The sequence below is a fragment of the Amycolatopsis sp. lyj-109 genome (assembly GCF_046548995.1).
In the GTDB taxonomy this organism is placed as follows: domain Bacteria; phylum Actinomycetota; class Actinomycetes; order Mycobacteriales; family Pseudonocardiaceae; genus Amycolatopsis.
This window is the reverse complement of sequence record NZ_JAJPWR010000014.1, coordinates 1-109,878: the sequence shown is the minus strand read 5'-3', so window position 1 is coordinate 109,878 and position 109,878 is coordinate 1. Positions and strand designations below refer to the sequence as shown.

General features: G+C 72.1%; 116 protein-coding genes and 1 tRNA gene (1 of these 117 only partly in view). 57 read left to right on the top strand and 60 right to left on the bottom strand.

Features of this window, described 5'->3' with window-relative positions; translation table 11 throughout:
* The 5 genes from ACLJQF_RS29265 to rimP form a co-directional block, all read right to left on the bottom strand.
* Positions 1 to 233, bottom strand: partial view of a DUF503 domain-containing protein gene (locus tag ACLJQF_RS29265; protein ID WP_410613500.1) — the 5' portion only. It extends 61 nt beyond the left edge of the window; the window shows 233 of its 294 coding nt (coding positions 1-233); its start codon is at positions 231 to 233; its stop codon lies off the left edge, out of view.
* 74 nt (positions 234 to 307) lie between these two features.
* Positions 308 to 3,322 (bottom strand): translation initiation factor IF-2, encoded by a 3,015-nt coding sequence (infB, locus tag ACLJQF_RS29260; protein WP_410613679.1) that lies wholly within the window; start codon positions 3,320 to 3,322, stop codon positions 308 to 310.
* Positions 3,323 to 3,400: 78 nt separating this feature from the next.
* Positions 3,401 to 3,718 carry a YlxR family protein gene (locus ACLJQF_RS29255; protein ID WP_410613498.1) on the bottom strand — a complete coding sequence of 106 codons (318 nt, stop codon included), beginning with the start codon at positions 3,716 to 3,718 and terminating at the stop codon, positions 3,401 to 3,403.
* Between the two features lie 77 nt (positions 3,719 to 3,795).
* Positions 3,796 to 4,842 (bottom strand): transcription termination factor NusA, encoded by a 1,047-nt coding sequence (gene nusA, locus ACLJQF_RS29250; protein ID WP_410613496.1) that lies wholly within the window; start codon positions 4,840 to 4,842, stop codon positions 3,796 to 3,798.
* Positions 4,839 to 5,381 (bottom strand): ribosome maturation factor RimP, encoded by a 543-nt coding sequence (gene rimP / locus ACLJQF_RS29245; RefSeq protein WP_410613494.1) that lies wholly within the window; start codon positions 5,379 to 5,381, stop codon positions 4,839 to 4,841. The genes nusA and rimP overlap by 4 nt, the downstream gene beginning before the upstream one ends.
* Before the next feature lie 120 nt (positions 5,382 to 5,501).
* Between rimP and ACLJQF_RS29240 the strand changes: the two genes are divergently transcribed.
* Entirely contained in the window at positions 5,502 to 6,437 is a 936-nt protein-coding gene (locus ACLJQF_RS29240) for a ferritin-like domain-containing protein (RefSeq protein ID WP_410613492.1), read from the top strand.
* Positions 6,438 to 6,548: 111 nt separating this feature from the next.
* On the opposite strand, the gene ACLJQF_RS29235 is transcribed toward ACLJQF_RS29240, so the two are convergent.
* The 5 genes from ACLJQF_RS29235 to ACLJQF_RS29215 form a co-directional block, all read right to left on the bottom strand.
* A complete protein-coding gene (locus ACLJQF_RS29235; RefSeq protein ID WP_410613678.1) occupies positions 6,549 to 7,145 on the bottom strand; it encodes a hypothetical protein in 597 nt (198 codons plus the stop codon).
* A gap of 112 nt (positions 7,146 to 7,257) precedes the next feature.
* The gene (locus tag ACLJQF_RS29230; RefSeq protein WP_410613490.1) at positions 7,258 to 8,271 is read right to left on the bottom strand and encodes an aminotransferase class V-fold PLP-dependent enzyme; all 1,014 of its coding nucleotides are present in this window, start codon (positions 8,269 to 8,271) and stop codon (positions 7,258 to 7,260) included.
* 41 nt (positions 8,272 to 8,312) lie between these two features.
* Positions 8,313 to 9,077 (bottom strand): isocitrate lyase/phosphoenolpyruvate mutase family protein, encoded by a 765-nt coding sequence (locus tag ACLJQF_RS29225; RefSeq protein WP_410613488.1) that lies wholly within the window; start codon positions 9,075 to 9,077, stop codon positions 8,313 to 8,315.
* Between the two features lie 10 nt (positions 9,078 to 9,087).
* Positions 9,088 to 10,749 carry a PH domain-containing protein gene (locus ACLJQF_RS29220; protein WP_410613487.1) on the bottom strand — a complete coding sequence of 554 codons (1,662 nt, stop codon included), beginning with the start codon at positions 10,747 to 10,749 and terminating at the stop codon, positions 9,088 to 9,090.
* The gene (locus ACLJQF_RS29215; protein ID WP_410613485.1) at positions 10,746 to 11,243 is read right to left on the bottom strand and encodes a PH domain-containing protein; all 498 of its coding nucleotides are present in this window, start codon (positions 11,241 to 11,243) and stop codon (positions 10,746 to 10,748) included. Before ACLJQF_RS29215 ends, ACLJQF_RS29220 begins: the two co-directional genes overlap by 4 nt.
* Positions 11,244 to 11,336: 93 nt before the next feature.
* Here ACLJQF_RS29215 and ACLJQF_RS29210 point away from each other — a divergent pair, with 93 nt between their 5' ends.
* Positions 11,337 to 11,933: a TetR/AcrR family transcriptional regulator gene (locus ACLJQF_RS29210; protein WP_410613483.1), complete on the top strand. Its 597-nt coding sequence runs from the start codon at positions 11,337 to 11,339 to the stop codon at positions 11,931 to 11,933.
* 149 nt (positions 11,934 to 12,082) lie between these two features.
* Here ACLJQF_RS29210 and ACLJQF_RS29205 read toward each other — a convergent pair whose 3' ends face one another.
* Positions 12,083 to 12,271 (bottom strand): hypothetical protein, encoded by a 189-nt coding sequence (locus tag ACLJQF_RS29205; protein WP_410613481.1) that lies wholly within the window; start codon positions 12,269 to 12,271, stop codon positions 12,083 to 12,085.
* Between the two features lie 195 nt (positions 12,272 to 12,466).
* Here ACLJQF_RS29205 and ACLJQF_RS29200 point away from each other — a divergent pair, with 195 nt between their 5' ends.
* Together ACLJQF_RS29200 and ACLJQF_RS29195 are read left to right on the top strand one after the other, a co-directional pair.
* Complete coding sequence (locus tag ACLJQF_RS29200) at positions 12,467 to 13,702, top strand: sensor histidine kinase (RefSeq protein WP_410613479.1); 1,236 nt, start codon at positions 12,467 to 12,469, stop codon at positions 13,700 to 13,702.
* Positions 13,677 to 14,330, top strand: a complete 654-nt coding sequence (locus ACLJQF_RS29195) for a response regulator (protein WP_410613477.1) — start codon at positions 13,677 to 13,679, stop codon at positions 14,328 to 14,330. The genes ACLJQF_RS29200 and ACLJQF_RS29195 overlap by 26 nt, the downstream gene beginning before the upstream one ends.
* Here ACLJQF_RS29195 and ACLJQF_RS29190 read toward each other — a convergent pair.
* From ACLJQF_RS29190 to ACLJQF_RS29180, 3 genes are all read right to left on the bottom strand, one after another.
* Complete coding sequence (locus ACLJQF_RS29190; protein ID WP_410613475.1) at positions 14,324 to 15,031, bottom strand: M50 family metallopeptidase; 708 nt, start codon at positions 15,029 to 15,031, stop codon at positions 14,324 to 14,326. The two genes, ACLJQF_RS29195 and ACLJQF_RS29190, sit on opposite strands and share 7 nt — an antisense overlap.
* 72 nt (positions 15,032 to 15,103) lie before the next feature.
* Positions 15,104 to 15,475 (bottom strand): winged helix-turn-helix transcriptional regulator, encoded by a 372-nt coding sequence (locus tag ACLJQF_RS29185; RefSeq protein ID WP_410613473.1) that lies wholly within the window; start codon positions 15,473 to 15,475, stop codon positions 15,104 to 15,106.
* 40 nt (positions 15,476 to 15,515) lie between these two features.
* Positions 15,516 to 15,941, bottom strand: coding sequence for an SRPBCC family protein (locus ACLJQF_RS29180; protein WP_410613471.1), 426 nt, complete (start codon positions 15,939 to 15,941; stop codon positions 15,516 to 15,518).
* Between the two features lie 23 nt (positions 15,942 to 15,964).
* Between ACLJQF_RS29180 and ACLJQF_RS29175 the strand changes: the two genes are divergently transcribed.
* From ACLJQF_RS29175 to ACLJQF_RS29150, 6 genes are all read left to right on the top strand, one after another.
* Positions 15,965 to 16,495 (top strand): TetR/AcrR family transcriptional regulator, encoded by a 531-nt coding sequence (locus ACLJQF_RS29175; protein ID WP_410613469.1) that lies wholly within the window; start codon positions 15,965 to 15,967, stop codon positions 16,493 to 16,495.
* Positions 16,496 to 16,507: 12 nt separating this feature from the next.
* Complete coding sequence (locus ACLJQF_RS29170) at positions 16,508 to 18,253, top strand: CocE/NonD family hydrolase (RefSeq protein ID WP_410613467.1); 1,746 nt, start codon at positions 16,508 to 16,510, stop codon at positions 18,251 to 18,253.
* 69 nt (positions 18,254 to 18,322) lie between these two features.
* Positions 18,323 to 18,724, top strand: coding sequence for a hypothetical protein (locus ACLJQF_RS29165; RefSeq protein ID WP_410613465.1), 402 nt, complete (start codon positions 18,323 to 18,325; stop codon positions 18,722 to 18,724).
* On the top strand, positions 18,721 to 18,930 hold the full coding sequence (locus ACLJQF_RS29160; RefSeq protein ID WP_410613463.1) for a hypothetical protein: 210 nt from the start codon (positions 18,721 to 18,723) through the stop codon (positions 18,928 to 18,930). The genes ACLJQF_RS29165 and ACLJQF_RS29160 overlap by 4 nt, the downstream gene beginning before the upstream one ends.
* A gap of 45 nt (positions 18,931 to 18,975) precedes the next feature.
* On the top strand, positions 18,976 to 19,662 hold the full coding sequence (locus ACLJQF_RS29155; RefSeq protein WP_410613461.1) for a response regulator: 687 nt from the start codon (positions 18,976 to 18,978) through the stop codon (positions 19,660 to 19,662).
* On the top strand, positions 19,659 to 21,020 hold the full coding sequence (locus ACLJQF_RS29150; protein WP_410613459.1) for an ATP-binding protein: 1,362 nt from the start codon (positions 19,659 to 19,661) through the stop codon (positions 21,018 to 21,020). Before ACLJQF_RS29155 ends, ACLJQF_RS29150 begins: the two co-directional genes overlap by 4 nt.
* On the opposite strand, the gene ACLJQF_RS29145 is transcribed toward ACLJQF_RS29150, so the two are convergent.
* Positions 20,995 to 21,357: an ester cyclase gene (locus ACLJQF_RS29145; RefSeq protein WP_410613457.1), complete on the bottom strand. Its 363-nt coding sequence runs from the start codon at positions 21,355 to 21,357 to the stop codon at positions 20,995 to 20,997. The genes ACLJQF_RS29150 and ACLJQF_RS29145 overlap by 26 nt on opposite strands.
* An 82-nt stretch (positions 21,358 to 21,439) precedes the next feature.
* On the opposite strand from ACLJQF_RS29145, the gene ACLJQF_RS29140 reads away from it, so the two are divergent.
* The 7 genes from ACLJQF_RS29140 (at position 21,440) to ACLJQF_RS29110 (ending at position 27,957) form a co-directional block, all read left to right on the top strand.
* Positions 21,440 to 21,982, top strand: coding sequence for a TetR/AcrR family transcriptional regulator (locus ACLJQF_RS29140; protein ID WP_410613455.1), 543 nt, complete (start codon positions 21,440 to 21,442; stop codon positions 21,980 to 21,982).
* Positions 21,983 to 22,164: 182 nt separating this feature from the next.
* A complete protein-coding gene (locus tag ACLJQF_RS29135) occupies positions 22,165 to 23,070 on the top strand; it encodes a LysR family transcriptional regulator (RefSeq protein ID WP_410613453.1) in 906 nt (301 codons plus the stop codon).
* A gap of 116 nt (positions 23,071 to 23,186) precedes the next feature.
* Complete coding sequence (locus ACLJQF_RS29130) at positions 23,187 to 24,326, top strand: CaiB/BaiF CoA transferase family protein (protein ID WP_410613451.1); 1,140 nt, start codon at positions 23,187 to 23,189, stop codon at positions 24,324 to 24,326.
* A 44-nt stretch (positions 24,327 to 24,370) separates the two neighbouring features.
* On the top strand, positions 24,371 to 25,120 hold the full coding sequence (locus ACLJQF_RS29125; RefSeq protein ID WP_410613449.1) for a crotonase/enoyl-CoA hydratase family protein: 750 nt from the start codon (positions 24,371 to 24,373) through the stop codon (positions 25,118 to 25,120).
* Positions 25,117 to 25,863, top strand: coding sequence for an acetoacetate decarboxylase (locus ACLJQF_RS29120; RefSeq protein ID WP_410613447.1), 747 nt, complete (start codon positions 25,117 to 25,119; stop codon positions 25,861 to 25,863). The genes ACLJQF_RS29125 and ACLJQF_RS29120 overlap by 4 nt, the downstream gene beginning before the upstream one ends.
* Positions 25,860 to 26,765, top strand: a complete 906-nt coding sequence (locus tag ACLJQF_RS29115; protein ID WP_410613445.1) for a 3-hydroxyacyl-CoA dehydrogenase NAD-binding domain-containing protein — start codon at positions 25,860 to 25,862, stop codon at positions 26,763 to 26,765. Before ACLJQF_RS29120 ends, ACLJQF_RS29115 begins: the two co-directional genes overlap by 4 nt.
* A gap of 1 nt (position 26,766) precedes the next feature.
* Entirely contained in the window at positions 26,767 to 27,957 is a 1,191-nt protein-coding gene (locus ACLJQF_RS29110) for an acyl-CoA dehydrogenase family protein (RefSeq protein WP_410613443.1), read from the top strand.
* A gap of 4 nt (positions 27,958 to 27,961) precedes the next feature.
* Here the strand turns inward: ACLJQF_RS29110 and ACLJQF_RS29105 are convergent, their stop codons facing one another.
* Positions 27,962 to 29,167 carry an LCP family protein gene (locus tag ACLJQF_RS29105; RefSeq protein WP_410613441.1) on the bottom strand — a complete coding sequence of 402 codons (1,206 nt, stop codon included), beginning with the start codon at positions 29,165 to 29,167 and terminating at the stop codon, positions 27,962 to 27,964.
* 205 nt (positions 29,168 to 29,372) lie between these two features.
* The gene (locus ACLJQF_RS29100; RefSeq protein ID WP_410613439.1) at positions 29,373 to 30,116 is read right to left on the bottom strand and encodes an SDR family NAD(P)-dependent oxidoreductase; all 744 of its coding nucleotides are present in this window, start codon (positions 30,114 to 30,116) and stop codon (positions 29,373 to 29,375) included.
* 39 nt (positions 30,117 to 30,155) lie between these two features.
* Here ACLJQF_RS29100 and ACLJQF_RS29095 point away from each other — a divergent pair, with 39 nt between their 5' ends.
* Positions 30,156 to 31,184: an RNA polymerase subunit sigma-70 gene (locus ACLJQF_RS29095; RefSeq protein ID WP_410613438.1), complete on the top strand. Its 1,029-nt coding sequence runs from the start codon at positions 30,156 to 30,158 to the stop codon at positions 31,182 to 31,184.
* Positions 31,185 to 31,323: 139 nt separating this feature from the next.
* Here the strand turns inward: ACLJQF_RS29095 and ACLJQF_RS29090 are convergent, their stop codons facing one another.
* Positions 31,324 to 31,587, bottom strand: coding sequence for a WhiB family transcriptional regulator (locus ACLJQF_RS29090; RefSeq protein WP_410613677.1), 264 nt, complete (start codon positions 31,585 to 31,587; stop codon positions 31,324 to 31,326).
* A 590-nt stretch (positions 31,588 to 32,177) separates the two neighbouring features.
* On the opposite strand from ACLJQF_RS29090, the gene ACLJQF_RS29085 reads away from it, so the two are divergent.
* Together ACLJQF_RS29085 and shbA are read left to right on the top strand one after the other, a co-directional pair.
* Entirely contained in the window at positions 32,178 to 32,666 is a 489-nt protein-coding gene (locus tag ACLJQF_RS29085; protein WP_410613436.1) for an RNA polymerase sigma factor, read from the top strand.
* A gap of 146 nt (positions 32,667 to 32,812) precedes the next feature.
* Positions 32,813 to 33,409 (top strand): RNA polymerase sigma factor ShbA, encoded by a 597-nt coding sequence (gene shbA, locus ACLJQF_RS29080; protein WP_410613676.1) that lies wholly within the window; start codon positions 32,813 to 32,815, stop codon positions 33,407 to 33,409.
* Here shbA and ACLJQF_RS29075 read toward each other — a convergent pair.
* Positions 33,406 to 34,239, bottom strand: a complete 834-nt coding sequence (locus ACLJQF_RS29075) for a LysR substrate-binding domain-containing protein (protein WP_410613434.1) — start codon at positions 34,237 to 34,239, stop codon at positions 33,406 to 33,408. The two genes, shbA and ACLJQF_RS29075, sit on opposite strands and share 4 nt — an antisense overlap.
* A gap of 96 nt (positions 34,240 to 34,335) precedes the next feature.
* On the opposite strand from ACLJQF_RS29075, the gene ACLJQF_RS29070 reads away from it, so the two are divergent.
* A complete protein-coding gene (locus ACLJQF_RS29070) occupies positions 34,336 to 35,310 on the top strand; it encodes a bile acid:sodium symporter family protein (protein WP_410613432.1) in 975 nt (324 codons plus the stop codon).
* 15 nt (positions 35,311 to 35,325) lie between these two features.
* Here ACLJQF_RS29070 and ACLJQF_RS29065 read toward each other — a convergent pair whose 3' ends face one another.
* Entirely contained in the window at positions 35,326 to 36,321 is a 996-nt protein-coding gene (locus ACLJQF_RS29065) for a teichoic acid biosynthesis protein C (protein WP_410613430.1), read from the bottom strand.
* Between the two features lie 134 nt (positions 36,322 to 36,455).
* On the opposite strand from ACLJQF_RS29065, the gene ACLJQF_RS29060 reads away from it, so the two are divergent.
* The gene (locus ACLJQF_RS29060; protein ID WP_410613428.1) at positions 36,456 to 36,923 is read left to right on the top strand and encodes a hypothetical protein; all 468 of its coding nucleotides are present in this window, start codon (positions 36,456 to 36,458) and stop codon (positions 36,921 to 36,923) included.
* A gap of 41 nt (positions 36,924 to 36,964) precedes the next feature.
* Here ACLJQF_RS29060 and ACLJQF_RS29055 read toward each other — a convergent pair whose 3' ends face one another.
* On the bottom strand, positions 36,965 to 37,204 hold the full coding sequence (locus ACLJQF_RS29055) for a hypothetical protein (RefSeq protein ID WP_410613426.1): 240 nt from the start codon (positions 37,202 to 37,204) through the stop codon (positions 36,965 to 36,967).
* Between the two features lie 215 nt (positions 37,205 to 37,419).
* Here ACLJQF_RS29055 and ACLJQF_RS29050 point away from each other — a divergent pair.
* Positions 37,420 to 37,493, top strand: a tRNA-Ile gene (locus ACLJQF_RS29050).
* Between the two features lie 419 nt (positions 37,494 to 37,912).
* Here the strand turns inward: ACLJQF_RS29050 and ACLJQF_RS29045 are convergent.
* The 4 genes from ACLJQF_RS29045 to ACLJQF_RS29030 all read right to left on the bottom strand — a co-directional run bounded on the left by ACLJQF_RS29045 (position 37,913) and on the right by ACLJQF_RS29030 (position 42,389).
* Positions 37,913 to 39,838 (bottom strand): multicopper oxidase family protein, encoded by a 1,926-nt coding sequence (locus tag ACLJQF_RS29045; RefSeq protein ID WP_410613675.1) that lies wholly within the window; start codon positions 39,836 to 39,838, stop codon positions 37,913 to 37,915.
* A 150-nt stretch (positions 39,839 to 39,988) separates the two neighbouring features.
* Complete coding sequence (locus ACLJQF_RS29040) at positions 39,989 to 40,588, bottom strand: dihydrofolate reductase family protein (RefSeq protein ID WP_410613424.1); 600 nt, start codon at positions 40,586 to 40,588, stop codon at positions 39,989 to 39,991.
* Complete coding sequence (locus ACLJQF_RS29035; RefSeq protein WP_410613422.1) at positions 40,585 to 41,385, bottom strand: metalloregulator ArsR/SmtB family transcription factor; 801 nt, start codon at positions 41,383 to 41,385, stop codon at positions 40,585 to 40,587. Before ACLJQF_RS29035 ends, ACLJQF_RS29040 begins: the two co-directional genes overlap by 4 nt.
* 32 nt (positions 41,386 to 41,417) lie before the next feature.
* Entirely contained in the window at positions 41,418 to 42,389 is a 972-nt protein-coding gene (locus tag ACLJQF_RS29030; protein WP_410613420.1) for a hypothetical protein, read from the bottom strand.
* Between the two features lie 199 nt (positions 42,390 to 42,588).
* Here ACLJQF_RS29030 and ACLJQF_RS29025 point away from each other — a divergent pair, with 199 nt between their 5' ends.
* Positions 42,589 to 43,551, top strand: a complete 963-nt coding sequence (locus ACLJQF_RS29025; protein ID WP_410613418.1) for a hypothetical protein — start codon at positions 42,589 to 42,591, stop codon at positions 43,549 to 43,551.
* A gap of 136 nt (positions 43,552 to 43,687) precedes the next feature.
* Here the strand turns inward: ACLJQF_RS29025 and ACLJQF_RS29020 are convergent, their stop codons facing one another.
* Together ACLJQF_RS29020 and ACLJQF_RS29015 are read right to left on the bottom strand one after the other, a co-directional pair.
* Positions 43,688 to 43,855, bottom strand: a complete 168-nt coding sequence (locus ACLJQF_RS29020; protein ID WP_410613416.1) for a hypothetical protein — start codon at positions 43,853 to 43,855, stop codon at positions 43,688 to 43,690.
* Positions 43,856 to 43,908: 53 nt separating this feature from the next.
* Positions 43,909 to 44,424, bottom strand: a complete 516-nt coding sequence (locus ACLJQF_RS29015; RefSeq protein WP_410613414.1) for a hypothetical protein — start codon at positions 44,422 to 44,424, stop codon at positions 43,909 to 43,911.
* A gap of 206 nt (positions 44,425 to 44,630) precedes the next feature.
* Between ACLJQF_RS29015 and ACLJQF_RS29010 the strand changes: the two genes are divergently transcribed.
* Positions 44,631 to 44,912 (top strand): isoamylase, encoded by a 282-nt coding sequence (locus ACLJQF_RS29010; RefSeq protein ID WP_410613412.1) that lies wholly within the window; start codon positions 44,631 to 44,633, stop codon positions 44,910 to 44,912.
* Positions 44,913 to 44,916: 4 nt separating this feature from the next.
* Here the strand turns inward: ACLJQF_RS29010 and ACLJQF_RS29005 are convergent, their stop codons facing one another.
* The gene (locus tag ACLJQF_RS29005; RefSeq protein WP_410613410.1) at positions 44,917 to 45,612 is read right to left on the bottom strand and encodes a LysR substrate-binding domain-containing protein; all 696 of its coding nucleotides are present in this window, start codon (positions 45,610 to 45,612) and stop codon (positions 44,917 to 44,919) included.
* A 42-nt stretch (positions 45,613 to 45,654) separates the two neighbouring features.
* Between ACLJQF_RS29005 and ACLJQF_RS29000 the strand changes: the two genes are divergently transcribed.
* The 4 genes from ACLJQF_RS29000 (at position 45,655) to ACLJQF_RS28985 (ending at position 48,641) form a co-directional block, all read left to right on the top strand.
* The gene (locus tag ACLJQF_RS29000) at positions 45,655 to 46,026 is read left to right on the top strand and encodes a DUF5997 family protein (protein ID WP_410613408.1); all 372 of its coding nucleotides are present in this window, start codon (positions 45,655 to 45,657) and stop codon (positions 46,024 to 46,026) included.
* A gap of 7 nt (positions 46,027 to 46,033) precedes the next feature.
* Complete coding sequence (locus ACLJQF_RS28995; RefSeq protein ID WP_410613406.1) at positions 46,034 to 47,248, top strand: kynureninase; 1,215 nt, start codon at positions 46,034 to 46,036, stop codon at positions 47,246 to 47,248.
* Positions 47,249 to 47,367: 119 nt separating this feature from the next.
* Positions 47,368 to 47,805: a MarR family winged helix-turn-helix transcriptional regulator gene (locus ACLJQF_RS28990; RefSeq protein WP_410613404.1), complete on the top strand. Its 438-nt coding sequence runs from the start codon at positions 47,368 to 47,370 to the stop codon at positions 47,803 to 47,805.
* Between the two features lie 5 nt (positions 47,806 to 47,810).
* A complete protein-coding gene (locus tag ACLJQF_RS28985) occupies positions 47,811 to 48,641 on the top strand; it encodes a haloalkane dehalogenase (protein WP_410613402.1) in 831 nt (276 codons plus the stop codon).
* 142 nt (positions 48,642 to 48,783) lie between these two features.
* Here the strand turns inward: ACLJQF_RS28985 and ACLJQF_RS28980 are convergent, their stop codons facing one another.
* Positions 48,784 to 49,410 (bottom strand): TetR family transcriptional regulator, encoded by a 627-nt coding sequence (locus ACLJQF_RS28980; protein ID WP_410613400.1) that lies wholly within the window; start codon positions 49,408 to 49,410, stop codon positions 48,784 to 48,786.
* A 1-nt stretch (position 49,411) separates the two neighbouring features.
* Positions 49,412 to 50,821, bottom strand: a complete 1,410-nt coding sequence (locus tag ACLJQF_RS28975; RefSeq protein WP_410613398.1) for a fatty acid desaturase — start codon at positions 50,819 to 50,821, stop codon at positions 49,412 to 49,414.
* Between the two features lie 514 nt (positions 50,822 to 51,335).
* Here ACLJQF_RS28975 and ACLJQF_RS28970 point away from each other — a divergent pair.
* From ACLJQF_RS28970 to ACLJQF_RS28940, 7 genes are all read left to right on the top strand, one after another.
* Positions 51,336 to 53,732 carry a nitrate- and nitrite sensing domain-containing protein gene (locus ACLJQF_RS28970; protein ID WP_410613397.1) on the top strand — a complete coding sequence of 799 codons (2,397 nt, stop codon included), beginning with the start codon at positions 51,336 to 51,338 and terminating at the stop codon, positions 53,730 to 53,732.
* 55 nt (positions 53,733 to 53,787) lie between these two features.
* Positions 53,788 to 54,213, top strand: a complete 426-nt coding sequence (locus ACLJQF_RS28965; protein ID WP_013228184.1) for a roadblock/LC7 domain-containing protein — start codon at positions 53,788 to 53,790, stop codon at positions 54,211 to 54,213.
* Positions 54,210 to 54,581 carry a DUF742 domain-containing protein gene (locus tag ACLJQF_RS28960; RefSeq protein WP_103338558.1) on the top strand — a complete coding sequence of 124 codons (372 nt, stop codon included), beginning with the start codon at positions 54,210 to 54,212 and terminating at the stop codon, positions 54,579 to 54,581. Before ACLJQF_RS28965 ends, ACLJQF_RS28960 begins: the two co-directional genes overlap by 4 nt.
* A 16-nt stretch (positions 54,582 to 54,597) precedes the next feature.
* A complete protein-coding gene (locus ACLJQF_RS28955; RefSeq protein WP_410613395.1) occupies positions 54,598 to 55,155 on the top strand; it encodes a GTP-binding protein in 558 nt (185 codons plus the stop codon).
* 160 nt (positions 55,156 to 55,315) lie between these two features.
* Entirely contained in the window at positions 55,316 to 56,416 is a 1,101-nt protein-coding gene (locus ACLJQF_RS28950) for a hypothetical protein (protein WP_410613393.1), read from the top strand.
* A gap of 20 nt (positions 56,417 to 56,436) precedes the next feature.
* Positions 56,437 to 57,066, top strand: a complete 630-nt coding sequence (locus tag ACLJQF_RS28945; RefSeq protein ID WP_410613391.1) for a hypothetical protein — start codon at positions 56,437 to 56,439, stop codon at positions 57,064 to 57,066.
* Positions 57,063 to 57,884 (top strand): hypothetical protein, encoded by an 822-nt coding sequence (locus ACLJQF_RS28940; RefSeq protein ID WP_410613389.1) that lies wholly within the window; start codon positions 57,063 to 57,065, stop codon positions 57,882 to 57,884. The genes ACLJQF_RS28945 and ACLJQF_RS28940 overlap by 4 nt, the downstream gene beginning before the upstream one ends.
* 39 nt (positions 57,885 to 57,923) lie before the next feature.
* Here ACLJQF_RS28940 and ACLJQF_RS28935 read toward each other — a convergent pair whose 3' ends face one another.
* Both ACLJQF_RS28935 and ACLJQF_RS28930 read right to left on the bottom strand, forming a co-directional pair.
* Positions 57,924 to 58,796 carry an RNA polymerase sigma-70 factor gene (locus ACLJQF_RS28935; protein ID WP_410613387.1) on the bottom strand — a complete coding sequence of 291 codons (873 nt, stop codon included), beginning with the start codon at positions 58,794 to 58,796 and terminating at the stop codon, positions 57,924 to 57,926.
* 14 nt (positions 58,797 to 58,810) lie between these two features.
* Positions 58,811 to 59,188: a DoxX family protein gene (locus tag ACLJQF_RS28930; RefSeq protein ID WP_410613385.1), complete on the bottom strand. Its 378-nt coding sequence runs from the start codon at positions 59,186 to 59,188 to the stop codon at positions 58,811 to 58,813.
* Between the two features lie 96 nt (positions 59,189 to 59,284).
* Between ACLJQF_RS28930 and ACLJQF_RS28925 the strand changes: the two genes are divergently transcribed.
* The 4 genes from ACLJQF_RS28925 (at position 59,285) to ACLJQF_RS28910 (ending at position 64,271) form a co-directional block, all read left to right on the top strand.
* Positions 59,285 to 59,842 (top strand): TetR/AcrR family transcriptional regulator, encoded by a 558-nt coding sequence (locus ACLJQF_RS28925; protein WP_410613383.1) that lies wholly within the window; start codon positions 59,285 to 59,287, stop codon positions 59,840 to 59,842.
* A gap of 163 nt (positions 59,843 to 60,005) precedes the next feature.
* Positions 60,006 to 60,734 carry a cupin domain-containing protein gene (locus tag ACLJQF_RS28920; protein WP_410613381.1) on the top strand — a complete coding sequence of 243 codons (729 nt, stop codon included), beginning with the start codon at positions 60,006 to 60,008 and terminating at the stop codon, positions 60,732 to 60,734.
* Positions 60,735 to 60,997: 263 nt separating this feature from the next.
* The gene (locus tag ACLJQF_RS28915; protein WP_410613379.1) at positions 60,998 to 62,779 is read left to right on the top strand and encodes a DUF1996 domain-containing protein; all 1,782 of its coding nucleotides are present in this window, start codon (positions 60,998 to 61,000) and stop codon (positions 62,777 to 62,779) included.
* A 52-nt stretch (positions 62,780 to 62,831) separates the two neighbouring features.
* Positions 62,832 to 64,271 carry a family 43 glycosylhydrolase gene (locus ACLJQF_RS28910; RefSeq protein ID WP_410613377.1) on the top strand — a complete coding sequence of 480 codons (1,440 nt, stop codon included), beginning with the start codon at positions 62,832 to 62,834 and terminating at the stop codon, positions 64,269 to 64,271.
* Positions 64,272 to 64,558: 287 nt separating this feature from the next.
* Here ACLJQF_RS28910 and ACLJQF_RS28905 read toward each other — a convergent pair whose 3' ends face one another.
* The 3 genes from ACLJQF_RS28905 to ACLJQF_RS28895 form a co-directional block, all read right to left on the bottom strand.
* Complete coding sequence (locus ACLJQF_RS28905; protein ID WP_410613375.1) at positions 64,559 to 65,212, bottom strand: response regulator; 654 nt, start codon at positions 65,210 to 65,212, stop codon at positions 64,559 to 64,561.
* A gap of 126 nt (positions 65,213 to 65,338) precedes the next feature.
* Entirely contained in the window at positions 65,339 to 66,004 is a 666-nt protein-coding gene (locus ACLJQF_RS28900) for a polysaccharide deacetylase family protein (RefSeq protein WP_410613373.1), read from the bottom strand.
* Positions 66,005 to 66,006: 2 nt separating this feature from the next.
* Positions 66,007 to 66,672: a glycoside hydrolase family 11 protein gene (locus ACLJQF_RS28895; protein ID WP_410613371.1), complete on the bottom strand. Its 666-nt coding sequence runs from the start codon at positions 66,670 to 66,672 to the stop codon at positions 66,007 to 66,009.
* Between the two features lie 205 nt (positions 66,673 to 66,877).
* On the opposite strand from ACLJQF_RS28895, the gene ACLJQF_RS28890 reads away from it, so the two are divergent.
* Positions 66,878 to 67,204, top strand: a complete 327-nt coding sequence (locus ACLJQF_RS28890; protein WP_410613369.1) for a hypothetical protein — start codon at positions 66,878 to 66,880, stop codon at positions 67,202 to 67,204.
* 221 nt (positions 67,205 to 67,425) lie between these two features.
* Here the strand turns inward: ACLJQF_RS28890 and ACLJQF_RS28885 are convergent, their stop codons facing one another.
* The 8 genes from ACLJQF_RS28885 to ACLJQF_RS28850 form a co-directional block, all read right to left on the bottom strand.
* Positions 67,426 to 67,839: an HPF/RaiA family ribosome-associated protein gene (locus tag ACLJQF_RS28885; protein WP_410613367.1), complete on the bottom strand. Its 414-nt coding sequence runs from the start codon at positions 67,837 to 67,839 to the stop codon at positions 67,426 to 67,428.
* A 78-nt stretch (positions 67,840 to 67,917) separates the two neighbouring features.
* Positions 67,918 to 68,484 carry a TetR/AcrR family transcriptional regulator gene (locus tag ACLJQF_RS28880; RefSeq protein ID WP_410613365.1) on the bottom strand — a complete coding sequence of 189 codons (567 nt, stop codon included), beginning with the start codon at positions 68,482 to 68,484 and terminating at the stop codon, positions 67,918 to 67,920.
* 59 nt (positions 68,485 to 68,543) lie between these two features.
* On the bottom strand, positions 68,544 to 69,860 hold the full coding sequence (locus ACLJQF_RS28875) for an ABC transporter substrate-binding protein (protein WP_410613363.1): 1,317 nt from the start codon (positions 69,858 to 69,860) through the stop codon (positions 68,544 to 68,546).
* Positions 69,847 to 70,923 (bottom strand): branched-chain amino acid ABC transporter permease, encoded by a 1,077-nt coding sequence (locus ACLJQF_RS28870; RefSeq protein ID WP_410613361.1) that lies wholly within the window; start codon positions 70,921 to 70,923, stop codon positions 69,847 to 69,849. Before ACLJQF_RS28870 ends, ACLJQF_RS28875 begins: the two co-directional genes overlap by 14 nt.
* Entirely contained in the window at positions 70,920 to 71,771 is an 852-nt protein-coding gene (locus ACLJQF_RS28865) for a branched-chain amino acid ABC transporter permease (RefSeq protein WP_410613359.1), read from the bottom strand. Before ACLJQF_RS28865 ends, ACLJQF_RS28870 begins: the two co-directional genes overlap by 4 nt.
* Positions 71,772 to 71,800: 29 nt before the next feature.
* On the bottom strand, positions 71,801 to 72,508 hold the full coding sequence (locus ACLJQF_RS28860) for an ABC transporter ATP-binding protein (RefSeq protein WP_410613357.1): 708 nt from the start codon (positions 72,506 to 72,508) through the stop codon (positions 71,801 to 71,803).
* Positions 72,501 to 73,289, bottom strand: coding sequence for an ABC transporter ATP-binding protein (locus ACLJQF_RS28855; RefSeq protein WP_410613355.1), 789 nt, complete (start codon positions 73,287 to 73,289; stop codon positions 72,501 to 72,503). Before ACLJQF_RS28855 ends, ACLJQF_RS28860 begins: the two co-directional genes overlap by 8 nt.
* Positions 73,290 to 73,498: 209 nt before the next feature.
* A complete protein-coding gene (locus tag ACLJQF_RS28850; protein WP_410613353.1) occupies positions 73,499 to 74,479 on the bottom strand; it encodes an ABC transporter substrate-binding protein in 981 nt (326 codons plus the stop codon).
* Positions 74,480 to 74,774: 295 nt separating this feature from the next.
* Here ACLJQF_RS28850 and ACLJQF_RS28845 point away from each other — a divergent pair, with 295 nt between their 5' ends.
* Complete coding sequence (locus ACLJQF_RS28845) at positions 74,775 to 75,815, top strand: Shedu anti-phage system protein SduA domain-containing protein (protein WP_410613351.1); 1,041 nt, start codon at positions 74,775 to 74,777, stop codon at positions 75,813 to 75,815.
* A 60-nt stretch (positions 75,816 to 75,875) separates the two neighbouring features.
* Here ACLJQF_RS28845 and ACLJQF_RS28840 read toward each other — a convergent pair whose 3' ends face one another.
* Positions 75,876 to 76,487: a thioesterase II family protein gene (locus tag ACLJQF_RS28840; protein ID WP_410613349.1), complete on the bottom strand. Its 612-nt coding sequence runs from the start codon at positions 76,485 to 76,487 to the stop codon at positions 75,876 to 75,878.
* An 86-nt stretch (positions 76,488 to 76,573) separates the two neighbouring features.
* Here ACLJQF_RS28840 and ACLJQF_RS28835 point away from each other — a divergent pair, with 86 nt between their 5' ends.
* Complete coding sequence (locus tag ACLJQF_RS28835) at positions 76,574 to 79,663, top strand: BTAD domain-containing putative transcriptional regulator (RefSeq protein ID WP_410613347.1); 3,090 nt, start codon at positions 76,574 to 76,576, stop codon at positions 79,661 to 79,663.
* Between the two features lie 269 nt (positions 79,664 to 79,932).
* Entirely contained in the window at positions 79,933 to 80,703 is a 771-nt protein-coding gene (locus ACLJQF_RS28830) for a GntR family transcriptional regulator (RefSeq protein WP_410613345.1), read from the top strand.
* 64 nt (positions 80,704 to 80,767) lie between these two features.
* On the opposite strand, the gene ACLJQF_RS28825 is transcribed toward ACLJQF_RS28830, so the two are convergent.
* The 4 genes from ACLJQF_RS28825 to ACLJQF_RS28810 form a co-directional block, all read right to left on the bottom strand.
* The gene (locus ACLJQF_RS28825) at positions 80,768 to 82,096 is read right to left on the bottom strand and encodes a hypothetical protein (protein ID WP_410613343.1); all 1,329 of its coding nucleotides are present in this window, start codon (positions 82,094 to 82,096) and stop codon (positions 80,768 to 80,770) included.
* Positions 82,093 to 82,482 (bottom strand): PTS sugar transporter subunit IIA, encoded by a 390-nt coding sequence (locus tag ACLJQF_RS28820; RefSeq protein WP_410613341.1) that lies wholly within the window; start codon positions 82,480 to 82,482, stop codon positions 82,093 to 82,095. The genes ACLJQF_RS28825 and ACLJQF_RS28820 overlap by 4 nt, the downstream gene beginning before the upstream one ends.
* Positions 82,483 to 82,594: 112 nt before the next feature.
* Positions 82,595 to 84,214: a PTS system mannose/fructose/sorbose family transporter subunit IID gene (locus tag ACLJQF_RS28815; protein WP_410613339.1), complete on the bottom strand. Its 1,620-nt coding sequence runs from the start codon at positions 84,212 to 84,214 to the stop codon at positions 82,595 to 82,597.
* A 6-nt stretch (positions 84,215 to 84,220) separates the two neighbouring features.
* Positions 84,221 to 84,697: a PTS sugar transporter subunit IIB gene (locus ACLJQF_RS28810; RefSeq protein ID WP_410613337.1), complete on the bottom strand. Its 477-nt coding sequence runs from the start codon at positions 84,695 to 84,697 to the stop codon at positions 84,221 to 84,223.
* A gap of 339 nt (positions 84,698 to 85,036) precedes the next feature.
* On the opposite strand from ACLJQF_RS28810, the gene ACLJQF_RS28805 reads away from it, so the two are divergent.
* Positions 85,037 to 85,981, top strand: a complete 945-nt coding sequence (locus ACLJQF_RS28805) for an MBL fold metallo-hydrolase (protein WP_410613335.1) — start codon at positions 85,037 to 85,039, stop codon at positions 85,979 to 85,981.
* A gap of 103 nt (positions 85,982 to 86,084) precedes the next feature.
* Here the strand turns inward: ACLJQF_RS28805 and ACLJQF_RS28800 are convergent, their stop codons facing one another.
* On the bottom strand, positions 86,085 to 86,582 hold the full coding sequence (locus ACLJQF_RS28800) for a MarR family winged helix-turn-helix transcriptional regulator (protein ID WP_410613333.1): 498 nt from the start codon (positions 86,580 to 86,582) through the stop codon (positions 86,085 to 86,087).
* A 76-nt stretch (positions 86,583 to 86,658) separates the two neighbouring features.
* Between ACLJQF_RS28800 and ACLJQF_RS28795 the strand changes: the two genes are divergently transcribed.
* Positions 86,659 to 87,573, top strand: coding sequence for an EamA family transporter (locus tag ACLJQF_RS28795; protein ID WP_410613331.1), 915 nt, complete (start codon positions 86,659 to 86,661; stop codon positions 87,571 to 87,573).
* Between the two features lie 37 nt (positions 87,574 to 87,610).
* Positions 87,611 to 88,795: a glycoside hydrolase family 64 protein gene (locus tag ACLJQF_RS28790; RefSeq protein WP_410613329.1), complete on the top strand. Its 1,185-nt coding sequence runs from the start codon at positions 87,611 to 87,613 to the stop codon at positions 88,793 to 88,795.
* Here the strand turns inward: ACLJQF_RS28790 and ACLJQF_RS28785 are convergent.
* Entirely contained in the window at positions 88,792 to 88,956 is a 165-nt protein-coding gene (locus tag ACLJQF_RS28785) for a hypothetical protein (protein WP_410613327.1), read from the bottom strand. The genes ACLJQF_RS28790 and ACLJQF_RS28785 overlap by 4 nt on opposite strands.
* A 192-nt stretch (positions 88,957 to 89,148) precedes the next feature.
* Here ACLJQF_RS28785 and ACLJQF_RS28780 point away from each other — a divergent pair, with 192 nt between their 5' ends.
* Positions 89,149 to 89,709, top strand: a complete 561-nt coding sequence (locus ACLJQF_RS28780; protein WP_410613325.1) for an RNA polymerase sigma factor — start codon at positions 89,149 to 89,151, stop codon at positions 89,707 to 89,709.
* Positions 89,706 to 90,152, top strand: coding sequence for a hypothetical protein (locus tag ACLJQF_RS28775; protein WP_410613323.1), 447 nt, complete (start codon positions 89,706 to 89,708; stop codon positions 90,150 to 90,152). Before ACLJQF_RS28780 ends, ACLJQF_RS28775 begins: the two co-directional genes overlap by 4 nt.
* Here ACLJQF_RS28775 and ACLJQF_RS28770 read toward each other — a convergent pair.
* Positions 90,149 to 91,330, bottom strand: a complete 1,182-nt coding sequence (locus ACLJQF_RS28770) for a S8 family peptidase (protein ID WP_410613321.1) — start codon at positions 91,328 to 91,330, stop codon at positions 90,149 to 90,151. The genes ACLJQF_RS28775 and ACLJQF_RS28770 overlap by 4 nt on opposite strands.
* A 99-nt stretch (positions 91,331 to 91,429) precedes the next feature.
* Between ACLJQF_RS28770 and ACLJQF_RS28765 the strand changes: the two genes are divergently transcribed.
* Complete coding sequence (locus tag ACLJQF_RS28765) at positions 91,430 to 94,009, top strand: CHAT domain-containing protein (protein WP_410613319.1); 2,580 nt, start codon at positions 91,430 to 91,432, stop codon at positions 94,007 to 94,009.
* A 62-nt stretch (positions 94,010 to 94,071) separates the two neighbouring features.
* Complete coding sequence (locus ACLJQF_RS28760; RefSeq protein WP_410613317.1) at positions 94,072 to 94,878, top strand: lipase family alpha/beta hydrolase; 807 nt, start codon at positions 94,072 to 94,074, stop codon at positions 94,876 to 94,878.
* Here the strand turns inward: ACLJQF_RS28760 and ACLJQF_RS28755 are convergent.
* The 3 genes from ACLJQF_RS28755 to ACLJQF_RS28745 are packed head-to-tail and all read right to left on the bottom strand — an operon-like array spanning position 94,868 to position 97,742.
* Positions 94,868 to 95,710: an ABC transporter permease gene (locus tag ACLJQF_RS28755; RefSeq protein WP_410613315.1), complete on the bottom strand. Its 843-nt coding sequence runs from the start codon at positions 95,708 to 95,710 to the stop codon at positions 94,868 to 94,870. The two genes, ACLJQF_RS28760 and ACLJQF_RS28755, sit on opposite strands and share 11 nt — an antisense overlap.
* Positions 95,707 to 96,618 carry an ABC transporter ATP-binding protein gene (locus tag ACLJQF_RS28750; RefSeq protein ID WP_410613313.1) on the bottom strand — a complete coding sequence of 304 codons (912 nt, stop codon included), beginning with the start codon at positions 96,616 to 96,618 and terminating at the stop codon, positions 95,707 to 95,709. Before ACLJQF_RS28750 ends, ACLJQF_RS28755 begins: the two co-directional genes overlap by 4 nt.
* Complete coding sequence (locus tag ACLJQF_RS28745; protein ID WP_410613311.1) at positions 96,615 to 97,742, bottom strand: hypothetical protein; 1,128 nt, start codon at positions 97,740 to 97,742, stop codon at positions 96,615 to 96,617. The genes ACLJQF_RS28750 and ACLJQF_RS28745 overlap by 4 nt, the downstream gene beginning before the upstream one ends.
* A gap of 178 nt (positions 97,743 to 97,920) precedes the next feature.
* Here ACLJQF_RS28745 and ACLJQF_RS28740 point away from each other — a divergent pair, with 178 nt between their 5' ends.
* Complete coding sequence (locus ACLJQF_RS28740) at positions 97,921 to 98,988, top strand: methyltransferase (protein WP_410613309.1); 1,068 nt, start codon at positions 97,921 to 97,923, stop codon at positions 98,986 to 98,988.
* On the opposite strand, the gene folP is transcribed toward ACLJQF_RS28740, so the two are convergent.
* Positions 98,965 to 99,876, bottom strand: coding sequence for a dihydropteroate synthase (gene folP, locus ACLJQF_RS28735; protein WP_410613307.1), 912 nt, complete (start codon positions 99,874 to 99,876; stop codon positions 98,965 to 98,967). The two genes, ACLJQF_RS28740 and folP, sit on opposite strands and share 24 nt — an antisense overlap.
* Before the next feature lie 95 nt (positions 99,877 to 99,971).
* On the opposite strand from folP, the gene ACLJQF_RS28730 reads away from it, so the two are divergent.
* Positions 99,972 to 100,619 (top strand): rhomboid family intramembrane serine protease, encoded by a 648-nt coding sequence (locus tag ACLJQF_RS28730; RefSeq protein ID WP_410613305.1) that lies wholly within the window; start codon positions 99,972 to 99,974, stop codon positions 100,617 to 100,619.
* Here the strand turns inward: ACLJQF_RS28730 and ACLJQF_RS28725 are convergent.
* Together ACLJQF_RS28725 and ACLJQF_RS28720 are read right to left on the bottom strand one after the other, a co-directional pair.
* Positions 100,612 to 101,115, bottom strand: a complete 504-nt coding sequence (locus ACLJQF_RS28725; protein WP_410613303.1) for a YceI family protein — start codon at positions 101,113 to 101,115, stop codon at positions 100,612 to 100,614. The two genes, ACLJQF_RS28730 and ACLJQF_RS28725, sit on opposite strands and share 8 nt — an antisense overlap.
* Positions 101,112 to 101,669, bottom strand: a complete 558-nt coding sequence (locus ACLJQF_RS28720) for a hypothetical protein (protein ID WP_410613301.1) — start codon at positions 101,667 to 101,669, stop codon at positions 101,112 to 101,114. Before ACLJQF_RS28720 ends, ACLJQF_RS28725 begins: the two co-directional genes overlap by 4 nt.
* Before the next feature lie 121 nt (positions 101,670 to 101,790).
* On the opposite strand from ACLJQF_RS28720, the gene ACLJQF_RS28715 reads away from it, so the two are divergent.
* On the top strand, positions 101,791 to 104,559 hold the full coding sequence (locus ACLJQF_RS28715) for an ATP-binding protein (protein WP_410613299.1): 2,769 nt from the start codon (positions 101,791 to 101,793) through the stop codon (positions 104,557 to 104,559).
* Here the strand turns inward: ACLJQF_RS28715 and ACLJQF_RS28710 are convergent.
* Positions 104,525 to 105,304, bottom strand: coding sequence for an alpha/beta fold hydrolase (locus ACLJQF_RS28710; RefSeq protein ID WP_410613297.1), 780 nt, complete (start codon positions 105,302 to 105,304; stop codon positions 104,525 to 104,527). The two genes, ACLJQF_RS28715 and ACLJQF_RS28710, sit on opposite strands and share 35 nt — an antisense overlap.
* Before the next feature lie 159 nt (positions 105,305 to 105,463).
* Between ACLJQF_RS28710 and ACLJQF_RS28705 the strand changes: the two genes are divergently transcribed.
* Complete coding sequence (locus tag ACLJQF_RS28705) at positions 105,464 to 106,243, top strand: trypsin-like serine peptidase (protein WP_410613295.1); 780 nt, start codon at positions 105,464 to 105,466, stop codon at positions 106,241 to 106,243.
* Positions 106,244 to 106,317: 74 nt separating this feature from the next.
* Here the strand turns inward: ACLJQF_RS28705 and ACLJQF_RS28700 are convergent, their stop codons facing one another.
* Entirely contained in the window at positions 106,318 to 106,995 is a 678-nt protein-coding gene (locus ACLJQF_RS28700; protein ID WP_410613293.1) for a DUF11 domain-containing protein, read from the bottom strand.
* 31 nt (positions 106,996 to 107,026) lie between these two features.
* On the opposite strand from ACLJQF_RS28700, the gene ACLJQF_RS28695 reads away from it, so the two are divergent.
* On the top strand, positions 107,027 to 107,230 hold the full coding sequence (locus tag ACLJQF_RS28695) for a hypothetical protein (protein WP_410613292.1): 204 nt from the start codon (positions 107,027 to 107,029) through the stop codon (positions 107,228 to 107,230).
* A gap of 93 nt (positions 107,231 to 107,323) precedes the next feature.
* Here ACLJQF_RS28695 and ACLJQF_RS28690 read toward each other — a convergent pair whose 3' ends face one another.
* Positions 107,324 to 107,956, bottom strand: a complete 633-nt coding sequence (locus tag ACLJQF_RS28690) for a TetR/AcrR family transcriptional regulator (RefSeq protein ID WP_410613290.1) — start codon at positions 107,954 to 107,956, stop codon at positions 107,324 to 107,326.
* A gap of 85 nt (positions 107,957 to 108,041) precedes the next feature.
* Between ACLJQF_RS28690 and ACLJQF_RS28685 the strand changes: the two genes are divergently transcribed.
* Complete coding sequence (locus ACLJQF_RS28685) at positions 108,042 to 109,748, top strand: TIGR03086 family metal-binding protein (RefSeq protein ID WP_410613288.1); 1,707 nt, start codon at positions 108,042 to 108,044, stop codon at positions 109,746 to 109,748.
* The last annotated feature ends 130 nt before the right edge of the window (positions 109,749 to 109,878 follow it).

Genomic DNA, 109,878 nt, shown 5'->3' with positions numbered 1-109,878 from the left:
GCCACGTACCGCTCACACGAGTCGAGCACGTCCCGGACGTGCTCGCCACCTTCGGCGACCACGGCCACCCCGATGAGGGCCCGGCGGTGCAGCTCGGTGTGCCCGGCTTCGGCCACCGACACGGCGAAGCGCTTGCGCACCTCGGCCAGCACCGGACGGACCACGGATCGCTTCTGCTTCAGCGAATGAACGTCGCCGAGCAGGATGTCGAGCTCGAGGGCTCCGACGAACATAGGCAGATGAGTTTGGGATAGTAGGGATGACCGGGTGCGCACGGGAGTTCCCGTGCGCACCCAGTCCCGAGCGATTACGCCCGCGGCTTCTCGCGCTGCTCGTACGTCTCGATCAGGTCGCCGACCTTGAGGTCGCCGTACGAACCGAGCGTCAGACCGCACTCGTAGCCCTCGCGGACCTCGACCACGTCGTCCTTGAACCGCCGCAGCGAGCTGACCGGCAGGTTCTCCGCGACGACAGTGCCGTCGCGGAGCAGCCGGGCCCGCGCGTTGCGCCGGATCTCGCCGGACATGACCAGGCAACCCGCGATCGTACCGATCTTGGAGGACTTGAAGACCTCGCGAACCTCCGCGCGGCCCAGCTCGACCTCTTCGTACTCCGGCTTGAGCATGCCCTTGAGGGCCTGCTCGATCTCGTCGATCGCCTGGTAGATGACCGTGTAGTACCGGACGTCGACGCCCTCGCGGGTGGCCCGCTCGGTCGCCTTGCCCTGGGCGCGGACGTTGAACCCGAGGACGATCGCGTCGGACGCGGTCGCCAGGTCGATGTCCGACTCGGTCACGCCACCGACACCGCGGTGGACCACGTTCAGCTCGACCTCGTCGCCGACGTCCAGCTGGAGCAGCGAGGCTTCGAGGGCCTCGACCGTACCCGAGTTGTCACCCTTGATGATCAGGTTGAGGCTGTTCGTCTCCTTCAAGGCGGAGTCGAGGTCCTCGAGGCTGACCCGCTTGCGGCGCGACGCGTTGAGCGCGTTCCGCGTACGAGCCGACCGGCGCTCGGCGATCTGCCGGGCGACGCGGTCCTCGTCGACCACCAGGAAGGTGTCGCCCGCACCCGGCACCGAGGTGAACCCGATGACCTGGACGGGACGCGACGGCAGCGCCTCGGTGACGTCGACGTTGTGCTCGTCGACCATCCGGCGGACGCGGCCGTAGGCGTCACCCGCCACGACCGAGTCACCGACGCGCAGCGTGCCGCGCTGGACCAGGACGGTGGCCACCGGGCCGCGGCCGCGGTCGAGGTGCGCCTCGATCGCGACACCCTGGGCCTCCATGTCCGGGTTGGCCCGGAGGTCCAGAGCGGCATCGGCGGTCAGCAGGATCGCCTCGAGCAGGCCGTCGATGTTGATGTTCTGCCGCGCGGAGATCTCGACGAACATCGTGTCGCCGCCGTACTCCTCGGCGACCAGGCCGTACTCGGTCAGCTGCTGCCGGATCTTGTCCGGGTTCGCGCCTTCCTTGTCGATCTTGTTGATCGCGACCACGATCGGGGCCTTGGCGGCCTGCGCGTGGTTGATCGCCTCGACCGTCTGCGGCATCACACCGTCGTCGGCCGCCACCACGATCACCGCGATGTCGGTCGAGTTGGCACCACGGGCACGCATGGCGGTGAACGCCTCGTGACCCGGGGTGTCGATGAAGGTGATCAGGCGCGGGTTGCCTTCGAGCTCGGTCTCGATCTGGTACGCACCGATGTGCTGCGTGATGCCGCCGGCCTCGCTCTCGCGGACCTTCGTCTTCCGGATCGTGTCGAGCAGCCGGGTCTTACCGTGGTCGACGTGACCCATGATGGTCACGACCGGCGGCCGGACCTGCAGATCCTCTTCGCCACCCGCGTCGTCGCCGTAGGTGATGTCGAAGGTCTCCAGGAGCTCGCGGTCCTCCTCCTCGGGGCTGACGACCTGAACGTGGTAGTTCATTTCGCCGCCGAGCAGCTCGAGGATGTCGTCCGACACGGACTGCGTCGCGGTGACCATCTCGCCGAGGTGGAAGAGCACCTGCACCAGCGAAGCCGGGTTGGCGTCGATCTTCTCGGCGAAGTCGGTCAGCGAAGCACCCCGCGGCAGCCGGATCGTCTCGCCCTGCCCCTTGGGCAGGCGGACGCCGCCGACGCTGGGCGCCTGCATGTTGTCCATGTACTCCTGGCGCTTCTGCCGCTTCGACTTGCGACCCTTGCGCGAGGGACCACCGGGACGCCCGAAGGCACCCGCGGTACCGCCACGGCCACCGGGGCCGCCACGACCGCCGCCGCCACCGCGGAAGCCGCCGCCACCGGCCGGGGCACCGCCGCCGCCACCGGGACCGCCGCCACCGGGACGGAAGCCACCGCCGGCACCGCCGCCGCCACCCGGACGGAAGCCACCGCCGCCGCCACCGCCACCGGGACCGCCGCGGAAGCCACCGCCGCCGCCACCGCCACCGGGACCGCCGCGGGCGCCGCCACCGGGGCCGCCACGGGCACCGCCACCGGGACCACCGCGGGCGCCGCCACCAGGACCGGCGGGACGCTGCGTGCGGCCCGGCATCATGCCGGGGTTCGGCCGCGGGGGCATGTTGCCCGGGCTCGGCCGGTTGCCACCGGCGCCACCACCCGGCCGCGGGGCCGGACGGTCACCGGCACCCTGGCCGCCACCGGGACGCGGCGGGCGGTTGTCGCCGCCCTGACCGCCACCGGGGCGCGGGCCCTGCGGGCGCGGCGGAGCGCCGGAACCGACGCCGAACGGGTTGTTGCCGACGCGCGGGGTGCGCGGGCCGGGCTTGGGACCGCCGGGCTTGGGGCCCTGCGGCTTCGGCGGGACGACCGAACCGGTGTTGCCCGAAGGCGCGGCCGGGGTGTCCTGCTTGGGAGCGGCCGGAGCCTCGGCTTTCGCGGCCGGGACCTGCTCCTGGGGTGCGGGCGCGGCGGGCTGCTGACGCGGACCGGGCCGGGGACCGGGGCGCTGCCCCGGGGTGGCCGGCTTCGACGCCGCGGGCGCCTGCTGCTGTTGGGGTGCGGCCGGAGCCGCCTGGAACGACGGAGCCGGAGCCGCCTGGGCCGCCGGAGCCTGCTGAGCAGGCGCGGGGGCCTTCGGGGCGGCGGGACCGGGCTTCGCCGCCGGCGGGCCGGGGCGCGCCGACGGACCGGGGGTCGGCTTCTTGGCCCCCTTGGGGGCATACGCGTCGCGAAGACGGCGGGCGACGGGCGCCTCGACCGTGGACGACGCGGACTTGACGAACTCGCCCTGTTCCTTCAACTTCGCGAGCACGTCCTTGCTGGTGATGCCGAGCTCCTTCGCGAGCTCGTGTACGCGGGCCTTGCCTGGCACAACTCTCCTCATCTAGGGGAGGCCAGGCGGAAAACCCGCTGACCTCGTCCTTATTGTCTGACGCTCATGGCTTCAGCTTCACGGCTGACTCATGACGGGTCGACCTGCTTCCTTGCTTCCTCGCGACTCCGGGGACGTCCCGGAGTCGTGGTGCGTGGTGGTGCGCCCGACCTGCTCGCGAACCTCGCGGGCGTCGAGCGCCCCGGGAGCCCGCAAGGCTCTCGGGAAGGCTCGCCGCCGCTCGGCCTTGGCCAGGCAGTCCGGGTCGGGGTGCAGCCAAGCTCCCCGGCCCGGCAGCCGCCGACGCTCGTCGACGACCACCCGCCCGGCCACCGCGACCACGCGCAGCAGCTCACCGATCAAGGCCCGCCGCTTGCAGCCGACACAAGTCCGCACCGGGGAAATCCGGTGGGGCTGGTGCTCGGCTACCCGCCGCGGGCTTCGAACCACTCCTGAGTCTAGCGCTTCGACCTTCACTCAGCCGAACCGGTTGTCGCGGCGGGCCGCGACGGACGGGCGTGGTCTTGATCACCCTCGTCGTCGACCGGTGCCGCGTCGCTGCGGATGTCGATCCGCCAGCCGGTCAACCGGGCGGCCAGGCGGGCGTTCTGGCCCTCCTTGCCGATCGCCAGCGACAGCTGGAAGTCCGGCACCACGACGCGGGCGGTCTTCGCCCGTTCGTCCACGACTCGTACCGAAACAACCTTCGCGGGCGAGAGCGCATTCCCGACGAAACGAGCGGGATCCTCGGAGAAGTCGATGATGTCGATCTTCTCACCGGCCAGCTCGCTCATCACGTTGCGCACGCGCGCGCCGACCGGGCCGATGCAGGCGCCCTTGGCGTTGACGCCCGCCACGGTGGACTTGACCGCGATCTTCGTGCGGTGCCCCGGCTCGCGCGCCACGGCGGCGATCTCGACCGTCCCGTCGGCGATCTCCGGCACCTCGAGCGCGAACAGCTTGCGCACCAGGTTCGGGTGCGAGCGCGAGAGCGTGATCTGCGGGCCGCGGTTGCTGCGCGACACCGTGACCACGTACGCCTTGATCCGGCTGCCGTGCTCGTAGGACTCGCCGGCGACCTGCTCGCCGGAGGGCAGCACGCCCTCGGTGTCACCCACCTGGACCACGACCATGCCGCGCGCGTTGGCGCGGGCGTCGCGCTGGATGACGCCGGCGACGATCTCGCCCTCCTTGGTGGAGAACTCGCCGAAGGTCTTCTCGTGCTCGGCGTCACGCAGCCGCTGCAGGATGACCTGGCGCGCGGTGGTGGCGGCGATCCGGCCGAACCCCTCCGGGGTGTCGTCCCACTCCTCGTCGGTCTCGCCGTCGTGGGTCAGCGTGCGCGCGAGCACGCGCACCAGGCCGGTCTTGCGGTCGATGTCGATGCGGGCGTGCGACTGGTGGCCCTCGGTGTGCTTGTACGCGGTGAGCAAGGCCGTCTCGATGGCCTCGATCACCGTTTCGAAGGGGATGTCCTTGTCCCGTTCGATCGCCCGCAGCGCGGCGATGTCGACGTTCACTTCGACCCCTTATCCGTCTCGGCCGGACCGGCAGCGGTCTGGCCGGACGCGTCGTCTTCGAGCAGTTTCAGGTCCTCGGCGGGCGGCTGCTTGAACTCGATCTCCACGACCGCCTTCGCCACGTCGGCGTAGCGGACGTCGCGGAGCTTGCCGCCGGCCAGGACGCGGGCGGCGTCCTCACCCGCGTGACCGACCCGGCCGACGAAGGGCGCGCCCTCCGCCGGGCTGACCTTCACCAAGCGGAATTTCGCGCGCCGCCAGTGCCGCGGCTGGGTCAGCGGGCGGTCGAGGCCCGGCGAGGTGACCTCCAGCGTGTAGGCGCTCGCGAGCACGTGCTCGTTCTCGTCGAGCGTCGCCGAGACCGTGCGGCTGATCTCGGCGATCTCGTCCAGCCCGACACCGTCGTCGGAGTCGACGACGACCTTGACCAGCTGACGCCGGCCGGCCTGCTGCACCTCGAACGAATCGAGGTCGAAACCCGCGGCGGTGACGGCTTCGGCCACTATCGGCTGAAGCCGGCTGGCGAGTTCTCCTGGCACGTGGGGCTCTCCTTGGTTCGGACCGGGGTACGCGGGTCGGTGGTGGACCAGCTTATCCGGTCGCCCACTCGGCCCGCGCGAGCGGCGGGGCCGCCCCGGGGCCTGGCAGGATGGGGCGGCGTGACCGGAAGACCGACCGAGCTGACCCGTCGTACCGCCCTCCGCGCGGGGGCACTGGCCGCACTGGCCGTCCCCCTCGCCGCCTGCGGGCCCGGCTACGACGAAAGCCCCGACCCGCTGCAGCCGCTGCTGGCCGCCGCCCAGGCGGACGCCGACGCCGCACGCGCGCTGGCCAAGGGGGCCGACGCCGACGCCGCCGGCCAGCTCGCCGACGCGCGCGCGGCACACGCGGCCGCCCTGAAGTCCGAAGTGGACCGGCTGAACCGGCCCACCCCGTCGCCGTCGCCGAACCCGCCCGCCCCGGCGGCGCTGGGCGACCTGAAGGAGCGCTTGGCGGCCGCCCGCAAGCAGGCCGAAGACCTGGTCGGAGGGCTGCCGCGGTACCGCGCCGGGCTGGTCGCGGCGGTCGCGGCGGGCTGCGCGTCGCTGCAGCGCATCGCCCCCGCGCTGGGCCCGGGCGAGGACGCCCCGAAGGCCGGCACCGCCCCGGCCGGCGCGGTGCCCCCGGAAGCGGTGGACCCGCTGCAGGTGGCCCTGGCGGCCGAGCACGCCGCGGTGTGGGTGTACGGACTGGTCAGCGCGTTCCTGCCGGGCGAGTTCGGCGACGCGGAGAAGAGCGGCGCGGCGGAGCACGCCCTGCGCCGCGACTTCCTGCAGACGACGCTCTCGGCGGCCGGGGCGACGCCGGTCGCACCCGAGGCGGCGTACGTGCCGAAGAACCCGGTGACGGACGCGAAGTCGGCGTCCCGGGTGGTGGCGACGGCCGAAGCCGACTGCGCATCGGCGTGGCTCGCGGTGATCGACCACACCGACGACGCCGGGTTGCGCACGGCGGCGCTGCACGCCCTCGTCGCCGCCTCCCGCCGAGGCACCCCCTGGCGCTCCGAGGCGGGCGAGAAGCCGGTGGCGATCGCCCTGCCCGGCCGGTCCGGCTGACCCGGCCACCGCTTAAGCGCCCCAAGGCGGCCTTCGGTGCGTCTGACGCACCGAAGGCCGCCTTGGGTGCGTCAGACGCAACCAAGGCCACATTGGGGCGCTCGGGACGGGTCAGGAGTGCAGGTCGGCCGACAGGCGGAGGGCGTCGTCGGCGATCCGCTCGATCAGGTCCTTGTCCTTGTGCTTGGCGTAGAAGTCGGCCAGCACGATCGTCGTGTTCGTGCCGTCGACCTTCGACGAGTACGCCGCGTCCTTGCCGCTCACGCTCGGGGTTCCGGTGCCGGCGAACGTCTTGTCCTTCACCAGGTCCGTGACGTTGCCGGTGCCGTCCTTCTCGGTCAGCGCCTTGAGGGCCTTCGCATTGGTCGAGTCCGGCATGCCGACCAGCGCCACGGACACCAGCGCCTTCGCGCCGCCCGACTCCGTCGTGTAGAGCGCCCGGACCAGCGACTGGCACGGGCTGTCCTTGAAGAAGCGCTGGGTGTCGCCGTAGGACTTCTCGACGCAGTCCGTCGTCTTCACCGGCCCCGCGACCAGCGTGAACTTGAACTGCCCGGTGTTCTGCGCCGGCGGCTGCGCGACCGGCTCGTCCGGCGTCGAGTCGTGCCGGATCAGGAACCAGAGCAGCCCGGAGACGACGGCGATCGCGACCAGCCCGGCGCCCCTGAGCAGCAGGGACCGGGTGTCACGCGCCGGCGGACCCGGCACGGGCGGGCGGGGCTGCGGGGGCACCGCGCCCAGCGGGGCCGTGTCGGACGGGCCTGGGGTGAAATGCGCACCAACCACGGGTCCATACGGTAGTTCACGCCCGCTGGGAGGTTCACTCGAATGCGGGTAAGACGCGTTCGACGTCGTCAAGGGTGTTGTAGAGGTGGAAGCCGACCCGCACGCGGCCGCCGCGGACGCTCGACACGATCCCGGCCGCGGCGACCCGCTCCGGATCCGCGTCGAGCGCCACGATCGCGGTGCCGCGCGGCGGCAGCCCGAGCTTCTCCAGCAGCGTGTCGGCCAGGCCGGCGTTGTGCGCCTGGACCTGGGCGAGGTCGAGGCCGGCGAAGTACTCCAGGGCCACCGCCGAGCCGACCTGGGCCAGCCAGACCGGCGAGAGGTCGAACGCGCGGGCGTCGCCGGCCAGGCGCAGCGGGAGGCCGTAGACCGTGGCCCACGGGTCCTCTCCCGCGTACCAGTTCGCCGCGACCGCGCGGGTGCGCTCCTGCGCGTCCGGCCGCACCGCGAGCCACGCGGTGCCGCGCGGCGAGCCGAGCCACTTGTAGCCCGCCGCGACGACCCAGTCCGCCCAGGCGACGTCCAGCGGCAGCCAGCCGGCCGCCTGGGTCGCGTCGAGCAGCACCGCCGCCCCGGCGGCCTCGGCGGCGGCCCGCAGGGTCGGCAGGTCGGCGATCCGGCCGTCGGCGGACTGGACGACGCTCACCGCGACGACGTCGTGGCCCTCGACCCGCGACGGCAGCACGTCCAGGGGCACCTCGGTCACCGTGACGCCGGGGTGCACCGCGAAGGGGAACGTCACGCTGGTGAAGTCGCCTTCGGCGGCGAGCACGCGGGTGCCGGCGGGCAGCGCGGCGGCGACGTTGGCGACGAGCTGCGAGACCGACGCGCCGCTCGCGACGCGGTCCGGTCCGACGCCGAGCAGCCGGGCGAACCCGGCCCGCGAGCGCGCCACGTACTCGTCGAACTCCCCCGGCCGGGTCGCGCCGGTCCGCCACCGTTCCACCGATTCGGCCACGGCCGCGGCCACCGGCGCGGGCGGGATGCCCACGCTGGGCGTGTTCAGGTATCCGGACGGAGCGGCGAAGTCGGTTCCGAAGGCACGCATGCCCCGACCCAAGCAGACCGGGCCGGGCCGGTTCACCCGATTTACGGCAGCAGGGACGTGACGTCGGCGTAGGTCGGCGGCGTCAGCGGCAGGTCACGGCCGTCCCGCACGGCCAGCGCGGTTTCGGCCGCGGCGGCGAGCGCCATCCGGTACGGCAGCGATCCCAGGCTCACCCGCGCGACGCCCAGCGCCGCGAGCCCGGCCACGGTGACCCTCCCGGGCAGGAACAGCAGGTTGAGCGGCACGCCGACGGCGACGATGCGCTCGACGTCGGCCGGCTCGGCGAGCCCGGGCACGAAGACGCCGTCCGCGCCCGCCGCCACGTACGCCCGCACCCGCCGCTCGGCCTCGGCGAGCGAGCAGTCGCCGGCCCAGTGCGTGTCCGTCCGGGCGTTGACGAACAGCCCCGGCGTGCGTTCCTTGACCGCCGTGACCAGGGCGCACTGGGTGTCGACCGGCGCGAGCGAACCGTCGGCCCGGCCGTCTTCGAGGTTGACGCCCACCACGCCCGCGGCGGCCAGCTCGGCCGCGAGATCGGCAACCGCGGCCGGGTCCGCGCCGAAGCCGTCGGCGATGTCGACGCTGACGAGCGCGTCCAGCCGGGTCAGGCGCGTGGCGAGGGCGACGGTCGCGTCCCCCGTCGACGGTGCGCCGTCCGGCTCCCCCGCCGCCGCGGACACGCCGAGGCTGGTCGTGCCCAGGGCGCGGAAGCCCTGCGCGGCGAGAAAGGCGCCGACGCCGAACTCCCACGCGTTGGGCAGCAGCAGCGGGGAGCCGGGGACGTGCAGGGCACGGAAGTCGTCCATGCCCCCGAACCTAGGTCCGCGACGCTTCGGCGGGCGCCGAACCCTCGAGGAAGGGCGTCAGCACCCCCGGCACGGCGGCCGCCGCGAACTCCAGGCCTTCGCCGGCGGCGGCGTCGCGGATCGCGTAGGCGCCGGAGCCCGCCGCGGTGGTCGCGGTGAACGTCGCGAGGCCGCGGCGGCGCTGGAACACCGACTGCTTCACGGTCCAGCCGATCACCCCGTCCCGCGTCAGCACGGCCGTGCCGCGCCGGATCGAGCCCGCGCGCGTCACCAGGTAGCGGCCGCGCGAGCCGTGCCCGAGGCCGCGGTAGGCGTCCAGGGCCAGCAGGACGGCCACCGGCAGCGCGACGACGGCCAGCAGACCGCCGAGCACGAGCAGGACGTCGGTGAGCAGCGCGCCGAGCACCAGCAGGACGAGCACCGGCCCGAGCGCGGCGGCCGACGCCCACCGCAGCCGCCGTCCCCGGGCGGCGACCGGGTGCGCCACCAGCTCGACGGTCTCGATGCGCTCGCCCAGTACCTGCGCCACGACGTCCTGCGCGACGGCTTTCGGTGCGGCGGGCAAGAGCGTCTTCGACTCGGTCTTGTCGTCGTCACGATGCAGGCCGGTGGCGATGGCGTCCACGCGCGCGGCGCCGGCGAGCCGGGCCCCGAGCGGCTCGACCAGCTCGACACCGCGCAGGCGCCGTTCCGCCACGGTGATCGACCGGGTGGTCAGCAGCCCGCGGCGGACGCGCAGGGTGCCGCCGGGTTCGCGGTCCAGCCGGTAGTGCCACCACATTTCGGTGAACAGGCCCACCGCGCCGGTCACGCCGGCGACCAGCGCCAGGCCGGCCAGGAGCAGGAGGCCGACGGCCAGGGGCAGGTCGCCGAAGAGGCCGAGGAGCCACTTCAGCAGCCCGCCGCCGGCACCGAACCAGTCCGCCACCCTGAACAGGGTGCCGAACGCGGCCAGGCCGAGCGTCGGCGCGACGAAAGAAACCGGGGCGTAACGGATCCAGCGCGGATCGAGTGTCGCGAGTGGACCGTCTTGAGTGGACGGTTCCGGGAGCCGGTGCAGGAGCTCCGCGCGCAGGGCTTCGGCGTCCGCCCTGGCGAGCGGGGAGAGGGTGATCCGCTCCTGCTGCCCGGTGCCGATGGTCAGCGCCGCGACGCCGAACGCGCGGTGCAGCGGGTTGGCGGTCAGGTCGGCGCTGCGGATTCGTTCGCGGGGCAGGGATTTGCGGGTGTGGACGGCGAACCGGAAGTCGATCTCGAGGCGCTCGGCGGTGCAGCGGAAGCGGGTGTGGCGCCAGCGGACGTATTCGGCGAGCACGCCCACGCCGACGAGCAGGGCGGCGGCCGGGAGGAGCCAGAGGGATCGGGTGCCGAGGGCGATCGGGGAGCCGGCGGAGACGGCCACGCCGGCCATGAGGACCGCGGTGACGCCGAGGGTGCGCCGGTCGAGCCGCCGCCAGCCGGCCGGGGTGCCGCCGGAGTCGCGTCGGTGCTCGGCGCCCGGAGTGCCACCGGAGTCGCGGCGGTCCTCGGCGCCCGGGGTGCCGCCGGAGTCGCGGCGGTCCTCGGCGCTCGGGGCGGGCGTCCCGCCGAGCGCGGGGTCACCTCGCCCGTGCTCGCCGGCCTCGGCGCGCACCCCGCCGACCTCCGTGCCACGCCCGTGCTCGCCGCTCATGTCGCGTCCCCCGGCGTGGCGTCCGTGCGCTCGGTCAGCCGCTCCGCCACCTCGGCCGCGACCTCCGCGTCGAGACCGCGGAGCCGGACCGCGCCTCGGGCCGAGGCCGTCGTCACCGTGACCGTCGCGAGGCCGAACCGCTGCTGGAGCGGGCCGCGCAGCGTGTCGACCGTCTGCACCCGCGACAGCGGGGCCACCCGCCACTCCTGCCACAGGAACCCCGAGCGCACGTAGACCGCCGTGTCGGTCACCTCCCAGCGGTGCAGGCCGAACCACCACCGCGGCAGGACCAGGCACCAGGCCGCACCGAGCACAGCGACCCCGGCGGCCGGGGCCAGCAGCCAGGACGCGGCCGGCGGGATCAGCAGGCCGAGGCCCGCGAGGACGAGCACCGCGGGTCCGAACACCAGCGCTCCTTGCGCACGCCACCAGGCGATCGCGCGGCGGTCGAGTGCGTGGCGCGGTGGCCGCAGCCGTAGTTTTCCGGTCTCCACCGGACACCCCCCGAGATTGTTTTACAATGCGACCGCATCGTAACGGCGAAGCCCAGTTTTTTGCAATGCGATCGCATGACAACGGGAGCGGACGTGCCGAAACAGGTGGACCACGAGCAGCGCCGGGTGCAGATCGCCGAGGCGCTGCAACGGCTGACCACGCGCGCCGGCCTGGAAGGCGTCAGCCTGCGCCAGGTCGCGGCCGAAGCCGGCATGTCCATGGGCTCGGTGCAGCACTACTTCAAGACCAAGGACGAAATGCTGCGGTACGCCCTCGAGCACCGCCACAAGCTCCGCAGCGAGCGGATCACCGCGAAGGTCCTCGCCGAAGGACCCCCGACGCCGCGGTCGATCCTGCGCGCGTGCCTGGTCGAGATCCTCCCGCGCGACCCCGACAGCGAAGCCGACTTCCTCATCGGCGTCGCGTACTTCATCCGCGCCGTGGCGGACCCGGCGATGGCGAAGGCCTTCGGCGAAGGCATGCCGGAACTCCTGGACTTCTTCGCCGGCCAGGTTCGCCAGGCCCAAGAGTCGGGAGACGTCCCGGCGTCGGCCGTTCCCGAGACCGAGGCGACCCTCCTCTGGGCCATCGCGGACTCCCAGGGCTCGGAAATCCTGATGGGCCACCGCACCCCGGCCGAGGCGATCTCCACAGTGGACTACTACCTCGACCGCCTCTTCACCCCCTGACCGTGTCGACCCGCCAATCACGCGTGTCGACCCCTCAATCACGCGTGTCGACCCTTCCCGCGCGACCCGGCGGGCCGCCCGGTCGCGCGGGAAGGGTCGACGCGCGTGATCCCGGGGTCGACACGCGTGATCAGGAGGTCGACACGACGTCAGCCGCCTCCGCCGCCGGAAGCCGCGGCGATCGCGGCCGTGCGGGCGGCGCGGAGTTCGCGGAACACCTTGCGCAGGGCCGGGACCGCGGCCCCGGCCTGCTCCTCCAGCCGCGCGGACCAGCAGCGCCACGCGCTCGCGGTCCGGCAGCCGGTCGCGCGCGGTGTCGCACGCCAGCAGGTACGCACGGGCGGGCAAGGACAGCTCGCTCATCTCACTTCCGTCCTTCGTCGTCGGGTCCCCAGTCCACCGGTTCCGGGGCACCCGGCGGAACCGGACGACGGGGGTGATCGCGGCGACGAACGTTGCGCGGCCGCCCGACCGGGCGCAACTTTGGTTGCGCATCCGGGGCGGCGGCCGGCGGCAGCGGTTACCGTGACCGCGTGATCACCGCCCGGCGGCCGCTGTGGCCGAGCCGCTCCGACGCCTTCTGGCTCTTCCTGCCGGCGGTGGTGTTCGCCGGGCTCAACGTCCTGTACCAGGTCCTCGGCGAACGCACGACCGGAGCGCTCGGCCCGGCGGCCGGGCTGGTGCTGCAGGTGAGCTGCGACCTCTCGCTGGTGCTGCTGTTCCGGTTCCCGGCCCTGGTGACCGGGTTCGTCACCGCCGCGGCGTTCGCGATGCTGGCCTCCGACCTGTTCGCGCCCGGACTGCTCGTGCCGGTGCACCCGATCGCGCTGACGACCGTGCCGACCATCACCCCGGTGCTGCTGGCCCAGGCCGTGCGGGTGCTGGACCGGCGGACCGTGCTGTGGCTGGCCGGGATCCTCGCGATCGTGGCCATGCGCCCGTGGACGCCGAGCTGGGCCACTACGCCGTTCGGGTTGCTCAGCACCGCGCTGCCGGTAGCGATCACGCTCTACATCGAAGCCCGCAAGCAGCTTCTCCAGTCCCTGCGCGACCGGGCGGAACGCGCCGAGCGTGAGCAGCACCTGCTCGCCGAGCAGGCGCGGGCCGCGGAACGGCGGCGGCTCGCGGGCGAGATGCACGACGTCGTCACGCACCGGCTCAGCCTGATGGTGCTGCACGCCGGCGCGCTCGGCGTGACGTCGGCCGACCCGGCCGCGCGGACGGCGGCCGAGGACATCCGCCGCGAAGGCGCGCTGGCCCTGGACGAACTGCGCGACCTGGTCGGCGTCCTGCGCAACGGCGCCGAGACCGGGCCGCGGACGCTCAGCCCGGCCGAGCCCGGCGACCCGGCCCGGCTGGTCGAGGAGTCCCGGTCGGTCGGCGTGGTGACGGACCTCGTGGTGGCCGGCGACCCGGCGCAGGTGTCACCGACCGTCGCACGCACCGCGTACCGGCTCGTGCAGGAGTCGCTGACGAACGTGCGCAAGCACGCACCGGGCGCGTCGGCGACGGTGTCCCTGCGCTACCACCCGGGTGGCCTGGACGTCTCGGTGGCCAGCACGGCGGCGGCGCGCCCGCCCGACCCGGCGCTGGCGGCCAGCGGGTCTGGCGCCGGGCTGGCCGGCCTGCGGCAGCGCGTCGAACTGGTCGGCGGGCGCTTCGACGCGGGCCCGCGGCCGGGCGGTGGGTTCCGGGTCGGTGCGATACTGCCCGCCTACGTCCCGACGGCGGAAGGCACGCACTGTGATCCCGGTGCTCGTGGTCGATGACGAGCCGATGGTGTGCGCGCACCTGCGCACGATCCTGGGTTCGGCGGCCGATATCGACGTCGTCGCCCAGGCCGCCGACGGCGCCGAAGCCGTCGAGGCCGTGATCCGGCACCGGCCGCGCGTGGTGCTGATGGACCTGCGGATGCCGGGTGTGGACGGGCTGACGGCGATCGCGCGCATCACGGCGCTGCCGGACCCGCCGGCCGTGGTGGCCCTGACGACGTTCGACGCGGACACCTACGTGATCCGCGCGCTGCGCGCGGGCGCGGCGGGCTTCCTGGTGAAGTCGACGCCCCCGGAGGACCTGATCGGCCTGGTCCGCGTGGCGGCGGACGGCCACACGGTGCTTTCGCCGTCGGCCGCGCGCCGGCTGGTGGCCCTGTCGTCGGACAGCCGCGAACGCGGCGAGGACGCGCGCCGCCGCATCGCGGGTCTCACCGAACGCGAGCGTGACGTGCTGGCCTGCCTGGGCGCCGGACTGTCCAATGCGGACATCGCCGGCCGGCTGCACCTGGCCGAGGCGACGGTGAAGAGCTATGTCTCGCGGATGCTGGTGAAGCTCGACTGCACCAACCGGACCCAGGCGGGGTTGCTCGCCCACGAGGCGGGGTTGGCCGCCCGTCAGTGAAACAGCAGCGGGACGGCGTGCCACAACGCCCAGCCATTGAGCAGGAACCACCCGCCGATCCACAGCGGCGACGGCATTTTGGTCTGCTTGGCCAGCAGGGCGGCGTCGTCCGTATGGCCGCGGAACCCTTTCAGGCGGCGGTTCGAGACCAGGACCCGCACGCCGCCGAGCTCACTGGTCAGCAACAACCAGGCTTCGGCGTAAGCGATGCCGGTGCGCAGCCAGCCCGGGGCATAGCGCAGGGCCGCGTACACGACCGCCCCCACCGCGACGATCATGATCAAAGTGCGCAGGTCCCGGGCGAACAGCAACAGGAACGCCATGGCGGCAAGGGTCAGGACGAGTACGGCCTGGACATGCCCGCGGTGCAGCAGGACGGCCGCCCCCAGCCCGGCCAGGGGCGGCATCGCGTAACCGGCGGCGGCGACCAGGACACTGGCGAGGCCCGCAGTGCCGCGCGACAGCGTGCCACCGCCTTCGGCGTCGTCGATCTTGACGCGGCTGACAGTCCCGCCCACCAGCAGCACCACCATGGCGTGGCCGCCCTCGTGGAAGAGGGTGCCCAGGACGTTGGCGTTGCGCAGGAGGCTCCGCCGCCCGCTGGGCGGCGTGACGAGCGAAGTCAGCGACACCGCGAAGGCGAACAACGCGGTGACGGCAACGACTCCCCAGCCCGGTGCGGGCACGGTCTCGTTGAACACCGCGACAGTGTCCCTGCGACCGGGACGAGTGAACCCATATAACGGGACGAACTGTCCAGGAGCTGTCAAGTACTACGCGGACGCCGGCGTGTGCTCCAGGTCGTAGGCGTCCCGGGCTTCCTGGACCGCGGACATGTGCTGCCGGGCCCACCGGTCCAGCACGTCCAGCGGCTCGGACAGGTTGCGCCCCAAGGCCGTCAGCTCGTACTCGACCTTCGGCGGGATCGTCGGGTACGCCGTGCGGGTGAGGATGCCGTCGCGGACCAGGCTGCGCAGCGTCTGCGTCAGCACCTTCTGCGAGATTCCGTCGACGCGGCGGCCGATCTCGGTGAACCGGAGCGGGCCGCCGGAGAGGGCGCCGACGATCAGCACCGTCCACTGGTCGCCGATCCGGTCGAGCAGCTGGCGGGTCGGGCAGTTGCGGTCGTACGGATCGGGCCCCACGGCACGCCTCCTCACTCTCCCGGGGAGAGTAACACGCCGATCAGGCAGTGGCGCGGGCCAGACCCGCGGCCACGCGCTTGATGAAGGAGCCGAGGAACCACCGGTAGCACCAGCCCGTGCCGGGGAGCTTCGGCGTGAACGTCGAGTGCCAGTGGATGTCGGTACCGCCGTCGCGGGGCGAAAGGTCGACATAGGCGACGTAGTCCCGCAGCGGCAAGCCGCGCTCCAGCGCGTAACCGAACCGGCGGCCGGGTTCCAGCGCGACGATCTTTTCGTACGAGCGGACGCCGTTGGTCGTGAACAACCGGATCGCGCCCAGGCCTTCGGGCTCGGCCTCCCCCTCGCGGACCAGCTCGAACGATCCCAGCGGAGACCACTTCGGCCAGCTCGCGCCGTCCCGGAGCAGGGCGTACACGGCGTCGGCCGGGGCCGCCGTCCGGGCGTGGACCGAAATTCTTTGTACCATTTGGTACGTGTACCATTTGGTACATGATCGACGCAAGCCCGCGGGCGAAGCTCCTCGCCGCGGCGATCGACCACATCGCCCACCACGGCGGGGCCGACCGGAGCCTGCGGGCGCTGGCCGCGGACCTCGGCACCAGCCACCGCATGCTGATCTACCACTTCGGCTCCAAGGAAGGCCTGCTCACGGCCGTGGCGCGCGAGGTCGAAGCCCGCCAGCGCGCGGCCCTCGCCGGCCTCGACCCGGCGGAGTTCTGGCGGCGGCTCACCGACGACGACCTGCGCGCCAACGAAAAGCTGTTCTTCCAGCTCTACGGCCGGGCGCTCGGCGGCACCCCGGGCACGGCGGAGTTCCTCGACGGCGTGATCGAAGACTGGCTCGAGCCCATCGAAGCCCGGCTCGCCCAGCTCGGCGTCCCGGAAGCCGACCGGCCCGCCCACGCCCGGCTCGGGCTCGCCGTGGCCCGCGGCCTGCTGCTCGACCTCGTCACGACCGGCGACCGCGAAGCCGTCGACGCCGCCATGGAGAAGTTCCTGGCGCTCTACGAAAAACCGTGATCCCCTGGCTCGATGCGACTGATCCTGGGGTTTTTGGCCGCTTTGCTCACGACCGCGGGGCTCGCGGCCCCGGCCGCCGCCGCGGAAAGCCGCCCCGTCCATTCCTACGCGGACGCGATCCGCGAGACGGCGTGGGTCGAGACCGGCACCGACAACGACCGCGACGGCAAACCCGACCGCGTCGCCGCCGACGTCATCCGCCCCGACACGCGCGGGCGCGTCCCGGTGATCCTCGACGTCAGTCCGTACTACGCGTGCTGCGGCCGCGGCAACGAAATGCAGAAGAAGACGTATGCGCCGGACGGCACGCCACAGCAGTTCCCGCTGTTCCTGGACAACTACTTCGTGCCGCGCGGGTACGCCGTCGTGCTGGCCGACGTCGGCGGGACGAACCGGTCGTCCGGCTGCTTCGACGACGTCGGTTCCGGCAACGCGGTCGTGAACTGGCTGGGTGGCCGGGCGAAGGCCTTCGACGCGCCCGACGGCGGCCGTCCGGTGAAAGCCGATTGGGCCACCGGGGACGTCGGCGCGATCGGCAAGTCGCAGGACGGCGCGACCGCGATCGGGATGGCCGCTTCGGGCATCCCCGGGCTGAAGACGATCGTGCCGATCGAAGGCGTCGCCGACAACTACGCCCAGCTCATCGCCAACGGCGCTCCCCTGGCCACGCCGGAGAACACCGGCTCGTCCTTCACCTACAACGAGCGCGCCGCCGAGCTGTGCAAGCCGTTCGAAGCGGATCTGAAGGCGCGCGCGGGCACGAACGGCGACTACAACGCCTACTGGGAGAGCGTGCACTACGTCCCGCGCGCCGGGCAGGCGGGTGTGCTCATCGCGCAGGGCTTCGGGGACTGGGTCGTGGCGCCGAACCAGTTCGCCCGCTACTGGGACGCGCTGGGCCGGGCGGGTGTCCCGCGCAAGGCGTGGCTGAGCCAGGCCGGCCACACCGACCCGTTCGACCTGCAGCGGGCGCAGTGGGTCGAGACGCTGCACCGCTGGTTCGACCGCTGGCTGCTCGGCCTGCGCAACGGCGTCGAGCGCGAGCCCGCCGTGCACCTCGAAACCGCGCCGGACCGGTGGACCGACGTCCGGAGCTGGCCGCCCGCCGCGCTCCCGGCGACGTTCCGCCCGTCGGCCGGCGGGAGGCTGGGGCTGACCGGGTCCGGCACGGCGAGTGTCGTCGACGACCCCGCCGTCACCCGCGAGCAGTGGGCGGCCGGGGTGTCGGCCGCGCGGTTCACCGGGCCTGTCCTGCCCGCGCCGGTGCGGCTCGCCGGGTCGCCGTCGGTGACGATCACGGCGTCGTCGGACAAGACCGCCGCCCGGCTCGGGGTCGCGCTCGTCGACTACGGCCCGGCCGAGACGCGCAACACGGCGCTGTACGGCAGCGGGGTCAAGAACCTCACGACGCGGTCGTGCTGGGGCTCCGGCAGCGACGCCGACAGCGCGTGCTTCCTCGACACGGTCGCCGACGTCGTGCGGGTCGACCACCGGATCGTCGCCGCCGGCTGGGCGGACCTCGGGCACCACGCGTCGCTGCGGCACGGCGAGCCGCTCGTCCCGGGCCGGGCCTACACGATGACGTTCGAGCTCACCGCCCTCGACCACGTCGTCCCGGCGGGACACCGGCTCGGGCTCGTCCTCGGCGGCACCGACGGGCTGCTGTTCGACCCGGCGCTGCCGAACTTCGGCGACACGCTGACGTTCGACCTCGCGCGGACGTCGGTCACCGTCGGCCTTACAAAGCCCGAACACTAGGCGGACGCCCTCCGAACACCACCCGGCCAGAGTTCTCCCCGTACCCCCGAACGGATACGAGGAGAGACGATGCGAGGAACCACCACCTGGACGCGGCTGGCGCTGGCGGGCTGCGGGACCGCGGTCGGCCTGCTGGTGGCGGCGCCGCTGGCCTCGGCCCAGACGACGGCGCCGGTCGCGCCGATCACGCTCAGCCCCGAGGAGTCGCAGCAGGTCTGCTCGGACTGGGTGCCGAAGCTGCAGAAGCGGGCCGACAACCTGAAGAAGCGGATCACCGGCGGCGCCGAGATCAAGGGCTCGGTCGCCAACCTCAAGGCGCGGGCGGCCGACCAGCGGGCCGCCGGGCACACCGCCCGCGCCGACCAGCTGGACCAGCGGGCCACCAAGCGGCAGGGCCGCGTCGGCGAGCTGGACGCGGCCAAGCAGAAACTGGACGCCTTCGCGGCCGCGCACTGCAAGCCGGCCAAATGAGGGGCGCGAGGGTCGCGGCGGCGGTCGGGGCCGCCGCGATCGTCGCGCTCGGCTGCTCGGGCTGCCGCGACAACCTGATGGGTTCGCCGGGTGACAGCGCGCCTGCGCCGTCGTCGGTTTCGTCTTCTACGTCGTCGGAGCTGAGCGGGATCGAGTCGACGCTGAACGGCATCGAGTCGGACATGAACAGCGATGGCTCGCCCTGACCGGCTAGCGTCTCCCCTCTGAACACGGCGGAGACGGGAGCAGGCATGGGGTCACCGGGGCGCGGCCTCGTCCTCGTGGTCGAGGACGAGGCCGCGATCGCCGAACTGGCGGCGCTCTACCTCAAGCGCGACGGCTTCGGCGTGCACGTCGAGGCCGACGGCGGCCGGGCCCTCGAAGCGGTCCGGCGGCTCAAGCCGGTGGCGATCGTGCTCGACATCGGACTGTCCGGAATGGACGGTATCGAGATCTGCAAGGCGCTGCGCGCGGCCGGGGACTGGACGCCGGTGCTGTTCGTCACCGCCCGCGACGACGAGCTCGACCGCCTGCTGGGCCTGGAGATCGGCGCGGACGACTACCTCACCAAGCCGTTCAGCCCGCGCGAGCTGGCGGCCCGGGTCCGGACCGTGCTGCGCCGGGCCTCCGGAGCGACGCCGGCCGCATCGGTGCTGACCGTCGGCGGCGCGCGGGTGGATCTCACCAGCCGCCGCGCCTGGGCGGCAGAAGCCGAGATTTCGCTGACGTCGACGGAGTTCGACCTCCTCACGCACCTGCTCCGGCACCCGGGGCAGGTGCTTTCGCGCGACCAGCTGCTCAGCGCCGTCTGGGGGTACGCGGCGGCGGCGGGGACGCGCACGGTCGACGTCCACGTGGCGCAGCTGCGGGCGAAACTCGGTGCGTCGAGTCCGATTCGGACGGTGCGGGGAATCGGCTACGCGGCGGACCCGGCGTGAAGTTCCGGGGGACGCTGGCCGGGCGGATCACGCTGGTGTGCGTGGCCGTCGCGGGGGTCGCGGTGATCGTGGCGGGGCTGGTCGCGTCCCGGCTGATCCGGACCACGGCCGACAACGTGCTGCAGTCGACGCTGTCCGCACAGGCCGACGTCGTGGCGTCACAATTGGACGAAACGGGCATCGGCAACCGGCTGGGCGTCGGCAAGGTGGCCGACGTCGTGCGCGGGCAGGGCATCTCGGTGGTCGTCCGCCGCGCGGGCGGGCAGGCGCTCGGCGACGCCACCGCCGTGCAGGCCGCCGTCAAGGCCGGGCTCGCGGCGGATCACTCGGAGCGCGTCACGGTGGCGGGCTCGCAGTACCTGGTCGAGACGCGGGTGGTCGGCACGCGCGGGGCGGCGTTCGCGCTGGTCCTGCCCACGCGGAACGCCCAAGCGACGCAACGGGCACTGGTCCGCAACATCCTGCTGGCATTGGGGATCGGGCTGCTGGTGGCGGCGTTCGCGGGCATCGTCTCGGGCCGGCTGCTGGGCCGCCCGCTGCGCCGGGCCGCTCTTGCCGCGGGATCGCTGCGGGCCGGCCGTCGCGACGTGCGGGTCCCGGTGCAGGGGCCACGCGAGGTGGCTGAGGTGGCCGGATCGCTGAATGCGCTGGCCGACGCGCTGGCCGTCAGCGAGGCGCGGCAGCGGGAGTTCCTGCTGTCGGTGTCGCACGAGCTGCGGACCCCGCTGACGGCGGTGACGGGCTTCGCCGAGGCGATCGCGGACGGCGTCGCTTCCGGGGACGATGCGGTGCGCGCGGGTCAGACGATCCAGCGGGAGGCGGCGCGGCTTTCGCGGTTGGTCGAGGACCTGCTGGAGCTGGCGCGGCTGGAGGCGGACGAGTTCCGGCTGGACCTGGCTTCGCTGGACCTGGCCGCATTGGTGCGCGACTGCGCGGAGGTGTGGCAGCTGCGGTGCGCGCGCGAGGACGTCCGGCTGTCCGTTTCGGCGCCTGCTGGGCCGGTGCCGGTGCTGGCGGACGCTCGCCGCCTCCGTCAGGTGGTCGACGGCCTGGCGGAGAACGCTCTGCGCGTCACCCCTTCGGGGGCGCCGATGGTGTTTTCGCTGTCGGTGTCCGGCTCGTCGGCTTCGCTGGCGGTCCGGGACGGCGGGCCGGGACTGGCGCCGGAGGACTACCCGGTGGCGTTCGAGCGCGGGGTCCTGAACGCGCGCTACCGCGACCGCCGTCCGGTCGGCTCCGGCATCGGGCTCGCGTTGGTCCACGCGCTGGTCACCCGGATGGGCGGAACTTTGACGGCCGGCCCCGCCCCCGAAGGCGGCGCGGCCTTCACGCTCACGTTCCCGTCGGCGTCGGGCTGAGCTGCGCGGCGCGGGCGGTGACGTCCATGAGCGCCCAGTGCTCGACGACCCGGCCGTCGCGGACCCGGACCATGTCCATGCTGGTCACGGCGTAGCCGGGACCGGAGGTGGTGTAGCGGTTCACCGAGAACTCGCCTTCGCTGACGTTCTGCTCGATCTGCACGGTGACGTCGGCCTTCTGGTCCCACTTCGCCCGCCAGGCGTCGATGCCGTGGTGGTCGCCGTCGGTGCCGCCGCGGTGGTCGACGACGTCGGGGTCGATGTAGCGCAGGCCTTCCTTGAAGCGTCCGGCCGTCCAGAGCTCGACCAGCCGTGCGTGGACTTCGGACGGGATCATCGTCGCCTCCATTAAGTGGGGAGTTCCCCGGTTATGATGCCGTAGACTAACCGGGGAACTCCCCACTTGGCAAGGAGCGCCGATGCCCGCACGAGCCCGCCGATCCGATGCCCGGGACAACCACGCGCTCCTGCTGGCGGCGGCTCGTGCGGTGTTCGCCGAAGACGGGCCGGACGCCCCGCTCGACCGGATCGCCCGGCGCGCGGGCATCGGCAACGCCACGATGTACCGGCACTTCCCCAGCCGTCGCGAACTGGTTATCGCGGTGTACGCGGGCGAAGTGGCTTCGCTGACTTCGGGCGCGCGTCTCGACGCGGCCGACCCGGGGGCGGAGCTGTTCGCCTGGCTGGCGTCGTTCGCCGAGCACGTCCGGGACAAGCGCGACCTGGCACTGTCCCTGACCACCCCGGCCGGCGGCCACGAGACCCTGTTCGCGCAGTGGCACTCGACGATGAACGAGACCGCGGCCGCACTCGTCGACCGCGCAAAGGCCGCCGGCGCCGTCACCCCGGACACCGACCCGCTCGACCTCCTCCTGCTGGCCACCGGCGTCGCCCTCGCCAACGCCCCGGCCCGCACCCCCCACCTGCTGGCCCTGGTCCGCCGAGCCGTGTCGACCCCCTGATCCCCCGTGTCGTCCCGCCAATCACGTGTGATGCCTCCCCAATCACGCAAGATGCCCCCTCAATCACGCGAGATGCCCCCGCCGACCGAAGCCGGTGTGCGGTGCCGGGCATCACACGTGTCCGGAAAGGCATCACACGTGATTGCGAGGGCATCACGCGCGGTGGTCGTTAGGGTCGGGGGATGGAGATGCTGCACCTGCGCTACTTCGTCGCGGTCGCCGAGGAACTGAACTTTTCCGCGGCCGCACGGAAGCTGCACATGGCCGCGTCCCCGCTCAGCCAGCGGGTCAAGGATCTCGAACACGAGCTGGGGCAGCAGCTGTTCGACCGCAGCACCCACCACGTCACCCTCACCGACGCCGGGGCCGCGCTGCTGCCGCTGGCGCGGGACGTCCTCGAGCAGGTCAGCGCCATTCCGTGGAAGCTGGCCGAGGCGACGCGGCCGCAGCGCAGCACCCTTTTCCTCGGCATGCCCGCCGGGGTGCACCCCGATCTGCGGGAACGCGTCAACGCCCTCGCCGAACGAGTGAAACAAAGGTACGAACTCAAGCGCTGGCCCGGCACCACCGCCGATCTCGTCCAGGGCGTGCACGACGGCAAGCTGGCCCTCACCCTCGCCCGGCTGCCGGTCACCGATCCCGCGCTGGAACAGCTGCCCGCGATGACCGAACGGCTCGGTGCCGTCGTGCCCGCCGACCTGTTCGCCGGGCGGGACTCCGTCAGCCTGGCCGAACTCACCGAGTTCCCGTACGTGGCCTCACCCGGTGAAATCACGCCCGCCTATTTCGACCAGCTCGACCACCAATTGAACGAACTCGGCGTCAAGAAACGCATCCGGCTGACCAACACCGGTTACGGCGGGACGTCCGAAATCATCTCCAGCGGCGAAGCCTTTTCCATTTCCATGCTCGACGCCAAGAGCCCGATGCACGGCTACCGGCTCGACAACGTCACCGTCCTGCCCTTCACGGATTTCCGACCCCAGCTGGACACCGGCCTGCTCTGGCGGCGCGACCGCACCGACGGCGACCTGCGCGAGCTCGTCGACGCCGCGAAAGAGATCTTCGCCGAGCCGCTCAGCAGCTGAGAATGGTATGACCACCAGAGTCATACCATTGTTCGCATCATGATCATTCCCTTTCCCGTCGGACGCGCCTACGTTCGGAAGTAGAGCAAAACAGCAAGGCGCGAAAGGACGGAAAGATGACGACCGGACCTCTGGACGGCGTGCGCGTGATCGACCTCTCGACCGTGGTCATGGGCCCGTACGCGGCGCAGATCCTCGGCGACCTGGGCGCCGACGTGATCAAGATCGAGTCCCCCGCGGACACCGTGCGGGTGGGCGAGTACCGCACCACGCCGGGCATGACGGCGCTGAACCTCAACGTCAACCGCAACAAGCGCAGCGTGGCCCTCAACCTCAAGGACGAGACCGAGCGCGAGCAGGCCCTCAAGCTGATCGACACCGCCGACGTGCTGATCACCAACATGCGCCCCGGCGCGCTGGCCCGGCTCGGCCTGAACTACGCCGACGTCGCCGCGCGCAACCCCCGCCTGGTCTACGCCCACGCGCAGGGCTTCCGCAGCGACTCCGACCGCGCCGGGAACGCCGCCTACGACGAGACCGTGCAGGCCTCCTCCGGCCTGGTCGACGTGGCCAACCGGGCGCTGGGCGAGCCGGTCTACCTGCCGACGATCATCGGCGACAAGGTTTCGTCGCTGACCATCGCCTACAGCGTGCTCGCCGCGCTGGTCCACCGGGACAAGACCGGCAACGGTCAGCAGATCGAGATCCCGATGACCGACACGCTGATCGCGTTCAACCTGGTCGAGCACCTCGCCGGGCACACCTACGAGCCGGCCGAAGGCCCCACCGGGTTCGCGCTGTCGATGACGAAGGGCCACGCCGCGGTCCGCACGAAGGACGGCCTCGCCTGCGTCATCCCCTACAACCCGCAGAACTTCCGCGACTTCTTCGCGGCGGCCGAGCGCCCCGACCTTGCCGAGGACCCGCGCGTGAACGGCGAGGCGATCAACCGCGCCGACAACGAGTGGCTGAGCGCGCAGATCGCGGCGTGCGCCCCGGCGCTGACCACCGAGGAGTGGGCCGAAGTGTGCGCCAAGCACAGCATCCCGATGGCCCCCGTGCTGGAACTGGACAACGCCCACGAGGACCCGTACGTCCGCGACGGCCACCTGCTGGACACCGTCGAGCACCCGAGCGAGGGCACCATCCGCACGGTCGGCATCCCGGTCAAGTTCTCCGCGACGCCCGGCTCGATCCGCCGCCTGGCCCCGCTGGCCGGCCAGGACACCGCCGAAGTCCTCGCCGAACTGGTCTGAACCACGTCGCTTTCACGTGAAAGCGGCACCTGGGAAGTGAAGTCATGAGTGAAGTGCGTACTGAACGGGTCGGCAGCACCCTGCTGATCACGATCGACCGGCCGGCGGCTCGCAACGCGGTCAACGCCGCCGTCGCGACCCGGCTGGCCGCCGCCCTCGACGAACTCGAGAGCGACCCCACGCTCCGGGCGGGCGTCCTGACCGGCGCCGAGAACACCTTCAGCGCCGGCATGGACCTCAAGGCCGCCCTCCAGGGCGAGTCACCGGAGATCCCCGGCCGCGGGTTCGGCGGCCTGACCGAAGCCGAGCTGACCAAGCCGCTGATCGCCGCCGTCGAAGGGTTCGCCATGGGCGGCGGGTTCGAACTGGCGCTGGGCTGCGACCTCATCGTCGCCAGTGAAGACGCCCAGTTCGGTCTTCCCGAGGTCAAGCGCGGCCTGATCGCCGCGGGCGGCGGTGTGATCCGGCTGCCGAAGCGGATCCCGCACCACCTCGCGATGGAGTTCCTGCTCACCGGCGAGCCCGTCACCGGCCGCCGCGCCGGCGAGCTGGGCCTGGTCAACCGCGTGACGCCGAACGGTGACGCCGCGGCCGTCGCGCTCCAGCTGGCCGAGAAGCTGGCGGAGAACGCGCCGCTCGCGCTCGCCGCCGTCAAGAAGATCGTGCGCGGCTCGGAAGCCGAAGCGTTCGCCGTGCAGCGTGAAGAGACCAAGAAACTGATGCAGTCCAACGACGTCCGCGAAGGTATGACCGCCTTCGCCGAGCGCCGTGCTCCGAAGTGGACAGGCGAATGAAGATCGAAGAAGTCCGCCGGCACGTGACGACCCCACTGACCGCCCCGGCGTTCGCGCCCGTCGTGCCGCGGTTCACGAACCGCGAGTACCTCAACATCGTCTACCGCACCGACGCCGACGCCCTGCGCGCGGTCGTCCCGGAGCCGCTGCAGGTCGAGGAACCGTTGGTGCGCTTCGAGGTCATGAAGATGGGCGACGTCTCCGGCTACGGCCCGTACACCGAGTCCGGCCAGGCGATCGAGGTCAGCTTCGACGGCGAGCGTGGCGAGTACCTGCACGCGATGTACCTCGACAACTTCCCCGCCACCGCGTCCGGCCGCGAGGTCAGCGCCTACCCGAAGACCGTGGGAAGCCCGAATCTCTATGTCGACAACGGCGTGCTCGTGGGCACGCTGGACTACGGGACGCTGCGGGTGGCCACCGCGACCATGGGCTACAAGCACCACGAGCTGGACGTCCGCGAGGCCGAACGCCAGATCACCGTCCCGACGTTCATGCTCAAGACGATCCCGGGCTACGACGGCGCCCCGCGCGTACAGGAGCTGGTCCGCACCGAGATCACCGACGTCGTGGTCAAGGAGGCCTACACCGGCCCCGCGCGGCTGCAACTGTTCCAGCACGTCCTGGCCCCGCTGGCCGACCTGCCGGTGCTCGAGGTCGTCTCCGCGAGCCACATCCTCACCGACCTGACGCTCGCCCCGGTCAAGCCGGTCTTCGACTACTTGAAGGGAGCCCAGGCATGAAGAACGCCGCAGTCATCGGCGCCGGCACCATCGGCCTGTCCTGGACGGCGCTGTTCGCCCACCACGGCCTGACCGTCCGGGTCACCGACCCCCGCCCCGATCTCGCCGACGCGGTCTCGCAGGCACTGGCCCAGTTCGCCCCGCACCTCGGCACGACCGCCGAAGAACTGGCGAGCCGCGTGCAGATCGCCGCCGACGTCACCGAAGCCGTGCAGGACGCGGATGTCGTGCAGGAGAACGGCCCCGAGAACGTCGAGTTCAAGAAGGACCTGTTCAAGCAACTCGTCGAGGAGGCTCCGGGGCACGCGCTGCTGCTGAGCTCGTCGAGCGCCATCCCCTCGACCGCCTTCACCGGCGAGATCGACGGAAGCAGGGTCCTCATCGGACACCCGTTCAACCCGCCGCACCTGATCCCCCTGGTCGAGGTCGTCCCCGGCGAGCGCACCAGCGACGAGTCCGTGCAGCAGGCGGTGGACTTCTACACCTTCCTCGGCCGCACGCCGGTCGTGGAGCGCAAGGAGATCCCCGGGTTCGTCGGCAACCGGCTGCAGAACGCGCTCAGCCGCGAGGCGATCTACCTCGTCGAGCAGGGCGTCGTGACGCCGGAAGACCTCGACAAGGTGATCACGAATTCGCTCGGCATCCGCTGGGCCACGGTCGGGCCGTTTCTCGGCTCGCACCTCGGCGGTGGCCCCGGTGGCTACCGGCACATGGCCGAGCACATCGGCAAGTCCATGAAGAAGATGTGGGCCGGGCTGGGCACCCCCAGCCAGAGCCCCGAAGAGCAGGAACAGCTCATCGAAGCTGTCGAAAAGGCTTACGGCTCCTCCACGTACTCGGAACTCGCCGAGACGCGCGACCGCAAGCAGCTCGCAGTGTTGAACGCAGTGGAGGAGAACTGAAATGGAACCCCTGAAGGACAAGCTCACCGCCGACTTCTACGACTTCGAGGCGCTGCTGCCGGACGACGAGCGCAAGCTGCTCGTCAAGGCACGCGAACTCATGCGCAACGACGTCAAGCCGCTGGTCAACGAGAACTGGGAAGCCGGCACCTTCCCGAAGGAACTGATCGGGATGTTCCGCGACTCCGGTCTCGCGGGCCTGCCGTACGAGGGCTACGGCGAGCACAAGCCCGCCGTCAGCAACCTCCTCAACGGCATGATGGCGATGGAGATGAGCCGCACCGACGCTTCCGTCGCGACGTTCTTCGGTGTCCACAACGGACTCGCGATGTACTCCATCCACAGCGGCGGCAGCCAGGAGCAGCGCGACCGCTGGCTCCCGGAGATGGCGGCGATGGACAAGATCGGCGCGTTCGCGATGACCGAGCCGCTCGGCGGCTCCGACGTCGCGGGCGGCATGCGCACCACGGCCAAGCGAGACGGAGAGAGCTGGGTCCTGAACGGCGCCAAGAAGTGGATCGGCAACGCGACCTTCGCCGACTACATCGTGGTGTGGGCGCGTGACGTCGACGACAACCACGTCAAGGGCTTCGTCGTCGAGAAGGGCACGCCGGGCTTCGTGGCGAAGAAGATCCAGGGCAAGACGGCGTTCCGGATCGTCGAAAACGCCGAAATCACCCTGACCGACGTCCGCGTGCCGGAGGAGAACCGCCTGCAGCGCATCGACTCCTTCCGCGACGTCGCCGAGATCCTGCGCGCCACCCGCGGCGGCGTGGCCTGGCAGGCGCTGGGCGTGATGGTCGGCGCCTACGAGCTCGCGCTGGACTACGCCAAGGAGCGCACGCAGTTCGGCCGGCCGATCGCCCGCTTCCAGCTGGTGCAGGACCTGCTCGTGAAGAGCCTGGGCAACATCACCGCTTCCTGGGGCATGCTGGTGCAGCTCGCCCGCCTGCAGGACGCGGGGATCTTCCAGGACGAGCACTCGTCGCTGGCCAAGGCGTTCGTCACCGCGCGGATGCGCGAGGTCGTCGCCTGGAGCCGGGAGATCTTCGGCGGCAACGGGATCGTGCTCGAGTACGACGTCGCGCGGTTCTTCGCCGACGCCGAGGCGATCTACTCCTTCGAGGGCACCCGCGAGATGAACACCCTGATCGTCGGCAAGGCGATCACCGGGCAGTCCGCGTTCGTGTGATCGGTCAGTTCACGCAGCCGGCGGCCGTACTGGTCGCCGGCTGCTTCGTGTTCGCCGAAGTACCCGGCGTCTTCGTGCCGGTGGCGGCCACCGGCTTCACGCCGCCGGTCGTGTCGTCGCCCGACGCCTGGACCGCCGCGGTGCTGATCGTCGTGCGCACGAACTGCTGGACCTGCGCCGGGTCGACCTTCACCGCGTCGCCGTCGGACGGCGTCGACAGGGACAGGCTCTGCACCGGGATGGTGGCGAACGCGATCGCGCCCGAAGACATCCCCCGCAGCTGCTGCGCGAAGCTCAGGATGTCCCAGCCCTTGTCCAGCACCACCGAGCCCTGCACCGCGCCGACCAGGGAGCTCAGCTTCGACGGGTCGGTGAACGTGCCCGCGCTCAGCACCTTCTTCGCCATCCCGGACAGGAATGCCTGCTGCCGCGCGATGCGGTCGAGGTCGCTGGTCAACCCGTGGCGCTGCCGGACGAAGGCGAGCGCCTGCGCCCCGGACAGGGTCTGCGTCCCGGCGGGGAAGTCCGCGCCGGAGTAGTTGTCGTGCACCGGTGCCTTGAGGCAGACCTCGACGCCGCCGACGGCCTGCGACAGCGCGTCGAAGCCCGCGAGGTTGATCGCCGCGTAGTGGTTGATGGTCAGCCCGGTGAACTTCTCGACCGTCTGGATCGCCGTCTTCGCGCCCGCCTCGTTCGCCGCCACCTCCAGCTGCGCGCCGGAGAGCCCTTGGGTCCGCAAACCGGACATCGAGGCGTTCTTGCCACGACTGTAGGCCGAATTGATCTTGTGCTTGCCGTAGCCGCCCGCGATGTCCACATAGGAATCGCGCGGGATCGAGATCGCGGTGGCCGCGGCGCCGCCCGCCGGGATGTGGACCACGATCATCGTGTCGGTGGTGTCACCGCCATCGTCGCCACCACCGGCGTGGAGGGCGTCGAGCACGTTCTGCGGCAACGGGTTGCCGTACGTGTCGGTGCGCGCGTCGATCCCGACGAGCAGGATGTTCTGGGCGACCTTCAGCGGCTCGCCGGGCGGGGTGTCGTCGTTGTCGACCTGCGCGGCCGGCGGGATGACGTCGGCGGTGACGATGCCGGCGTCCAGGGAACTCAGCTGGGTCCACAGGTAGCCGGTGGCGCCGAGCACCACCGTCGAGACGACGCCGAGCGCGACCCGGCCGCCGATGCGGCTCCCCCGCGACGACAACAGCACGACGTTCCCCTTGCTTCCCTGTGTTTCCCCTCCTTCGAGGATCACCGGGTTTGCTGGGAATCAGCTGAGAAAGTTGTCGGGATGCTGTGACGCTGCCCGATCGGCCGAGCAGAATCCGCCCCATCGCCGGGTTTTGCGACGCACTGTGAGGATGCGCGCACGAGAACGTGCTGTGGCACCGGACACAGTGGCCGGTGCTATCGCGTCACCGCGGCAGTTTGCGCCAGATCGCGCGGGGCAGAAGGCGCATCACGAAGAAGACCGGACGGAGTATTCCGGGCACCCAGACGACCCCGCGGCCGCGGCGCAGGGCCGCGACGGTCGCTTCGGCCACCTGGTTCGGCGTGCTGGAGAACGGCGCGGGTGTCATGCCCTCGGTCATCCGGCCGATCACGAAGCCGGGCCGGACGAGCAGCAGGTGGACGCCGGAGCCCTCCAACGCGTCGGCGAGTCCGCTCGCGAAGCCGTCGAGGCCGGCCTTCGCCGAGCCGTAGACGTAGTTCGCGCGGCGCACCCGCACCCCGGCCACCGACGAGAACACGACGAGCCGGCCGTGCCCCTGCGCGCGCAGCAGGTTCGTGGCGTGGGTCAGCACGCCGACCTGGGCGACGTAGTCGGTGTGCACGATCGCGGCGGCGTGGGCACTGTCCTGTTCGGCGCGCGCTTGGTCGCCGAGGATGCCGAAGGCGAGCACGACGGTCTCGAGCGGCCCGTGCCCGGCCACCACCTTCTCGAGGAAGGGACCGTGCGCGGCGAGGTCGTCGGCGTCGAACTCGGCCGTTTCCACCGTCTCGGCGCCGGCTTCGCGCAGCGCGGCGACCTCCCCGGTCAGGTCCGTACCCGGGCGCGCGGCCAGCACGAACCGCCGTGTGTCCCCGCTGACCAGGCGTTTCGCCACGGCCAGCCCGATCTCGCTGCGTCCGCCGAGTACTAAAACCGTTCCGCTCACCCCTGCATTTTCTCAGCCCCGGTGCGCTAGCGTGCCGGGGTGGGGCACGCCCAGGATTTCGAGACGCTCGTCGAACGGCACCGCCGGGAGATCCAGGTGCACTGCTACCGGATGCTCGGTTCCCTGGCCGACGCCGAAGACCTCACGCAGGAGACGTTCCTGCGCGCGTGGAAGGGCCGCGACGGGTTCGAGGGCCGGGCGAGCGAGCGCACCTGGCTCTACCGGATCGCGACGAACGCCTGTCTCGACGTCCTCGCCCGCCGTCCGCGGCGGGTGCTGCCCGACCAGCTCGGCCCGGCGGGGGAACCGGTGGGCCCGATCGAGGCCGCCGATCTGCCGTGGCTGGAGCCGTACCCGGACCGGCTGCTCGAGGGCGCGGCCCCGGACGACACGGGTGCGGCGGTGGTCGAGCGGGAGACGATCGAGCTGGCCTACCTCGCCGCCGTCCAGTACCTGCCGCCGCGCCAGCGGGCGGCGCTGATCCTGCGGGACGTGCTCGGCTGGTCGGCGAAGGAGACGGCGGCGTCGCTGGAGACGAGCGTGGCGTCGGCGAACAGCGCGCTCCAGCGAGCTCGCGCGACGTTGCGTGAGCGGTTGCCCGCGCGGCGTGCAGAGTGGACGGCCGGCGACCCGACGGCCGGGGAAACAGCGCTGCTGAAGCGGTTCATCGCCGCGTACGAAGCCGGTGACCCGGCCGCGGTGGCCCGGCTCCTGCACGAAGACGCCCAGGCGATCATGCCGCCGTACACGTTGTGGTTCGGCAACCGCGCTTCGATCATCCGGGCGCTCTCACTCTCGCTGGACCCGGCGTCGCCGGACTGCGTCGGGCGGTTCCGGATGCGGCCGGTGGGCGCCAACCGCCAGCCCGCGGTGGCCACGTACCTGCGGCGCCCAGGAGAGCACGATTACCGGTGGTTCGGGGTCACCCTGCTCACCTTCGAGGCCGGGGCGATCACGGCGATGGCCGCGTTCGAAGCAGTCCCGGCCGCGGCGTGGGACCTGCCCGGGACGTGGCCCGCCGAGCACGATGACCACGGGCCCGCCGGAAAGATGCAAAGCGGCGCATAGATTTCGCGCACCGAAAAAAGCCCGGGTGGGTGATTCACGAGGAATCACCCACCCGGGCGCGCGCACGTCCGGAATCGAATTTCTTCCGGATTCGCTTGTTGTGCTCGAGGCCGCCGGGAAGAGGTCACCGGGCGGCGCGTCAGGCCACTCGGTGCCGCTCAGGCGCGGTACGCACCAGCCGGCGGCGTTCGTCCGCGGTGATGCCGCCGAAGACGCCGTGGTCAAGGCCGTTGTCGAGCGCGTAACCGAGGCATTCGGCGCGCACGGGGCAGCGCGCGCACACGGCCTTCGCCTGCGCCGTCTGCCGGGCGCCGGGGCCGACCTCGGAGATCGGGAAGAACAGTTCCGGGTCCTCGTCCTTACAGGCCGCGACTTCCGCCCAGCCCGTCATCGTGGCTTCCATTTTCTTCATTCACCTCCCTTACTCTTACTGCTTCTTTCGGGGGCTCCGGGTGGCGGAGCCCCCGGCCGGGGCGAAGCCCCGTATGTCACTGCTTCCCATTGTTGGGGCGCGTCAACCGACTTGATTCCGGCGAACGCGCGAGCGTATCCGCCTGGGTCAAGGGGGTTTTGGCTTCGGTCCCCGGCTCACCCTCCGGGCAACCAAGACTGCAACACATGAGACTACGCCCTTCTTCCCGGGATCTCGATGTCGATCACATCACCCGATCGGCGACGTCCCCGGCCGCCGAGGGGCGGCGGGCCGGCTGTCACCGGTCCGCATCCGCCTTGTCCGGTACGGGTTTCCGGTCGGACGTGATCGAAACGCCGCCGTCGGGAGCCGGGTCTTCCGCGTGTCCGGAATCCGCCGTTCGCGGACGCGCGCGTCGCTGATCGCCGACGAATCCCGGCTGCGGCCGTGACCGTTCGTCACGAGCCGTCACCGAAGCAACGCGGTCCATTACTCCTACCGAGCAGTCTTGATCGAATCGTTACACGTAGCGGTCAACTCAGCGCACCTGTCCTTGTGAGGGCGAGGGGTGGTGGGGATCCGTGTGCGGTCACGACGAGTTCGACGCGTTCTTCCGCGCCGAATTCCCGGCCCTCGTGGCGTTCCTCTGCAAGGCCGGGTTCGAGGTCGAGACGGCGCGGGACGTCGCCGCCGAGGCGATGCTGCACGCGCTGGAGGCGTGGCCGACCGCCGAGGACCCGCGGGCCTGGGTGCGCCGGGTCGCCGGGCGGCTGATCGACGCCCCGGGCCACGCGCGAGCGGACTGGGCCCTGGCGGGCGACCCGCGGGAGGACGAGGAGCTCGCCGGGCTGGTCGAGCCGCACGCGGGGCTGATCGACCTGCTCGCCGCCCTTCCGGGCAAGCAGCGGATGGTCCTGGCGTGGTCGCTCGACGGGTTCACGCCGTCCCAGATCGCGGAGGCGCTCCGGGTCGCCCCCGCCACCGTCCGTTCCACCCTCCGCCACGTGCGGGAACGCCTCAGGCGACTCCGGGCCGCTCGGCCCGGTGACCAGCGGTACAGGGAAAGGTGAGCGAAATGCCGGCAACCGACTACGGGGATCGGGCGATCACCGAGCAGCTGCGGGAGTCCAACGCCGCCCTGCACGACTCGCTGCGTGCCGGGCTCGACGTGGAGGGCGCCCTGCTGCGGGTGCGCAGCCGGGCGCTCGTCCGGGAGATCGCGTCGGCGCAGCCCCCTGAAGCGTTCCCGCCGCACTGGCGGCGTCACGACGAGCCGGTCGCCGCCGCGATCGCCGGCGACGACGCCGCCACCGCGCGGCTGCTCGCCACCATCCGGCCCCTGGTGGTCCGCTACTGCCGGGCCCGCGTCGGCCGGCACGAGCGATCGTTCACCTCGGCGGACGACGTCGCCCAGGAGGTCTGCCTCGCCGTGCTCACCGCGCTGCCGTCCTACCACGACCAGGGCCGCCCGTTCCTGGCGTTCGTCTACGGCATCGCCCAGCACAAGGTGGCCGACGCCCACCGCGCCGCGGCCCGCAACCGCAGCGACCCGGTGTCCGAGGTTCCGGACGGCGTCAGCGAGACCGCCGATCCGGAGCAGCGGGCGCTGCGGTTCGAACTGAACGAGCGGCTGGCCCGGCTGCTGGACGTGTTGCCGCTGAAACAGCGGGAGATCGTGGTGCTGCGGATCGTGGTCGGGCTGTCGGCGGAGGAGACCGCCGCGGCGGTGGGGTCCACGCCCGGTGCCGTCCGGGTCGCGCAGCACCGTGCGCTCGGCCGCCTGCGCCGCTTGCTGAGGGGCGAAGAGAGTTAACGCCGGACGCGATCGAGGACGAACTCCGCCAACGCCGCCGCCGGGCCCTCCATCGACTCCCGGGCCAGCAGCATGAACTCGATGTCGCCGGGTTCGGGCAGGCCGTCGAGCTCGGTCAGGTCGGCCGGGACCAGGCTGCGCGCGTGCAGGGTGACGCCCAGGCCGGCCGCCGCCGCGGCGCGCAGGCCGGTGAGGCTCGACGTCTGGCACGCCGCGCGCCACTCCAGGCCGGCGCGCTCGAGGCACTCCACCGCCAGCTGCCGCGTGATCGACGGCATGGGGTACTGCACCAGCGGCACCGGCTGGCCCGGTTCCAGCACGGTCGCCGCCGACCCGATCCAGACCAGCGGCTCCCGCCAGAGCAGCCGGCCGTGGTGCGCGCCCGGGCGGCGTTTGCCCAGCACCAGGTCGAGCTGCCCGGAGCGCAGCCGCTGCGCCAGGACGTCCGACAGCTCGACGGTCAGTTCGACGTCCACCAGCGGGTGACTGCGGCGCAGCCGGTGCAGGATCTCCGGCAGCTCACCGAGCGCGAAGTCCTCCGAGACGCCGAAGCGCACGCGGCCACGCAGTTCGGCGCCGCGGAAGTGCCGTTCCGCGCGCTCTTCGGTGTCGACGATCGTCTGCGCGAACCCGAGCATCGCCTGCCCGCGCGGGGTGAGTTCGACGGTGTGGGTGTCGCGGGCGAAGAGCAGGCCGCCGGAGTCGCGCTCGAGCCGTCGCACGTGCTGGCTGACGGTCGGCTGGCCGACGCCGAGCCGCCGCGCGGCCGCGGTGAAGCTGCGCGTCTCGGCGACGGCGAGGAACGAACGGCACAGGCGAGGGTCCAGCACCGGGTGAGCTTATCGCGATCCGCGATGACAGTCAGTCCGGTCATCGGGGTTCCGAATGAGCGCGGGGTCGCCGAGAATTGCCGTGGAAGGAGATCCATGTCCCGGTTACGTCTCGACCCGTTCGTCCTCGCGATCCTCACCACCGTCGGCGTCGCCACCCTGCTGCCAGCTTCGGGCGCGGTGGCCGGCGGCTTCGGCGTCGCCACCACGCTCGCCGTCGGCCTGCTGTTCTTCCTGTACGGCGCCCGGCTGTCGACGCAGGAAGCCCTCGAAGGGCTGCGGCACTGGCGGCTGCACGCGGTGGTCCTCGCGGCGACGTTCGTCCTGTTCCCGCTGCTCGGCCTGGCGCTGTTCCTGCTGCCGGCGTCGGTGCTGCCGGCCCAGCTGGCGGCCGGGGTGCTGTTCCTGGCGGTACTGCCCTCGACGGTGCAGTCGTCGATCGCGTTCACCTCGATCGCCCGCGGCAACGTCGCGGCGGCGATCTGCAGCGCGTCGCTGTCCAACCTGGCCGGCATCGTGCTGACCCCGCTGCTGGTGGCGCTGCTGCTGGCCGGCGACGGCGCGGGCGTCGACGGTTCGGCCGTGCTCGGGATCGTGCTGCAGCTGCTGGCGCCGTTCGTGGCGGGCCAGGTCGCCCGCCGCTGGATCGGCGGCTGGATCACCCGCCACGCGGCACCGCTGAAGCTGGTCGATCGCGGTTCGATCCTCCTGGTGGTCTACACGGCGTTCAGCGCGGGCATGACCGAGGGCATCTGGCACCGGCTCGACTTCGGTCACCTCCTGGTGCTGGTCGTGGTGTGCGGAGTACTGCTCGCGGCGGTGCTGGCCGCGACGGGCCGGGGCGCCCGGCTGCTGGGCTTCACCCGTGCGGACCGGATCACCATCGTGTTCTGCGGGTCGAAGAAGAGCCTGGCCAGCGGCCTGCCGATGGCGACGGTGCTGTTCGGGCACGCTCAGGTGGGGCTGATCGTGCTGCCACTGATGCTGTTCCACCAGATCCAGCTGATCGTCTGCGCCACCCTGGCGCGCCGGTACGCGGCCGAGGAGGAGCGGGAACTGCTGCCGGCCTGATTCTCTTGTGGACGGTCACCCCACCAGGACGTTCTTGTAGAAGATGTTGGCGTAGCGGTTGACGTTGTCCATGCTGCTGCGCGAACCGAACCCGAGGAACAGTCGCGTCTCGCCGTCGGCCGTGCGGTAGACGGCGAGTCCCTCGGGTTCGCGGAAGAGCAGCGACTCGCCCGCCCTGGTGATGTCGCGGGCCTGCACCGTTCCGGTGTTCATGTCGATGCGCGTCACGTACGAATCGATGTCCGCCGGATCGGCGTGCCCGGATCCATCCAATGTGTACAAACTGCTGCCGAGGATCGTGTAGCCCTGGAAGACCACGCTCGTCGTGCTCAGCGCAGGCTGCGGAAAGTGCGCCAGCGGCTTCGAGAAGTCGCCGGCGGCAGCGGCGGCGAGCGGGTACACGCTGTACCACATCCGGCCGCCTTCACTGCGGCGTACGGCAATCCGCTGGTACACCGGGTCGGTCGCGCAGGTGATCGTCTTGCTGCCGGTGAGGAACTTCTTCATCGACGGTGTGCCGCCATCGGCGAACTTGAAGCGCGCCAGCGCGGTGCCGCGAGCGTCGGTGGTCGTGCCGTCGGCGTCGCACTCCATCCAGATGTAGGACGCCGTCCCGACCGGTTCCACCCCGATCGACACGCCGTGCCCGGCGTGGGCGACGTGCATCGAGCCGAGCAGTTCGCCACTGAAGCTGAGCTGGTTGATGCACAGGTCATCGCCGGAGGTGCCGTTCTGCGCCTGGACGACGAAGAGGCGCCGGTTCACGTTGTCGAAGGCGAAGCCCTGCATCACGTGGTGCGACTCGTGCAGCATCTTGCTGCGGAACAGATCCGAGGACGGCTTGGTGATGTCGATGTAGGGCGATGCCGGAATGCCGTCGCCCTCGGCCGCGGCGGGGCCGGCGAGCAGGGCACCGGCCCCGAGCGCGGCGGCCGTCGCGGCTCCCGCGCGGAACAGCGACCGCCGGGAAAGCGCTCTCGAAGTGATGCACGGGACGGGATTCTGCGGCACGGCTCGCCTCCTGGTTCGAACGACGGCGAGAGCGTCCATCGGCCGCGTACAGACGTCGTACAAGCCGGATGTACGAGGTAACGGCAGAGTGCGGCGCAGCGATGCGGGTGCATCACAGCTCTGGAGGGAAATCCATGGGGAACAAAGCACGAACCGCACTCGCCGCACTGGCGGGCGCCGCAGCGGTCACGGCGGGCGCGGTGGCGTTCGCGGGCGCGTCGAGCGCGGCCGGGCCGTCACCGGCGCCGTTCGTCCAGGCGGCGCAGGCCACCTGCGTGGTCGACGGCAGCGGCTACTGCACGGTGTCGCACAGCCTCGGCGCGATACCGGAGGCGATCCTGGTTACGCCGATCATGCCGGACGCGAGTTACGGGTACCTGCTCGGCACGGTGCAGGGTTCCTACACCACCACCACATTCCGGGTGCGGGCACTGACCGGCCAGGACACGCCGAAGACGTACAGCCAGATCTGGTTCAGTTACGCGGTCTACGCGCCGCCCTCGACACCGGGCTCCTCGACTCCGCCGGTCACCTCGTGGGAACCGCCGACGGACACCACCACCCAGCAGCCGCCGCCCAGCACGACCGTTAGCCCTACCTGAACGGAATCCGCGGTTTTCGCCCTGCCCGCCGGGACTTTCCGTCAACGCGGGCGGGGCGAAGGCTTTTTTCCCAGCTCCTCGGCGAAAATCGCGTCGACGCGCGAACCCGCGCGCCGCAATGCGCGCACGGCAGCGCGAATCAGGTAGCCGGCCACGAACACGAGCAACAGTGTCAGGCCGATCATCCCGGGGTTCGCCACGACGACCTCCCGGTACTCGTGTGCGAGGTAGCCCAAGCCGGCTCCCGCGGTGAACGCGTTCAGCAACGCCAGCCGGGTCACCCCGGCACGGGACGAGGTGGCAAAGCCCATTGCTTACTCCCGCCGTTCCGGTCAGCGGTGACGCCCTTGCAACCTAGACGAGCGTGCGCCGGTCGGAGGCCACTTCAACCTGTTTGGCCTACCGGATCTGCCCGGATGGCCGCTGTGATAACTTGAAGCGAACTGAGTGTTCTGTGCACATGCAAACTTCGGTTGCTTGCACACGCCGGGGTGAGGGGGCGGTAGCTCAGTTGGTTAGAGCAGGGGACTCATAATCCCTTGGCCGCGGGTTCGAGCCCCGCCCGCCCCACGATCGAGTGGGCGAGGTGTGCGCGCGGAAAGCGCGCGCCAACCTCGCTCGTCGTACCCCCTGGGGGTGCAACCCCCAGACCCCGCCCGGCGGGCTCTGGCCCCCGGACCCCCGTCGTGGTCGCGTCGCGTAGTTCACTCATCGGCGGGCTCCGCCCCCGAACCCCACCGTGGTCGCCTTGCGTAGTTCACTCATCGGCGGGCTCCGCCCCGAACCCCGCCGTGGTCGCTTCGCGTGGTTCGCAGGCCGGCGGGCTCCGCCCCGAACCCCCTACCGTGGCCGCCTCGCGTGGTTCGCACACCGGCGAGCTCCGCCCCCGAACCCCCACGCGGCCGCCTTGCCTGGTTCGCGCACCGGCGGGCCGTGGTTGCCGGGCGCACCATTCGTCGTCGGCCGAAACGTCACCCCGCCGTGCTCCTTCAATGCCCGCCGTGGGCGGGCATACCCGGGTGGTGGCCCGGGCTTCCCGGATGCATGTGGAACCGGCTGATCTCCGGCGGGTGGACGACGAACGGGCGCATCATGCCCTCGTCCTCGTGATCGAGGATGTGGCAGTGGTACATGAACTGGCCGGTCGCGTCCTCGAACCGGCCGGCGACCCGGATCCACTCCCCCGCCCACAGGGTGAACGTGTCCTTCCACCCCTCCTCGTGCTTCTCGATCACCGGGCCGTCGGCCGGCGCCGGCAACGGCCGTGAGGTGCCGCCTGCCGCGACGTCGAACGCCGCCAGGTCGGCGAACTTGCGCCTGGTCAGCAACTGGAAACGCGCCAGGTGGATGTGCATCGGATGCGGGGCCCCGCCGAGCTGGATCAGGTTCCACACCACCCACCGGCCGCGGTCGACGAAGATCGTCGTCGTGTCGTCGAACAGGCGCGCCACCCTGCGGAACGTCCGCACCTGCCCCGTTACCGGGTCGGTGAGCTGGAGGACGCCCTCCTCCGGGAAGCGCGCCGGCAGCTCGGCCGGATCGGTGATCTCCTTCAGCTCCCACATTTCCGGGTGCGCCCGGCCCGCCACGCCCGGCGGGGTGGTCGCCACGAACACCTCGTCGTGGTCCGCCGGCACGGTCACCCCCTCCGCCAGCCGGACGTAGGAAGCGGACAGCGTCGCCGGCAGCCGGAACGCTTCGGGGCGACGGCGGCTCTCGACGCGGAACTCCATGATGTCCGGCTCGATCGAGGCCCCCGTGTTGACCAGCCGCAGGCGCTGCCCCGGGAACCGGCTGAAGTCGATCAGCAGGTCGGCGCGCTCGGCCGGGGTCAGGGTCAGCCCGCCGGCCGACACCGCCGCCGGGGTGGGCAGCAAACCCGCGTCCGTGCCGGCGATCCGGACGGCGTCGTTGTGCACGACGCCCGCCTCGTCGACCAGGTCCAGGCGGAAGAACCGGCCGTTCGCCATGTTCAGCACCCGGAAGCGGTACCAGCGCGCGTCGACGTCCAGATGCGGCCAGACACCGCCGTTGACGAGGGTGAACGGGCCGGTGGCCGGCGCCGTCGTGCCGGTCGCGGGCAGGTACTGGAACTTGAACAGCAGCCGGCCGGTGAGCGCGCCGGTCGCCGGGTCGGTGTCGAAGTTGCGGTCGGCGAGGATCAGCGGGATTTCGTGGTCGCCACCGGGAAGCCGTAGCCGGTCCTCCTCCTCGTCGCGGATCAGGTACTGGCCCGCGAGTCCGGAATGGACGGTGAAGCGCGTCACGGCCATCGCGTGGTCGTGGTACCAGAGCGCGGTGGCGGCCTGGCGGTTCGGGTATTCGGTGAGCTGCGTGTGCCCCGGCGAAATCCCGTTGTGCGCCCAGCCGTCGTTGCCGGCGTTCGTCAGCGCGCCGTGCAGGTGCACGACGTTCCACGGCGGCAGCTCGGCGACGCCCTCGATCAGCTCCACCCCGGCGGGCAGGCTGCCGTCCGCGGCCCGGAAACCGGGCCGGTTCGCCGGCGTCGGCACCGCGTACGGTGCCCGCACCGCCACGAGCGGGACCGTGCCCCGGAGCTCGTTGGCCCACGCGACCCGGAGCCGCTTTCCGCTGCGCACCTCGATGGCCGGGCCGGGAAAGTGGCCGTCGTAGGTCCACAACGTGGTTTCCGGCAGCTGGGAGTGCAGCCGCGTCCGCGCGGTGGTCATCGTGATCGTGAGCTCGCCCCGGTACCGCCGCGAATGCGCCTGGATCACCGGCGGGACCCGCAACGGATCGAGGAATTTGGTGAGCCCGAAGTTCGGTGCCGCGGACGACGCCGGTGGCGCGGTCGCCGCCGACGCCGTCCGCGGGGCACTCGGGCCGAGCAGGGTCGCCCCCGCCACGACGCCCGCGGCGGCGAGGAAAGTGCGCCGGTCGACGGAGTCGCCCACCACTGCTTCGGTCATGCGGAAACCCTCCGGGCACGGGTGAATACCGGCGATCCGCACGGCGTGGAACGGGGCCGGTGCGGCTCGGGAACGTTAGCCATGCGGCAACCGGCCGGGCATCCCCTCACTTGGTATTCCTTGGCCGCCCGGCGATCAGCGCACGCGGTCGTAGACCAGCGCCGTCTCCCCCAGCTCGCCGGTTTCGTGGTGGGCGAGCCGCCACTTCGACGCGGGCAGCCCGTCATCGAACAGCCGGGGGCCGCCACCCGCGATTTCCGGGCAGATCATGAGGTACAGCCGGTCCAGCAGATCCGCCGCGAGCAGCGGCTTGATGATGCTCGCGCTGCTGTTGACGAGAATGTCGCCGCCGTCGGCGGTCTTCAGCTCGGCGACGACTTCCGCGGCCGGCGCGTTCACCAGGCGGGTGCGCTCCCACGGGGCGTCGGCCAGCGTGGTGGAGAAGACTACTTTTTCCGCGTCCACCAGCCATTTCGCGTAGCCGCGGTCCCGCGGATCGGCGTGCTCGTCGGCGGCGACGGTGGGCCAGAAGCCGAGGAACCCCTCCGCGTTGCGACGGCCGAGGACCGCCGTCGTCGCCCCGTCCCAGATCCTGGTCAGGTGGCGCCGCGCGACTTCGGTCGTGACGTACGGGAGGATCGCGCCCATGTCGGTGGGCCCGGCGGGGCCGTGGTAGCGCCCATCGAGCGTAAGGCTCAGGTTCGCGGTCACCCGGCGGCTGGTCGGCTCGGTCATGATGTTCGGTCCTTTCGGTCGGAGAGCACGTCGGTGAGGTGGTCGAGCACCTGGCCCCAGCCGGTTTCGATCCCGGCGATGAAGGGGACGGCGTCGACGGTGGTCGCGGAGATGCGCAGGCCCAGCCGCAGCCGGGTGCCGGCCGGGGCCGGGTCGAACTCGAGGTCGTAGTGGCCGGTGAAGGAGGCGGGGCCGGCCACCGCGAGGTCGAACCCGAGACGGCCGGGCTCGTCCGCGACGCGCACCCGGCCTTCGGCGTGGTACTCGCCGTCAGCGTCGCGGTAGCCGAGCACGACCCGGCCGCCCGGCCGCGGCTCGAGGGCGCAGGCGGTGACCGTCATCGACGGCGGAACCCACCAGGACGCCAGCAGGTCCGGGTCCGTCCAGTACCGCCAGACGTCGGCGACCGGGGCGGGCAGCAGGCGGTCGAACGCGAACGTGCGCCCGTCCGCCCACCGGTCCCGGTCCGCGGCCGCCGCATCCGTCTCGATGGCCGCGCGGTACCGCGTCACGGCGTCGCGTTCGCCCGCGTGCGCCTCGGTGGCGTCGGCCAGCTCCCGCAGCCGGCCCGCGAGCGCGGCCAGGGGCTCGGCCTCGAGGGCGTGCACGCGCCGCTGCCCGAGCGGGAAAACGGTGACCAGGCCGGCGCGGGCGAGGGTCTGGAGGTGCTTGGTGGTCTGCGGCTGCCGCAGCCCGGTCAGCTCGGCCAGCTCCCCCACCGAGCGCGGGCGATCGGCGAGCAGTTCGACGATGCGCCACCGCGCGGCGTCTCCCAGTGCTGCGGCAATCCGGTCCATGGACCTATTATTCACACGGGAGAATATTCATGTCAAGGAATACTTCCGGCGGGCAACCAGCGCAGCCCGTAGGCGTACCCCAGCTGCGGCGCGGCGAACTCCTGCGCCACCTCGCAGGCGCCGTCCAGCGGCAATGGCTCACCCGGCTGCGGCGGATCGGCGAGCACCGAGGGCGGGACGCGGTCCAGCCGCCACACCACGCGCGGCGGGCGCCGCGGGTCGAAGCGGACGCGCACCTCGAACGACTCGCACGTCACCAGAGGCACGAACACGTATGACGGCCGGATCGGCAGGCCGTCCCGGATGCGGTAGACCAGCGAGTACGTGTGGCTGTCGCCGCGGTCCAGGGCGCGCGGCAGGTCGAGCAGCCAGCGGAAGTGCCGCTGGCCGTCCCGGGTACCCGCGCTGATGAGGACGCCGTGCCGGGCGTCCGCGGCCACCTCACGCTCGCCGTCGCGGCCGTCCTCGGTGCGGGGCACCGTGAACTGCGCGGAAATCCGGCCGAGGGCGTCGCGGGTGGCCACGATCAGCCGTTCCTCGGTCACCTCCGGTTCACCGACGTCGAGCCGGACGAGCACCTTGAGCCGCTTGACGAACCAGCCCTCGTCCGGGTCGGGCACGCCGTTGCCCGGCCGCGCGCCGGCCTCGATCTCCGCGGCGAGCCGGGCGAACGACCGGTCGACGCGGCGCCGGGCCGTGCGTTCCGAGACCCGCAGCCGATCCGCGAGCACCCCGATGCGGGCGCTCAGCAGCGCGTGCTGCGCGCCGGGGACGATGCCCAGCGCGACGTTCACCGCCAGCCGGTCGTCGGCCGGGAATTCCGCGATCGCGGCCGAAATCGCTTCACGCAGAACGCGGCGCGCATCGCGGTCGCTCGTCGTCCGGTGGATTTCGCACCAGCCGGAAACGAGCGGCCCGAGCCGGCTGCGCAGCCGGTCGGCTTCCAATCCCCAGCCGCGCCGCAATGTGGCGAGTTCCCGGAGCAGCCCGTTCTCGTATGCCATGGCGTTTTTATTGTGACACGGGCACTTCGCGGCGATCGGCGGCACCGGCTGCGCCGATCAGGTGATTCCGCGATGGCCAGGAATTGGCCAGTTCCGCGCAATTTCGGCCCGCCCCCGGCCTTTTCCGCATCCGCGGCTGCCCGACCATTCTCCCGTCGACTTCCGGCGTCGGCATCGGCATCGGCATCGGGGAGGAAGGGTGCTCGACACTACCGGCCCGGCCGACGTCGCCGACGTCCGGCGGCTGGCCCACGACGGCCTGCTCGCCGGCTCGGCGGCGGCCGCGCGGCCCTCGGCCCTGGCGCGGTTGCGCGGCGGGGTCTACACGGTGGCGTGGCCGCTGGTCTTCACGCGGATCACCAAGCCGCTGGAACACCGGCGCCGCCACGCGGACTGCGCCCGCGGCCTCGGGTGGCTGCGGCCCGACTGCCTCGACCGCTTCCACGACGACGTCGAGGCGGTGGTGGACCACGCCCTGCGGCGCGCGACGAGCCCGATCGAGAACCTCGAGGGCTGGCTGGCCACCCGCCTCACCCCGGCCACGGTCGACGCGCACCGGCGCCGCCGCGGCGAAATCGGCGCGCTGCAGCGGCCACGCCTCCCGGCCTGGCTGGCCGGCGCGCTCGGCGGCGACCCGTGGCTGTGCGACCTGGCGGTGCAGATCCTGGTCTGGGCGGGAGTCCCGGCCACGGCGGGCGCCGAGCTCTGGCCCCTGGACGGCTGGGCGGCCCGGCGCACCGAGGTGACGGGCAAGCCACCGCCCGGCCGCGACCTGCTCGACCGCGAGGTCGACCAGGTCCTGGCCGCGATGCGCACCCGGCCGGCGTGGCACGCGGCGCACGTCGAGTGCCCGCTGGGGCACAAGCAGGCGCCGGTCGCCCCGATGCCGGTGGAGCTGCCGGCGCTGGAGCTGGTCGGCGAGCACGAGCTGGCGGACGCCCGGCTCGCGAGCCTCGCGGAGCAGGCCCTGCGGGCGATCGAGACCCGGCTGGACCGCGGAGAGCCGGCGCCCGCGGCGGTGACCACGGTGGTCCGGGCGGTGTTCGGCGAGCAGGCACCGGACGGCGCACCCCACCACGGCGACTGGCTGGCGACGGCGCTGGCCGACCGGGAACGGCTGGCGTCGATCGTGGCGACGGTCCTGGCGATCCTGGACCGCTGAGCCCACCGCCGGCAAGCGCCCCAAGGCGGCCTTGGTTGCGTCTGACGCACCGAAGGCCGCCTTGGGTGCGTCAGACGCAACGAAGGCCACATTGGGGCGCTTGGGGCTGGTCACCGACGGGAACCGGAGGACGGGGTCAGCCGTCCTCGAGCGAACGGCGCCGGGCCTCGAACACCGCCGTCAGCACCTCCGGTGCGCACCCGGCCGCCCGGGCGCGGCGGCCCGCCGCCGTCAGCTCGGCCAGCAGGGCCGCGCGCACCGCCGCGCGGGTTGCCTCCGGGAGTCTCGAACACGGGTCGGTCACCCCTCGGCCTCCTCTTTCGCCCGGCACCAGACTTCACCTGACGGACACGCCGGTCAGCGCCACCACGTCGGCGGGGGCACCGGGAGCCGCAGCGGGCAGCCGGCGTGGCAGCCCGTCCAGCAGTCCGCCAGCCAGCGGGTCAGCGCGACCGGCCCCAGCAGGCTGTCCTCCCACACCGGCGTCAGCTCGCCCGCGCGGCGCAGCATCGCTTCCGCCGTGCCGCAGAAGGAAACCACCGCCACGATCGCCGCGTCGGCCCGCTCGTCCGGCCAGGCGACCGCGGCTCCCGGCAGCCGGGCCGGGATGGCCAGGCCGGTACCGACAGTGCAGTTCCGCGCCAGCTGCACGGCGAGATCGAACTCGACCGCTTCGGCGTGACGCTGCCTGGCCCGCCAGCGGGGCGAGGCCGTGGCGGCGTACAGCCCGGCCAGCCGGGCGGCGACCAACCCGTCCCACACCGTCAGGAGCACCGCTCGCGTGTCGGCCGGAGGGGCGTCGGCGAGCTCGTGGGTGACGGCGCTGAGCCAGGCACACGGGTCCTTGACTTGACGATCAGCGGCGACGGTCACGGCAGTCAGTTTCCCACCGCCACGCGGAAGCAACCCCAAGATGATCATGGTTCACCCCAGCATCACCCGGTCAGTGGCGGACCGTTGAGCGGCGCCGTAACCCAATCGGGCACTGGGCGTGACCGAATCGTCACAGCTGTGCGACCATGTCCGCGCTCAGTGCCGAGCACCCCTCCGAAACTGCCCCGCGAAAGGCCCCGTACAGAGTGATCAAGATCAGCAAGAGCCGGGCCGGCACCCAGCGCGTCACCTTCAGCCTTCCCATCGGCGCGCCGACCGGCCGGGTGAGCGTCGTGGGCTCGTTCAACGACTGGACCCCCGGACGGCACCACCTCACCCCGCGGTCCAACGGCCGCCGTTCGACGTCGGTCGACGTCACGCCGGGGACGGTCCTGCAGTTCCGCTACCTCGGCGAGAACGGCCACTGGTTCGACGACCCCGACCTGCCCGACCGCGCCGACGGCAACTGCGTCTGCACGACGTCGTAGCGGCTCAGCCCCGGCGGCGCCGCTTCCCCGCCGCGCCCCCGGTGCGCCGCGCCGGTTTCGCCGCGGCGGGCTTGCGTTCCGGGCGCTTGCGCTCCGCCGGCGCCTGCGGGCGCCCGCGCGTGCTGTTCACCGTGCGGCCGCGGACGATCCCGATGAACTGCTCCATCAGGTCCGTCGTCTCCTCCTCCAGCCACGACAGCGCGACGTCCGACTGCGGTGCGTCCCCGACCGGCCGGTAGGTGAGGTCGCGGCGGTGGTGCAGCCGGGCAAGCGACTGCGGCACGACGAGCACCCCGACCCCGGCGGCGACCAGCTCGATCGCGTCCGCCGTCGTCTCGGGCCGCGAAACCGCCGGACGCCCCGGCCAGGTCTCCCACTCCAGCGTGTCGTCGAGGGGGTGCAGCACGACCTCGTCCGCCAGGTCCACGGTGGACACTTCGTCCGCCGCGGCGATCAGGTGGTCCTTGGGCACCAGGACGACCGTCGTCTCGGTGTAGAGCGGGATCGCGTGCAGGCCGTCCCGGTCGATCGGCGATCGCAGCAGCGCCGCGTCGGCGTCCCGGGCGCGCAGCAGGCCGGCCGCGTCGGCGGCGGCGACCGGGACGAGGGTCAGCGGCACCCCCGGTACCCGCTCACCCCAGGTCCGCACCCACTTGGCGGGCGTCGCTCCCGGGACGTACGCGAGCTTGAAAGAGGTCACCGGGTCAGGTTACCGGGAGTGACGCTGGCTACCCTGGACGGCATGACGTCGCACAAGACCGCCCAGACGATGAAGCCCGCGACGGCGGCGAAGAAGCTGGGCGTGTACCTCGAAGCCACCCCCGCGGAGTTCCAGGAGGGTGTCGTGACGCGCGACGAGCTGAACGCGCTGCAGGCCGATCCGCCGGAGTGGCTGCGGGAGCTGCGCCGCACGGGCCCGCACCCGCGGCCGGTGGTCGCGGCGAAGCTGGGCGTCTCCATCGGCGGCCTCACCCGCGGCGGCATCACCGAGCCGCTCACCACCGAGCAGATCGACGCGCTGAAGGCGGAGACCCCCGACTGGCTGGTCCGGGAGCGCGCGACCCAGGCCGAGGTGCGCAAGGAAACGGTGCGGGTGAAGGAGAACAAGGGCTGAGCCGGGCGTGCCGACCGACATCTCGCCCGAGGAAGCGGAGCGCCTCGACGCCGAAGACGAGCTCGCCGCCTTCCGCGAGCGGTTCGTGCCGATCAGCGATCCCGGCGTAGTCGCCTACCTCGACGGGAACTCGCTCGGCCGCCCGCTGCGGGCCACCGCCGAGCGGCTGCAGGAGCTCGTCGCGCACGAGTGGGGTGGCCGGCTGATCCGGTCCTGGGAAGAACGCTGGCTCACGCTGCCCGGGGAGATCGGGGACGAGCTGGCCCGCGTCGCGCTCGGCGCCGCGCCGGGGCAGACCATCGTCGCCGACTCGACGTCCGTGTGCCTCTACAAGGCGCTCCGGGCCGCCGTCGCGCTGCGGCCCGGCCGCGACGAGATCGTCACCGACACCGCGAACTTCCCCACCGACCGGTTCCTCGTCGAGAGCGTCGCCGCCGAACTCGGGCTCACCGTCCGGTGGGTCGAGGGCGGCGAAGTCCACCCCGGGGACGTCGCCGCGGTCACCGGGCCGCGCACCGCGGTGGTCACCCTGTCCCATGTGGACTACCGATCGGCGGCGATCACCGACCTCGCCGCGGTCACCCGGGTGGTGCACGAGCGCGGCGGGCTCGTCGTCTGGGACCTCTGCCACAGCGTCGGCTCGATCCCGGTCGAGCTGGACGCGGCCGGGGCCGACTTCGCCGTCGGCTGCACCTACAAGTTCCTCAACGCCGGGCCCGGCGCGCCCGCGTTCCTCTACGTCAACGCGCGCCACCACGAGACCTTCGGCCAGCCCGTCACCGGCTGGATGGGCGCCGCCGACACCTTCGGCATGGCCGCCGAGTACGTCCCCGCGCCCGGCATCCGGCGGGCGCTCTCGGGTACCCCGCCGGTGCTCGGCATGGTGGGCGTCCGGGAAGGCGTGGCGCTGCTGGCGGAAGCGGGCATCGACCGCGTGCGGGCCAAGGCCGTCGCGCTGGGCCGGTGGGTGTTCGCCCTCGCCGACGCGTGGCTCGTCCCGCTCGGGTTCACGGTCGCCTCGCCGCGCGACGACGACCGCCGGGCCGGCCACGTCACCCTCCGCCACCCGGACGCCGAACGGCTTTCGCGCGTCCTCATCGAGCACGGCGTGCTCATCGACTTCCGCCGTCCCGACGGCATCCGCATCGGGCTGAGCCCGCTCACCACCGGCTTCGCCGAGGTCCGGCGAGCCATGGCCTGCATCCGCGAGCTCGCCGGCTGAACCGCACCCGGTGGTCGTGAGTGGTAAGTCGGGTTAGAACCCTACTTACCACTCACGACCACCAAGCCGGCTTCCTGGAATAGTAGCCATGTACTTAGTAGCCATGTACATTATCTGGCATGAGCACTCCCGGCCACCTCGTCTGGCGACTCTCGATGAAGTGGCGGGTCGCCGTGGACCGCGCCCTCGCCCCGGTCGGGCTGACGCACGCGCAGTACGTCTTCCTGTCCTCGCTCCGCGGCCTGGAGCGCGCCGGAGCGAACCCGAGCCAGCGCGAACTGGCCGACCACACCGGCCTCGAAGCGCTCTACGTCTCCAAACTCGCCCGCACGCTCGACGCCGGTGGTCTCGTCGAGCGCACCCGCGACCCGGCCGACACCCGGACCGTCCGGCTGCGCCTCACCGCCCGCGGGCGCGAGGTGACCGAGCCGGCGATCGCCACCGTGGCGGCGCTGCTCGACCGGCTTCTCGCCCCGCTCGGCGGCCGGCACGGCGACCGCACCGCGACGCTGGCCCGCGAGCTCACCGTCCTCCTCGACACCCCATTGGAGCCCTGAAAGCCATGCTGCACCACGAAGAAACCGGTACCGGCACCCCGATCGTCTTCCTGCACGGCAACCCCGGCTCGTCACACAGCTGGCGCCACGTCCTCCCGCACGTCGGCGGCGGCCGGCTGCTCGCCCCCGACCTCATCGGCATGGGCCGCTCGCCCAAGCCGGACATCGCGTACACCTTCGCCGACCACGCCCGCCACCTCGACGCCTGGTTCGACGCGCTGGGCCTGGACGACGTCGTCCTCGTCGGGCACGACTGGGGCGGCGCGCTCGCCTTCGACCAGGCTGCCCGGCACCCCGGCCGGGTCCGCGGACTGGCCTTCTTCGAAACCATCGTGAAGCCCATGGCCTGGGACGACCTGACGCCGCAGGCGGCCGAGCGCTCGCGGAAGATCCGCACCCCGGGCGTCGGCGAGGACATGGTGCTGACACAGGACCTGTTCATCCGCCAGGCCTTCACCGGCGGCGTCCGGACCCCGGTCGGCGACGACGACCTCGCCGCCTACCTCGCCCCGTTCCCGACACCGGAAAGCCGTCGCCCGGTGCTCGCCTGGGCGCGTCAGCTGCCGCTCGGTGGCGAGCCGGCCGAACTGGTGGCGCGCATCGAGGCCTACGACGAGTGGCTGGCCGGCAGCGAGGGCACCCCGAAGCTGCTCATGACGTTCGAAGGCTCGCCCACGCTACTCATCGGCGAGAAGATGGCCCAGTGGTGCGCCGGCCACGTCGCCGCGCTGGACGTGATCGCCTGCGGGGAAGCCGGGCACCACGCCCAGGAGGACCGGCCGAAGGAGATCGCCGCGGAAATCGCGGCTTGGCTGGACCGCCACGGCCTCCGCTGAGCCTCGCCGGGACTCGGTGACAGCGTCCCGGCATGCGCCCCAAGGCGGCCTTCGGTGCGCCTGACGCAACCAAGGCGGCCTTCGGTGCGTCAGACGCAACCAAGGCCACATTGGGGCGCTTGGGGCGGGGCGGTCGCGGGAGCTAGGTGTGCCGCAAGGGCGGGCTCGCCGTCACCCCGAGCACGCGCGCGACGACCCACGCCAACGCGTCCGCGGTACGGGCCGGCGTGTCCGACGGCTGCATGACGTGACTCAGGACCGCGCGGACGACCAGGTCGATCACCACCGAAACCTGGGCGTCGGCCAGCGGGGGCCGGTAGGCCGCGACGCGACCGGCGAGCATGACCTTCGCCTGGGTGAGCAGCGCACCCGCGTCGGTGGTCAGCAGCGGCAGGAGCTCGGGAGCCGTGCCGTGGGTCGCGGAGACGATCGCGCGCAGCAGCGTGTTGTCGTCGGCCAGCTCGAGGACTCCGCGGACGGCGTCGTAGATCGCCTCGACCAGGTCGTCCGGGTGGCGGTCGAAGGCCGCGCCGACGACCGACAGGAACCGGCCCAGCTCGTGCGCGACCATCGCTTCGGCCAGCGCGGCCTTGGAGCCGATCTCGTTGTAGACGGTCTGGCGGCTGACGCCGGCCAGCTCGGCCAGCCGGGCCATCGTGACGGCCTGCCAGCCGGACCGCGCGGTCAGCTCGATCGCCGCGGCGATGATCGGCTGCCGGTGCTGACCACCTTCCGCCGGCACCGGAACCGCCCTGCTCATGATCGGCATTCTAGGGCCCGGCCGGGCCCACCCGCCCCGGTGCCACGAAGTCGACCTTTTCGCGCACACCGCAGTCCGGGCAGCACCAGGAGTCCGGGATCGCCGCCCACGGCGTGCCGGCCGGGAAGCCCTCCCGCGGATCGCCGCGCCGCTCGTCGTAGACGTACCCGCAGCCGGGGCACCTGCCGCCTTCGGTGGCGTCGCCGTGGGTGTCGGCGAGCTCGCGCGAGGCCGCCGTGACGCGGGTTCCGTAGCGGGCCAGGACTTTCGCGCGCTTGCCGGGCTGGATGTTGGCGCGCGAGCTGTCCCCGCCGTAGTGGGCGAGCACCCGCGGGTCCATCACCCGGCGCCACAGCGGCGGGACGAGCGCCAGCACGATCATCCCGGCGTACCCGGTGGGCAGTACCGGCGACTCGGCGAAGTCGCGCAGCGTCTGGTAGCGGCGGGTCGGGTTGGCGTGGTGGTCGCTGTGCCGCTGCAGGTGATAGAGCAGGACGTTCGTGGCGATGTTGTTGGAGTTCCAGCTGTGGCTGGGGTCGACGCGCTCGTACCGGCGCCGCCCGGGCACGCCGACCCGCTGCCGCAGCATGCCGTAGTGCTCCATGTAGTTGACGACCTCCAGCAGCGAAAACCCGACGACCGCCTGGATCACCAGGTAAGGCAGGATCCCCACGCCGAGCCAGGCGATCATCGCCGCCCACAGCACCGCGGACATCAGCCACGCGTTGAGCACGTCGTTGCCGAGCCGGTAGGGGTGGCGGTCACGCCGGGCGTAGCGCTTGCGCTCCAGCCGCCACGCCGACTTCACCGAGCCGAAGACCGTCCGCGGCCAGAAGCGGTAGAAGCTTTCGCCGACGCGGCTGCTCGCGGGATCCTCCGGCGTCGCCACGCGGACGTGGTGGCCGCGGTTGTGCTCGATGTAGAAGTGCCCGTAGCAGCTCTGCGCGAGCGCGATCTTCGACAGCCAGCGTTCGTGGCTTTCCTTCTTGTGGCCCAGCTCGTGCGCGGTGTTGATGCCGATCCCGCCGACGCACCCGATCGACACGGCGAGCCCGATCTTGTCCGCCACGGTGAGCTCGCCCCGCGCGATCAGCCAGAAGGCAGCCACGAAGCCGAGGTACTGGACGGGCAGGAAGGCGAAGGTGATCCAGCGGTAGTAGCGGTCGTTCTCCAGCCGCGCGATGACGTCGTCGGGCGGATTGCTCCGGTCCAGCCCGGCGACGAGGTCGATGACGGGCACGAGCACGAGGATCACGACCGGCCCGATCCAGAACCAGCCACCCCACCCGGTGGCGGCGTGCAGCCCGATGGCGAGGAACGCCAGGGAAGGCACGACCAAGCCGATCAGCCAGAGGTACCGCTTGCGGTCGCGCCACAGCTCGGTCGAGCCGGCGGGCAGGGTTCCGGTCGCTTCGCTCATCACACCCTCCTTGGCGGCTGAGTGGACAAGACGATAGCCGATGCCAACCTTCCTTGACAATAACCCCTCAGCTGTAAACTTCCTCCCAGACTCGTGCCCCGACTTCGTGAAGGCCACCTTGAGGAAGGTCAAGTTCCTCAAGGTGGCCTTCACGAACTTCGGCTGTTTCCTTCGTCGGCACCCGCGATCCGGTGGAATTCACTTCACCCGTTCAGCCCAGCGCGCAAGTCGTCGAAATGTGCCCGAGGCCTACTACCTGAGGAAATGCCCGTGATCACTTCGGAGCAGACAGTAAACACCGTTCGCCACTGGGCGGACCAGCGTCCGGAAGCCGGGTCGCGCCGAACGGGTGTCAGGGGTTCGTGGTAAAAAACGGACCCTGATCGATTCCGCGGCAACACGGAGGGTGAGGCGAAGACGGGTGACGGCGGCCGCTGTGTCCCATCGTCGTGTCCGCTTCCTCGTCCGGGTCCCCATTCCTCGCCGACCGTCACTCAGGAGTTCGTGAACCGCCGTGCTGAACAAAGACCCCAGGGACGAGTCGGACAAGCCGTACGACAAGTCGATCCGCAAAAGGCTGACCAGGACCGTTCTCATTCCCAGTGTGACGCTGCTGGTGCTGTGGATCGCGGTCTCGTCCTACTTCCTCTTCAATGGCGTTTACGTCCGGTTGGTCGCGGCTTCCGTGCGCGAGGTCTCGATCCCCGCCGCCACCGCGCTGGCCGAGTTCCAGAAGGAACGCCAGACCGCGTTGCAGTACCTCGATGACCCGGCACTCGGCCCGGCCCGGCTCCAGCAGCAGCAGAAGGCCACCGACGAAAAGCTCGCCACGCTGAAGGACGCGTTCGCCGCGACGATCTCCAACGCGCCGGACGAGATCGCGTCCAAGGTGAACGCGCTGAAGTCGCAGTTCGACCAGCTGCCCGTGCTGCGCTCGCAGATCAGCTTCCGCAGCATCGACCGCGCCCAGGTCAACTCCTACTACAACGGTGTGATGGACACCGCGTCCAACCTCTTCGACACCCAGGCCCGGGTCGTCCCCGACGCCGAAGCCGCGACCGGCGGCATCACGGCGACGTCGGTCTTCCGCTCCGGCGACGTGATGTCGCGCGAGACGTCGCTGGTCTCGACGGCCTTCTCCTCCGGGACGTTCGCGCCGGACGACTTCGCCCAGTTCGCGCAGCTGTCCGGGATCTACCGGACGCAGCTCACGCAGATCGAGCCGTTCCTCGACCCGGGCGTCCGCCAGAAGTACCAGGCGCTGACCACCAGCACGGCCTGGCGCCAGCTGGGGACCGCCGAAGAGGCGCTCGTCAAGCACGGCCCGTGGTCGGCCGGCGAGCAGAACTCCGTGCCGGTGTCCGAAACGGACTGGCAGAACGCGACGAACCAGGTCGCCCAGAGCCTCAACGACCTCGCGATCACCCAGGCGGACAAGGTTTCGGCCGCCGCGATCGACGCCGGTGACGCCCAGTTGCGCAACGTCATCATCGGCAGCATCGTCGCCCTGCTCGCCTCGCTGGCGGCGATCATCGTCGCGGTGCGGGTGTCCCGCTCGCTCGTCGACCGCGCCCTGATGACGCGGCTCGCGCGGCTGCGCAACGACTCCCTCGACCTCGCCCGCAACCGGCTGCCGGACATCGTCGAGCGGCTGAAGAACGGCGAAGCCGTCGACCTCAAGGAAGAACTCCCCCGGCTCGACCACGGCCGCGACGAGATCGGGCAGGTGGCCGAGGCGTTCAACGTCGCCCAGCTCACCGCCGTCAACGCCGCGGCGAGCGAGGCCAAGGCCCGCAGCGGTGTGCACAACGTGTTCCTCGGCATCGCGCACCGCAACCAGGTCCTCGTCCACCAGCAGCTGCAGATCCTCGACGAGATGGAAGCACGCGAGGACGACTCGACGCAGCTGGCGGCGCTGTTCCAGCTCGACCACCTCGCCGCCCGCGCCCGCCGCACCACCGAGAACCTGATCATCCTCGGCGGCAAGCAGCCCGGCCGCCGCTGGCGCAAGCCGGTCGCGCTGATGGAGGTGCTGCGCGCCGCCGTCTCGGAAACCGAGCAGTACGCCCGGGTCCAGGTCGAGCAGGTGGCCGACGTCGCGCTCGTCGGGGCCGCGGTGGCCGACACCATCCACCTCGTCGCCGAGCTGGTCGACAACGCGACGTCGTTCTCTCCGCCCGGCTCGCCGGTCGAGGTGACCAGCCGGATGGTCGCGCGCGGCGTCGTCGTCGACGTCTCGGACCAGGGGCTCGGCATGAAGGACGGCGTCCGCGAGTGGGCGAACGCGATGATGGCCGAGGCCCCCGAATTCGACGCGATGGCGCTGCGGGCCGACTCCAGCCTCGGCCTGTTCGTGGTCGCCCGCCTGGCGGCCCGGCTCGGCATCACCGTCACCTTCGACCCGTCCCGCTACGGCGGCCTGCGCGCCACCGTCCTGATCCCCACCCAGCACCTGGCCGGCGAAGACGGCGACCAGGCCGCGGAGACCTCACCGGCCGAGACCACCGCGGTCCTCGCCCCGGTGGGCGCGCCGGCGCCGCAGGCCGCGGAAAGCTCGCTCCGCACGATGGACACGCCCAGCTCGTTCAGCGGTCAGATCCCGATGAAGCGAGACACCAAGCCGAGGCCGTACCCGGCACGCGCCCTCACCTCGCCCGACGCCCTGCCCTCCGTGCCGGCAGCGGAGCCGGAGCCGGTCGCCGTGACCCCGGCAACGGACGCGCCGCCGACCGACGACCGGCCGCGGCTGCCCCGGCGCGAGCCACAGCAGAACCTTGTCGCCCAGCTCGAAAACGAACCCGACGACAGCATCGACGATGTCGTGGCACCGGGGGAAGGCACCGCGCGCACGCTCGCGGCGTTCCACAAGGGCACCCGCCGCGGGCGCGGCGGACCGGACGACAACTCGTAACTCCCCGGCCCCACACACGCCAAGTCCACACAGGAAAGTCAGGGTCTGAAGTCGAATGAACGAGTACGGGAGCCCCAAACCCGATCTCAACTGGCTGCTCGACGACATGGTCAACCGCGTGGTCGGCGCGCAGAACGCCATCGTGCTGTCCGCCGACGGGCTGCTGATCGGCAAGTCGGCCGGGATGAGCAAGGACGACTCGGACCAGCTTTCGGCCATCGCCTCCAGCTTGCAGAGCCTCGCCAAGGGGGTGAGCAAGCAGTTCAACCGCGGCCCGGTGCTGCAGAACATGATCGAGATGGAGCGCGGTTACCTGTTCGTCTCCGCGGCCGGTCAGGGTGCCTGCCTCGCCGTGCTGGCGGCGGACAACGTCGACGTCGAGATGATCGCCTACGAGATGAGCCGGCTCGTCAAACGCGTCGGTGACTACATGGCGTCCGCGCCGCGAGAAGCGGCGTCGGTCCTCCGGGAGGCCACATGAGTGCCGAAGACGGCTGGTACGACGAGGCCGCCGGGCCGCTGGTCCGGCCGTACACGATCACGAGCGGCCGCACGCCGGCCGGCACCGCGCGGCTGGACCTGTCCACGCAGGTGATGACCCTGCGGTCGGAGCAGGAGCCGGCCGGGCTGGGCCCGGAGCACGTGGCGATCGTGCAGCTGTGCCGGCACCCGGTGTCGGTGGCCGAGATCGCCGTCTACGTCAAGATCCCGCTCGGGGTCGTGCGGGTGCTCGTCGGCGACCTGATCGAACGCGGCCTCGTCATCACGCGCTCCCCTGCCCACAACCCGGCGCAGGCGCCGGACCTCGAAACACTCCAGGCGGTTCTCGATGGCCTCATCAAGTACTGACGGCACGGGGGCGGACATGGTCCCCACCCCGGTCAAGATCATCATCGCGGGCGGTTTCGGCGCGGGGAAGACCACGATGGTCGGTTCGGTCAGCGAGATCCCGCCGCTGACCACCGAAGAGGTGCTCACCGAGGCAAGTGCCGGCGTCGACGACCTGTCCGGCGTCGAGCGGAAGACGACCACGACGGTCGCGCTGGACTTCGGCCGGATCACCATCTCGCCGCGGCACGTGCTGTACCTGTTCGGGACACCGGGCCAGGCGCGCTTCTGGTTCATGTGGGACGACCTGGCCCGCGGGGCGATCGGGACGGTCGTGCTGGTCGACACCCGACGGCTGGAGACCAGTTTCGCCGCGATCGACTTCTTCGAGCGCCGCAAGATCCCGTTCGTCGTCGCGGTGAACTGTTTCGACAACGCGCCGCGCTACACCGCCGACGAGATCCGCGAGGCACTGGTCGTCCCGGACCGTGTGCCGATCGTCATGTGTGACGCACGCGACCGCGACACCAGCAAGCTCGCCCTCATCCGGCTGGTCAAGCACGCGATGACGGTGGTGCCGGCCGCCCGGGTCTGAACTGCGCGTTGTCCGCTTTTGTCCCCTCTGGACGCCGTCGGTGTCCGTTGTGGCCCTGCGTGGCCGCGGCGGGCACCGGCGTACCCACATGGCGCAATTGACTGGACCAGCCGAGTGCAGACTTTTAGTTGAGCAAGCATCCAACTGATAGCATCCGCTCGTGACGAGTCGAGTGCCGGAGTTTCCTGAATATATAAGGGAAAACTATCCAGCACAGGGTCGTCTCTTCGGTGACTTCCTGGGTGGACTGTGGTCCACCGCGTGCGAGGCGCTCGACGTCCCTTTGGAGCAGTCCGTCCGGACCACCCGGATGCTGCGGGCCCTGCTGCCGCCGTGGGCGCACGAGCCGATCGGGCCGGTCCCCGCCCAGCCGTCCTATGTGGCGGACGACGGCTTCCCGGCCGAGATGTCGGTCAACTGGTCCGGCGCGCGGCCGGAACTGCGCGTGCTGTTCGACAGCCTCGGCCACGACGTGGTCTGGCCCGGTGAGAGCGTTTTCCGCAGCCGGCGTCTCGACTACATCCGCGAGACGTTCACCCCGCGCGCGGGCCGGCCGTCGCCGGCGCCGCTGTGGCATTCGATCGCGTGGCGGCCACCGTCCGCAGTGGTCCACAAGACGTACTTCGGGCTGTACTCGTGGCCGCACGCGCACCGCGAGGCCGCGGTGGCCGAAGCCATGGCGCGGCTCGGCCTGGCCACCGCTTGGGCCGACACCCGCCGTCGCATCGAAACTGTCGAAGGCGACCGCGAGATCGAGTTCTTCGCCGTCGACCTGACCGACGAAGCACAGGCCCGCGTGAAGATCTACTACCGCAACCGCGCGGCCGGGCTCGCCGAGGTCGAGCGCGTCGCGGCCGTGGCGCTGCACCACGACTCCGAACGGGCGCGAGCCGCATACCGGACACTGGCCGGTGCCGGCGCCGAAGCCGGTGAGGCGGCATTGAGCTGCCTGGCGTTCCGGTCCGGTGTGGATCGCGCCGCCGAGTCCACGACGTACTTGCGGCTCCCCGCCCTCGTACCGGACGACCGCGAAGCCGTGGAGCGCACGGCCGCGCTGCTGCACGCCCAAGGCGTCGACCCCGGCCGGTTCCGCACGCTCGCCGCCGCACTGGCACCCGGGCCGCTGAGCCGCAGCCGGGGCGTGCTGGAGCTGGTGAGCTTCCGCGCCGCGGGCCGGCCCGGCGACGTGACCACGTACTTCCGGTTCCCGGTCTACGACCGGCCCCCGCCCTCCCCCCTTTCGCCCGTCGACCTCGGATAGCCCACCTTGAGGAGTAGATCGTGACCGAGCAGGACGTCGAGCGCGTGGCCCGCCACAACGAGCAGCGGCAACGGGAGTACGAGGCGTCGGACCTGATCCGGCTGCTGACCGACGAGAACACCACGGCCGAGACGAAGAAGGCGGTGCTCACGTACCTCCAGCCGTGGTCGAACGCCTTCCAGCGGATGATCAGTGCCCGGGTGACCTTCGAGAGCGACCCGGAGCTGCGCGCGCTCGCGTGCGAGCACCAGGCGGAAGAGGTCGGCCACGACAAGATCCTGGCCCGCAGCCGCGCGGACGACCGGGAGCTGGTCTGGGACCCGGTGATCGAGATGGGCGCGTCCTGGTTCGTCGACCAGTTCGCGATCCTGCCCGGCGTGCAGCGCGCGGTACTGGCGCACTTGGCCCTCGAGGCCGGCAGCCTGGTGTTCAGCCAGGCGGGCACGAAGGCGTTCCCCGACGACGAATACTTCGAGCTGCACGACGAAGCCGACGTCGAGCACCTCGAGATGGGCTACGAAGTGCTGCGGCGGCGCACGGACTGGACGCCGGACGCGGCGATCACGGTGCTGGACCGGGCCTGGCAGGTGATCGGCGTGGTTTCCGACCGCATCGCCGAGTGCGCCCGCCGCGATGCGGTGGCCGCATGACGATCACCGAACCGGCCGCCGCGGCCCGCGAGATCGCCGCCGAGGCTGCCCGCGCCTACCAGGAAGCGTTGGGAGAGCGCCTGATCGGCGCGTACCTGCTGGGCAGTTTGGCGTACGGCGGCTACTCCGCGGCCGCGAGCGACATCGACCTGGCCCTGGTCCTCACCGGCGTCGGCGACGGCGACCGCTCGTCGGTGGAGAGCACGACGGAGGCACTTCAGGAGCGAAGCCCATTGCACCGCAAGCTTTCGGTGTTCTGGGCGTCGTTGCCGGCGTTGCGCGAAGGCCGCGACGACGGCCGCTTCCCGGCCCTGGACCGCTTGCAGCTGGCCGATGACGGCCGCGTTCTGGCCGGTTCGGACGTCCGCGCGGAAGTGGCTCGCCCGGAGGCGTCGGAGCTGCTGCTGGAGAGCGCGGGCTTCGCGATCGCGGTGCTGGCGACGGACGAGGTGACGGCCGAGTTCCGTTCGCCGAAGCGGCTGCTGGTGGACAAGGTGTGGTTCACGAAGGCCGTGCTGTTCCCGGTCCGCTTCCGGTACTCGGGAACGACGTCGACGGGCCGGGCGGCGAACAACGACGAAGCGATCGAGTGGTACCTGACGCAGCCGGACGCACCGGCGGCGTCGCTGGTGCGGCTGGCGCGGGAGGTTCGCGCGGGTCACCCGCTGGAGCCTGCGGAGGTCGAGCCGGAGCTGGCGGCCGGACTGGTTCCGTTGTACCGGTACTACATCGACGCGGAAGTCCGGCGGCTGCGGGAAACCGGGGCGCCGGCGGACCTGGTCGACGCGTTCGCCGACTGGGACAAGCGGCTGGGCTGAGCCGGACCCGGCGGTGTGCGGGGAAGCACGCCGCCGGCCTCAGCGCAGCGTCAACGGCGTCTCCGATTCCACCCGGGTCAGCTTCTCCGGGTTCCGGACGAAGTAGAGCCCGCTGATCCGGCCGCCCTCGACACGAACCGCCATGATGCCGTCGAACGCCCCGTCCACGTGCATCGCCAGTGCCGGGTTTCCGTTCACCGTCATCGGTGCGCTGGTCAGTTCCACCGCCGCCTTGCCGAGGCCGCCGATGATGAAGCGGGTCACCTTGTCCGATCCGGCGACCGGGCGCAGGGCCGCCTGCTTGACGCCGCCGCCGTCGCTCAGCAGCACCACGTCCGGCGCGAGCAGGTCCAGCAACCCCTGCAGGTCCCGGCCCTCCAGCGCCCGCTGGAAGGATTCCAGCACCGCCCGCGTCTCCCGCGCCGACACCACCTCGCGCGGACGCCGGGCGTCCACGTGCCGACGGGCCCGGCTCGCGATCTGCCGGACCGCCGCCGGGCTCTTCCCCACCGCTTCGGCGATTTCGTCGTACCCGACGTCGAACACCTCGCGCAGCACGAACACCGCGCGCTCGGTCGGCGCCAGCGTTTCGAGCACCAGCATCAGCGCCATCGAAACGCTTTCCGCCAGCTCGACGTCCTCGGCCACGTCCGGTGTCGTCAGCAGCGGCTCCGGCAGCCACGGCCCGACGTACGCCTCCTTGCGGCGCTGCAGCGTGCGCAGGCGGTTGAGCGAAAGCCGGGTGGTGATGCGGACCAGGTACGCGCGCTCGTCGCGCACCCCCGCCTGATCGACCTCGGCCCAGCGCAGCCACGTCTCCTGGAGGACGTCCTCCGCGTCGGCCGCCGAGCCGAGCATCTCGTAGGCGACCGTGAACAGCAGGTTCCGGTGGGCGACGAAGGCCTCGGTCATGACGTCTGCTCCCCTCACGCGGCGAAGTCACCGAACCGGCCCCAGGCGACGAACGCCGCCACGGCCAGGTAAGCCAGGTTCAGCGCGGCGAACCCGGCGCTGCCGTGCCGGACGTGGGTGATCATCGCACCCACCATCAGCAGGACCCAGCAGACGGCGGTCACCGGGACCAGCACCGGCGCGATCCCGGTCGCCGCGGGCAGGATCAGGCCGAGCGCCGCGAGCAGCTCCAGCGCGCCGAGGCCCTTGACGAAGCCGGGAGCGGCACCGGCGGTCCATTCGCCGCCCGGTGCGGCCGCCAGCTTCTCCTTGCGCACGAACACTTTGCCGACGCCTCCGGTCAGGGCCACGACGGCCAGCAGGCCGGCGGTGATCCACAGTGCGAGGTCCATGACGTTCTCCTTTTCCTGATCGGCCTCAAGACACCGCGCGGCGAGGAGTTGTGACAGCATTGATTCTGTACCTACTAGTATGTACAGTCATGGCCCATGGGAACCCGGGACCAGCTCGTCGACAGCGCCCGCGAACTGCTGTGGGAACGCGGCTACGTCGGCACCAGCCCCAAGGCCATCCAGCAGCGGGCGGGCGCCGGCCAGGGCAGCATGTACCACCACTTCGCCGGCAAGAAGGACCTCGCACTGGCCGCCGTGCAGCGCAGCGCCGAAGAACTGCTGGCCGCCGCCGACGCGCAGCTGCGCTCGCCCGGCACCGCCGTCGAGCGCATCACCGCCTACCTGCGGCGCGAACGCGAAGTGCTCAAGGGCTGCCCCATCGGCAGGCTCACCCAGGACCCCGACATCGTGGCCGACCCGGAGCTGCGCGCCCCGGTGGACGAGACCCTCACGCGCGTGCGCGCCCGGCTCGCCGAGGTCCTCGACGAAGGCCGCGCCGCGGGCGAACTGCCCGCCACCCTGGACACCGCCGCCCTGGCCGCCACGATCGTCGCCGTCCTGCAGGGCGGGTACGTGCTGGCCCGCGCCGCGAACTCCCCCGAGCCGTTCGACCAAGCCGTCACCGGCGTGCTCGCGCTGCTCACCACCCGCTGACCCCAGGGTCCGGCAAAGTCCGGCCGGGCCGCCGCCGCGATGGCCCGAACGCCGTGAATGACTCATTCCTGGCGTCGGATGCCAGGAATGAGTCATTCACGGCATCCGGACGGCCGCCGCGACTTTGCCGGAACCCTGCCCACCGAACCTCAGGAGACCCGAAGTGCACGTCCGCCGCGTTCCGTCCACCAGCACCGCCGCCCCCGCCGAGGCGATCACCGGCAGCGCCTGGATCACCTCGCTCGCCGTCCCCGAAGGCCCGTCGCGGACCCGCGTCGACCGCGTCCAGTTCGCGCCCGGAGCCCGCACCCGCTGGCACCGGCACCCGCTCGGCCAGATCCTCGTCGTCACCGACGGCACCGGCTACGTCCAGCGCCGCGGCGGCCCGGCCCAGCTGATCCGGCCGGGCGACACGGTCCGCGTCGCCGCCGGCGAGTGGCACTGGCACGGTGCCACCGACACGACGGCACTGACCCACCTGGCGATCGAGGAACTGCCCGCCGACGGCACGCCGACCGAGCTCGGCGATCCGGCGGGCGAGGGCGAACCCGCCGCCGTCCCGGCCTTCACCCGCACGCTGCTGCTGGACCAGCGGCTCGCGGCGCCTCGCGTGATCGATCACGTCGAAATCCGCCGGATCACCATCGCCCCGGGCGAACAGCTCGGCCCGCACGTCCACAACGGACCGGTGTTCGGCAGCATCGAAACGGGTTCGGCGGTCTATCAGATCGAAGGCGAGCCGGAAACCGTGCTCACCCCCGGCGACGTCTTCCACGAGCCCGAATCGGCCCGGATCGCCCGGTTCGACCCCCAGGACGACGGCGTCACGTTCCTCGCCTACTTCCCGGTCGGGCCTGGCGAGACGCCGAGCCTGACCATGCTGGACAGCTGACCCCGCACTCCACGCCTCACCTGGGTACACGGCTCCCGGTTCAGTGCGGTTCACTACATTTCCGAACTCTTTCCTCACGCGACAAAGCACTGGACAACAGGGCTCGCGCGGGTCACGATTACGCCGTGCCCGCCCCCAGTTGATCTCCCGGAAAGAATCGGTTAGATCTTCACAAGGCGGACATTGTTACCGCTAACAGAGAACCGCCCACTGGTGTCGGGCCAGTGGAATCTCTCCCCCTTTGAACCCCATGGAGTCACTTCATGCCCGGAAACGCGGGAAAGCACCGCATCTCCCGACGAACCAAGATCGCCACCGGCGTCCTCGCGCTGGCCGTTGCCGCCGGCGGCATCGCGGTGTCGACGACGTTCGGCACTCCCGGCCAGGCCAGCGCCGACCCGGCCGACCCGGCGCTCTACATCGACATCCTCAAGGTCCCCCCGAACAACCGGGAACCCGCTAACTCGCGCGGCGCGTCCACCGGCACCTTCACCGTGGACTGCGGCCGCAACGAGAACCAGCATTTCAACCCGGACAACTTCGTCGCCCAGCCCGGTGTGCGCAACGGTGCCCAGCACCTGCACGACTACGTCGGCAACCTCTCGTCGAACGCGGACTCGAACAACAAGAGCCTCGAAGCCGCCGGCACCACGTGCAAAAACGGGGACAAATCCGCCTATTTCTGGCCGGTTGTCCGCATCGACACCGAGGACGACGAGAAGAATCCGCCCGCGAAGTCCCCGGACGGCGACCGCGACCAGGCCGCCCAGGACGCCGCCTCCCCGGCGATCACCTGCCCGGACGTCGCCAGCCGGCTCCCGGACGTCCCCGACTCGGCGATGGCCGAAGTCAACCGCAACCTCGACCTGCTCGACACGCAGATCGACGAGGCCAACAAGCGGCTGATCAGCACCAAGGGCCAGGGCGGCCCCAACTTCGTCCAGAACGCCATCCTCGGCCCGCTCAAGGACAAGCGCGTCGCCACCATCGACCGCATCGCGATCGCGATCGGGCGCACCGCCGCCAAGCCGCAGGGTCTCGGCGCCCTCGCCCCCTGTGTGCTGAAGGACCAGGCCGGCAGCGGCGGCAACCCCGCGAGCAACGGCGGTGGCGCCCCCGGCGGCGCGGCCCAGCAGATCACCTGCCCGGACGTCGCGAGCAAGCTCCCCGCCGTCCCGGCGTCGGCCAAGGCCGAGGTGGACCGCAACCTCCAGCTGCTGAACACGCAGATCCAGGAGGCGAACCAGCGGCTGGTCAGCACCCAGGGCCAGGGCGGCCCCAACTTCGTCCAGAACGCCATCCTCGGCCCGCTCAAGGACAAGCGCGTCGCCACCATCGACCGCATGGCCATCGCGATCGGCCGCACCGCCGCCAAGCCCCAGGGCCTCGACGCCCTCGCGCCGTGCAGCCTCGGCCAGGGCGGCAACAACGGTGGCAACAACGGGAACAACGGTGGCGCGACGGCGACGCCGCCGCTGCCCGGCCCGGACGCCAACAACGAGCTGCCGGACAACGACGGGCAGATCCAGCGCCCGGCGAAGGCCGGCATCACCTTCCGCGGCAGCCCGGCCGGCCAGGTCGTCGCGATGCCGAAGTTCCTGCGGGCGCTCAGCGGTGACGCCAAGCCGTCCATCAACGGCACCAAGAACACCCGGGCCGCGTGGACCTGCACCGGCTTCGAAAACCGGCTCACCGACAAGTACCCGATCTGCCCCGAAGGCAGCAAGGTGGAGCGGATCCACGACTTCCCGAGCTGCTGGGACGGCAAGAACACCGACAGCGCCAACCACCGCACGCACATCGTGTTCCCGGACAAGAACGGCCGCTGCGCCGCCGGGTTCAAGGCGGTGCCGCAGCTGCGGATCACGCTCGTCTACGACATCCCGCACGACATCCAGGTCAAGAAGCAGTACAAAGTGGACTCGTTCCCGTCCGAAGAGCACAATCCCCTGTCCGACCACGACGATTTCGCGAACGTGATGTCGCAGAGCATCATGAACCAGCTCGTCAACTGCATCAACCGCAACAAGACCTGCAACGCCTGACCCGCTCGGGTGCCCGCCGCGGACGGCGGCGGGCACCCGTGAGGAGCCACCGATGACGGTCCCGATCGTTCCGGGATTCCACCCCGACCCTTCGATCTGCCGGGTCGGGGACACGTTCTACCTGGCGAATTCCAGCTTCGAGTACGTGCCGGGCGTCCCGATCCGGCGCAGCACCGATCTCGTCTCCTGGGAGCTCATCGGCCACGCACTGACCCGGCCGAGCCAGCTGCCGCCGAGCGAGGGCGCCGCGAACACCGGCATCTTCGCGCCGACGCTGCGGCACCACGACGGCCGGTTCCACCTGGTCACCACGAACATCCTCGAAGCCGGCCGCGGGCACCTGATCGTGACGGCGGAGGAGCCGGCCGGCCCGTGGTCCGATCCGGTCCACGTGCCCGGCACCGACGGCATCGACCCGGACCTCTGCTGGGACGACGCCGGCCGATGCCACCTCACGTGGACGTCGTTCCGGCCGGAGCTGCCGGGCATCGCCAGCGTGCCGATCGACCCGGCGACGGGCGCGCTGCTCGGCGAGGCACGGCTGCTGTGGAACGGCACCGGCCTGGCCGCGCCGGAGGGCCCGCACCTGTACCGCGTCGACGGCTGGTGGTACCTGCTGCTCGCCGAAGGCGGCACCGAACGCGGCCACGCCGTCACCCTCGCGCGCGCCCGCAGCCTGGAGGGCCCGTACGAGCCGGCGCCGGCGAACCCGATCCTGACCCACCGCAGCACGACGCACCCGGTGCAGAACACCGGGCACGCCGATCTGGTCGAGTGCGCCGACGGCAGCTGGGCGATGGTGTACCTGGGCGTCCGGCCGCGCGGCAAGACACCGCAGTTCCACGTCAACGGACGCGAGACCTTCCTGGCCGGTGTGGACTGGGTGGACGGCTGGCCGGTGGTGGCCGAGGACCGGTTCCCGGTCCCGCCGGCGGACAACAGCTTCACCGACGACTTCGCGACGGCGGAGCTGCACCCGCGCTGGGTGGCCCCGGGCGCCGCGCCCGTCACCCGGTGGGCCGGGCCGGGCGAGCTGATGCTCACGCGGGCCCTGCTGACCCGGGCCCTCGACGAGTACTGGACCGCGGAAGCCGGCCTCGACGTTTCCCGTGGCACGGCCGCGTTCGTAGTGCGCATCGACGACCGGCACTGGTACGGCCTGATCGCCGACGGCGGCAAGGTGACAGCCACGCTCGCCATCGGTCCGGTCGTCCAGGCCGTCACCGAGGTCGCCGCCGGTTCCGTGGTGTCGCTGCGGATCCGGGCGCTCCGGCCGGAGCCGTCCGGCCCCCTGCGGGAAGCGGACGAACCGGATCTCATCGAGCTGTCCGTGCTCGGGGCGGAAGACCGGGTCCTCGGGGCGTTCGACGGACGCTACCTGTCCACCGAGGTCGCGGCCGGCTTCACGGGCCGCATGATCGGGGTGGAGGCGCTCGACGGAACCGTGTCCCTGCAGGAATTCCGCTACCGCGTCGAGCATCGGCGAAACTGATCGAGTCGACCGGTTTTTCGCGCTTTTCGCGAGAAGGCCCGGTCCGTAGCGTGGCCGGCATGACCCTGCAGCTTCTTCGTGTGGGACCACCTCCACAGGGGCACTTGTGTGCGTGACCTGGGGAAACAAGGTCACCGTTTGCCGTGGCCGGTGGTCGTGAGTGGTAATTCGGGTTCTAACCCGAATTACCACTCACGACCGGCTGCGGCAGACCGGCAGACCGGCGTCCAGGATTGTCCTGGCCGGCCATCTTCGGCCGCACCGAACAAAGATCTCGCCCTGCAGTACTAGGCCGTGAAGCCGCGGCCCAAGCCGTGCTGCACGGCGTAACGCAGCGCTTCGATCCGGTTGCGCACACCGATCTTGGCGAACGCGTTGTTGATGTGCGTCTTCACCGTCGCCTCGGCGATGACCAGTTCCGCGGCGATCTCCCCGTTGCTCAGCCCGGCCGCGATCAGGCCGAGTACCTCGGCCTCGCGCACGGTCAGCCCGTCCGGCAGCCGGTCGTTCCCGCCTCCCCGCCCGGACAGCGCCGACGCCACCCGGCCGGACACGCCGGCCCCGAACGTCAGCTGCCCCGAGACCACGGCCCGCAGTGCGGCCCCGATCTCGGCGCGGCCCGCGTCCTTCGTCAGGTACCCGCGTGCCCCCGCGGCCAGCGCGCCGGCGATCGATCCGTCGTCGGCGTACGTCGTCAGGATCAGGACCGCCACCTCCGGGTGGTCGCGGGCGATCCGCTCGGTCGCTTCGACGCCGCTCAGCACCGGCATGGTGAGGTCCATCAGCACCGCGTCGATCCGGTCGAGCCGCCGGAGCAGGGCGAGCGCTTCGGCGCCGTCGGCCGCCGAGCCGGCCACCTCGACGTCGTCGAGCAGGCCCATGAGCGCGACCAGGCCTTCGCGCACGGCCTGTTGGTCGTCCACCACGACGACCCTGATCATCCGTGGCTCCCCCATGATCCCCCTCCCGATGCCGGGAGGCAGGCTACCACCGGTGCCCGCCGGAGGATCCATTGTGGAGGAACGGATGGTGGCGCGGCGGGGTGCAACCGCCGCGCCACCGCACCGTCAGGCCGGGGCGACCGCCCGCCCCGTCTGCGGTGAGATCATCCCGGCGCAGAGCCCGCGGCTCGCGAGCGTCTGTGCGATGCGCGGGATGGCGGAAAGGGTGTTGCCCGGCCATTCGTGCATCAGGATGACCTGGCCGTTCGAGAGCCGGGCGTTGGCCGCGACGATCGCGTCGACGCTCGCGTTGTTCCAGTCTCCCGAGTCGACGTCCCAGATCACCTGGCGGAGGCCGTACCGGGACGCCACCGACTGGACCGTCGCGTTCGTTTCCCCGTACGGCGGGCGGAACAGCCGGGGCGTGCCGCCGCCCGCCGCCGAAATCGCCTGCTGGGTCCGGGAAATCTCGGAATCCACCTGTGCCTGGCTCTGCTGGGTCAGGTGCGGGTGGGTGTAGCTGTGGTTGCCGACCCACATACCCGCGCTCGTCTGGGCGCGGACCTGGGCCGGGTACGCGGCCGCGTACTGGCCCTCGTTGAACATCGTGGCCCGCAACCCGTTCTGCCGCAGCGCGTTCAGGATGGCCGGGGTGTGGGCGTTCGACGGCCCGTCGTCGAACGTCAGGCCGACGTACCCGTTGCACGCTGCTGCCTGGGCCGCCGGCGTGACGGCGACGGTGCTCGCCACGGCGATGGCCGCCGTGGCCAGGAAAGTGCTCCAGCGGCGCATGGTCAGCCCACCGAGATGTTCGAGTTGCCGCTGCTCTGGTAGCCCTCGGTCGCCAGGATCATGTAGTAGTTGAAGCTGCCGAGCCGCATGCCGGCGCGGCCCCACGCGTCGAAGTGGTTGCCGGTGGTGATGCTGCCGCCGGTCCGCCGCTGCTGGCGCACGCTCCAGTACTGGTTGAACGTCTTGTTGCCTTCGACGGACGGCGCGTTGTAGCGGGTCGTCTGGTAGATGTCGTAGGTCCCGCCGTCGCTGGTCACGGTGCCCTTGTACGTCCCGGTCGGCCGCCAGCTGCCCCAGTTGTCGACGATGTAGTACTCGACGAGCGGGTTGGACGTCCAGCCGTAGAGCGCCAGGTAGCTGTTGCCGGAGGGGTTGAAGCTGCCGGAGTAGTTCACCGTCCGCCGGCTGCCGTTGCTCCAGCCCTTGCCGGCGACGAAGTTGTTGACGTTGCTCCAGTTCGTCCGGTAGTTCCCGCCGGAACCGAGCGTCATCGAGACCGAGCCGCCGCCGGCGGTCCAGAACGAGTAGTAGTAGCCGTTGTTGTTCCCGGTCTGGTTGGTCGTGACGACCGTGTCGGCCCAGGCGGTTCCGGGCAGGAATGCGGCGATCAGCGCAAGGACGGCGCCGCCGGCGAACATCCTGCTGCGGCCGCGTTTCTTGGTGAGCATGCTTCCTCCTCGTCGAGGGGCTGGCAGGCGAGCCAGGATGGCAAAAGCATGCGAGTGGACCCGCTGGTCGGGCAATAACTTTCGGAAAGTTTCGATGTTCCCGCGGCGCGAAACTTCCGTCAACCCCTAGGAATTGAGGGGATTTGCTTCTCCCGGAAGGCGCTAGCGTGGGCGCCGCACAGTTCTCGACACAACGGGGGGTCCCATGAAACGCATTCCGGCGGCAGCCGTGCTCGCCCTGGCCGTGACGGCTCTGCCCCTGGTGGCGGGCACGGCGCCGGCATCGGCGTCGGTCACCTGCGGCAACTACTGGACCCAGGGCGCGGCCGGCCCGAACGCGCGCGACTACTACTGGGGCAACTGCGGTTCCACCGCCGCGAAGATCGAGGTGTGGGGGCTGGCCTACGGCGGCGGCGTCCGCGCCAAGTGGGGCGAGAAGTGCGTGCCCGCGGGCACCGCGGTGCTGCTCGGTCAGACGACCCAGTACCTGGTGACTTCCGTCGAGGGCGTGGACAAGCACACGACCTGCTGACGCGGGCGGGGGTGAGCCGGGCCGGCTCACCCCCGCACCCGCCAGGGCCTGTATCGAAGTTGTCTCGGGCAGGTCGAGCTGCTCGCCGACGGCATCGGCGGGATGGGTTACCTGCTCAAGGAGCGCCGCGCCGCGGATCCCCCGGAAGGGCGAGCTACCGGGCTGCCGGGAAGACCGGCAGCCCGGCCCTGGACGCTTCGGGGCTCGCCATGGGGGTGAGGCTAGCCGATGTCCGGCGTGGTGTCCCGGGAGTTCCCGCCGTCCTCGAACACCCCGACCTGGTCCGGGTCTTCCGGCGCGGGCATGTGCCGGATGCTGTCACTGCCCTTGTGGTCGTGGGCGCGGTCGTACCGGGAATCCAGTGCTCGCACCAATTTGTGGGTCGCTCCGGCGTAGGCGTCGTCCGCGGTGGTCGCGTGGTGGGTGACCGCCACCGGCTGCTTGCCGCTGGGCCGCGCCTCGATCACGCACTTCTTGTCTTCCGGTTTGGCGCCGCCGTCTTCGCTGAGGTGCACTTCCACCCGGGTCAACCACGCGCCGAACCGGGACAGGCTCTGTTCCAGGTCGGTCGTCACGTAGGTGGTCAGCCGTTCGCCACCGTGGATGTTGTGGTCGGTGTTGACCTGGATCTGCACGAGCACCCTCCAAAGCGGGACAGCGTTGTCTCCGGTCAATACCACGGAGGCGGCGGCGTCAAACGGGCCTGTCGTCCATCACGGACGCAGGCTGCGCAGCATCAGGTCCGCGAAGTGCTTCCCCACCTGCTCCCCCGACAGCTCGCCGTCGGCGTGGTACCACATGCCGAGCCGGTGGATGGCGCCGAAGTGGTAGTTGATCACCAGGTCGGCCGGGACGTCGGCGCGGAAGACGCCCGCCCGCTGGCCTTCGGCGACCAGGTCGCGCACCCGCTCGTGGTAGGTCCGCCGTTCGGCGCGCACCTGGACCTGCTTGGACTTCTCCAGCAGCGGGAACGACTGGAAGAACACGGTCGCCGCGTCGAGGTCGGCGATGCTCGTGACCACGACGTCGGCGATGATCGCGTGGAGCCGCTCCGGCAGCGGCAGGTCCGACCCGGCGATGGTCACCATCCGCCGCGTCTGCATCCGCAGCATCGCCGCGTAGATCTCGAAGAGCAGGTCGTCCTTGGACTCGAAGTAGTGGTACAGCCCGCCCTTGGTGACGCCGGCCTCCTCGACGATCTCCCGGACCGTCGTCGCCTCGAAGCCCTTCTCGGCGAACAGCCGCACCGCCGCCCGCACGACCTTCTCCCTGACACTCATGTCGCCACCCTATGTGAGCGGACGGGCCGGCCCGCGGCGCCCACGAGCCGGCCCGGTCGTCACTTGCTCACCAGGTTGACCTGCTCGGGGGTGGCCCGCTCACCGGAGTACGGCGTGATCGCGCCCGTGCCACGGTCGGTGACCGCCGGTGGCTGGATCACCGCCGTCGTGGTGTCCGGGTTGATCTTGAACACGTACGCTCCCGTGTAGCCGGCGTGCGAGTCCTTCGAGAACCCGAACGGTGTCAGGCCCGGCCCCTTCAACGCGCCGGAGCTCATCGCCTCGACGATCTTCTGCCGCGTCGGGTCCGGCCCGGCCGCCTTGAGCGCCTGGCCGAACGTGTAGGCCTGCACCATGCCGAAGAGCACCGTGTTGGTGAACGGCTCCTTCGCGATGTACTTGTCGTGGATGCCCTTGAAGTAGGCGACCCACGGGTCCGACGTCTGGGCGACGTCGGGCAGGTACCCGGTGCCGATCAGCCCGGCCAGCAGCTGCCCGCTGGAGACGCTGGCGCCGCCGCGTTTGGCGAAGTCCTGCAGCAGCCCGGACAGCGTCGCCGGGTCCGCGCCGATGCTGCTGACCACGAACTGCGGCTTGTACCCGATCTTCGCCGCGGCCAGGATCGACAGCGCGGTGAACGCCGGGATGCACGCGCAGACGACGACCTCGGCGCCGGCCGCCTTGAGCGCGGACAGCTGCGGTGTGACGTCGGTGTTGGCGCTGTCGTAGCCCTGCCGGACGGCGACCTGATCCTTGACGAACTGGTCGAGCCCGGCCTGGGTGTCGCGGCCGACGTCGTCGTTCTGCGTGAAGTAGCCGACCTTCTTGCCGGGCAAGGTGTCCTTGACGTACTTGCCCTGGATCTTGCCTTCGCGGGTGTAGTCCACCTGGTACCCGAAGGTCATCGGCGCCTTCTGCGGGTTGTCCCAGGCGAGCGCGCCCGAGGACACCAGCAGGTCCGGCACGCCTTCGGCGTTCAGGTAGTCGACGACCTTCGAGTGCGTCGGCGTCCCCAGGCCGCCGACGATCGCGAACACCTTGTCCTGCAGGACGAGCTTCTTGACGACCTCGACGGTCTTCGTCGGGTTGTAGCCGTCGTCCTCGACCTTGTACTCGATCTTGCGGCCGTTGATCCCGCCGCCGTCGTTGATCGCCTGGTAGACCGCGCGGGCGCCGGCGGAGATCTTGCTGTACCCGGGCGCGGCCGGGCCGGTGAGCGGCTGGTGGGTGCCGATGACGACAGTGTCTTTGGTGACGCCGACCGCCGAATCGGTGGCGGCCTGCTGCCCGCCGCCGTCGCTCTCCCCCGCGCCGCCGCACGCGGTCAGCGCCAAGGCGAGGGCGAGGAAACCCGCGCCGTACCTAGTGGTTCTCATGGTTCTCCTTTTTCTCGGCGGGCTTGCGGAGAAGTGCGCGGAGCCGCTGGAAACCGCCCTGGATGCCGCGCGGGAAGACGAGCACGACGACGATGAGGATCACGCCGTACACCGCGAGCGGGAGGTTGTTGGCCACGTCGGTGTTCAGGTGCAGGACGTCGGCGAGGTCCTCGGACCAGGCCTGGAAGTACACGAGCGCGACCGCGCCCCACAGCGCGCCCCACAGGGACCCGAGCCCGCCCAGCACCACCGCGGCCAGCAGGCTCAGCGACAGCGCGGGCGTGAACGAGCCGGGCGCGGCGGTACCCAGCAGGAACGCCTGCAGGCCACCGGCGAGCCCGCCGCACACCGCGCTGACCAGGAACGCGAGGATTTTCGTGCGCCCGACGGCGATCCCGCTCAGCGCGGCGGCGACCTCGTCGTCGCGGACCGCGCGGAAGTCCCGGCCGAGCCGGCCCCGGACGATGTTCACCACCAGTACCAGCGCGAGCAGCACGCTCAGCCAGACGATCCAGGTCTGCCAGCGCAGTTCGGGGACGACCCCGACCACCGCGGCCGGTCTGCTGTGGACGGTGAAGCTGAGCCCGTTGCTGCCGCCCAGGAAGTCGGGGAACTTCCGGGTCAGCGCGGGCAGGCCGACGGCCAGGGCGAGGGTCGCTCCGGCGAGGTACGGGCCGCGCAGCCGGGCCGCTGCCGCGCCCGCGAGGAGCCCGGCGAGCCCGCCGGCGGCGGAAGCCAGCAGCAGGTCGGCCCACAGCGGGAACGACGGCACGTGCTTCACCAGCAGCGCCACCGTGTAGGCGCCGATGAACATGAACGCGCCGTGCCCCAGCGAAACCTGGCCGGTGAGGCCGGTCAGCAGGGTCAGCCCGGCCACCGCGATCAGGTAGTAGCCGATGGTCGCGATGCGCAGGTTGGTGAACTCGTCGGTGACCAGGGTCAGCAGCACGACCACCGCGAACGCCCCCAGCGCGGCGAGCGCGTGGACGAGCAACGGCGGCAGCGTGCGACGCCTCCGGGTCGTCGCCACGCGCGTTTCCGGCGGTTCCGTGCGCACGCTCATACCCGCCTCACCTTGGCCCGGCCGAACAGCCCGCTGGGCCGCAGCGTCAGCACCACCACGAGGATGGCCAGCGCGGCGATCGTCACCATCTCCGGTCCCCAGTATCCGGACACATAGGACAGTCCGACGCCGAGGACGAACCCGCCGGCGATGGTGCCCAGCGGGTTGTCGAGACCGCCGAGCACCGCCGCGGTGAGCGCGTAGACGAAGACGCCGTCCAGCACGTTGGGGAAGAGGAACGGCGGGGTGGCGAGCAGCCCGGCCAGCGAGCCGACGGCCGCGGCCAGTCCCCAGCCGGCGGTGAGCATCAGCCCGACCCGCACGCCGAGCGTCCGCGCCACTTCGGGGGCGAACGCGGCCGCGCGCATCCGCAGGCCGAACGGCGTGTACTTGAACACCACCAGCACCAGCGCGGCGATGGCGACGACGACGAGCACGACGAACAGGTCGTTGGCGGAGAACCGGCCGCGGAAGTCGAAGGCGTACGGGAACGCCAGCGGCTCGTTGGACCAGATCATGCCCGCGACCGCCTGCAGCACCAGCAGGAGGCCGAGCGTGACGATGATCGAGCTGAGCTCCGAGCGGTGCCGCAGCGGCCGGATGAGCAGCCGTTCGGTGGCGACGCCCAGCACGGTCCCGGCGGCGATCGCGACGGCGAACCCGAGCCAGTAGCTGCCCGTCGCCTTCGTCACCGAGTACGCGAGGTAGGTGGAAATCAGGGCGAGGGCGGGTTGCGCGAAGTTCACCACCCGGGTGGCCCGGTAGATGATGACCAGGGCGAGCCCGAGCGCCGCGTACACCGCGCCGGCCGAGATCCCGCCGAGGGTCAGGTCGAAGAAGTCCTGCATACCGGACCGTTCACCTCCTGGTGAGTGGTTCAGAAGCCGAGGTAGGCGTGGCGGAGGCCGTCGTCGGCCAGCAGTTCCGCCGCGGTGTCGACGGCCACGACGCGGCCGAGCGCGAGGACGTACCCGCGGTCGGCGATGGACAGCGCGGAGTGCGCGTTCTGCTCGACGAGCACGACGGTGAGCCCGGTGGTGGCCCGCAGATCGCGCAGGATGCCCATGATCCGGGCGGTGATGAGCGGCGCGAGGCCCAGCGACGGTTCGTCGAGCAGCAGGAGCCCGGGCCGGCTCATCAGGGCACGGCCGATGGCGAGCATCTGCCGTTCACCGCCGGAGAGCGTCGAGGCGGGTTTCGCCGAACGTTCTTCCAGGGCCGGGAAAAGCTCGTACACCTCCCGGCGCGCGGCCGCCCGATCGATGCGGTCCCGCCGCCACAGCGCGCCCAGCCGGAGGTTCTCGTCGACGGTCAGCTCGGTGATCACGCCGCCGCCTTCGGGCACGTGCGCGACGCCGCCGCGGGCGATCCGGTCCGGCGCCAGCCCGGTGAGTTCCTTGCCGTCCCAGGTGATCCGGCCGCCACGGGCGGGCTGCAGGCCGCTGATGGTGCGCAGCAAGGTGGTCTTCCCGGCCCCGTTCGCGCCGAGCACGGCGGTGATCCCGCCGCGTTCGACGGTGATCCCGACGCCGTCGAGTGCCCGGACCGCGCCGTAGGCCACGGACAGCTCTTCGATCTCAAGCATCGGACGCCTCCTCGGCGGGGTCGCCGAGGTAGGCCTCGGCCACGCGGGGGTCGGCCTGGATCTGCGCCGGGGTGCCCGCCGCGATCACCTCGCCGAAGTTCAGCACCACCACCCGGTCGCAGACCTCCATGACCAGGTCCATGTGGTGTTCCACGAGCACGACCGCCGTCCGCCGCCGCAGCGAGCGGATCAACGTCGACAGCTCGCCGAGCTCGGCCGACGACAGCCCGCTCGCGGGTTCGTCGAGCAGCAGCAGATCGGGTTCGGCCACCAGGGCCCTGGCGAGCGCGACGCGTTTTCGCACGCCATAAGGCAGCACGCCGGGCAACCGGCCGGCGAGGTCGGCGATCCCGAGTTCGCCGAGGGTTTCGCGGGCGCGGGCGGCCAGATCGGCTTCGTCGCACGCCGAACGGCTTGCGCCGGCGAGGGCCGGGACCAGGCCGGTCCGGGCGTGGCGGCCCGCGCCGGTCAGCACGTTCTCGAGGACGGTCAGGCCGGGGAACAGGCCGAGACCCTGCAGCGTCCGGACGATCCCCAGCCGGGCGAGGTGTTCGGGGCGGTGCCGGACGAGCGGCCGTCCCTGCCACCGCACGCGGCCTTCCTGGGGCCGGACGAACCCGCAGACGACGTTGAACAGCGTCGTCTTGCCCGCGCCGTTGGGCCCGATCACTCCGACGACGGTGCCGGCGGCGACGCTCAGGTGGACATCGCGCAGGGCGGTGAGACCACCGAAGCGCACGGTGAGACCGTCGACCACGAGCAGGTCTTCGGGAAGCGTCATCGATGACTCTCCTATCCCACCATGTGGACCTCGTCGTACCGCGCGGTCGGTATGAAGAGGGTGGGCTGCGGCGGCGGCGAAGTCAAGACCGTGCGGAACGGGACTTTCCACCCACCAGGCGAGCCGAAGGTCACCCGCCACGCGCGCCGAAGGGGACTTCCCCCGCATCGGATGCGAGGAAAGTCCCCTTCAGCTCACCGGACCCGGGCTCAGCCGGTACCGGTCTGCGGAGCGATCATCGAGGAGGCGTCGAGCTTCGTCTGGACCACACCCAGCTGCTGCAGCAGGTCCGGCACCCGCTGGATGCGGCGGGCGTCCAGGGAGGACCCGAAGGCCGGCATCACCATCAGGCTGGCGATGTCCTGGTCCACCTTGGCGTTGCGGACGACGAGCGGCTCGATCCGCGCGCGGTCGACCGCGGCGCGGGTGGCGTTGAGCATCGCGCGCTGGAACGCCCGCACCGTCTTCGGGTGGTCCTGGACCCACTTGGCGGTGGCGCCGTAGCCGGTGAGCGGGAAGTTCTGGGTGCTGCCGCTGGCGGCGTCGATGACCGGGAACGCGCCCGCGGTCCGGGCAGCCTGGGTGAGGAACGGTTCCGGCTGGTAGGCGGCGTCGACCCGGCCCTGCGCCAGCGCGCCGCTCATCTCCGGCAGCGGCATCGGCACCCACTGCACCTTGCCGGCGTCGACGCCGTGGTCGCGCATCACCGACCGGGTCAGCACGTCCGAAGCGGCGTTCTTCGAGCTGATCGCGATCCGCTTGCCCTGGAGGTCGCTCACCGTCTTCACCGACGAGTTCGGCACGGTGACGACCTCGTTGCTGCGCGGGCTCGCCGACGTCCCGTCCGTCACCAGCTTGACGTCCGCGGCGCCGCTGCTCTTGGCCAGGAAGAACAGGGTGTAGGTGGACAGCGCGAGGTCGTCCTGGCCGCTCGTCATCCGGCTCAGCGTCTCCTGCCCGCTGGCGCCGACGTCGGTCTGCACCTCGAGACCTTCGGCCTTGAAGTACCCGCCTTCCTGGGCCAGCCACAGCGGCGCGAGGTCGACGGTGGTGAGGATCGCCACCCGGATCGACGGCTTTTCGACGGCACCGGCGGCGGAAGAGCTCTTGGACTGGCTGCACCCGGTCAGCAGGACGGCGACGACCAGGGCGAGCACGGAGAGCCGGCGGGTCGAGGCGCGATGAAGCATGCCACTCCTCGGAAAAATTATGGGGACCACGGAATACGGCTCGTTCGGCCGTGATCAGCGGGACTGTAGATGACGATTTCCCGGGCCGCAAATGTGTTGCCGAGAAATACGGCACGCCACGTTCACGCGAAAGAGTGACAGAGGCGGAACGGGTTACCTACTGACAGGGCGACCGGAGCCGCCGGAAAGAAACCGTCGCCCAACTGCCGGGTTTCGTGATCTTGCCACCCCAGGTAGTGACCTCGGGTTGCGCTGATCGTCGTAACGCCACCGAGTGGCGGCGCGACTGCCTGGCGTGACCTCCACCCCCGGCGAACCGGATGCCGCCGAAGAACTGATAAGGCGGATCGAGCAGTCCACACCTCCCGGCTACCGACACGTCGAATCAACCGTCGTCCACCAAGACGAAAACGTCTTCAAAACCGCGACCATCTATTACGTGCCGCAAGAAGGCGACGACGGACAACTGATTCTCATGGTCAATTCGTGGACCCCGAGACCGGATTTCTCCGGATTCGACCTCCGGCCCGGCGCGAGCCGATGGACGTGCGAGGACGCGGCCATCGGCGAACTCCACCGTTTCCTGTCGGACCGTTTCGAGACCCCGGAGCCGACGGAGGAGCCGGACGCCCCGCTCGCGGCGGTCATCCGGAAGGTCCAGACGGGTGAAACCGATGCGGGCCAATTGGCCCAGCTCGCGGAAGCGCTGGCCGGCGCCCCGAACGCGGCCGGAATCCTGGCCGCGCACGGCGCCGGGCAGGTGCTGCTCGACGGCATCCAGGCCGCGAAGCAGCGGGACGTCATCGCGGCGCTTTCCGAAGTCGTCCGGGATCCGGACGCCAAGGAGAACGAATTCCAGCAGATCCTGCAGGAAAGCTGGTGGATGTTCGGCGGCAGGTTCGTCGAGAAGGCGAAACGCCGGCAGCTGACGGTCATGACGCAGCTGGACGTCCCCCTGATCCGGGCCGACGGCGCGCTGCACGTCGTCGAGCTAAAACGGGCCTGCGTCCCGAACCTCGTCATCCCGCACCGGGACTTCTTCGTCGTCGGCCCCGAAGTGAACAAGGCGGTCGGCCAGAGCCTCAACTACCTGCGCGAATTCGACGAAGAACGCAACACCATCCAGCAGAAACTGGGCATCGAATGCCGGCGCGCCTTCGCGACGGTGGTCATCGGCCACCCGCAGCACGTGCCGGACGCCCAGGCGCGCGAGCACGTCCCCGAGACACTCCGGACCTACAACGCGCACCTCAGCCGCGTCGAGGTGATCACCTACGCCGACCTCATCCAAGGCGCGGAGAAGGCCTTGGAACTCGCGCCGTCCCCGGCCGGCTGACCGCGGGCCCGAACGTCTTGAACGACTCGTTCAGGACGTCCGACGTCCTGAACGAGTCGTTCAGGACACCGGCGGCAGCCCCTGCACCTGCATGGCGGAGATGAGGTGGGCCGACCGCAGCACGGCGTCGCGCAGGAGGGCCGCGCTGTCCTGCGCCCGGGCCGGCGTGAGCACGAACCCGGCGCTCGTGTGCTCCCCCCAGCCCGTCATCACGTGCGGCTCGCCGAACCCGCGGATCGGGGACGGCAGCGGCGGCGCCACCGGCAGGTGCGCGTCGCTGGCCAGCAGGCTGACGTCGGCGCGGCCCGCCTGCTCCGGCACCGCCTGCGCGGCCCGGGCCGGCGGCGCCTGGTGCGCCACGACGAGTGCCCGCGGGACCCCCAGTCCCGCGGCCACCCGGCGCTGGGCCAGCCGGTAGGCGACCAAGGCGCCGAGCCCCGCACCGAACAGCACGTGCGGGCTCTCGAGCGGCCCCGCCAGTTCCCCGGCCAGTGCCTCGACCAGCAGCCACATGTCCCGGTAGGGATGCTCGTCCCGGCGATCGCCCCGGCCGGGCAGCTCCACGACCTGCACGGCGATCCGCGGATCGCGCCAGGCGCGGTAGCGGCCGGCGGCTTCCCCGGCGTCCGGGAAGCAGACGAACAACAGGCGCTGCACGTCGTCTCGGTCCACCCGTGGCCTCCCTAACTGCCTGCCCGGGGATAGGGTCGACCAGAGCACTTCCGTTTCGCTTCGGTCCGTCTTCCGGGGGGCAATTCGTGCGCTACCGCCTGCTCGGACCGGTCACGGTCGTCGGCGACACGGGCCCGGTCCGCCCCGGCGGCCAGAAGCAGACGTCCGTGCTGGCCGCGCTGCTGCTGAACCCCAATCGCGTGGTCACCGAGGACCGCCTCATCGACCTGACCTGGGGCGAGAACGCGCCGCCGAGCGTCCGCGGGCGGCTCCAGGTGCACATCTCCGAACTGCGGAAGCTGCTCGGCCGCGACGTCATCGTGCGGCGGACGCCCGGCTACCTCATCGAGGTCGCTCCGGGCGATCGCGACCTCGACGTGTTCGACGAGGAGGTCGCCAAAGCCAGGGCGACCTCCGGCGCGGACGCCGTCGCGCACCTGCGGGCCGCGCTGGCGCTGTGGGAGGGCACCCCGCTCGGCGGGGTGAGCGAAGCACTGGCGGAGTACGAGGTCCCCGCACTGGCCGAACGCCGGCTCGTCGTGCTGGAGGAGCTGTACGAACAGGAACTCGTCGCGGGACGGCACGGCGAGGTGGCCGGCGAACTGCGCCGGCTCGTCGACGACCACCCGTTCCGCGAGCGCCTGCGTGCCGCGCTGATGCTCGCGCTGCACCGCTGCGGCCGCACCCCGGAAGCCCTGGAGACGTACACGCGGGCGCACGAACTGCTGGTCGACGAACTGGGCATCGAGCCGGGCCAGGCCCTGCAGGACCTGCGGATGCGGATCTTGCGCGGCGAGGGCGAGCCGGCCCCGCCTGCCGCCGCCCCGGCCGCGCCGGTCCCTCTTCGGCCCGCCGAGCTGCCGCTGGACGTCCGCGGGTTCGCCGGCCGGGCGCCGGAGCTGGCCGCGCTCGACGAACCCGGGGACGTCTGGGTGATCACCGGCACCGCCGGCGTCGGCAAGACCGCGCTGGCCGTGCACTGGGCCCACACCGCCCGGACGCGCTACCCCGACGGCCAGCTGTACGTGAACCTGCGCGGCTTCGACGCCGACGACGAGCCCCTCACCCCCGCCGCCGCGCTCGCCCAGCTGCTGCGGACCCTCGGCGTCGACCTCCGGGACGTGCCGCCCGGCCTCGACGACCAGAGCAAGCTCTACCGGTCGCTGCTGGCCGACCGGCAGGCGCTGGTGGTGCTGGACAACGCCCGCGACACCGCCCAGGTGCTGCCGCTGCTGCCGTCGTCGGGACGGGTGCTGGTGACCAGCCGCCACCGGCTCGACGAGCTGGTCGCCCGCGTCGGCGCGCGGTCGCTGGGGCTGGTGCAGCTGCGCGAGGCCGACTCGCGGGCGCTGCTGACCGCCCTGCTCGGCGACCGGACGGCGGCGGAGCCGGAAGCCGCGGCCGAGCTGGCCCGCCTGTGCGGCCACCACCCGCTGGCCCTGCGGATCGCCGCGGCGAACACCGGCGTCGCCAGCATCGGCGAGCTGGTCGACGAGCTGCGCGGCGATCCGCTGGCCTACCTCGGCTTCGACGGCGAAAGCGCGGTCGCCAAGGCGTTTTCGGTGTCCTACCAGGCACTGCAGCCCGGGCTGAGGCAGGCGTTCCGGCTGCTCGCGCTGGTGCCGGGGACCGACTTCACGGCGATCGCCGCGGCGGCCCTGCTGGACGTCGGAGTCGAGGAAGCGACCCGGCGGCTGCGCGGGCTGAGCGCGGCGAACCTGCTCGAGGCGCACGCGCCCCGCCGCTACCGCTTCCACGACCTCGCCCGCCGCTACGCCGAGCAGTGCGTCCGCGCCGAGGAGGACGAGCCCGCGCGCGACCGGGCGTGGGAGCGGCTGTTCACCGGCTACTGCGCGGCCGCGGACGCCGCCGTCGCGCTGCTCGGCGCGCGGATCGTGGCGCTCCCCCGCGAGGACGCGCCGTCGGCGCCGAGCCCGGTGGTCTTCGCCGGCGCCGCGGAAGCCGTGGCCTGGCTGGACGTCGAGGTGCCGAACCTGTCGGCGGCGCTGCGGCAGGCGGCGGCGCGCGGGCCGTACCCGGGCGCCTGGTACCTCGCCGACGCGTTGCGGCGGTTCTTCCACGACCACGGCCGGCGCGCGGAGTGGCTCGAGCTGGCCCCGATCGTGCTGCACGCGGCGCAGGAGCACGGCGCGCAGCCCGCCGAAGCGCTGGTCCAGCTGTCCATCGGCGGGGCGTACTTCCGCGAGGGCCAGCACGAGGCCGGCATCCGGCACACGGAAAAGGCGGTGCTGGCCAGCCGGGCGTGCGGCTGGCGGCAGTGCGAAGCCACGGCGGTGGCGAACCTCGGGTCGATGCTGGAGTGGACGGGGCGGTTGTCCGAGGCCGTCGAGCACAGCCGGCGCGCGATCCAGCTGTTCCGCGAGCTGGCCAACCGGTCGGGAGAGGCACTGGCGCTGAACTCGCTGAGCTGCCACTACCGGCAGCTGGGCCGGCTGGAGCAGGCGGAAGACTGCCTGGTGGAGGCGATCGCGCTGGCCCGCAAGGAGGACTTGGCGTTCTGGGAGGCGGCCAACCTCGCCGACCTCGGCTCGATCCTCCTGGCCACCGGACGGCTGGCGGAGTCCGGGGAGGTCCTGGACCAGGCGCTGGGGGCGTTCCGCGACCTGGGCTCCAGCTTCGGCGAGGCCACGACGCTGAACGTGGTGAGCGCGTTGCAGATAGCCCGCGGCGACCACGCGGCGGCAGCGGCGACGGCGGAGGCGGCCCTGGAGTGCGTCCGCCGCGACGGCGACCGGCAGGTGGAAGCGGCGGCCCTGATCGCACTGGGCCGGGCGGAGGAGAGCCGCGGCGACCTGGGGGCGGCGGAGCGCGTCTTGCGCGAGGCGCGGTCCCTGACGGCGGAGTCGGGGTTGCGGGGCCAGCTGGCGGAGGCGGCGGCGACGCTGGCCCGGGTGCTGGCGGCCGACGGGCGTCCGGGTGAGGCGGGCGAACACGCGCGGACGGCGCTGGACGCGGCCCGCGCGGGCGGGTTCCGCGTGGTGGAGGCGGAGGCGCTGCTGGGGCTGGCGGCGGTCCAGGAGGCGGCGGGGCGGTCGACGCTGGCCGGCGGGACGGCGCGGGAGTCCCAGGCGCTGTACCGCGCGGTGGGGCACGTGACGGGGGAAGCCCTGGCGGGGGAATTCCTGGCGCGGCTCGGGGACCGGGCCACCGGCTGAGCCGCACCCGGGCAGCTGCCCCGGCGCCGGAGCCGGACGCACCGTGCCGCAGCGTCTTGAATGACTCATTCAAGACCTCCGACGCCCGGAATGAGTCATTCAAGACGTCCCCCAAGCCCCACAGCCGAACCTGTGGCCGCAGCCGGGCCCGCGCGCCACCTCAGCCGGCGGGAAAGCGGCTTTGCCGGTGCTTCGCCCCGGCGCCCCGGGCCCCCGCGGGAGCCGCGCCGGGTGTTACCTCGGCGGCCGTGGCGCGACATACTGAAGCCATGCCCCGTCCGAAACACGTCGCCGCGAGCGATCTGCGTCTGCCGGACGCGCTGCAGCCGGGGCGGCCGAAGGGCGACCAGCTGCGCGAAATCCTCGAAAGCGCCGCCTCGGAGGCCGGGCCGGGCCGGCTGATGCCGTCCGAACGGTTCCTCGCCGAGCACTTCCAGGTGGCCCGCGGCACCGTGCGGCAGGAGATCAACCGCCTGGTCGCGGACGGCGTCCTGTACCGCCAGCACGGCACCGCGACCTTCACCGCCGAACGGCAGGCCGCGCACATCGACATGCTGACCTCGTTCACCGAGGACATGCAGGCCCGCGGCGTCGTGCCGAAGACGAAGGTGTTGCACGCCGAGGTCGAAAGCGCGGGCCCCCGCATCGCGGGCCGGCTGAACGTGCCGCCCGGTGCCCGGGTGTTCCGGCTGGAGCGCCTCCGCTACGTCGAGGACGAACCGTTCGCGGTCGAGCGCACCAACCTGTCCGTCGACCGGTTCCCGGACATCGAGCTGTTCGACTGGGAAACCCAGTCCCTGCACCGCACGATCGAGGACCGCTGGGGTGTCCGCCCGGAGTGGAACGACACGGCGATCTCCGCCGTCCTGCCCAACAGCCACGACGCGGCCCTGCTCGGCATCGAAGCCACGCAGCCGTGCCTGATCATCGAGGGCACGCTGCACGACCAGAGCGGCGGCGTCATCGAAGCGGGCCGGTCGCTGTACCGGGCGGACCGCTACACGGTCTTCACGCAGGCGCGGCGCAGCCCGGCGACCTGAGCAACCCCGGTTCCCAAGTTCGTGAAGGCCACCTTGAGGAACTTGAAGTTCCTCAAGGTGGCCTTCACGAACTGTCGCCCGCGGCGCAGCGGCTGATCTGGTGCGCCCGCAACACCTTCAGGCAGTGTTCCACCAGCTTGTCCCCGGCCTCCGGCCTGAACAGCGTCACGTACGACTCGTAGATCCCCTCGCGGTGGCCGTCCGCGTCCGGCAGGTAGCCCAGGTAGCCGTCCGTGTAGCCGATCACCCGGGTGTGGCGGAACGGGCTGCCCCGGCGAATGCGCAGGCCCAGCGACGCGAACAGCTCGAACGGGGTGTGCAGCCAGGCGATCTCCCCCAGCGACACCACGCTCACCGGCACCTCCGCACAGCCGGTCGGCCGGGCGCCCGCCGCCATCGTCGCCAGCATGGCGCAGCCTTCGTAGCGGGTCTGGGCGATGCGGACCACGGGGTGGTCCTCGCCGTGGTGGGCCAGTTCGCGCTGCCACTGCGCCTCCGCCGCCTGCCGGAGCTGGAGGCTGTCCTCCAGCGACGGGATGTCGCGGTAGGGCAGGTGCAGCGTCGACCGGGTCAGCCGGACCGGGCCGGCCGTCGCGGGCGGGGACGTCACCGCCGCCAACGTGCGCGCGATCGACGCCGCCAGGTGGCCGCCGAGCGTGCGGACCTCGGCGTGGTCGCGGCCGCGGCGGACGAAGCGGGAGCTGGCGTCGCCCGCCGCGCCCTGCAGGAACGCCGCGACCGGCTGGCCGACCAGGGTCGCCAGCTCGCGGCGGGTCGCGCCCGGCCAGTCCGCCGACCAGGCGAGGTTGTCGGGGCCGAGCACCGTCGGGTGGCTGGCGTAGTCGAACAGCAGCGCGGCCGGCGTGCCGTCGTCGCGGCGCAGTTCGAGCACGCCGAACGACGTGTCGTGCGGCCCGTCGGGCCGGTAGCGGTTGCCGCCGACGGCTTCCGTCGAACCCGCGTGCCAGCGGGCCCGGACGCGGCCGCGGCAAGCGCGCAGCCGCAGCGCGGCACCGGTGACCTTCTCCGCCATGCCGCCGACCAGCCCGGCGTCGCGCCGGCCCGGCAGGCCCGGGTGCAGCGGGCCGGTCCAGCCTTCGGGCCCGGAATGCGTGTGCGACGCGCAGACGAGCACCCGGTCCGGGTCGATGCCCACCGCCGCGGCGACCGCGTCGGCCAGGGTGCGGGTCAGCCCGGCGTCGACGGCGAGCGCGTCCAGCGCCACCCACACCACGCCGGGGTCTTCCTCGGTGGACAGCCAGATCAGCGACGCCTCGAGGTCGTCGTGCGTGCCGGTCGCGACGCCGTCCCGGGCGAGGTAGCCGCCGAGCGGGTGCCCGGGCCCCGGCGTGATCCGGACGTCTTGCGCGGCGAGCAGGAGCGCGGCCGTCACCAGGTCGATTCCAGGACGTCGACGACGCCGTCGCGGCCGGCGGCGCGGGCCACCCCGGCGAGCTCGGTGACGTCGTCGGTCGTGTGCAGCAGGACTTCCAGCAGCATCGGCAGGTTGAGCCCCGAGACCAGCTGGAGGCGCGAGTGCCCGGCCGCGAGCGTGCGGACGGCGTTGAACGGCGAGCCGCCGTGCAGGTCGGCGAGCACCAGCACGCCGGCGGCGTTGCCGGCCAGCGCGAGCACGCGGGCGCCGAACTCCTCCGGGCTGTCGCGCGGGCTCAGCTCGCAGACCCTCAGCCGCGATTGCGGGCCGAGGATCATTTCGGCGGCTTCGCCGACACCGGAGGGCAGCCGGCCGTGACCGGCCAGGATGATCGGGACGGACATAGCGGACCCCTAACTCTGTCATTGGTTAGCAACCCGGCCACAGTCACGGCCGGATGGCTTTCGCAGCAAAGGTTCCTATCGCTCGAAGGGCGGCCTACTTTTGGCCGGATTGCTAACTCTTCGCCGGGGCCGATGGCGCGAACCAGCCGAGCCACCCCAGGACGACCCCGGCCACGACGACGATGCCGATGACCCAGACCGGCCGCAGCCGCGCCTTGACCGTCAGCAGGTACACCCCGGCGGTGACCAGCACCGGGAGCAGGAACGGGAGCAGCTCGTCGAGCCGGTCCTGGATCGCCACCGACTGCGTCACCGGCTGCCCCTGGACCGTGGTGGTCTGCCGGTAGGCCAGCGTGGTGACGACCTTGACGATCGACGGGATGAACCCGCCGAGGACGACGAACCCGAGCACGGTCGCCCCCTGGGCGACGCGCGCGAGCGCACCGGCGGCGAGGTGCCCGGCCAGCCGCCTGCCCTCGCGGTAGGCGAACCCGAACTGCCAGCGCCGCACCAGCGCGTACGGCACGAGCACCATGACGGCGGCGAAGGCGGGGCCGAGCCAGTTGCCCTGCAGCGCCCACGACGCACCCATGGTGAAGACGATGCTGTTGTACAGCGCGAAGACGACGGTGTCGCCGATGCCGGCCATCGGCCCCATCAGCGCGACCTTGGTGCTCGCCGCCGACTTCGGCGTCCCCGCCTCTTCCAGGGCGACGCTGGAGCCGAGGATCAGCGGGCCGCCGACGAGCACCGAGGTGTTGAAGAACTGCAGGTGCCGCTGCAGGCCGGCGACGTAGTCGGCCTTCTCCGGGTACAGCCGGCGCAGCACGGGCTCCATCGAGTACGCGAAGCCGAGCGCCTGCATCCGCTCGTAGTTCCAGGAGATCTGGCTCGACCAGAAGTACCGGCGGTACACCCGCCGCAGGTCCTGTTTCGTCAGCCGCGGGTCGGCCGCGGGCTGCTCGTCCGCGGCCTCGGGCACCACGAGCACGGGTTCGTCGCGCTTCAGCGTCACGAACAGCATCGCGACCGCGACGCCGATCAACGCGATCCCCAGCACCGGCAGGTGCAGGTAGGCGAACCCGACGAACCCGATGAGCAGCAGGTACCAGTACCGCGACAGCTCCATCATGCCGAGCAGCAGCGCGAAGCCGACCGCCGGCAACAGCGACCCGGCCAGCGTCATGCCCTGCACGAACCCGGCCGGGATGCTCGCGGTGATGTCCTTGACCAGCCCGCCGGACGCGGCGAGCGCGGCGAGGAACGTCGGGACCGCGCGCACGGCCACCCACGGGACCAGGCTCACCCAGTGGATCATCGCCAGCCCGCGCGCGTTGCCGTCGGCGGCGTAGCCGTCGGCGCGGTGCACCAGGGCGGTGGTGACCATCTTGCCGACCGGGTCGAGCGCCGACAGCAGGATCGCCGCGGGCAATCCGACGCCGATGCCGATCGCGGCCTGCGCGGCCGGGGCGCCGGCGGCGCCCGCGGCCAGCGCGGTGCCGACGATCGCGCCGGTCTGGTAGTCCGGGATGGTGGCGCCGCCGTAGGTGTAGACGCCCAGTGCCGCCAGCTCCAGCGTGGCGCCGATCAGCAGGCCGAGCAGCGGGTGGCCGGTGATCAGGCCGGCCACCGAGCCGGCGATCAGCGGGCGCTGGGCGTAGATGAGGAACGGGCCGAGCCCGTCGTAGGTGCAGTAGATCGCCCAGAGGGTCAGGGCCAGCGCGACGAGCATGCGGTTCTACAGCCTTTTCCGGTCGAGCAGCGGGACGAATTCGGCGGGCTTGTCCTGCGGCAGCAGCTGCGTGACCAGCGGGATGCCGGCGGCGGCGAGCTTGCGGTAGGCGTCGGCCTCGTCCGCGGTGACCGCGACCGAGCGGGTGACCATGGTGTAGGAATCACCCATCCGGGGGGCGACGTTGCCGACGTTGACGACTTCGGGCCGCAGCCCGCCCTCGACGAGGCGGAAGGCGTCCTCGGGGTGCTTGGCGATGATCATGACGTCCGCGCCGGGCTCGGCGGCCACGGTGGCCTCGACCGACAGCACGTCCGTGGGCAGTCCCCGCGCGGCCTGCGGGAGCAGCATCCGCTGGAGTTCGTCGGCGGCGACGTCGTCGTTGCAGACGACCAGCCGGCGCACGCCGAGGCGGCGGGTCCACGCGACGGTGACCTGACCGTGGATCAGCCGGTTGTCGATCCGGACGTGTGCCCCCGCCATGTTTCTCCTCCCGGACGGCAGGAGACATACTGGTTCGTACCAGTATCTGTGTCAACACCGCCGGTGACCGGCCTTCGCGCGGCCGACGGAAGGACCCCTCAGACCTTCCGTCGGCCCACGAGCGCGAAGTCCCCCTGGATTTTTCTCCCGGACCCTCCCATAAAGGTATATACCAGTATGGGCGGTTGTGATCGACTGTCAAGACCCTGCACCGCGGAGAATCCGAGAAAAATCTCGACCGGTCAGCCGACCGAAATCGACGGAAACATTCCGGGAGAATCCGCGCATCCTGACCCGGTCACCGTCGTTAACCGCATCGTCCGTCCAGGGGAGGAAAGCATGCCGGCCGTCAGATCGAACATCGTCCCGCTCCGGCACGCACGGCCCGGAGTGGTGGCGTACGTGAAGAGCCCGGCCGAGTGGTTCGTCGCGAACAGCGGCTGGATCCAGGGCACCGAAGGCGTCGCGCTGATCGACACCTGCGGCACCGAGCAGGCGACCCTGGAACTGCTGCGCGACGTCCGCAAGTACGCCGGCGACCAGGAACTCACGGTCGTCATCACGCACGCGCACGGCGAACACCACAACGGCCTGGGCGTCGCTCTGCGTGACGGCGGGACGGCCCTGGCCGCCCCCGGCAGCCTCGACCTGGTCAAGGCCGGGCCGCAGACCTACGGCAACGTCTTCACCTACACCCGGTGGGGCGTGCTCGAGCCGCCGGAGCCCGGCGCCGTCCGGCCGGTGACCGGCTGGCACGAGCTGGACCTGGGCGGCGCGACCGTCGACGTGGTGGCGGTGCCGGGCGTCGCGCACACGGCGGGCGACCTGGTGGTGCACGAACCGCGCTCGGGCACGCTGTTCACCGGCGACCTGGTGTTCATCGGCGACACCCCGATGGCGGTGCACGGCTCGATCCCCGGCTGGCTCGACGCGCTCGCCTGGCTCCAGGACACGTTCCGCCCGCGCACCCTGGTGCCCGGGCACGGCCCGGTGGCGAACCCCGGCCACACGGCCTTCCACGGAATGCGCGACTACCTGGAGTGGCTACTGGAGGTGACGACGCGCCAGTCGAACTTCACGAAGCTGGCGAAGCAGGCCGCCCTGCGGTGGCCGTCGTGGCGCAACCCGGAGCGGCACGTCGGGAACCTCATGCGCGCGTACGCCGACCAGCACGGCCGCAAGCTCGACGTCGACCTGGCGATCGACGCGGTGCTGGCCGCGGCGGGCGGCCGGATCGACCTGGACCTGCTGCTGGGCAGCGAGCCGGTGCGGCAGATCTCCTAGCCGCCGGCCCCGAGCGCCCCAATGTGGCCTTCGGTGCGTCAGACGCACCGAAGGCCGCCTTGGGTGCGTCAGACGCAACCAAGGCCGCCTTGGGGCGCTTGGGTCAGGGGGTCGCGCCGCCGAGGCTTTCGAGCAGCGTCCGCAGCGTCGCGGCGAGTGCGTCGCGCTCGCCGGCGTCCAACGCGGCCAGGATGCGGTGCTCGGTCTCGACGTGCTCGGGCAGCGCCCGGTCGATCAGCTCGCCACCGGCTTCGGTCAGCCGCACCCGCACCCCGCGGCCGTCCGCCTCGTCCGGCGTGCGCTCGACCAGCCCGCGCGCCTCCATCTTGTCGAGACGCTGGGTGATCGCCCCCGACGTCACCATCGCCGAACGCATCAGCTCCGTCGGCGTCAGCCGGTAGGGCGGGCCACTGCGGCGCAGGGTCGCGAGGACGTCGAACGTCGCACGGTCCAGGCCGTGGCGGGCGAACGTGCGGCGCAGCTCCGCGTCGACCAGCGCGCTCAGCCGGGCCAGCCGGCCGATCACCGCCATCGGGGAAACGTCGAGGTCGGGGCGCTCGGCGTGCCACTGCGCCAGTACCCGGTCCACGTGGTCGGCCATCACCACAGCGTAGCCGATGCCTTAGCGGTAAGCGAACAGGTAGCCAACTACCTTAGCGCTGAGGTAATCTGCCTTAGTGCTAAATAAACAGGTCCTCCTCACCGCGCTGGCCCCGGCCATCTGGGGCACCACCTACCTCGTCACCACCGAGTTCCTCCCGCCCGACCGCCCGCTGCTCGCCGCCGTCATCCGGGCGCTGCCCGCCGGCCTGCTGCTGGTCGCGCTCACCCGCCGGCTGCCGAAGGGCGACTGGTGGTGGCGGTCGCTCGTGCTCGGCACGCTGAACATCGGCGCCTTCCTCGCCCTGCTGTTCGTCGCCGCCTACCGGCTGCCCGGCGGGGTCGCCGCCACCCTCGGCGCCCTGCAGCCGCTGCTGGTCGCCGGCCTGTCCACCGGACTGCTCGGCGAACGCCTGACCCGGCGCACCGTGCTCGCGGGCGTCGCCGGGGTCGCCGGCGTCAGCCTGCTGGTCCTGCAGTCGAGCGCGCGGCTCGACGCGATCGGCGTGGCCGCCGCGGCCGGCGGCGCCGTCGTGATGGCCTTCGGCGTCGTGTTGAGCAAGCGCTGGACGTCCCCCGCGCCCCTGCTGGCGACGACCGGCTGGCAGCTCGTCGCGGGTGGTCTGGTGCTCGTGCCGGTCGCACTGGCCGTCGAAGGCGCTCCGCCCGCGTCGCTGTCCGGGGCGAACCTCATGGGTTACGCCTACCTCGCGCTGATCGGCGCCGCGTTCGCGTACGCCCTGTGGTTCCGCGGGATCCGCGCGCTGCCGGCGACCCACGTGACGTTCCTCGGGCTGCTGAGCCCGGTCGTCGCCACCCTGCTCGGCTGGCTCGTCCTCGGCCAGCGGCTGACGGCGTGGCAGCTGCTGGGCGCCGCGATCGTGCTGGCCGCCGTCGTGGCCGCGCAACGGCCGGCGTTGGTCCGGACGGGGGCTGATAATTATCAGCCTTTGACAACCGCTCGCCGGGCCACCGACGCTGAAATGGTCTGAACAACTTGCGATCATCGGCCTCGACGAGGAGGCGCCCGTGCGCACGAAGACGTCCGTCCGAAAACGGCTGGTGGTGCTGGCCGCGGCACTCGCGGTGGCCACCGCGACCGCCCCCGCCGCCGAGGCGGTACCGGCCACGATCCCCTTGAAGATCACCAACAATTCCGGCCGCGGCGACCCGGTCTACCTCTACGACCTCGGCACGAACCTGGCCACCGGCCAGCAGGGCTGGGCCGACGCGAACGGCGGGTTCCACGCCTGGCCCGGCGGCGCGGTGCCGCCGATCCCGGCGCCCGACGCGTCGATCCCCGGCCCCGCGAACGGCCAGTCGATCACCATCCGGATCCCGAAGTTCTCCGGCCGGATCTACTTCTCCTACGGGCAGAAGCTGGTCTTCAAGCTCGCCACCGGCGGCCTGGTGCAGCCGGCGGTCCAGAACCCGTCGGACCCGAACGTCAACATCCTCTTCAACTGGTCCGAGTACACGCTCAACGACGGCGGCCTCTGGATCAACAGCACCCAGGTGGACATGTTCTCCGCACCGTACGCGGTCGGCGTGCAGCCCGCCGGCGGCACCACGCGGAACACCGGGCACCTGAAACCGGGCGGCTACAACGGTTTCTACACCGCACTGCGCGGCCAGCCGGGCGGCTGGGCCAACCTGATCCGGACGCGCTCCGACGGCACGGTCCTGCGCGCGCTGGCGCCCAGCCACGGCATCGAGGCCGGCGCGCTGCCCGCGACCGTGCTGCAGGACTACATCAACCGCGTCTGGACGAAGTACAGCTCGTCCACGCTGACCGTGACACCGGTGGCCGACCAGGCGAACGTCAAGTACTACGGCCGGGTTTCCGGCAACGTCATGAACTTCACGAACACCTCCGGCGGGTTCGTGACGGCGTTCCAGAAGCCGGACTCCGACAGCGTCTTCGGCTGCTACAAGAACCTCGACGCGCCGAACGACGTCCGCGGCCAGATCTCGCGCACGCTCTGCGCGGGCTTCAACCGCTCGACGCTGCTGACCAACGCCAACCAGCCGGACACCAGCTCGGCGGGCTTCTACCAGGACGCCGTCACCAACCACTACGCGCGCAAGATCCACGCGCAGATGGCCGACGGCAAGGCGTACGCCTTCGCGTTCGACGACGTCGGCCACTACGAATCCCTGGTCAACGACGGCAACCCGGCGACGGCCTACCTGACGCTGGACCCGTTCAGCTAGAGCCGCACGACGACCGGCGCCACCGGCGTGTCCCCGAGCAGTTCGCCCGGGGGTGCGCCGGTGTGCACCGGCACCGGCTGCGCCCGGCCTCGCACCTCCACCACCGGCGGGCCGCAGCCCACCAGCTCCACCACCAGCACAACGAGTACGACAGACCGCATGACCGGCTCACCCCGAACCATCTCCACCACTCCCACCGGGCACACGGGCGCCGAAACGGGGGCGGTTCACGTATTTCCCGGCCCTTCACCGGATCGGCTCAGCGGGCGGGAAAGACGCGAAGGAGTCCCCCGATGGCGTACCGGTCCGAAGGGCTGCTGTTGGCTAGGCTGAGTGGGTCAAGCGGAGGTGAAGTGGACACCACGACCCTGCTCGAAGCGGCCGCGCGCGGCGACCAGGCGGCGTGGGACGCCCTGGTCGACCGGTACGCCAGCCTGCTCTGGTCGATCGCCCGCGCCCACCGGCTCTCCGACGCCGACGCGGCCGACGTCGTCCAGACGACGTGGCTGAAGCTCGTCGAAAACCTCGGCCGGATCAAGGAGCCGGAGCGGCTGCCCGGCTGGCTGGCCACCACCACCCGGCACGAGTGCCTGCGCCAGCTCCGCCGCACCGACCGGGAGCGCCCGGCCGACGACCAGGTCTGGCAGAACGAACCCGCACCGGGTCCGGCCGTGGACGCGGCCCTGCTGCTCGGCGAACGCGACGCCGCGCTCTGGCGCGCGCTGGAGTCGTTGCCGGACCAGTGCCGGCGGCTGCTGCGGGTGCTCATGGCGACGCCGCCGCCGTCGTACGCGGACGTCGCGGCCGCCCTCGACATGCGGATCGGCAGCATCGGCCCGACCCGGCAGCGCTGCCTGGGCCGGCTGCGCGAGCGGGCCGGCCGGGCCGGCCTCGGAACGGAGGACCGGTCATGACCGCCGACGACGAACTCATGGACGTCCTGCGTGCCGCCGCCGCGGCGGCGGACCCGGTGCCGGAGCTCGTGCTGCGCCAGGCCCGCGCGGCGCTGACCACCCGGGACCTCGACGCGGAGCTGGCGGACCTGGCCTTCGACTCGGATCTGGCGGAAGCCGGCGCGGTCCGCGCGGACGGCGACGACGTCCGGCTGCTGTCGTTCGAATCGCCGCGAGTGTCGGTGGAGTTGCAGGTCGAGTACGCGGGCGGCCGGGTTTCCCTGCGCGGCCTGATCACCGGTGCGACCGGAGACGCGGTGATCGAGGTGGCGGGCGAGCGGCAGACCAGGCCGATCGGCGCGGAGGGCTGGTTCACCGCGACCGGGCTCCCGCGAGGGGCGACCCGGGTGACGGTGACCGCCGCGGACGGCACGACGGTCACCACCGGCTGGGCCAGCCTCTAACCCACGCCCTGCTCGAAGACTCCCCGCAGGTACGGGACTCCCGCGTCGCCGTTGACATCGTGGACGATCACCGGGAGCGGCTGCCCGGTGACCGGATCCGGCCGCTGGAGCACGAACTCGGCGGCCGCCCGGGCGTCGGCGCCCTGAGCCATCACCGCCGCGATCTGCCCGCTGACGATCGCGGCCGAGAACGACGTGCCGCTCCAGACCGCCCAGCCGTTGTACGGCGGCACCTCGCCCGGCGGCTGGAGCGGGTAGCCGGGCCACAGGTAGGGGCCGAACACGTCGACCCCGTCGGCGTACGCCGAAATCCACGGGCCGTAGTTGCTGAAGTCGGCGACGACCGGCTTCGACTGATCCTGGGTGACGTCGGCCGAGCCCACCGCGATCACCCAGGCGTGGTTCGGATCGACCGTGCCCGGCTCGGTGGCGTCGAACCGGATGGCGGCCGGGTAGACCCGGCGCCGGGAAGCCAGGTTCCCGGCGGAGGCGACGACCACCGTTTCCCGCGGCAGCCGGCGCAGGGCCGCCTCGATCGCCTTCGGCGGCTCGTCCTCCCAGGTCGCGCCGGAGAACGACAGGTTGATCAGGGTGATGCCCTCTTCGCGCAGTTCGTCGATGGCCGCGGCGACCGCCAGGTCCTCGGCCTCGCCGCTGTCCCGGTCGACCACGCCCTTCATCCGGACGCGGACCTCGAGCGGGGCGTCCACCTGCTTCAGCAGCACCCCGGCGACGAACGTCCCGTGCGCCGCCGTGCCGGCCGGGTTGCCGTCTTCGGCGCGCGTCACCCGGACCGTGTCCTCCTGCTCGAACAGCACCCGCTCGGCGATGTAGGGGTGCGGACGGCCCTGGTGCAGCACGACGCCGGTGTCGATCACCCCGACCGTGACCGGGATGTCGCCTGACAGTGGTACCGGGTCCAGCTCCTGGAGCGTCGGCCTCGGGCGCAAGTCGCCCCAGATGATGCGGTCGAGCCCGAACAGGTGGTTCGGCGCCGCGCGGTGCGGACCGGGCAGGGCGGCGAGCACCTCCGGGACCGGGCGGGTGCCCGTGAAGCGCCGCAGCGCCCCGGCGGCCCCGGCCGGGTGGTAGCCGAACCCTGCCAGTTCGGCGTGGATCGCGGCAGAATCGTCGGCATGGACCAGCAGCTCGCCGGCCCGATGGCGATATCGGGTCATGTGTCCCCCTCCGGGACCGGTCATGAGTGAACGGGTCGGTAACCCGATCCGCGAACCCTTCAATCTGATACACACCGGCTGGAACGGGCACAAGCGGCGATGACCGGTCCCCTGGCCAAGGCCGTCGCCGCGGCGGACCTCGCGTTCACCGCGCCCGCCAAAGCGCGGGCGCTGGCCGGGGCCGCGCTCGCCGAAGCGGACGGCGACGCCGAGGCGGCCGCGGTCGCCGAGCACGCGCTCGGCCTCGCCGGGGTGGCCACGGGCCGGCTCGCCGACGCCGAAACCCGGCTGCGCGCGGCGGTCCGGCTGGCCGGCGACGCCGGGCTGCGCGAGCGGGCCGCCCAGACGCGCGGGGTGCTCGGCTACGTGCTGACGCTGACCGGGCGCACCGCCGAAGCGCTGCGCGAGCTGGACCGCGCGATGCCGGAACTGACCGGGACGGCGGCGGCGCGGCTGCGCATGCAGCGGGCCGTCGTGCTCACCGAGATCAGCCGGTTCGGTGCCGCCGCCGCGGAGTTCGCGGCCGCGCTCGAGACGTTGCGCGCGGCGGGCGGGGACGAGCTGATCGAGGCCACCGTCCGCACCAACCGCAGCATCGTGCTGGCCCGGCTCGGCGACTGGCGGGGCGCCGAGGAGGACCTGCGCCGGGCCGAGAGCGGGTTCGCCGCGACCGGCCACCTCGGCCGGACGGCGATGGTGTGGCAGAACCGCGGGCTCGCCGCCACCGTCCGCGGCGACGTCCCGGCCGCGCTCGTCGCGTACGACGAAGCCGCTTCGCGCTACGAAGAGGCCGGCACCGACCAGGGACTGCTGCCGATCGAACGCGCCGAAACGCTGCTCTCCGTCCGCCTGATCGCCGAAGCCCGCGAAGCCGCTACGGCCGCCGTCGCCGACTACGAGCGCCGGCGCAACGCCGTCGACCTCGTCCAGGCGCGGCTGCTGCTGGCGAAGGTGGCGCTGCTGGACGGCGACCCGGACACGGCGTTGCGCGAAGCCTCGCTGGCCCGGCGGTCCGCGGCCCGGCAGCACCGGCCGGGCTGGGCCGCGCTCGGCGGGTACCTGGCGCTGCGGGCCCGCCGCGACAGCGGGCTCCGGACGACGGCGATGCTCCGGTCCGGGCAGCGCACGGTGGCGGCGCTGACCGAGGCGGGCTGGGTGGTCCCGGCCCTGGACGCGCGGCTGATCGTCGCGTCGCTGGCGCTCGAGCTGGGCCGTCCGGCGGTCGCGGAGGCGGAGCTGACGGTCGTCGGCCGGGCCGGGCGCGGCGGTCCGGCCGAGCTGCGGGCCCGGGCCTGGCACGCGACGGCGTTGCTGCGGCTGGTCCACGGCGATCGCCGGGGCGCGGACGCCGCGGTGCGCGCCGGCGTCCGGGTCGTCGGCCGGTTCCGGGCCGGGCTGGGCGCGAGCGAGCTGCGCGCCCACGCGTCCGGGCACGCGAGCGAGCTGACCGGCCTGGGCCTGCGGCTCGCCGTCGAAGGCGGCCACCCGGAGGCCGTCCTGCGGTGGGCGGAACAGCGGCACGCGGGCGCGCTGCGGCTGCGGCCCGCGCGGCCGCCGGACGACGAGGGCCTGGCCGCCGACCTCGCCGCGCTGCGACAGATCGCCGTCGACCTCGCCGCGGGCACCGGCCAGGCGCCGGCCCTGCTGCGCCGGCAGGCCCGGCTCGAAAAGGCGGTGCGTGACCGGGCCCGGCACGCGGCCGGCGTGTCCACATCGGACACTCCGATCCCGTCGCGGGTGGAGCTCACCGAGGCACTGGGCCCGGCGACGCTGGTGGAGTTCCTCGAACTGGACGGGCGGCTGACGGCGCTCGTCCTCACCGGCGGCCGGCTGCGGCGGTGCGAGCTGGGCCCGGCAGCCGAAGCCGCGGAACGCCTGGACGAGCTGCGGTTCGCGCTGCGGCGGACGGCGTTCGGCCTCGGCTCCTTCGCCGGGCTCGCCGAGCGGACGGCCCGCCGTCTCGACGACCTGCTGCTGGGTCCGCTCCCGCTCGGCGACGGCCCGCTGGTGCTCGTGCCGACCGGGCGGCTGCACGAACTGCCGTGGCCGGCCCTGCCGGGCTGCCGGGGACGTCCGGTGTCGCTGGCGCCGTCGGCAGCGCTGTGGCACCGCGCGGCAACCACACCCGGCGGCAACGGTGGCGATCACGTCGTCGTGGCCGGCCCCGGGCTGCCGCACGCCGCCGCGGAAGCCGCCGCGCTGGCCCGCCGCTACCCGGGCGCCCGCCGCTTCACCGGCCGCACCGCGCGGGTCGAGCCGGTGCTCGCCGCGCTCGACGGCGCCGCGCTCGGCCACATCGCGGCGCACGGGGTGTTCCGCACGGACAACCCGCTGTTCTCGGCGCTGCGGCTCGCCGACGGTCCCCTGACGGTGTACGACCTGGAGCGGCTGGCCCGCCCGCCGCGTCAGGTGGTGCTGTCGGGCTGTGACTCGGGCCGCTCGGCGATTCACGCGGGCGACGAGCTGCTGGGCTTGGCGTCGGCCCTGCTCGCCTTGGGCACGACGAGCCTGGTCGCGACGGTTCTCCCGATCCCCGACGACGCCGGCCGCGCGCTGATGGTCCGCCACCACCGCCACCTGGCGTCGGGCCTGGGCCCGGCCGCCGCCCTCGCTCGCGCCCAGGCCGAGCTCCCGGACTCCCCCGCCGCGTCCAGCTACGTCTGCTACGGCGCCGGCTGACCCCCCCGGGGCACTTTCACGTGAAAGTGCCCGGGGAGGGGTGGGTCGGTCATCATGGAGCTGTGCGGATCACGGCTTGGTGGAGCGGGCTCAGCCCGCGGCGACGGCTGATGCTGAGCAGCGTCGCCGTCGCCGTGGTGGCCGTGGTCGTCGCCACCGCCGTCGTCACCTCCGGGGCCAGGGCCGCGCCCGAAGCCGGGACGCCGGACCAGGACAAGCCCGGCCCGGTGCTGCTCGTCCCCGGCTACGGCGGTGGCCGGGGCGCGCTGGAGACCCTCGCCGAGCGGATCCGGCAGGCCACCGGCCGGCCCGCCGAGGTGCTCACCCTGGCCGGCGACGGCACCGGCGACCTGGTCGAACAGGCCGCCGTCCTCGCCGAAGCCGTCGAAAAGGCCTACGAACAAGGCGCGCCTTCGGTCGACGTCGTCGGCTACTCGGCCGGCGGTGTCGTGGCCCGGCTGTGGGTCGGCCGGGAAGGCGGCGCGCACCAGGCCCGCCGGGTCGTGACGCTCGGCGCGCCGATGCACGGCACCGGTCTGGCCACGGCGGGCGGCGCGCTGGTCCCCGGCGGCTGTCCCACCGCGTGCGTCCAGCTGGCGCCGGGCAGCAGTCTCCTGCAGGAGCTGGCCAAGCAGCCGGTCCCGCCGGGCCTGCCGTGGCTGTCGCTCTGGACCGACCGCGACGAGACGGTGACGCCGCCGGACTCGGCCCGGCTCGACGGCGCCGTCAACGTCCCGCTGCAGGAAGTCTGCCCCGGCAACGCGGCCGGGCACGGCGACCTGCCCACCGATCCCGCCGTCACCGAGATCGTCCTGCAGGCCCTCGGCACCACCCCGCTCGAAGCGCCCACCGACTGCCTCAGCTCGTGACGTCCTTCGTCGCGAAGTTCGCCCACGCGGCCCCGAAGAACACCACGATGTAACCGGCCTGCAGCAGCAGCCCGTGGTCGATGTTGCGCCACAGCACCGGATCCCGGAAGAAGTCGATCCAGGACAGCCAGTAGTGCGTCGGCAGGTAGGGCCGCACGGACGCGGCCGCGTCCAGGGTCTCCAGCACGGAGCTGGTGATGAGCACGGCCAGCCCGCCCAACGCGGCCCCCAGCGCCGAGTCGGACACCGTCGAGAGGAACATCGTGATCGCCGCGAACCCGAGCATCGACACGACGATGTAGGAAACCGCGCCCAGCAGCCGCAGGCCCAGCGCGGACGAGCTGAGCGACTGGCCCGACAGCGACGTCACGCCGGTCGGCTGCCCGCCCGGACCCGCGATGCCCGGGTTGCCGCCGGTGCCGAACAGGATCACCCCGAGTACCAGTGACGTCAGCACGACGATGACGATCGACGCGGTCACGTACACGGCCAGCGCCACCATCTTGGCGCCCAGCAGCCGGGTCCGGCCGACCGGGCGCACCAGCAGGTAGCGCAGGGTGCCGGTGGCGGCCTCGCCCGCGATCGCGTCGCCCGCGGTGACGGCGACCGCGATCGGCAGGAACAGCGGCAGCACCAGCGCGAGCGCGGCGGCCGGGTACAGCGCGCCGTCGTTGACCACCGCCGAGAGAAATGCCCCGCCCTGCCCCGGCGGCGGCGCGAAGTCGGCCGTGGCCAGGAAGACGCCGACGATCGCGGGCAGCAGGCACAGCAGCAGCACGCTGAACCAGACCCGCGGCCGCAGCGCGAGCTTCCGCAGTTCGACGCCGATCATTCCGCCGCCCCGAACCGGTCCGAGCCCGGACCCGTCACGTCGAGGACGACCTGTTCCAGCGTCCGCTGTTCGGCGTGGATCGACGTCACGCGCACCCCCGCCGCGACGAGCAGCGCGTTCAGCGCCGCCGGATCGCCGTGCCGGATGACCAGCCGGTCGCCGTCGCGGGCTTCGAGCTGCCCGTCGAGAACGGCGACCGCCTCGGCCGCGTCCGGCGTGCCGATCAGGATCCGGCCGGTGGCCGCCCGCAGCGTGGCCAGGTCGTCCTCCAGCACGAGCCGGCCGCGGTCGACGACGCCGACGCGGGTGCACAGCTGCTCCACCTCGGCCAGCAGGTGACTGGACAGGAACACCGTGGTGCCGCCCGCGTTCAGCTCGACCAGCAGCTCCCGGATCTCCTTGATGCCCTGCGGGTCGAGCCCGTTGGTCGGCTCGTCGAGGATCAGCAGCCGGGGCCGCCGCAGCAATGCGCCGGCGAGCCCGAGCCGTTGCCGCATGCCGAGCGAGTACGCCTTCACCGGCCGCTGGTCGATCCCGCCCAGCCCGACCTGGTCGAGGGCTTCGTCGATGCGACGGCGCCGGGTACGGCGGCCACCGCCGCGGCCGGCGGCGTCGAGCAGCGTCAGGTTCCGCCGCCCGGACAGGTGCGGGTACGCGGCCGGGCCTTCGACGAGCGCGCCGACGTCCGGCAGCACCTCGGCGACCCGTTTCGGCACCGGTTTCCCGAGCACCTCGATCTCCCCGGCGGTCGCGTAGACCAGGCCGAGCAACATCCGGACCAGGGTGGTCTTGCCCGAGCCGTTGGGGCCCAGGAAGCCGTAGCGGTCGCCTTCGCGGACGTCGAGGTCGACCGCGTCGACGGCCACCGTGCGGCCGTAGCGCTTGGTCAGCGCGCGCGTGACGATCACGAGCCACTCCGGCGCAGCCGGGACAGCTCGTCGGCCACGGACTTCAGGACGCCGGGCGTCACGGTCCCGGCCAGCAGGTAGGAGCGGCGGGACACCGACGACCGCACGATCCCCAGGGACAGCGGCGTGATCGACAGCTGCACGACGCTCCCCGTGGCCAGCTTGACCTGCGCCGCACCGGCCTTCCCGGCGGCGTCGCCCGCCGCGTTGGCCACCGTCCGCGGCACGGCGATCACGGCGAAGGCGGCCAGCCCGCGGCCGTAGAGCGCGGCACCCTGCACGCCGCCGAAGTTCTCCGACACCACCGGCCGCCCGGCGAGCGACGTGGGCAGCGGGACCTGGCCGAATGCGCCGAGCGTGTCGGTGACGTCCGGGGCGCTCGCCACGCCGAACCCGGACCCGAGCGCCGGCCGCGGTGCCTCGACGACCGGCATCGTCTGGTCGAGCTGCCGGAACTCGGTCACCAGGATCGGGGCCTCCTGCCCGCGCGCGGTCACTTCGACCCGCACCGCCACCCCGGTCGCGGGGTCCGCCCAGACGTCGACCCGGCCGATGGTCGTGTCCGGATCGGCGGGGACGAGCCGCAGGCCGGACGCGGCGACCCCGGCGACGTTCCGCCCCGGCAGCGCGCTCACCGGGTCACCCTTCGCCGCGCGCAGGATCCGCCGCGCGAGCTCGGGCGGCAGCAGGTCCCCGGCCCGCGGCAGCCGCAGCCCCGGGTCGCCGATCAGCTCGGTCAGCGTGTTGTCGCCGTAGTCCCAGGTGTATTCGCCGTCGGGCAGCCGGTAGACGTCGTGTTCACCGGCGGTGCCGAGGATGTCGACGCGGTAGCGGTCGGGCCCGGCGTACCAGGCGCGCATCGGCGTCCGCATCGAGAAGAGCGCGGTGACGGCGGCGAGGTTCGGCAGCTCCGGCAGGGCCAGCGACCCCGCGCTCTCGGCGTAACCCTGGTACGGCCGTGCGGCGGAGTCCAGCACGAGGGCGCGCAGCCGCTCCGGGTCGGCCGCCGCTCCGGCCGGGGCGAGCGCGGCGACGACCGACGGCGCGGAAACCAGCACCGCGGCCACGACGGCGACCACCGCCCACCGGCGCCGCTTCCCGTGCCGCACCACCGAGGGCGTCATCCGGCATCACCTCTTCCGTCCTTTGTACGCATGATCCCGGGCCCACAGCTAGGGTCGAAGGGTGACGAATCCCGTTCATGCTGCCGTCCTGAGCTAGTTCCCGCTCCGGTCCTCCGCACACCCCGCACGTCTCGCGGGTGCTTCGCCGTGCCCGCAGCAAGAACGGAAACCCGTCACCGTGGCTCACCTCGTCCTGCCCGGCGAACCCGATCGCCGGCTCTTCGCACCACCTTCGCGCCGCGCGGTCGCCGCCGACGACCGGCTGTCCGCCGACGCCGCCCTCCGCACGATGTCCGCGGGCATCGCCCTGCTCTGGCACGCCGACTACCCGGCCGCGCGGCGCCTGCTCGCCGCCGTGAACCGGCGGATCCCGCAGCCACCGCCGGACGACTACCCCCGCTACCGCGCGGACCGCGCCCGCCGGGCGCGGCTGCTCTCCCTGCTGTACGTCCCCCTTGATCCCGGCCACGTCATCCCGCTCCACCGGGCGCCGGACGTCCGCACCGCGTGCACCGCGGTCTACGGCCCGCTCGACGCCGCCGCGGCGCTGCCGTTGCGGGAGCTCCTCGGCGTCCTCGGCGCGGCGGAATGGCGTCGCAAGGGTGTCGCCGTCCCGGCGCTCGGGGCGCGGATCCACCCGCACTACGGCGTGTTCGCGCCGGTGCGGCAGGAGTACGTCGACCTGGTCGCCCAAACGCCGTTGCCCGGCAGGGACCTGGCGTTCGACATCGGCACCGGGACGGGCGTGCTCGCGGCCGTCCTCGCCCACCGCGGGGTGCGGCGGGTGGTGGCGACGGACACTTCGCCACGAGCCGTGGCGTGCGCCACCGAGAACCTGGCCCGCCTGGGCTTCGCCGGCCGCACCGAAGTGGTGCCGGCGGACCTGTTCCCGCCCGGCCGGGCACCGCTGGTGGTGGCCAACCCGCCGTGGCTGCCGGGCCGGCTACGCGGGCCGCTCGACCACGCGGTGTACGACCCGGGCAGCCGCATGCTGCGCGGCTTCCTCGACCGGGCCCGCCGGCACCTGACCCCGGACGGCGAGGCCTGGCTGGTGCTGTCGGATCTGGCGGAGCACCTGGGCCTGCGTACGCGCGAAGAGTTGCTGGGCTGGATCGCGGCGGCGGGGCTGCGGGTCGTGGGCCGCACCGAAGCAGCACCCCGGCATCCGCGCGCGTTCGACCCCGCCGACCCGCTGCACCGCGCCCGGGCCGCCGAGGTCACGTCACTCTGGCGACTCAGTCCATAGTGGACGGGCGGTACCGCGCCCCGCCTCGACGTTCGCGACCGCTTCCACGGCTTCCCGCGTCTCCCGGACGTTGTGGGCCCTGAACACCGCGGCGCCCGCGTGCGCCGCGAGCGCCGTGGCCGCCAGGGTGCCCGCGAGGCGGTCGTGGGCTTCGACGTCCAGGGTCTCGCCGATCAGGTCCTTGTTCGACAGCGCGACCAGCACCGGCCAGCCGGTCGCCACCAGGCGGTCGAAGTGCCGCAGCAGCTCCAGTCCGTGCCGGGTGCTCTTGCCGAAGTCGAACGTCGGGTCGACCAGCACGCCGCCGCGCGGCACTCCGGCCGCGACCGTCCGCTCGGCCGCCGCCGTCAGCTCGGCGACCACGTCCGCGACGACGTCGTCGTAGCGGGGCCAGAACGGCCGCTCGGGGGTCGGCGCCGGGTACGGATCCGTGCGCACCGGCATGCCCCCCACGTGGGAGCAGACGTACCCCGCGCCGTACTCCGCGGCGACCTCGACCAGCTTCGGGTCGGCGCCGGCCCAGGTGTCGTTGAGCAGGTCGGCGCCCGCTTCGCAGACCTGGCGGCCGACCTCGTGGCGCCAGGTGTCGACGCTGATCACCAGCCCCGGGTGGCGGCTGCGCACCTCGGCGACGAACGGCACCACCCGCCGGCTCTCCTCGTCGACGTCGACCTCGGGGCCCTCGCCCGCCTTCACCCCGCCGATGTCCACGATGTCGGCGCCCGCGGCGACCGCGCGATCGACCGCGTCCAGGGCCGCCGTGTCGGCGAAGGTCGCGCCCTTGTCGTAGAACGAGTCGGGTGTGCGGTTGACGATGGCCATGACCAGGGCGCGGTCGCCGGGCATGCGACGGCCCCGGAAGACCACCTCCGGCCGGTGTGACGTCATGCGCCCAACCCTGCCAGGTCACGGCTGGGTCCGAAAAGCCGCGTCCGGGGCCGCTGCCGGTTATCCTCGGGCGCGCAACCGAGCAGGGGGACGACATGATCGAGGAACGCGCCCGTAGCGATGCCGAGGCGATGATCGCCGAGGCCAAGAAGGCGTTGTGGGTGATGGTCGGCCTGCTGGCCGTGCTGTGGCTGATCCAGCTGGTCAACGCCCCCAGCGGCTACGACCTGAGCCGCGAGTTCGGCATCGAGGCGCGCAACCCGGCGTCCCTGCCGGAGATCCTCAGCTCCCCGTTCCTGCACTACGGCTGGGACCACATCGAAGGCAACTCGGGACCGCTGTTCGTGTTCGGCTTCCTCGCCGCCTACCGCGGGGTGAAGAAGTGGCTCGGCGTCAGCCTGCTGATCATCGTCGCCAGCGGCCTCGGCGTCTGGTTCATCTCGCCGGCGAACTCGGTCACGGTCGGCGCCAGCGGCCTGGTTTTCGGCTACTTCGGCTACATCATCGTGCGCGGGCTCTTCGACCGGCACCTGATCGACATCGTGATCGGGCTGGTGATGGCGTTGTGCTTCGCCTACCAGTTCACGTCCCTGCTGCCGTCCCAGGAAGGGGTCAGCTGGCAGGGCCACCTCTTCGGGTTCGCCGGCGGCATCGTCGGCGGCTGGCTGTTCCGCGACCGCCGGCCCAAGGCGGTCGCCGCCCCCGACCCGGCGACCGCCCTGCTCCCCAAGGACTTCAGCTAGGCGGCTCGAGCTCCGCCTCGACGTCGATCCGGACGTACCGGCCGATCACCGCGCGCGGCACCCGCATGCCGAGCGGGGCCCGATCCAGCGTCCCGGTGGCGCGGACGCGGGTGCCGCCGTCCGGGACGACGGTCAGGGTCAGCGGGCACGACGTCCCGCGCAGCCGAAGTTCGCCGGTCACTTCCCAGCCTTCGTCCCGCCGCCGGGCGCCGGTGGCCGTGAAGGTCATGGCCGGCCGGTCGGCGCTGTCCAGCAGGTTGGGCTTGCGCAGGTCGGCGTCGCGACGCTCGTTCTGCGTGTCCAGCGCGCCGACGTCCAGCTCCGCGTGGACGGCCGTCACCCCGCCGTCGCGCACCTCGACGGTGCCGGCGCGGACCGGGATCGTGCCGCGCACCCGGTTGAAGCCGAAGTTGCGGACCTCGAAGGCCGCCGTCGTCCGTCCACTGCGGACGGTCCAGGTCCCGGCGCGCAGCGCGGGGGCGGTGTGCGGGCTCATCGCGCACCCGCCGGCGCCGGCAGGGCCGCGTGCTGCACGCGGTGCAGGTCGACCCGGTCCGGGCCGGGCAACAGCGCGGGGTCCTCGCCGGGCAGCAGCTCGGTGGCCATGATCGCGTCCTGGACGGCCTCGATCGTCGCCAGTGACGCGGCGAAGCCCACGACGACCAGGGACCGGTCTTCGGCGATGAGGGCGTAGGACGTGCCCACGCCCTCGATGCCCCGCACGGCGGGCCAGATGCGCTCCCGGCCCGCGCGCTGCTCGGCGGCCGACTGCTCGGCGCCGCGGGGCCCGTCGAACCAGGTGATCTGGGCGTAGGTGGCCGCGTCCGACACCGAGTGCACGTCGGCGACCCGGTAGCCGCCGGTGTCGAGCCAGGTGGTCCCGGCGGGCCGCCGGGCCGCGGCCTCGTCCGCCGCCACGGCGTCGGGCCAGAAGGTGACGACGGCACCGGCCTGGCCGCCGAGCTGGGTGAGCGTGGCGGCGCCGAGGGCGCCCTCGGCGAGGTCGTGAGTCCCCAGCGGACTCCGGAACTGGTGGATGGTGGCGTACATGGGGTGCTCCTTTTCGCTGGTCAACGCGTTGGGAGTCACTTTCGCCCGGTTCCGCGTGCCGGGCATCAGTGCCAGTACGGAGACCGACGCGCAAACCGGGCACGGAGTGGATACTGCTCGGGTGACGCGCAGCGAACCGTTCGTCGGGCGAGGCGGTGCCGTGGCCGACCTGCGCGCGTGGCTCGCGGCGGCGGACGGCGGTACCGGCGCGCTGGTGCTCGTCGGCGGCCCGGCCGGGATCGGCAAGACCCGCCTGGCCGAGACGGTCACCGGCCCGGCCGCGGTCTGGGGCCGCTGCGTCGACGACCCGGGCGCGCCCCCGCTGTGGCCGTGGCGGCGGGTGCTGCGCGCGCTGCCGGAAGCGGGCGCGGAGGTCTCGCGAGCGCTGGCCGACCTCGACGACCGGGACGGCACCGACCTGGTCACGGCCCGGTTCCGGTTCGTGGCCATGGCCGCCGACGCGCTGGTCGCGGCGGCCGAGCCGGCCGGCCTCGTCGTCGTCCTCGAAGACGTGCACTGGGCCGACGAGGCGTCCCTGCGGCTGCTGCGGCACCTGGCCGGGGAGATCCGCCGGTCACGGCTCACCGTGGTCGCGACCTACCGGGACACCGACGCGGCCGGACCGCTCTTCGAGGCCCTGCCGGAGCTGCTGGGCCGGCCGGGGACGGAGAGCCTGCGCCTGGAGCCGCTGACCGAGCCCGACGTCCGCGCCTACCTCGCCGAAGTCGGCCGGGCCGGCGTCGACGCCCGCGACGCGCTGCGGCGCTCGGGCGGGAACCCGCTCTACCTCAAGGCCGTCGCCCGGTCCTCGGCGACCGGCGGCGGCGAGGCCGAGCTGCGCCACCTCGTCCGCACCACCGTCGCCGGGCTGGACGCCGGGACGCGGGAGCTGCTGGCGATCGCCTCGGTCCTCGGCGAGGAGGTCGACGCGCACGTCGTCGCCGAGGTGGCCGCGCGGCCGGACGGCGACGTCGTCGCGGCGCTCGACCGGGCGGTGCGCGCCGGGGTCCTGCGGCCCGCCGTCGCCGGCTCGCGGCGGTTCGCCCACGCCGTCGTGCGCGACGGGATCTACGCCGACCTCGACCAGGGCGTCCGCGAGGCGCTGCACGCCCGGACGGCGGCCGCGCTGGAGCACCGGGCCGAGCCGGGGGTGGTGGCCGGGCACTGGCTGCGGGCCGCGGCGACCCCGGACGCCCTCGCCCGGGCGGCGGACTGGGCCGAAGCGGCGGCCCGGGACGCCACCCGCTCGCTCGCCTTCACCGAAGCCGCCCGGTTCCTGGCCCTCGCACTCGACGGCCGCCGCCGCGCGGGCACCCGCGACGGGCTCGCCGCGCTGCTCGTCGACCTGGCGACCGCGGAGTACCGGGCGGGCCGGTTCGCGCGCAGCCTCGGCCACGCACGCGAAGCCGCGGAGCTGACGGCCGATCCGGCGATCGCCGCCGCCGCGGCGCTGGTCGTCCGGGACACCTCGGCGCCCGACCTGCTGCCCGGGATGGCCGAGCTGACGGCGTCGGCGCTGGCGGCGACCGGCGCGAGCGCGGACCCGGCCGTGCGGGCGAAGCTCCTGGCCCAGTCGGCGGCCGTGACCGCCGACTACGGGCGGGCGACCGAAGCCGTCGAAACCGCCGACGAAGCGTTGGCGCTGGCCGAGCTCTCCGGCGATCAGGAGGCGCTGCTCGACGCCGTCCGCGCCCGGATGAAGATCCGCCCGTTCGAGCTGCCGCTGACCGAGCGGCTGCGGCTCGGTTCGCTCGCCGTGGCGCTGGGCGGCACGGGACGGCCCCTCGTGGCGCTGTGGGGGCACAAGTGGCGGGTGGACGCGGCGTTCGAGGTCGGCACCATCTCCGTCGTCGACACCGAGGTGTCCGCGATCTCGGCGCTGGCCGCGACGACCCGGCTGCCGCTCGTCCGCTGGCACGAACTGCGGCTGCGGGCCTCGGTCGCGGCCTACCGCGGCGCGTTCGCCGAGGCCCGCACGCAGAACCGGCTCGCGCGGGAGCTCGCCGAGGCGGAGCTGGCCGAGGACCGGTCCGCGATCGGGATGTCGTTCGCCTTCGCGCAGCAGCTGGCCGACGTCGTCGGCGACCCGGCCGAGCTGCCCGACGGCTACGACGAGCTGCTGGCGATCGCCCCGCCGCTGCCCATCACGGTCGTCTCCCGGCCGCTGTGCGCCTTGGTCACCGGCCGCCGCGACGAGGCACGGGCCGGCTACGACGCCCTGCGTCCCCGCCTGCGCGACCCCGACTTCCTCGGGCAGGCGCCGGGGATCGGGCCGAACCTCCTGCCCCTGCTGGAGGCGTTCGAAGACCTCGAAACGGCGGACTGGCTCGCCAAGCAGCTGGCCGGTGCGTCACCGGTCGGCTCGGGCGGGGCAGGCACCTTCTGCAGCGACTGCTCCAGCAGCTGGGCCGGCCGCCTGGCCGCGCTCCTCGAGCGGCACACCGAGGCCGTGCCGCTGTTCGAGGCGGCGATCGCCTGGGACACGCGGCTCGGCGCCCGGCCCTACGTCGTGCACAACCGCGTCCGGCTGGCGGCCGAGCTGGCCGCCCTCGGCGAACTGTCCCGCGCGGAGCCCCTGGCCCGGCAGGCCGCCGACGAAGCCCGGCGGCTCGGCATGCCCGGCTGGGTGCGGGACGCCACCGCGCTGCTCGACCGGGTGCGCGCCGAGGCCGACCCGCTGACCGGCCGCGAACGGGAGATCGTGGCGCTGGTGGCCGGCGCGCTGAGCAACCGCCAGATCGCCCACCGGCTGGTGCTGTCCGAACGCACGGTGGAGAGCCACGTCCGCAGCGTGCTGGCCAAGCTGGGCCTGGCGAACCGGACCGAGGTGACGGCCTGGGCACACCGCCGCGGTCTCACGCAGAATGGAACGCAAACACCGCCTCGGTGAACTGGCCGGGGTCGAAGTCCATCGCCTGGTGCGCCTGGCCGTGCATCGGCACGACGTCGGCGCCGGGAATCCGCTCCGCGACGGCCCGCGCGGCCCGCCGGAGGTAGCCCGGGCTTTCCGTACCGGCGAACAGCCGCACCGGGACGGCGATCTCGCCGAGCCGGTCGTCGAAGACCATGCCCTCGACGACGTCCAGCTCCCGCGGGATGGTGGGCGCGGCGGCGACCCGGGCGCGCCAGACCGGCGTGGCGCGCATCGCCTCGACGTCCGCCGGCGGGAGCCGCAGCGCCTCCTGCAGGAAGATTTCGAGGATCCGCTCGGGGTCTTCCGCGGCCCGCATCCGGCTGCGCGCGTCCGGGCCGACCACGGCCCCGCCCGGCTCCGGTCGCGGCGGCTCGTAGGCGACCAGCCGGCTGACTGCCTTCGTCGCCCGGACGGCTTCCAGCGCGCACAAGGCGCCGTAGGAGTGGGCGACGAGGTAGACGTCTCCCCCGGCGGCTTCGGCGACGGCCGCGATGTCCTCGCCCTCGCGCCGGATGTCGTAGCCGGGCGCTTCGGCGCGGCTGAGGCCCCGGCCGCGGCGGTCGACGAGGTGCAGGCGGTAGCGCCGGGCGAGCCGGTCGCGGACCGCCGTCCAGCGCGTGTGGTCCGCGCCGGTGCCGTGGACGAGGACCATCGGCGGCCCGTCGCCGAGGATCTCGAAGCCGATGACCGTCCCGTCGGGCGAGGTGACCGATGCCGTCATGGTCCCGAGGCTAACGGCGAACGCCGGCGCGGCACCCGCCTCGCACCGAAGACCGCGCGTCCGGGCCGCCTCTCCTGTGCGGCGCTGTGAGGTCACTATGAGGTCGCTGTGCATCCGGCCGCGCACGCTGCGGATACCGCGCTCCTGTGGTGATCTGGGGTGGTGGCGATCAAGTTTCCCCGCACCGCGCTGACGGCCGCGGCGGCGTTGCTGGTCATGGGGACCGGGCTGGTCCTCGGCACCGGCACGACCGCCGACGACGCCTACGCCGCGGGCGCGCCGGCCCCGGTCACCACGCCCGGCCCGACCCCGGTCACCGCTCCCGCCGCCGCCCCGCTCGCTCCGGCGAAACCCGCCGCTTCCCCGGTCGGGGCGCTGTTCGCGAACGGCAGTCACTTCTGCACGGCGAGCGTCGTGCACTCGGCCGCCGGCGACCTCGTCCTGACCGCCGCGCACTGCGTCCGGGACGGCATGACCTTCGCCCCGGGCTACCACGACGGTGTCGCGCCGCTCGGGATGTGGACGGTGACTTCGGTGGCCGTCGCCGGTGGCTGGACGTCCTCGGCGGACCCGGATCTGGATTTCGCGTTCCTGACCGTCCGGCAGACCGGAAACCCGGCGTCATTGGAAAGCCTGACCGGTGCGAACGTGCTCGGCACGAATCGCGGTTTCGAGCACCGGATCACCCTCACGGGCTACCCCGACACGACCGATTCCCCGGTGGTTTGCGACGGGAACACCACCCGTTCCGACACTTATCAGCTGCGCGTGGCGTGCCCCGGTTTTCCGGACGGAACCAGCGGCGGACCGTGGGTGACCGACGGCGCGGTCATCGGCGTGATCGGCGGTTACCAACTCGGCGGCGACACCCCGGACGTTTCCTACAGCGCGTATTTCGACGACGACATCGCGAAGCTGTACGCGTCGGTGACCGGCTGAATCTCCGCTGAAACGCGAAACCGGGCCCGTGTCCCTGGCGGAGGACACGAGCCCGGTTCACCTCTCGCGAACCTTCAGCAGGTCACGATGAGCCCAGTAAGCGCCGAGCACGTCTTCGACGCACTGTCGTTGGCGGAGTTGGGATCCTCCGGCGAGCTCGCCGTCCGCTTCGCCGTCGTGGTGTACGAACCGAGCGCGAGCAGGCCGCCGTTCACCGAGAACTTCGGCGTCGCCGAAGCGCCACTGGCCAGCGAAGCGACGTCGCAGTTCACCGTCCGGGTGCCGCCGACGTGGACGCAGCCGTTGCCACTGGCGAACGACAGGCCGGCCGGATACGTGGCCACGACCCGGGTCCCGGTCGCCGCGGACGGGCCGTTGTTCGTCACGGTGAGCGTGTAGTCGATGCGCGCGTTCAGCCCGCCGTGTCCGGTGGCGCCCAGCGCGACCTTGACGTCGGCCTGCGTCGACGGCTCGGCGACGGTGATGACCGGGCCGTCGAAGGTCTCGAACGAGTAGTTGTCGCCGACGAACTGGTGCTGCAGCGTGAACTGCCCTGGTGCCGCGGTGTCCTTGACGCGCAAGGTCCACACGGTGGTCTTCGTGCCGCCCGCCTCGAGATCACCGAACGCGGCACGGTAACTGCTCCCGGCCTGGAAGCAGCCGACCGCCGTCGTGTTGGTGCAGGACACGATGTCGGCGACGTCGACGATCGCGGTCGGCGTGCCGTAAATGGCACCCTTCGCGAAAGTCACCGTGAAATCGCGGTCGTTGTGAATTGTTTGCGTGATCGTGAATGTCTGTCCCGGCACCACCGTGGTGGGACTGACTTCGACGGAACTGGTGGGCGTGTCCGCCTGCGCGGCGGGCGCGATTGCGATGAAAGCCGTGGCCAGTGCGGCCACCGAGGACAGGATCGTGGTCCGTCGCCAGCTTCTTTGCATAGTCGTCATCTCGCTGTTCCGGTCCGGGGAATGCCGCTCTGACTGATGGTGCATTGGGTCTTTTTGGACAGCCGACGCTGTTCAGTCGTCGCACTCCCGGAATTCGTTACCGCCATCCGGACGCGCCGCGGCGCCGCCGTCAGGAGGGACGCCAGCGACCGTTCATCTCACCCGGCCGCGGCGGTGGCCCCGGCAGATCCGGGCCTTTCGCCGACAACCCTTCGATGAGCAGCGCGAGGTACCGGTTGCGCAGTTCCGACGTGCGGACCGGGTCGTCGGCGACGCGGATGGCGGCACAGCACTCGAGGATCATGCCGATGTCTTCGGCGACGGCGTCCGGGCGCAGGCGCCCGGTTTCGTGCGCGCGGTCGACCAGTTTCTTCGTCAGCTCGCCCGCTCGGCGCGCGTCCTGGCCCATCTCGGGGGTCGGGGTGAACGTGCCGGCGAGGTGGACGGTCAGGGAGTGCACGTCGAGGTCGACGACCCGGGTGAGGAACCCGGTCAGCGCCGCCCAGCCGTCCGGCTCCTCCGCGGCGACTTCGGCTTCGCCGATGTACAGGAGGAGCCCGTCGTGGCAGATGTGGCGGAGCAGGACCTCCTTGCTCGGGTACCGGCGGTAGAGCGCGCTGATGCCGACGCCGGCGCGTTCGGCGACCTGCGAGATCGGCGCCTTCGGATCGCCCAGGAAGACGTGGCGGGCGGCGTCGAGGATGACGATGTTGTTCCGGGCGGCCTGGCCGCGGCGGCCGGGCAGGGCGGCTGTCTCACTCATGCGCCGAGATTACCACTGGAACGGATCGTTCCGGTCTGGTACAGTTCGGAACGAAGCATTCCGTTCCATCCCGAAGGAGCCAGTCATGACGGTCCCCGCCCTCCGCCCGTTCCGCGTCGAGATCCCGCAGCCCGCCCTCGACGACCTGGAGAGCCGCCTGCGCGGGGCGCTGTGGCCGGACGAGCTGCCCGCCGAGTACGGCGTCACCAACGAGCGGGTCCGCGCGCTGGCCGAGTACTGGCTGGAGAAGTTCGACTGGCGGGCGTTCGAGGCACGGCTCAACGCCTACCCGCAGTTCGTGGCGGAGATCGACGGCGAGTCGATCCACTTCCTGCACGTCCGCTCCTCCCGGGAGGATGCGACGCCGCTGGTGCTGACGCACGGCTGGCCGGGCTCGATCGTGGAGTACCTCGACGTGATCGGCCCGCTGACCGAGCCGGCGTCGGCCGACGAGCCGGCGTTCCACCTGGTCATCCCGTCCCTGCCGGGCTTCGGCTTCTCGGGCCCGGCCCGGTCGGCGGGCTGGGGTACGCACCGCACGGCGGCGGCGTGGACCGAGCTGATGAGCCGCCTGGGTTACGAGAAGTACGGCGTGGCGGGCAACGACGCGGGGTCGATGGTCTCGCCGGAGATCGGCAGGCTCGCCCCGGAGAAGGTCGTCGGAGTGCACGTCACGCAGCTGTTCTCGTTCCCGTCCGGCGACCCGGCCGAGATTGCGGACCTGAGCGAAGCCGACCAGGCCGCACTGGCGCACCTGCAGTGGTTCTACGAGAACATGTTCTCCTTCAACACGCTGCACAGCCAGCAGCCGCACACGCTGGCGTTCGCGCTCGCGGACTCGCCCCTGGGCCTGTTGGCGTGGAACGCGCAGCTGTTCGGCGAGCACCTGGACCCGGAGTTCGTGCTGGCGAACGTGGCGCTGTACTGGCTGACCCGCACCGGCGGCTCGTCGATCCGCTTCTACTACGAGGACGCGCACACGACGTCCCACCCGGAGGGCCCGACGACGGTCCCGACGGCCCTGGCGATGTTCGCGGGCGACTTCCAGTCGATCCGCAGGTTCGCCGAGCGCGACCACGCCAACATCGTCAGCTGGAACAGCTACGACGTCACGGCGAGCTCCGGCGGGCCCCGCGATGCGGCGGGCCACTACGCGGCCCACGAGGCCCCGGGCGTCCTGGTGGCCGACATCCGCCAGTTCTTCGCGGGCCTGAACCGCGGCACGTCCTGGCCGGTCCTGGAGGCGGCCCACGAGGCGCTGCGGTCCGCGATCGCGGGCGTGACGGACTGGTCGGCCCCGACCCCCTGCGCGGAGTGGAACGTGACCCAGGTCCTCCAGCACGCGGCGGGCGACCAGCTGGGCTACGCGGCAACGATCACCGGAACGGGCGGCCCGGACTTCAACCCGTTCGCCCCGTCGGGCGAGCTGCCGACCCCGGCGGCGGAGTACCTCGAGCCCACCCTCGCGGCGTCCTCGGCGGCGTTCGCCACGGTGTCCCCGGACACTCCTTCGGTCCCGACGCCCCTGCCGCAGGGAGCCCTCCCGGCCCCGGTGGCGGTAGGAGCGGCAGCCCTGGACGCGGCAGTCCACGCCTGGGACATCGCGACGGCGTCGGGCCGGAAGTCCCCGCTGACGCCGGAGCTGGCCACCCAGCTGCTCCCGGTGGCCCACGAGCTGGCGGAGCCCCTGCGCGGCTTCGCGTACGCCCCGGCGTTGGAGGCCGACCCGGCCGACGACGCGGTGGCGACGCTCCTCCGCTACCTGGGCCGCAATCCCGAGTGGACGGCCTGAGCCGAGCATTCGCGAGTGCCGGGAGCCGCGGTCGCGGCCCCCGGCACTCCCGCGCGCGGCGCCGACGACGCGGTCTGCCGCAGCTGGTCGTGAGTGGTAATTCGGGTTAGAACCCGAATTACCACTCACG

Coding starts and splice junctions, on each gene's coding strand:
- ACLJQF_RS29140 (WP_410613455.1), top strand. CDS start 21,440: ATGCCCGCACGAGCCCGCCGATCCGATGCCCGGGACAACCACGCGCTC.
- ACLJQF_RS28975 (WP_410613398.1), bottom strand. CDS start 50,821: ATGAGCGAAGCGACCGGAACCCTGCCCGCCGGCTCGACCGAGCTGTGG.
- ACLJQF_RS28980 (WP_410613400.1), bottom strand. CDS start 49,410: ATGCCGATCATGAGCAGGGCGGTTCCGGTGCCGGCGGAAGGTGGTCAG.
- ACLJQF_RS28720 (WP_410613301.1), bottom strand. CDS start 101,669: ATGTACGCCACCATCCACCAGTTCCGGAGTCCGCTGGGGACTCACGAC.
- ACLJQF_RS29220 (WP_410613487.1), bottom strand. CDS start 10,749: ATGAGCGGCGAGCACGGGCGTGGCACGGAGGTCGGCGGGGTGCGCGCC.
- ACLJQF_RS28940 (WP_410613389.1), top strand. CDS start 57,063: ATGACGATCACCGAACCGGCCGCCGCGGCCCGCGAGATCGCCGCCGAG.
- ACLJQF_RS28730 (WP_410613305.1), top strand. CDS start 99,972: ATGATCGAGGAACGCGCCCGTAGCGATGCCGAGGCGATGATCGCCGAG.
- ACLJQF_RS28910 (WP_410613377.1), top strand. CDS start 62,832: ATGACGGTCCCGATCGTTCCGGGATTCCACCCCGACCCTTCGATCTGC.
- ACLJQF_RS29225 (WP_410613488.1), bottom strand. CDS start 9,077: ATGGACGACTTCCGTGCCCTGCACGTCCCCGGCTCCCCGCTGCTGCTG.
- ACLJQF_RS28745 (WP_410613311.1), bottom strand. CDS start 97,742: ATGACGCCCTCGGTGGTGCGGCACGGGAAGCGGCGCCGGTGGGCGGTG.
- ACLJQF_RS28755 (WP_410613315.1), bottom strand. CDS start 95,710: ATGATCGGCGTCGAACTGCGGAAGCTCGCGCTGCGGCCGCGGGTCTGG.
- ACLJQF_RS28890 (WP_410613369.1), top strand. CDS start 66,878: ATGAAACGCATTCCGGCGGCAGCCGTGCTCGCCCTGGCCGTGACGGCT.
- ACLJQF_RS28895 (WP_410613371.1), bottom strand. CDS start 66,672: ATGCTCACCAAGAAACGCGGCCGCAGCAGGATGTTCGCCGGCGGCGCC.
- ACLJQF_RS29125 (WP_410613449.1), top strand. CDS start 24,371: ATGAGTGAAGTGCGTACTGAACGGGTCGGCAGCACCCTGCTGATCACG.
- ACLJQF_RS28870 (WP_410613361.1), bottom strand. CDS start 70,923: ATGAGCGTGCGCACGGAACCGCCGGAAACGCGCGTGGCGACGACCCGG.
- ACLJQF_RS28880 (WP_410613365.1), bottom strand. CDS start 68,484: ATGAGTGTCAGGGAGAAGGTCGTGCGGGCGGCGGTGCGGCTGTTCGCC.
- ACLJQF_RS28770 (WP_410613321.1), bottom strand. CDS start 91,330: ATGACCCGATATCGCCATCGGGCCGGCGAGCTGCTGGTCCATGCCGAC.
- ACLJQF_RS29165 (WP_410613465.1), top strand. CDS start 18,323: ATGCGAGGAACCACCACCTGGACGCGGCTGGCGCTGGCGGGCTGCGGG.
- ACLJQF_RS29030 (WP_410613420.1), bottom strand. CDS start 42,389: ATGGCATACGAGAACGGGCTGCTCCGGGAACTCGCCACATTGCGGCGC.
- ACLJQF_RS28850 (WP_410613353.1), bottom strand. CDS start 74,479: ATGCTTCATCGCGCCTCGACCCGCCGGCTCTCCGTGCTCGCCCTGGTC.
- ACLJQF_RS28800 (WP_410613333.1), bottom strand. CDS start 86,582: ATGGCCGACCACGTGGACCGGGTACTGGCGCAGTGGCACGCCGAGCGC.
- ACLJQF_RS28710 (WP_410613297.1), bottom strand. CDS start 105,304: ATGACGGCATCGGTCACCTCGCCCGACGGGACGGTCATCGGCTTCGAG.
- ACLJQF_RS28965 (WP_013228184.1), top strand. CDS start 53,788: ATGAACGAGTACGGGAGCCCCAAACCCGATCTCAACTGGCTGCTCGAC.
- ACLJQF_RS29000 (WP_410613408.1), top strand. CDS start 45,655: ATGACGTCGCACAAGACCGCCCAGACGATGAAGCCCGCGACGGCGGCG.
- ACLJQF_RS28830 (WP_410613345.1), top strand. CDS start 79,933: ATGCCCCGTCCGAAACACGTCGCCGCGAGCGATCTGCGTCTGCCGGAC.
- ACLJQF_RS29180 (WP_410613471.1), bottom strand. CDS start 15,941: ATGGTACAAAGAATTTCGGTCCACGCCCGGACGGCGGCCCCGGCCGAC.
- ACLJQF_RS28960 (WP_103338558.1), top strand. CDS start 54,210: ATGAGTGCCGAAGACGGCTGGTACGACGAGGCCGCCGGGCCGCTGGTC.
- ACLJQF_RS28900 (WP_410613373.1), bottom strand. CDS start 66,004: ATGCGCCGCTGGAGCACTTTCCTGGCCACGGCGGCCATCGCCGTGGCG.
- ACLJQF_RS28985 (WP_410613402.1), top strand. CDS start 47,811: ATGCTGCACCACGAAGAAACCGGTACCGGCACCCCGATCGTCTTCCTG.
- ACLJQF_RS29060 (WP_410613428.1), top strand. CDS start 36,456: ATGGGGAACAAAGCACGAACCGCACTCGCCGCACTGGCGGGCGCCGCA.
- ACLJQF_RS28775 (WP_410613323.1), top strand. CDS start 89,706: ATGACCGCCGACGACGAACTCATGGACGTCCTGCGTGCCGCCGCCGCG.
- ACLJQF_RS29160 (WP_410613463.1), top strand. CDS start 18,721: ATGAGGGGCGCGAGGGTCGCGGCGGCGGTCGGGGCCGCCGCGATCGTC.
- ACLJQF_RS28865 (WP_410613359.1), bottom strand. CDS start 71,771: ATGCAGGACTTCTTCGACCTGACCCTCGGCGGGATCTCGGCCGGCGCG.
- ACLJQF_RS28925 (WP_410613383.1), top strand. CDS start 59,285: ATGGGAACCCGGGACCAGCTCGTCGACAGCGCCCGCGAACTGCTGTGG.
- ACLJQF_RS28690 (WP_410613290.1), bottom strand. CDS start 107,956: ATGAGTGAGACAGCCGCCCTGCCCGGCCGCCGCGGCCAGGCCGCCCGG.
- ACLJQF_RS28930 (WP_410613385.1), bottom strand. CDS start 59,188: ATGGACCTCGCACTGTGGATCACCGCCGGCCTGCTGGCCGTCGTGGCC.
- ACLJQF_RS28765 (WP_410613319.1), top strand. CDS start 91,430: ATGACCGGTCCCCTGGCCAAGGCCGTCGCCGCGGCGGACCTCGCGTTC.
- ACLJQF_RS29230 (WP_410613490.1), bottom strand. CDS start 8,271: ATGCGTGCCTTCGGAACCGACTTCGCCGCTCCGTCCGGATACCTGAAC.
- ACLJQF_RS29040 (WP_410613424.1), bottom strand. CDS start 40,588: ATGACCGAGCCGACCAGCCGCCGGGTGACCGCGAACCTGAGCCTTACG.
- folP (WP_410613307.1), bottom strand. CDS start 99,876: ATGACGTCACACCGGCCGGAGGTGGTCTTCCGGGGCCGTCGCATGCCC.
- ACLJQF_RS29035 (WP_410613422.1), bottom strand. CDS start 41,385: ATGGACCGGATTGCCGCAGCACTGGGAGACGCCGCGCGGTGGCGCATC.
- ACLJQF_RS28955 (WP_410613395.1), top strand. CDS start 54,598: ATGGTCCCCACCCCGGTCAAGATCATCATCGCGGGCGGTTTCGGCGCG.
- ACLJQF_RS29120 (WP_410613447.1), top strand. CDS start 25,117: ATGAAGATCGAAGAAGTCCGCCGGCACGTGACGACCCCACTGACCGCC.
- ACLJQF_RS28905 (WP_410613375.1), bottom strand. CDS start 65,212: ATGATCAGGGTCGTCGTGGTGGACGACCAACAGGCCGTGCGCGAAGGC.
- ACLJQF_RS29070 (WP_410613432.1), top strand. CDS start 34,336: ATGTCCCGGTTACGTCTCGACCCGTTCGTCCTCGCGATCCTCACCACC.
- ACLJQF_RS29175 (WP_410613469.1), top strand. CDS start 15,965: ATGATCGACGCAAGCCCGCGGGCGAAGCTCCTCGCCGCGGCGATCGAC.
- ACLJQF_RS29110 (WP_410613443.1), top strand. CDS start 26,767: ATGGAACCCCTGAAGGACAAGCTCACCGCCGACTTCTACGACTTCGAG.
- ACLJQF_RS28805 (WP_410613335.1), top strand. CDS start 85,037: ATGCCGGCCGTCAGATCGAACATCGTCCCGCTCCGGCACGCACGGCCC.
- ACLJQF_RS29130 (WP_410613451.1), top strand. CDS start 23,187: ATGACGACCGGACCTCTGGACGGCGTGCGCGTGATCGACCTCTCGACC.
- ACLJQF_RS29145 (WP_410613457.1), bottom strand. CDS start 21,357: ATGATCCCGTCCGAAGTCCACGCACGGCTGGTCGAGCTCTGGACGGCC.
- ACLJQF_RS28990 (WP_410613404.1), top strand. CDS start 47,368: ATGAGCACTCCCGGCCACCTCGTCTGGCGACTCTCGATGAAGTGGCGG.
- ACLJQF_RS28875 (WP_410613363.1), bottom strand. CDS start 69,860: ATGAGAACCACTAGGTACGGCGCGGGTTTCCTCGCCCTCGCCTTGGCG.
- ACLJQF_RS29115 (WP_410613445.1), top strand. CDS start 25,860: ATGAAGAACGCCGCAGTCATCGGCGCCGGCACCATCGGCCTGTCCTGG.
- ACLJQF_RS28860 (WP_410613357.1), bottom strand. CDS start 72,508: ATGCTTGAGATCGAAGAGCTGTCCGTGGCCTACGGCGCGGTCCGGGCA.
- ACLJQF_RS29090 (WP_410613677.1), bottom strand. CDS start 31,587: ATGGAAGCCACGATGACGGGCTGGGCGGAAGTCGCGGCCTGTAAGGAC.
- ACLJQF_RS29170 (WP_410613467.1), top strand. CDS start 16,508: ATGCGACTGATCCTGGGGTTTTTGGCCGCTTTGCTCACGACCGCGGGG.
- ACLJQF_RS28820 (WP_410613341.1), bottom strand. CDS start 82,482: ATGTCCGTCCCGATCATCCTGGCCGGTCACGGCCGGCTGCCCTCCGGT.
- ACLJQF_RS28810 (WP_410613337.1), bottom strand. CDS start 84,697: ATGGCGGGGGCACACGTCCGGATCGACAACCGGCTGATCCACGGTCAG.
- ACLJQF_RS29135 (WP_410613453.1), top strand. CDS start 22,165: ATGGAGATGCTGCACCTGCGCTACTTCGTCGCGGTCGCCGAGGAACTG.
- ACLJQF_RS28785 (WP_410613327.1), bottom strand. CDS start 88,956: ATGCGGTCTGTCGTACTCGTTGTGCTGGTGGTGGAGCTGGTGGGCTGC.
- ACLJQF_RS28855 (WP_410613355.1), bottom strand. CDS start 73,289: ATGACGCTTCCCGAAGACCTGCTCGTGGTCGACGGTCTCACCGTGCGC.
- ACLJQF_RS28685 (WP_410613288.1), top strand. CDS start 108,042: ATGACGGTCCCCGCCCTCCGCCCGTTCCGCGTCGAGATCCCGCAGCCC.
- ACLJQF_RS28915 (WP_410613379.1), top strand. CDS start 60,998: ATGCCCGGAAACGCGGGAAAGCACCGCATCTCCCGACGAACCAAGATC.
- ACLJQF_RS28725 (WP_410613303.1), bottom strand. CDS start 101,115: ATGAGCCCGCACACCGCCCCCGCGCTGCGCGCCGGGACCTGGACCGTC.
- ACLJQF_RS29155 (WP_410613461.1), top strand. CDS start 18,976: ATGGGGTCACCGGGGCGCGGCCTCGTCCTCGTGGTCGAGGACGAGGCC.
- ACLJQF_RS28815 (WP_410613339.1), bottom strand. CDS start 84,214: ATGCTCGTCGCGCTGGCCCTGACCCTCTGGGCGATCTACTGCACCTAC.
- ACLJQF_RS28935 (WP_410613387.1), bottom strand. CDS start 58,796: ATGACCGAGGCCTTCGTCGCCCACCGGAACCTGCTGTTCACGGTCGCC.